General features: G+C 65.0%; 101 protein-coding genes and 5 pseudogenes (1 of these 106 running past the window's edge). 48 read left to right on the forward strand and 58 right to left on the reverse strand.

The genetic code is table 11. From position 1 onward, the window contains the following. The 4 genes from mobF to ssb form a co-directional block, all read right to left on the reverse strand. On the reverse strand, positions 1-1,542 hold a 1,542-nt coding region (gene mobF, locus NU1_RS19145; RefSeq protein ID WP_157552527.1), incomplete at its 3' end, for a MobF family relaxase. Between the two features lie 625 nt (positions 1,543-2,167). Next, complete coding sequence (locus NU1_RS19150) at positions 2,168-2,491, reverse strand: hypothetical protein (RefSeq protein ID WP_067523162.1); 324 nt, start codon at positions 2,489-2,491, stop codon at positions 2,168-2,170. A 15-nt stretch (positions 2,492-2,506) separates the two neighbouring features. Beyond that, positions 2,507-2,818, reverse strand: coding sequence for a hypothetical protein (locus NU1_RS19155; RefSeq protein WP_157552530.1), 312 nt, complete (start codon positions 2,816-2,818; stop codon positions 2,507-2,509). Between the two features lie 81 nt (positions 2,819-2,899). Then, a complete protein-coding gene (ssb, locus tag NU1_RS19160; protein ID WP_084521625.1) occupies positions 2,900-3,346 on the reverse strand; it encodes a single-stranded DNA-binding protein in 447 nt (148 codons plus the stop codon). 1,027 nt (positions 3,347-4,373) lie between these two features. On the opposite strand from ssb, the gene NU1_RS19165 reads away from it, so the two are divergent. Beyond that, positions 4,374-5,168 carry a hypothetical protein gene (locus tag NU1_RS19165; protein ID WP_157552533.1) on the forward strand — a complete coding sequence of 265 codons (795 nt, stop codon included), beginning with the start codon at positions 4,374-4,376 and terminating at the stop codon, positions 5,166-5,168. Positions 5,169-5,471: 303 nt separating this feature from the next. Here NU1_RS19165 and NU1_RS19170 read toward each other — a convergent pair whose 3' ends face one another. The 11 genes from NU1_RS19170 to NU1_RS19225 all read right to left on the reverse strand — a co-directional run bounded on the left by NU1_RS19170 (position 5,472) and on the right by NU1_RS19225 (position 20,214). Next, positions 5,472-7,757, reverse strand: a complete 2,286-nt coding sequence (locus NU1_RS19170) for an ATP-binding protein (RefSeq protein WP_067523166.1) — start codon at positions 7,755-7,757, stop codon at positions 5,472-5,474. Positions 7,758-8,218: 461 nt separating this feature from the next. Next, positions 8,219-10,564: a hypothetical protein gene (locus NU1_RS19175; protein WP_157552536.1), complete on the reverse strand. Its 2,346-nt coding sequence runs from the start codon at positions 10,562-10,564 to the stop codon at positions 8,219-8,221. 621 nt (positions 10,565-11,185) lie between these two features. Beyond that, positions 11,186-11,407 (reverse strand): hypothetical protein, encoded by a 222-nt coding sequence (locus NU1_RS19180; protein ID WP_157552539.1) that lies wholly within the window; start codon positions 11,405-11,407, stop codon positions 11,186-11,188. Positions 11,408-11,447: 40 nt separating this feature from the next. Continuing rightward, positions 11,448-12,029, reverse strand: a complete 582-nt coding sequence (locus NU1_RS19185; RefSeq protein WP_067523169.1) for a DUF7178 family protein — start codon at positions 12,027-12,029, stop codon at positions 11,448-11,450. A gap of 248 nt (positions 12,030-12,277) precedes the next feature. Beyond that, positions 12,278-13,123, reverse strand: a complete 846-nt coding sequence (locus NU1_RS19195; RefSeq protein WP_067523171.1) for a bifunctional DNA primase/polymerase — start codon at positions 13,121-13,123, stop codon at positions 12,278-12,280. A 79-nt stretch (positions 13,124-13,202) separates the two neighbouring features. Continuing rightward, on the reverse strand, positions 13,203-14,978 hold the full coding sequence (locus NU1_RS42800) for a ParB/RepB/Spo0J family partition protein (protein ID WP_212761478.1): 1,776 nt from the start codon (positions 14,976-14,978) through the stop codon (positions 13,203-13,205). A gap of 139 nt (positions 14,979-15,117) precedes the next feature. Beyond that, positions 15,118-15,324: a hypothetical protein gene (locus NU1_RS19205; protein WP_067523172.1), complete on the reverse strand. Its 207-nt coding sequence runs from the start codon at positions 15,322-15,324 to the stop codon at positions 15,118-15,120. A 135-nt stretch (positions 15,325-15,459) separates the two neighbouring features. Continuing rightward, entirely contained in the window at positions 15,460-16,692 is a 1,233-nt protein-coding gene (locus tag NU1_RS19210; RefSeq protein ID WP_067523324.1) for a hypothetical protein, read from the reverse strand. Positions 16,693-16,754: 62 nt separating this feature from the next. Beyond that, the gene (locus tag NU1_RS19215; protein WP_067523173.1) at positions 16,755-17,456 is read right to left on the reverse strand and encodes a hypothetical protein; all 702 of its coding nucleotides are present in this window, start codon (positions 17,454-17,456) and stop codon (positions 16,755-16,757) included. A gap of 704 nt (positions 17,457-18,160) precedes the next feature. Beyond that, complete coding sequence (gene dprA / locus NU1_RS19220; protein WP_084521586.1) at positions 18,161-19,114, reverse strand: DNA-processing protein DprA; 954 nt, start codon at positions 19,112-19,114, stop codon at positions 18,161-18,163. Beyond that, the gene (locus NU1_RS19225) at positions 19,111-20,214 is read right to left on the reverse strand and encodes a DUF4192 domain-containing protein (protein WP_067523175.1); all 1,104 of its coding nucleotides are present in this window, start codon (positions 20,212-20,214) and stop codon (positions 19,111-19,113) included. The genes dprA and NU1_RS19225 overlap by 4 nt, the downstream gene beginning before the upstream one ends. 1,477 nt (positions 20,215-21,691) lie before the next feature. Here NU1_RS19225 and NU1_RS42805 point away from each other — a divergent pair. From NU1_RS42805 to NU1_RS19255, 4 genes are all read left to right on the forward strand, one after another. After that, on the forward strand, positions 21,692-22,333 hold the full coding sequence (locus NU1_RS42805; protein WP_212761477.1) for a tyrosine-type recombinase/integrase: 642 nt from the start codon (positions 21,692-21,694) through the stop codon (positions 22,331-22,333). A 4-nt stretch (positions 22,334-22,337) separates the two neighbouring features. Beyond that, positions 22,338-22,934, forward strand: coding sequence for a hypothetical protein (locus NU1_RS40445; RefSeq protein ID WP_084521588.1), 597 nt, complete (start codon positions 22,338-22,340; stop codon positions 22,932-22,934). Beyond that, complete coding sequence (locus tag NU1_RS19240; RefSeq protein ID WP_067523176.1) at positions 22,931-24,055, forward strand: tyrosine-type recombinase/integrase; 1,125 nt, start codon at positions 22,931-22,933, stop codon at positions 24,053-24,055. Before NU1_RS40445 ends, NU1_RS19240 begins: the two co-directional genes overlap by 4 nt. 631 nt (positions 24,056-24,686) lie before the next feature. Continuing rightward, entirely contained in the window at positions 24,687-25,109 is a 423-nt protein-coding gene (locus NU1_RS19255; protein WP_067523179.1) for a hypothetical protein, read from the forward strand. Positions 25,110-25,657: 548 nt separating this feature from the next. Here the strand turns inward: NU1_RS19255 and NU1_RS19260 are convergent. From NU1_RS19260 to NU1_RS19320, 13 genes are all read right to left on the reverse strand, one after another. Continuing rightward, the gene (locus NU1_RS19260; protein ID WP_067523180.1) at positions 25,658-26,536 is read right to left on the reverse strand and encodes an SDR family NAD(P)-dependent oxidoreductase; all 879 of its coding nucleotides are present in this window, start codon (positions 26,534-26,536) and stop codon (positions 25,658-25,660) included. A 17-nt stretch (positions 26,537-26,553) separates the two neighbouring features. Beyond that, a complete protein-coding gene (locus NU1_RS19265) occupies positions 26,554-27,141 on the reverse strand; it encodes a hypothetical protein (RefSeq protein ID WP_067523181.1) in 588 nt (195 codons plus the stop codon). Between the two features lie 88 nt (positions 27,142-27,229). Beyond that, complete coding sequence (locus tag NU1_RS19270; RefSeq protein WP_067523182.1) at positions 27,230-27,844, reverse strand: hypothetical protein; 615 nt, start codon at positions 27,842-27,844, stop codon at positions 27,230-27,232. 13 nt (positions 27,845-27,857) lie between these two features. Further along, the gene (locus NU1_RS19275) at positions 27,858-28,490 is read right to left on the reverse strand and encodes a hypothetical protein (RefSeq protein WP_067523183.1); all 633 of its coding nucleotides are present in this window, start codon (positions 28,488-28,490) and stop codon (positions 27,858-27,860) included. An 11-nt stretch (positions 28,491-28,501) separates the two neighbouring features. Beyond that, positions 28,502-29,455, reverse strand: coding sequence for an MlaD family protein (locus NU1_RS19280; protein ID WP_067523184.1), 954 nt, complete (start codon positions 29,453-29,455; stop codon positions 28,502-28,504). Further along, on the reverse strand, positions 29,452-30,594 hold the full coding sequence (locus NU1_RS19285; protein WP_169815099.1) for an MlaD family protein: 1,143 nt from the start codon (positions 30,592-30,594) through the stop codon (positions 29,452-29,454). Before NU1_RS19285 ends, NU1_RS19280 begins: the two co-directional genes overlap by 4 nt. Further along, a complete protein-coding gene (locus NU1_RS19290) occupies positions 30,591-31,766 on the reverse strand; it encodes an MlaD family protein (protein ID WP_067523186.1) in 1,176 nt (391 codons plus the stop codon). Before NU1_RS19290 ends, NU1_RS19285 begins: the two co-directional genes overlap by 4 nt. After that, the gene (locus NU1_RS19295; RefSeq protein ID WP_067523187.1) at positions 31,767-32,780 is read right to left on the reverse strand and encodes an MlaD family protein; all 1,014 of its coding nucleotides are present in this window, start codon (positions 32,778-32,780) and stop codon (positions 31,767-31,769) included. A gap of 8 nt (positions 32,781-32,788) precedes the next feature. Further along, entirely contained in the window at positions 32,789-33,793 is a 1,005-nt protein-coding gene (locus NU1_RS19300; protein WP_067523188.1) for an MlaD family protein, read from the reverse strand. Further along, a complete protein-coding gene (locus NU1_RS19305; RefSeq protein ID WP_084521591.1) occupies positions 33,790-34,935 on the reverse strand; it encodes an MlaD family protein in 1,146 nt (381 codons plus the stop codon). The genes NU1_RS19300 and NU1_RS19305 overlap by 4 nt, the downstream gene beginning before the upstream one ends. Positions 34,936-34,938: 3 nt before the next feature. After that, complete coding sequence (locus NU1_RS19310; RefSeq protein WP_067523190.1) at positions 34,939-35,787, reverse strand: ABC transporter permease; 849 nt, start codon at positions 35,785-35,787, stop codon at positions 34,939-34,941. Then, positions 35,788-36,591 (reverse strand): MlaE family ABC transporter permease, encoded by an 804-nt coding sequence (locus NU1_RS19315; RefSeq protein WP_245720203.1) that lies wholly within the window; start codon positions 36,589-36,591, stop codon positions 35,788-35,790. 160 nt (positions 36,592-36,751) lie between these two features. Next, positions 36,752-37,330 (reverse strand): hypothetical protein, encoded by a 579-nt coding sequence (locus NU1_RS19320; protein WP_157552546.1) that lies wholly within the window; start codon positions 37,328-37,330, stop codon positions 36,752-36,754. 137 nt (positions 37,331-37,467) lie between these two features. On the opposite strand from NU1_RS19320, the gene NU1_RS19325 reads away from it, so the two are divergent. Genes NU1_RS19325 through NU1_RS19335 form a run of 3 tightly spaced genes read left to right on the forward strand, consistent with a single transcriptional unit; the run spans position 37,468 to position 40,602 of the window. Beyond that, a complete protein-coding gene (locus tag NU1_RS19325; protein WP_067523193.1) occupies positions 37,468-37,995 on the forward strand; it encodes an MTB12 C-terminal domain-containing protein in 528 nt (175 codons plus the stop codon). A 22-nt stretch (positions 37,996-38,017) separates the two neighbouring features. Continuing rightward, positions 38,018-40,213, forward strand: coding sequence for an MMPL family transporter (locus NU1_RS19330; protein ID WP_067523194.1), 2,196 nt, complete (start codon positions 38,018-38,020; stop codon positions 40,211-40,213). Beyond that, positions 40,210-40,602 carry a hypothetical protein gene (locus NU1_RS19335; RefSeq protein WP_067523195.1) on the forward strand — a complete coding sequence of 131 codons (393 nt, stop codon included), beginning with the start codon at positions 40,210-40,212 and terminating at the stop codon, positions 40,600-40,602. Before NU1_RS19330 ends, NU1_RS19335 begins: the two co-directional genes overlap by 4 nt. Before the next feature lie 45 nt (positions 40,603-40,647). On the opposite strand, the gene NU1_RS19340 is transcribed toward NU1_RS19335, so the two are convergent. Then, the gene (locus tag NU1_RS19340) at positions 40,648-41,556 is read right to left on the reverse strand and encodes an SDR family NAD(P)-dependent oxidoreductase (protein WP_169815100.1); all 909 of its coding nucleotides are present in this window, start codon (positions 41,554-41,556) and stop codon (positions 40,648-40,650) included. 127 nt (positions 41,557-41,683) lie between these two features. Between NU1_RS19340 and NU1_RS19345 the strand changes: the two genes are divergently transcribed. The 8 genes from NU1_RS19345 to NU1_RS19380 all read left to right on the forward strand — a co-directional run bounded on the left by NU1_RS19345 (position 41,684) and on the right by NU1_RS19380 (position 49,808). After that, positions 41,684-43,375, forward strand: coding sequence for a flavin-containing monooxygenase (locus NU1_RS19345; RefSeq protein WP_067523197.1), 1,692 nt, complete (start codon positions 41,684-41,686; stop codon positions 43,373-43,375). Between the two features lie 9 nt (positions 43,376-43,384). Further along, positions 43,385-43,930: an SRPBCC family protein gene (locus tag NU1_RS19350; RefSeq protein ID WP_067523198.1), complete on the forward strand. Its 546-nt coding sequence runs from the start codon at positions 43,385-43,387 to the stop codon at positions 43,928-43,930. A gap of 10 nt (positions 43,931-43,940) precedes the next feature. Then, entirely contained in the window at positions 43,941-44,879 is a 939-nt protein-coding gene (locus NU1_RS19355) for an SDR family NAD(P)-dependent oxidoreductase (RefSeq protein WP_067523199.1), read from the forward strand. A 19-nt stretch (positions 44,880-44,898) separates the two neighbouring features. Continuing rightward, positions 44,899-45,927 carry an SDR family NAD(P)-dependent oxidoreductase gene (locus NU1_RS19360; RefSeq protein WP_084521592.1) on the forward strand — a complete coding sequence of 343 codons (1,029 nt, stop codon included), beginning with the start codon at positions 44,899-44,901 and terminating at the stop codon, positions 45,925-45,927. Then, positions 45,924-47,000 (forward strand): hypothetical protein, encoded by a 1,077-nt coding sequence (locus NU1_RS19365; protein WP_084521593.1) that lies wholly within the window; start codon positions 45,924-45,926, stop codon positions 46,998-47,000. Before NU1_RS19360 ends, NU1_RS19365 begins: the two co-directional genes overlap by 4 nt. After that, entirely contained in the window at positions 46,997-48,607 is a 1,611-nt protein-coding gene (locus NU1_RS19370; RefSeq protein ID WP_067523201.1) for a flavin-containing monooxygenase, read from the forward strand. The genes NU1_RS19365 and NU1_RS19370 overlap by 4 nt, the downstream gene beginning before the upstream one ends. Then, on the forward strand, positions 48,604-49,290 hold the full coding sequence (locus tag NU1_RS19375) for a class I SAM-dependent methyltransferase (protein ID WP_067523202.1): 687 nt from the start codon (positions 48,604-48,606) through the stop codon (positions 49,288-49,290). The genes NU1_RS19370 and NU1_RS19375 overlap by 4 nt, the downstream gene beginning before the upstream one ends. A gap of 86 nt (positions 49,291-49,376) precedes the next feature. Then, entirely contained in the window at positions 49,377-49,808 is a 432-nt protein-coding gene (locus NU1_RS19380; RefSeq protein WP_157552552.1) for a hypothetical protein, read from the forward strand. Positions 49,809-49,905: 97 nt separating this feature from the next. Here NU1_RS19380 and NU1_RS19385 read toward each other — a convergent pair whose 3' ends face one another. Both NU1_RS19385 and NU1_RS19390 read right to left on the reverse strand, forming a co-directional pair. Next, entirely contained in the window at positions 49,906-50,838 is a 933-nt protein-coding gene (locus NU1_RS19385) for an oxidoreductase (RefSeq protein ID WP_169815108.1), read from the reverse strand. 41 nt (positions 50,839-50,879) lie between these two features. After that, a complete protein-coding gene (locus NU1_RS19390; RefSeq protein WP_067523328.1) occupies positions 50,880-52,454 on the reverse strand; it encodes a flavin-containing monooxygenase in 1,575 nt (524 codons plus the stop codon). A 111-nt stretch (positions 52,455-52,565) separates the two neighbouring features. On the opposite strand from NU1_RS19390, the gene NU1_RS19395 reads away from it, so the two are divergent. After that, the gene (locus NU1_RS19395; RefSeq protein WP_067523205.1) at positions 52,566-53,033 is read left to right on the forward strand and encodes a phage holin family protein; all 468 of its coding nucleotides are present in this window, start codon (positions 52,566-52,568) and stop codon (positions 53,031-53,033) included. Between the two features lie 8 nt (positions 53,034-53,041). On the opposite strand, the gene NU1_RS40450 is transcribed toward NU1_RS19395, so the two are convergent. Continuing rightward, positions 53,042-55,654 (reverse strand): SDR family NAD(P)-dependent oxidoreductase, encoded by a 2,613-nt coding sequence (locus tag NU1_RS40450; RefSeq protein ID WP_084521595.1) that lies wholly within the window; start codon positions 55,652-55,654, stop codon positions 53,042-53,044. A 108-nt stretch (positions 55,655-55,762) separates the two neighbouring features. On the opposite strand from NU1_RS40450, the gene NU1_RS19405 reads away from it, so the two are divergent. From NU1_RS19405 to NU1_RS19415, 3 genes are read left to right on the forward strand one after another with little or no spacing between them, the layout of a single operon-like run. Further along, positions 55,763-57,430, forward strand: a complete 1,668-nt coding sequence (locus NU1_RS19405) for a hypothetical protein (protein ID WP_067523206.1) — start codon at positions 55,763-55,765, stop codon at positions 57,428-57,430. Further along, the gene (locus tag NU1_RS19410; protein WP_067523207.1) at positions 57,427-58,467 is read left to right on the forward strand and encodes an alpha/beta hydrolase; all 1,041 of its coding nucleotides are present in this window, start codon (positions 57,427-57,429) and stop codon (positions 58,465-58,467) included. The genes NU1_RS19405 and NU1_RS19410 overlap by 4 nt, the downstream gene beginning before the upstream one ends. 20 nt (positions 58,468-58,487) lie before the next feature. Next, positions 58,488-59,090 (forward strand): SRPBCC family protein, encoded by a 603-nt coding sequence (locus NU1_RS19415; protein ID WP_245720204.1) that lies wholly within the window; start codon positions 58,488-58,490, stop codon positions 59,088-59,090. 9 nt (positions 59,091-59,099) lie between these two features. Here NU1_RS19415 and NU1_RS19420 read toward each other — a convergent pair whose 3' ends face one another. Continuing rightward, positions 59,100-60,008, reverse strand: a complete 909-nt coding sequence (locus tag NU1_RS19420) for an SDR family NAD(P)-dependent oxidoreductase (RefSeq protein WP_067523208.1) — start codon at positions 60,006-60,008, stop codon at positions 59,100-59,102. Positions 60,009-60,070: 62 nt separating this feature from the next. Here NU1_RS19420 and NU1_RS19425 point away from each other — a divergent pair, with 62 nt between their 5' ends. Beyond that, complete coding sequence (locus NU1_RS19425) at positions 60,071-61,030, forward strand: SDR family NAD(P)-dependent oxidoreductase (protein WP_067523209.1); 960 nt, start codon at positions 60,071-60,073, stop codon at positions 61,028-61,030. Further along, entirely contained in the window at positions 61,027-61,149 is a 123-nt protein-coding gene (locus NU1_RS43820) for a hypothetical protein (RefSeq protein WP_281221253.1), read from the forward strand. Before NU1_RS19425 ends, NU1_RS43820 begins: the two co-directional genes overlap by 4 nt. Before the next feature lie 7 nt (positions 61,150-61,156). Here NU1_RS43820 and NU1_RS19430 read toward each other — a convergent pair whose 3' ends face one another. Then, positions 61,157-61,921 carry a GntR family transcriptional regulator gene (locus NU1_RS19430; RefSeq protein ID WP_067523210.1) on the reverse strand — a complete coding sequence of 255 codons (765 nt, stop codon included), beginning with the start codon at positions 61,919-61,921 and terminating at the stop codon, positions 61,157-61,159. An 80-nt stretch (positions 61,922-62,001) separates the two neighbouring features. Between NU1_RS19430 and NU1_RS19435 the strand changes: the two genes are divergently transcribed. Beyond that, positions 62,002-63,435, forward strand: coding sequence for an ABC1 kinase family protein (locus tag NU1_RS19435; RefSeq protein ID WP_067523211.1), 1,434 nt, complete (start codon positions 62,002-62,004; stop codon positions 63,433-63,435). Positions 63,436-63,441: 6 nt separating this feature from the next. On the opposite strand, the gene NU1_RS19440 is transcribed toward NU1_RS19435, so the two are convergent. The 3 genes from NU1_RS19440 to NU1_RS19450 all read right to left on the reverse strand — a co-directional run bounded on the left by NU1_RS19440 (position 63,442) and on the right by NU1_RS19450 (position 66,271). Continuing rightward, on the reverse strand, positions 63,442-64,833 hold the full coding sequence (locus NU1_RS19440) for an ABC1 kinase family protein (protein WP_084521627.1): 1,392 nt from the start codon (positions 64,831-64,833) through the stop codon (positions 63,442-63,444). Between the two features lie 71 nt (positions 64,834-64,904). Next, a complete protein-coding gene (locus tag NU1_RS19445; RefSeq protein WP_067523212.1) occupies positions 64,905-65,804 on the reverse strand; it encodes an SAM-dependent methyltransferase in 900 nt (299 codons plus the stop codon). Positions 65,805-65,992: 188 nt separating this feature from the next. Next, entirely contained in the window at positions 65,993-66,271 is a 279-nt protein-coding gene (locus NU1_RS19450) for a hypothetical protein (protein WP_067523213.1), read from the reverse strand. On the opposite strand from NU1_RS19450, the gene NU1_RS19455 reads away from it, so the two are divergent. Beyond that, positions 66,258-66,962 carry a CE1 family esterase gene (locus tag NU1_RS19455; protein WP_067523214.1) on the forward strand — a complete coding sequence of 235 codons (705 nt, stop codon included), beginning with the start codon at positions 66,258-66,260 and terminating at the stop codon, positions 66,960-66,962. The genes NU1_RS19450 and NU1_RS19455 overlap by 14 nt on opposite strands. 257 nt (positions 66,963-67,219) lie before the next feature. Here NU1_RS19455 and NU1_RS19460 read toward each other — a convergent pair whose 3' ends face one another. Continuing rightward, positions 67,220-67,681 carry an SRPBCC family protein gene (locus tag NU1_RS19460; RefSeq protein ID WP_169815101.1) on the reverse strand — a complete coding sequence of 154 codons (462 nt, stop codon included), beginning with the start codon at positions 67,679-67,681 and terminating at the stop codon, positions 67,220-67,222. Between the two features lie 204 nt (positions 67,682-67,885). Between NU1_RS19460 and NU1_RS19465 the strand changes: the two genes are divergently transcribed. Beyond that, a complete protein-coding gene (locus tag NU1_RS19465) occupies positions 67,886-68,518 on the forward strand; it encodes a TetR/AcrR family transcriptional regulator (protein WP_157552561.1) in 633 nt (210 codons plus the stop codon). 15 nt (positions 68,519-68,533) lie between these two features. Here NU1_RS19465 and NU1_RS19470 read toward each other — a convergent pair whose 3' ends face one another. After that, positions 68,534-70,339: an AMP-dependent synthetase/ligase gene (locus NU1_RS19470; RefSeq protein ID WP_067523216.1), complete on the reverse strand. Its 1,806-nt coding sequence runs from the start codon at positions 70,337-70,339 to the stop codon at positions 68,534-68,536. Positions 70,340-70,520: 181 nt separating this feature from the next. On the opposite strand from NU1_RS19470, the gene NU1_RS19475 reads away from it, so the two are divergent. Genes NU1_RS19475 through NU1_RS19485 form a run of 3 tightly spaced genes read left to right on the forward strand, consistent with a single transcriptional unit; the run spans position 70,521 to position 75,114 of the window. Then, positions 70,521-71,744 carry an acetyl-CoA C-acetyltransferase gene (locus NU1_RS19475; RefSeq protein WP_067523217.1) on the forward strand — a complete coding sequence of 408 codons (1,224 nt, stop codon included), beginning with the start codon at positions 70,521-70,523 and terminating at the stop codon, positions 71,742-71,744. Positions 71,745-71,781: 37 nt separating this feature from the next. Then, entirely contained in the window at positions 71,782-73,944 is a 2,163-nt protein-coding gene (locus tag NU1_RS19480; RefSeq protein WP_067523218.1) for a 3-hydroxyacyl-CoA dehydrogenase NAD-binding domain-containing protein, read from the forward strand. Between the two features lie 30 nt (positions 73,945-73,974). Next, a complete protein-coding gene (locus NU1_RS19485; protein WP_067523219.1) occupies positions 73,975-75,114 on the forward strand; it encodes an acyl-CoA dehydrogenase family protein in 1,140 nt (379 codons plus the stop codon). A gap of 107 nt (positions 75,115-75,221) precedes the next feature. Here NU1_RS19485 and NU1_RS19490 read toward each other — a convergent pair whose 3' ends face one another. The 7 genes from NU1_RS19490 to NU1_RS19520 all read right to left on the reverse strand — a co-directional run bounded on the left by NU1_RS19490 (position 75,222) and on the right by NU1_RS19520 (position 83,575). Beyond that, complete coding sequence (locus tag NU1_RS19490; RefSeq protein ID WP_067523220.1) at positions 75,222-76,745, reverse strand: aldehyde dehydrogenase family protein; 1,524 nt, start codon at positions 76,743-76,745, stop codon at positions 75,222-75,224. Between the two features lie 11 nt (positions 76,746-76,756). After that, complete coding sequence (locus NU1_RS19495; protein ID WP_157552564.1) at positions 76,757-77,434, reverse strand: TetR/AcrR family transcriptional regulator; 678 nt, start codon at positions 77,432-77,434, stop codon at positions 76,757-76,759. Positions 77,435-77,512: 78 nt separating this feature from the next. After that, a complete protein-coding gene (locus NU1_RS19500; protein WP_067523222.1) occupies positions 77,513-79,108 on the reverse strand; it encodes a flavin-containing monooxygenase in 1,596 nt (531 codons plus the stop codon). Then, positions 79,105-80,751 carry a flavin-containing monooxygenase gene (locus tag NU1_RS19505; RefSeq protein ID WP_245720205.1) on the reverse strand — a complete coding sequence of 549 codons (1,647 nt, stop codon included), beginning with the start codon at positions 80,749-80,751 and terminating at the stop codon, positions 79,105-79,107. Before NU1_RS19505 ends, NU1_RS19500 begins: the two co-directional genes overlap by 4 nt. A gap of 21 nt (positions 80,752-80,772) precedes the next feature. Further along, positions 80,773-81,666, reverse strand: coding sequence for an SDR family NAD(P)-dependent oxidoreductase (locus NU1_RS19510; protein WP_067523223.1), 894 nt, complete (start codon positions 81,664-81,666; stop codon positions 80,773-80,775). Then, positions 81,663-82,538 carry an SDR family NAD(P)-dependent oxidoreductase gene (locus NU1_RS19515; protein ID WP_067523224.1) on the reverse strand — a complete coding sequence of 292 codons (876 nt, stop codon included), beginning with the start codon at positions 82,536-82,538 and terminating at the stop codon, positions 81,663-81,665. The genes NU1_RS19510 and NU1_RS19515 overlap by 4 nt, the downstream gene beginning before the upstream one ends. Then, positions 82,535-83,575: an alpha/beta hydrolase gene (locus tag NU1_RS19520; protein WP_067523225.1), complete on the reverse strand. Its 1,041-nt coding sequence runs from the start codon at positions 83,573-83,575 to the stop codon at positions 82,535-82,537. Before NU1_RS19520 ends, NU1_RS19515 begins: the two co-directional genes overlap by 4 nt. Before the next feature lie 172 nt (positions 83,576-83,747). Between NU1_RS19520 and NU1_RS19525 the strand changes: the two genes are divergently transcribed. Next, the gene (locus NU1_RS19525; RefSeq protein ID WP_067523226.1) at positions 83,748-84,413 is read left to right on the forward strand and encodes a TetR/AcrR family transcriptional regulator; all 666 of its coding nucleotides are present in this window, start codon (positions 83,748-83,750) and stop codon (positions 84,411-84,413) included. Between the two features lie 35 nt (positions 84,414-84,448). On the opposite strand, the gene NU1_RS19530 is transcribed toward NU1_RS19525, so the two are convergent. Next, the gene (locus NU1_RS19530; RefSeq protein ID WP_067523227.1) at positions 84,449-85,264 is read right to left on the reverse strand and encodes an SDR family NAD(P)-dependent oxidoreductase; all 816 of its coding nucleotides are present in this window, start codon (positions 85,262-85,264) and stop codon (positions 84,449-84,451) included. Between the two features lie 111 nt (positions 85,265-85,375). After that, entirely contained in the window at positions 85,376-86,773 is a 1,398-nt protein-coding gene (locus tag NU1_RS19535) for an ABC1 kinase family protein (protein WP_084521630.1), read from the reverse strand. Positions 86,774-86,941: 168 nt separating this feature from the next. Between NU1_RS19535 and NU1_RS19540 the strand changes: the two genes are divergently transcribed. The 12 genes and pseudogenes from NU1_RS19540 to NU1_RS43830 all read left to right on the forward strand — a co-directional run. After that, entirely contained in the window at positions 86,942-87,565 is a 624-nt protein-coding gene (locus NU1_RS19540) for a TetR/AcrR family transcriptional regulator (RefSeq protein ID WP_067523228.1), read from the forward strand. Between the two features lie 157 nt (positions 87,566-87,722). Continuing rightward, on the forward strand, positions 87,723-88,703 hold the full coding sequence (locus NU1_RS19545) for an MlaE family ABC transporter permease (protein WP_371859812.1): 981 nt from the start codon (positions 87,723-87,725) through the stop codon (positions 88,701-88,703). After that, positions 88,703-89,566, forward strand: a complete 864-nt coding sequence (locus NU1_RS19550; RefSeq protein WP_067523230.1) for an MlaE family ABC transporter permease — start codon at positions 88,703-88,705, stop codon at positions 89,564-89,566. Before NU1_RS19545 ends, NU1_RS19550 begins: the two co-directional genes overlap by 1 nt. A gap of 3 nt (positions 89,567-89,569) precedes the next feature. Beyond that, a complete protein-coding gene (locus tag NU1_RS19555) occupies positions 89,570-90,613 on the forward strand; it encodes an MlaD family protein (protein ID WP_067523231.1) in 1,044 nt (347 codons plus the stop codon). Continuing rightward, positions 90,610-91,620, forward strand: coding sequence for an MlaD family protein (locus NU1_RS19560; protein WP_084521598.1), 1,011 nt, complete (start codon positions 90,610-90,612; stop codon positions 91,618-91,620). Before NU1_RS19555 ends, NU1_RS19560 begins: the two co-directional genes overlap by 4 nt. Further along, entirely contained in the window at positions 91,617-92,606 is a 990-nt protein-coding gene (locus NU1_RS19565; RefSeq protein WP_067523233.1) for an MlaD family protein, read from the forward strand. The genes NU1_RS19560 and NU1_RS19565 overlap by 4 nt, the downstream gene beginning before the upstream one ends. Position 92,607: 1 nt before the next feature. Beyond that, complete coding sequence (locus NU1_RS19570; RefSeq protein ID WP_169815102.1) at positions 92,608-93,867, forward strand: MlaD family protein; 1,260 nt, start codon at positions 92,608-92,610, stop codon at positions 93,865-93,867. Then, positions 93,864-94,871 (forward strand): MlaD family protein, encoded by a 1,008-nt coding sequence (locus NU1_RS19575; protein ID WP_067523235.1) that lies wholly within the window; start codon positions 93,864-93,866, stop codon positions 94,869-94,871. Before NU1_RS19570 ends, NU1_RS19575 begins: the two co-directional genes overlap by 4 nt. Next, complete coding sequence (locus NU1_RS19580; protein ID WP_084521601.1) at positions 94,868-95,827, forward strand: MlaD family protein; 960 nt, start codon at positions 94,868-94,870, stop codon at positions 95,825-95,827. The genes NU1_RS19575 and NU1_RS19580 overlap by 4 nt, the downstream gene beginning before the upstream one ends. Before the next feature lie 18 nt (positions 95,828-95,845). Further along, positions 95,846-96,469 (forward strand): hypothetical protein, encoded by a 624-nt coding sequence (locus NU1_RS19585; RefSeq protein WP_157552567.1) that lies wholly within the window; start codon positions 95,846-95,848, stop codon positions 96,467-96,469. A 152-nt stretch (positions 96,470-96,621) separates the two neighbouring features. Continuing rightward, positions 96,622-96,945, forward strand: a pseudogene (locus NU1_RS44285) (SDR family oxidoreductase); the annotation flags it as partial. Positions 96,946-97,006: 61 nt separating this feature from the next. Then, positions 97,007-97,660 (forward strand): annotated as a pseudogene (locus tag NU1_RS43830) (SDR family NAD(P)-dependent oxidoreductase); the annotation flags it as partial. Positions 97,661-97,721: 61 nt separating this feature from the next. Here NU1_RS43830 and NU1_RS19600 read toward each other — a convergent pair. Continuing rightward, on the reverse strand, positions 97,722-98,483 hold the full coding sequence (locus NU1_RS19600) for a lysophospholipid acyltransferase family protein (RefSeq protein ID WP_067523240.1): 762 nt from the start codon (positions 98,481-98,483) through the stop codon (positions 97,722-97,724). A gap of 331 nt (positions 98,484-98,814) precedes the next feature. On the opposite strand from NU1_RS19600, the gene NU1_RS19605 reads away from it, so the two are divergent. The 5 genes from NU1_RS19605 (at position 98,815) to NU1_RS19625 (ending at position 104,107) form a co-directional block, all read left to right on the forward strand. Continuing rightward, positions 98,815-99,465 carry a DUF3159 domain-containing protein gene (locus NU1_RS19605; RefSeq protein WP_067523241.1) on the forward strand — a complete coding sequence of 217 codons (651 nt, stop codon included), beginning with the start codon at positions 98,815-98,817 and terminating at the stop codon, positions 99,463-99,465. 72 nt (positions 99,466-99,537) lie between these two features. Next, positions 99,538-101,436, forward strand: coding sequence for an alkyl/aryl-sulfatase (locus NU1_RS19610; protein ID WP_067523242.1), 1,899 nt, complete (start codon positions 99,538-99,540; stop codon positions 101,434-101,436). Positions 101,437-101,540: 104 nt separating this feature from the next. Then, positions 101,541-102,260 (forward strand): tyrosine-type recombinase/integrase, encoded by a 720-nt coding sequence (locus NU1_RS19615; RefSeq protein WP_084521604.1) that lies wholly within the window; start codon positions 101,541-101,543, stop codon positions 102,258-102,260. A 432-nt stretch (positions 102,261-102,692) separates the two neighbouring features. After that, entirely contained in the window at positions 102,693-103,019 is a 327-nt protein-coding gene (locus NU1_RS19620) for a hypothetical protein (protein ID WP_157552570.1), read from the forward strand. Between the two features lie 32 nt (positions 103,020-103,051). Beyond that, positions 103,052-104,107, forward strand: coding sequence for a tyrosine-type recombinase/integrase (locus tag NU1_RS19625; protein ID WP_067523336.1), 1,056 nt, complete (start codon positions 103,052-103,054; stop codon positions 104,105-104,107). Between the two features lie 503 nt (positions 104,108-104,610). Here the strand turns inward: NU1_RS19625 and NU1_RS44290 are convergent. Continuing rightward, positions 104,611-104,916, reverse strand: coding sequence for an IS3 family transposase (locus NU1_RS44290; RefSeq protein ID WP_371859813.1), 306 nt, complete (start codon positions 104,914-104,916; stop codon positions 104,611-104,613). On the opposite strand from NU1_RS44290, the pseudogene NU1_RS40465 reads away from it, so the two are divergent. Both NU1_RS40465 and NU1_RS19640 read left to right on the forward strand, forming a co-directional pair. Further along, positions 104,898-106,300, forward strand: a pseudogene (locus NU1_RS40465) (IS30 family transposase). The gene NU1_RS44290 and the pseudogene NU1_RS40465 overlap by 19 nt on opposite strands. A gap of 35 nt (positions 106,301-106,335) precedes the next feature. Next, positions 106,336-106,800: pseudogene (locus tag NU1_RS19640) on the forward strand (IS3 family transposase); the annotation flags it as partial. Positions 106,801-106,900: 100 nt separating this feature from the next. Here NU1_RS19640 and NU1_RS44295 read toward each other — a convergent pair. From NU1_RS44295 to NU1_RS19680, 8 genes and pseudogenes are all read right to left on the reverse strand, one after another. After that, positions 106,901-107,071, reverse strand: a pseudogene (locus tag NU1_RS44295) (reverse transcriptase domain-containing protein); the annotation flags it as partial. Between the two features lie 222 nt (positions 107,072-107,293). Continuing rightward, entirely contained in the window at positions 107,294-108,421 is a 1,128-nt protein-coding gene (locus NU1_RS19650) for a GDSL-type esterase/lipase family protein (RefSeq protein WP_245720206.1), read from the reverse strand. Positions 108,422-109,032: 611 nt separating this feature from the next. Next, a complete protein-coding gene (locus NU1_RS19655; RefSeq protein WP_067523248.1) occupies positions 109,033-109,854 on the reverse strand; it encodes a mycofactocin-coupled SDR family oxidoreductase in 822 nt (273 codons plus the stop codon). Positions 109,855-109,931: 77 nt separating this feature from the next. Next, positions 109,932-110,771 (reverse strand): alpha/beta hydrolase, encoded by an 840-nt coding sequence (locus NU1_RS19660; protein WP_371859815.1) that lies wholly within the window; start codon positions 110,769-110,771, stop codon positions 109,932-109,934. Between the two features lie 162 nt (positions 110,772-110,933). Then, positions 110,934-112,130 carry a phosphotransferase gene (locus NU1_RS19665; RefSeq protein ID WP_157552573.1) on the reverse strand — a complete coding sequence of 399 codons (1,197 nt, stop codon included), beginning with the start codon at positions 112,128-112,130 and terminating at the stop codon, positions 110,934-110,936. Between the two features lie 4 nt (positions 112,131-112,134). Beyond that, entirely contained in the window at positions 112,135-112,989 is an 855-nt protein-coding gene (locus NU1_RS19670; protein ID WP_067523251.1) for an SMP-30/gluconolactonase/LRE family protein, read from the reverse strand. A 39-nt stretch (positions 112,990-113,028) separates the two neighbouring features. Next, positions 113,029-114,579, reverse strand: a complete 1,551-nt coding sequence (locus NU1_RS19675; RefSeq protein ID WP_084521607.1) for a flavin-containing monooxygenase — start codon at positions 114,577-114,579, stop codon at positions 113,029-113,031. Positions 114,580-114,960: 381 nt separating this feature from the next. Continuing rightward, positions 114,961-115,343: the end of a mycofactocin-coupled SDR family oxidoreductase gene (locus tag NU1_RS19680; RefSeq protein ID WP_067523252.1), read on the reverse strand. It continues 430 nt past the right edge of the window; 383 of the gene's 813 nt are visible here — the last part of the coding sequence; its start codon lies off the right edge, out of view — the gene reads right to left on this strand; its stop codon occupies positions 114,961-114,963.

Genomic DNA, 115,343 nt, shown 5'->3' on the forward strand with positions numbered 1-115,343 from the left:
GGCCGGGTCATAGATCGCGCGCCGATGTGCGAGAACGGTGGCATCGATGCGGTCGAGCAGTGTCTCGTCGGGCCCGGATGCCAGCCGCATCGACAGTGTGCGGGCGGCGTCAGCGGCTGCCTCCGTCGTGCCGAATTGGTATCGATTGAGTTGGGCAGCGATGGCTTGCTGCTGGTGTAGCGGTGTGGCGGTGAGCAATTGGGCGCCGCCACCGAGCCCGACACCGATCTCGACAATGGCGTCGGCGGGATCGAACGGCCGGGGTGCGTTGGGATGGTTGTGTGCCCACACCATGTCGTCGACGAACTGTTGCCCGCCACGACCGCGGCCGAACAGGCAGCGGAACCGCCCATCCCACTCGTCGACCATCTGCCGCAACGGTTTCGGTAGCGGTTTGCCCGCACGGGTCTCCAAGGTGGCCTGCTGGGCGAGCCGGTACTGGGTGACCTTGTTCGGGGTACGGCCGTGCGCGGCATGATAGTCAGCGACCAGGTGCTCGAAGCGCGCAACAATGACGTCGCGGCGGGAGAATTCGGCGATCATTTCCTCGCTGATGCCGACCACTTCCAGGACGGGTTGTTTGCCTCGGCCGCGGGTACGTTCCTCGAACCGTAACCCCATGCGCCGCTTCAACTTCCCCACAATGGTGGCGTTGTAGCGGCACGACATCGACACCGCCGCCGCGTACAACGCGCGGGCATCGAGGGCCGACCACTTGCCGTCCGAGCCGAGTACCTTGTTGGAAATCACCGCGTGGGTGTGGGGATTCATGTCCCCGGCACGGTTATCGAAGTGGGTGAACGCGGCGATGATCAGCCCGGTCGCATCGATCTGCATGACACCGTTCGCGCCACGGCGGGTCACCGCGTACCGGGATTCGGCGAACTCCAGAACCTCCTGCACGGCCTCGAGGTGGCATTGCCAGATCTCACGACGCACCGCATCGGACCCGAGTCCCCACAAGATGCTGATGGACTTTTGTGGGGTGAACACGCAGTCGAACCCGGCCACCGCCTTGCGCGTGGCGGCCTTTTCGTCAGCGAGGGCCTGATCGATCTCGGCACGATTGGGGACACGGCCGAGCACACCGGTGAGGTGCTCACGGGCGGCATCGGTGCGCAGGATGGTGCGCTCATCCCAGTCCGGTCGCCGCCGCTGCGCGAAGGTGAATTCGTCGATCTTGCGGTCGTGAATGTCGCGAATAACTGAGGGTTCAGTGGCGAATTCGTAGAACATCCGGCCGATCTGAGCGGCCTCGACAGCCTGTTTCGCGGTCTTCCCGTCGGCGATTGCGGCCGCGATGATGGCGTCGGCGTCGGGGTGCAATCCCTCGCCGAACAATGCTTGCATTTGCGCTTCGGTCACCATGCCAGACAAACCGAGTGCGGCAGCCCCTTTGCCCATCCACACCCCCGGCGGAGTGCCGTGCTCGACGTAATAATCGGTGAGGTCACGGGTGCGATCACGCAGGCGATCACCGCTGGCCACTTGCCTGGTCAGATACTCATAGCCGTCGCCGGCATGCAGTCGATGAAGCGTCATCACCTCATCGAAAATAGCGCGAAATGGGAGCCCTTAAAAGACATTACCCGCGAGTAGCATTGGCAATGCAAGAGGTGTGTCAGTGAATAGAATAAAACCCATATGGGATGTTATGACAGAAGATTTGAAGGGGTTGAGAAATGTGTGATGGAGATGGGATTGTGGAAATTTAAATAGGCAATGAAGGAATCGATGATTGGTGCGAGAACGGCCGCCGGAGGGCCGCTCACGCGGGACGCACGAAGGGAGGTCCGCGATGGCCGATGAAGGGAATGCGCGGAAGTGGGCGCACGGGGTGATGGCGGAAATGCTGGCCGAACAGGCGCGACTGGTGCGCGCGAACGAAGCGGACCTGGTGGCGTTCGGCAAGCACTCCGGGCGACTGAGCAGGGCGGCAGCTCGCCGCGATGCCACCATCGCGGCCGCGACGGCGCGATATGAGCGAGTGGAGGCCGAAACCGAGGCGGCAGCGGGCACGGCGCTGGCGCGGCTGCACGAGAGAGGCATGAACGAATCGCAGTTGTGCGCGATCACCGGACTCGGGGCCGGACGAGTGCGACACCTGTTACGCGCGGCGCGGCCCGGCCCCGAGTCAAGAGAGGAACCGGGAACCAGGGCGCGGACGTCACCAGGTGTCGTCGTGGGCGAAGGTAAGGGTGGAACTGGGGATCATCCAGCGCAGGCCGGGCAGGCCGAAGATGCGCAGCGCGATGGGCGAGGCCCACGCTCCATGCTTGAACGCCCACGCCCAATGCCCGGCCAACCAGATAACGAGCCCGAGCCCAAGCCACGGCAGCCGCCCGGGAATCGAGCGGGCCGGAGCCAAGATGATCGCCAGCAGTGAGTCGATCACCAGCAGAAACCCCGCGATGCGGGCGAGGGTGGGAAATGCCCACCACAGCAGCAACACAGCGAGCACGGCAATAGCCGCGATCCAGATCAGGCCCATGGCCGGGACTCCTTCCTACACAGCGGCGGGCATAGGGCGGGTGTATTCATTGCACGCCCGTACCCGCTGGTAGGTGTGCGTGTTCGTGGAACCGGCGGCAACGACTCGCCGCGGCGAAGTCCCAGAGCGGTCGTAGTAGCGGGCGCAGCCGATCAGGCGCTCCTGGTGCTCACACAAGGCGTGGATCGCCATGGCGTCGAGCAGGTCGTCACGGGCGATCGTCAACTCGCGGACCTGACGCGACAGAGCCAGCAACAGGAACCAGAGCGCTGGGGGAAGCACCCCATCGGTGGCGAGCGGTTCACGGGGGAAAGGGTGGGCAGACATCGAAAGCCACCTCCGGTCAAGGCAGGAACGAGCGAGGGAGCCGCGAGCGCGACTCCCTCGACAAGCGGTACGGAGCAAAGGTCAGAAATCGGGCTGATCGCCCACACCGGCTCCGACGAGGGACCGATCACCGCGGCGCGCAGCTGGCTGCTCCTCCCCCGCGGCCTCGACGGTGTTTACCTGCGCGGCGGTGAACCGCAACGACATCGCGATATCGTCGACCATCAACTCGGTGATCCACTGGGTGACACCGTTGCGATCCTCGTAGCTGCGCTGACGAAGCCGACCGGTGACGATCACCCGCACGCCCTTGGCGAGACTGGCCGCGACGTGATCGGCCATGTCTCCCCAGACCGCGCACCGCATGAACACCGCCGCACCGTCACGCCACTCATTGGACGCGCGATCGTAGACACGCGAATTCTGTGCGACGGTGAGATTGGCGACGGTCTGGCCACTGGGCAACAGTTTGCGCTCGGGATCGGCGGTGAGGTTACCGACAACGGTGAGCGTGATTTCTCCAGCCATGACAATGCACTCCTCGAATGAGAAACGGAATGGATTGACCGCCAACCCCTCCGAACCCCGATACGAGAAACCGTGATCGGGTGGTGCCCGGAGGGCTGGCGATCTGTGGCTCCGCCATCAGGGGCGGACCGGGCCCGCAGGGCCGGCGGGGGTTCTGTGGGGCGGGGTGGGATCGCCGCGCTCTTTGCGGCGACCTGAGCGCAGCGAAGGCTTGTCCCGCCCCGTCCCACAGGTTCATCGGCGGGCACCCGGTCCGCCCCTGATCCCCTGGGGGCAGATCGCCGGGACTCCGGGATACACCCGATGACCCGCTCACCTATCCGTTTCCTCTGTGCGGCACTGGAGTCGCAGGGTAGAGAGCGAAACGTGTCCGTGTTGGGCGCATTGTCGAATGTTGGTACGACTGGCGGATTTCTTTTGTTGGCTATGTTGAGTCGGGCGGGGGGTGAGCGGCGGTGCTGCATACGGCCTGCGTACCCGCCCGACTGCCTGTGTCCGGTGTACCGGTCACTAGATGATCTACCAATGAGCGAGTTAGATCCTGTCCTCCACCGTGTGATCGCACTCGACGCTCCATGGGTTCCGCAAGTTCGGCAGGAATCGAACCTGCGACCTAGGGATTAGGACAAGGCATCGCTACTCGACGCAACGGTGTTCTGTCAATCGCAACCCAAAACTGTTGACCCGCTGCGCATTTGGTCGGTTGGTGGCAACCTTCGGCAACGGAACGCAATTTCGAAGAGTCTTGCCGGGCAGGCAATTTGTTGGGGTTTAGATGGGTGTTATAACGCTGTCGTTCGGGGGCGGGTTGACGTTGTCATGCCGCACTCGTACACAGGCGAGATGGACATCCTGACCTTCTCGATGCGAACGACGGCCTGGTCTGTTTTTGAGGGTTGCGTATCGCGTTGGATCTGTAGGTCGGCCTGGATCTTTGCCGGTTGGTCGCGTTGGGCACCGTTTGGGTTTCTAGGTTGTGCTGCGGACGGATTGCGGACGGGTGTGCGGGTATGGGTGCCAAGATGCTGTGGTGGTAGATGACCGGACAGAGTCGGACGACACGCCAGACGGCCAAGATGACGCGTGGCGCGAGCTCACTAGCTGGGAGCGTGCCAGTGCCTCGATAGCGGGTGTGCTGATGGCCGCAGCTGGGACGGCCTCGGTGTTCCTATCGGATAACCAAGCCGGTTCTGCGGTGCTGGTCGTCGTATCGGCTGTGCTCCTTCTGATCGGTATCCAGGGCACGCCGTTGTCACGATTTGGGGCCGGGGACAACAGCGCCAAGTTTGAGCGGGGGCGCGTGGTTGGCAAGCTCCTGGAGAAGGGAAGACATCAGGCCGACAGCGAGGCAGCGCGCGCATATGTGGACGCGGCGTCTCAGATTGCGCCAGGTATCGAGAACTCGGTCCAAGCCCGCAGTCTGCTTTATGAAACTGAAGTGAAACTGGCGCTCCAACATGTGATGGGACCAACCAAAGTCGTTTCTCGCGACGATCGATTGGGAGACGACGGACTCGACTTCACTATCAGGACAGGTCCGACCGGCCGGGTCGATGTGATCGTGAAGTACACCCACCGCCACGGAACGGCTGGTCGATGGATGTTCGACCTACTGGCCAAGGGCCGATCACGTATGGTCCCGTGGCTGCTCGTGGTGAATGAGACGTCCGATGCTGCTGTCGAAGAGGTGCGCAGCCGTATTGCTAACGATGAGGGTCTTCGGGGACGAGTTGAGATCGTGGTTTGGAGGGGGCCGCAAGACAATGGTCAGTTGAAGGCCGCGATAGATCGTCTCCGGTTCGATGAGCTTCCGAGGGACTAGAAATCACCGCTTTATGATCTCTAGATTCGTTACGAATGGAACACTGACCAACTGTCGACGTGCGACAGTCATCGAACGGTTTAAGGTTGCTGCTCCGACTGTCGATGAGACTTGCTGGTGCTGTCATCCTTCATTCCACTTCTCCGGCCTTTGATTTCGAAGGGTGGTGGCATTGGGTACGTTGGCCGATTCAGGGCTGCTGCATATGAACACGTACCGCTTGGTGATTCAACGCCCCTCAACCTGAAACCACTGAGTAATGGGTCTCGACCCTGCCACCCTGCGGATTATCCGGCCTTGTGGTCATCCATCCTGGCTAAGTGACTCCTCAAGCCGGGCAAATAATGCGGTGATAGCCGCGTGCTCCGCAGCCGGGGACATACTGGGTGAATTTCTATCAGGCTCGTTGTCATCAGGCTCGTCCGCTTCTTCGGCTCGCTCATGGATGCTGTCGGCCGCGCGAGCATAAAGGTCTTTGAGGCCTGGGTTCCATGCACCCATTGCTTCCGCTGACTGTCGGATGCTATAGAGCTCATCTTCATCCTCGATATCGGTTGGATCGATGAGCTGTCCATTGATACATTCTTCGCAAGATGCTACGAGTTTCTGGTTAATATGTGATGGAAATGCCTCAGGGGTCATAGTTCTTAGCTTTGCCAGTTCTGACCATGCATAGGTGTAGTTGGCTTTGGCGAGACCATCCCGCGCGGCCTCGATGACATGCAGCGACACTGGGTAGCCAGCTTGGCGAAGCGCATTGATCAATTTCACCGGCCGACTGGGGTCCCTCACGTGGTTTCGCCACCCTGAAGCCGTGGCATCAAGCTTCTCCTCGAACCAAGAACTGAGTGCAATTCCTCCTTCTGTCGACAGCAGACTATGAACGAAGACGAGTCGATCCTCGTAACGAGTCGGTTCTCGCCACTTGTGTTTGCGGGTGCTACCGCTCCAGCGAACGTCCCCCCACGCAGGGTTCTTACTCTCGAAGCACCGCTGCACGCCGTTCAGCAGTGCTGTGCGGACCAGTGCGCGTACCTTCTCGGCCGATTTCAGCCGGCCATACAACCACATCAACTGTTCGAAGAATACTGCGCTGTTGATGGCTGCCATTGCTACGTCTGGATTGCGGGCCAGCCAGTTTGCGACGAAATCTTCCACCGAGGGGTTAACAACAGCAATAAATGTTTCTTCTGACTGTTCACTGCTCCGCAGGAATGAATCATCTAATACGCGCAGCGCTGAGCGGAAGTCGTGCTGGGACGGTGCATCGCCCCTGAAAGCGAGCAAGGATTCGAATGCGCACCGCGCATCATCGACAACGATCGGTGTGCCGGTAATCGCCACGGCGATAAGTAACGCGCGGCCGTGCTCGTCCAATTGCTGCGTGAACGCCCGCTCCCAGATCCGATCGGGGTTGTCGAGAACCCCTAGCGCGAATGCGAGATAGTCAACCCGGGACTCAGCATCGAGACCTGGTCCGGTTAGGCCGGTGATGTACTCGATAAGCCGAGGGTTGTAGTTCGGGTGATCAATGATCGTCAGGTATGCGTCGTCGTCTAACAGCGCGCGGCGAACGGTGTCAGTTGCTTCTTTGGAGTGCCAGATGTGGTTATAGAAGATCCGAGCTCGATCGAATCGGGTGTAGGCCGACAGCTCGAGCAGGAACCGACGTATCGGGAGGCCAGCCAGTTCGAGTTCCTCATACCATGAGACTGCCTGCTGCAAGATATGCTCACGAGTAGTGAGCACCAGCAGATTGTTGGCACTGGACGAACAGCGCCGCATAAAGGAGGCAAGACGCTTATCTTCATTCTTTGCTAGTCGATCTTGCAAAAATGTGCTACCCAGGAAATCGTCGTAGTAGAACGCTCGAGCATCGTGGTCATTGACGATTTCGAACGCCTCATCGATATCGGTGGACACCTCGATAGGTTTATAGCCATCCACTGCGGCATCGGCGAGGAGCATTCGGGCTAATGTGGTCTTCCCGATCCCTGGGGGGCCAGAGATGACCAGGACTCGCTCGGCCCGCAGCCTCTTTCGAGCTTCCCAGAAGGATTGATTCTCGACGTAGCGGGGCAACCACGCATTGATCTCCGTGTGCAGCTGGCGGCTGCGAGCCCATGTCGCAGCATGGAGCCGCTCGTCCAGCTGAGCTGCGCTGGCCAGCCATAATTTGATGTGCGCGCGTTCTACTTCCGGATGACGATTAAGCAGTCCTTCAAGGTCGTCCGCACCGAGAACTTGGTCGTCCCTGCTGATCCATGGCGACAGGATCTTGGCGAGGTCCGACTTCCTCCGTGGGGTTAAGGACTGACTTGTTACGAACCGGTACTGCCAGGTGCTGAGGCTAAGCGCTGCCAGGCGTTTGGCCTCAGCCGCGGCGGCTGATTTGAGCTGTGGATACGTGGATTTCAGCATGTGCTTGCATTGGATGATGTCCAGGCCTGTAGAAGTCAGCCTGCGCAGGTCCACTCCTTGGTCAGCGCCTCGTGCGAATGCCTCGTACACGACGTCATCCTCAGCGCCTAGGAGATCTGCAATGAGCAGTTCGAAGTCGTGATCGGACAACGAGTCGTAGCTGCGCACTGGATGAGCTTAGTTTGCGCGACGGTGATCGATGCCAGTTTGCTGGCAACAGCAATCGAGGACTCGCGCAGCCACGTCCTGTGAGACAGATCGAGCCAGTACCACTTGCTGCTTTTGCCGTCGTGAACTCAATATTGGTTGCACGATGGCGTCATCCTTTGTCGGTCGTAGTGACACCAGTGACACCAGTGACGGCGCAGAATGCTCAAGGCGGCGATCGTCGTTTACCGCCGATCCGAACACGAAGCGACTGCGAGCGGGCGACAAGGACGACGAGGAGAACGGCGGCAAGTCCGGCCGCACACCGCAACGGCGCGCGTTGCGGTGCACACCGGCACGGCGTGTGCAGGCGACGCAGAAACCATCGACGCGGGAGCCATCCTGTGCGGCGTATGCCGCGAGTCGTTCAGTGCCCGCGCATCCAACTGATTGACGACTAGGCATCAATCAGTTGCACGACTTCAAGAACGATTTGGTTCCGGGCGGGGGAGTGTTTTCGATGTGACAGTGCCTTGGGGATCGAGTCCGGCTATCAAACGTATTGTCGGCGGCCCGATATCCGACCAGTCGAATGCCTGTGTGGCACGAAAGATGTCCGCCTCGGCGCCCGGTGTCCACTCGGGCGTGGAGGTGGCGAACACCAGCTCGTCTGCTTCGAGCCAGACTGCGGCCTGACACTTCTTGGAGACCTCGGCTTGACGTTGGTTGGCGTTCTTTCCCGAGAGCTGGGCGGCGCTCTTGGCTTCGGCGATGGTTCGGATGCCGCCTTGGTATGCGACCAGATCCAGCTCCACTCTGGCCTTGCGGTTGCCGACGAGTTCGACTTCGGTGAGGTCCTGGTATGGCCCGAGCGAGCGCTTTTCGTGAGATAGGTACGCTGCCAAGGCGATCGGGACGTCGCCGTGGTCACCGAGGAGTTGTCTGCCGACTGGATGCAGGTCGTAGTACCAGCGAGGTTCTTGCAGCGGCAGGTTCCAGGCTGGTTGGTTCAGTTCGTTGCCCGTGTCGCAGCGTTCACACGTCCAGCGCTGGCCCAGTCGGTCGACGGGCTGGAACTGTAGTTCGGTGCACAGAGCACATTGGAGAACGAGGCCGCGGCGAATCACCCCTGCCTGCAGTGCCGCGTCAAGGCGGTGCCTGACATCGGTCTCGGCGGCGTCTGCCGACAGGTTGTGAAAGCCCGAGAAGTTCAGGACCCCGTAGTGTGCTCGGATTCTGACGCCTTCGTCTTTCGGGTAACAGGCGGTTGAGCTTTCCTGTTTGGCGTCCATTTTCCGTAGGGCCGGCAGTAGCGGTCCAGCGAACAGGTCCACTACCGCGTCGCGGCTGCCGAACATGCGTGCCAGCTGCGCGGTGCGGTGCCCTGCGGGGCTCAGTCTGCTGGTGAGATTGTGTTGGGCTAGTTTCGCGTCGACCCAGTCCGGCAGGCTCAGGTCGCGGAGTTTGGGGCGGGGGAGCCGATTGAGGGTCGGGATGCCGCCCAGGACAAGGTCGTATCGTTTCGACGGATACGAGGGTCCGTGTCTGCCACTGCGGACCAACGTGACTGGCAGCTCACCCTCGGAAGCTAACAGCTCGCCAGTGGTCATGTCCCCACCCTCGATCGATCGATCGTCCAGCCAGGTGATATCGACGTGCCAGGTGATGTCGTCGTGGGAGGCCACCTGTTTGTTCTCGAGTAGGGGCGGGGGTAACGGTGTCAACATCGTGCGTGTTCCGGTGGCGTCGACCTCGATCGGAATGTTGAGCGGGTCGTCGAACTGCTCGATTACCGCGAGTTGTTTGGTGGAGCGTCGAGGCCAGGTCAAGTCCTGAGCCGTGAGAGCTTCGCTGATCTCGGCCGGATTCTGGTCTCCGTTCGGCCAGTCCCGCACCTTGGCCCTGAAGCGCTCCAGTTCCGAGTCCACTTGCGCCGCAGGCATCGATGCCGAGGTCACCGTGACCGTGGCAGGCCTGTAACGCGAGTGGTAGAAGATCTTGGTCAGGGCATCGACAAGCGCGCCCGGCATAGCGTCGGGGTCACCGCGCAGGGAGCTGGGAAGCCACACTCCGTGCCCGTAGATCAGCTGCCATAGCCGAGCTAATGCGAAGTCCTCCGCCGAGTCACCCACGACCAACAAGGTCCGATGCTGCGCCTCGTCCATCAACGATATCTCGCACAGGCCCGTGGCGGTGTAGCCCCATGCAGAGCCGATGTCCGAGAGGGCGGCACCGTCGAGGGGAAGGCGTGCCAGGAAGTCGGGCGGAAGTGTCCGGGTCCCAGTTAAGAATTCGATGAGCCGCTGCCGGGTGCGCTCGTCGAGGGCGGGCTCGGTGGCCGCCGGATTCGGTGCATCGACCAGACCGGCATGGGAGGCGACGGCCACTGCGAGCAGGCCGCCCCAATTCGGGGGGCATTGCACGCAATTGAGGACCGCCACGCCTGGCATGGAGTTTACGTCCGGAAACTCTGCCTTGGGGACGCCGAAACGGTGAGTGACTTCTCTGCGGCTGTCGACGCCGACGCGTTTGTACGGCGAGCACACCGCCGCCACCTGATCACGAGCCTGTGCATCAAGCCCGATATGCACGTCCAACATATTGTGGTCCGCCGTCAACGCCTCCCACCGGGCACGGCCTGTTAAGAGCTGCCCGTCCGGGCCGCCTATCTCCAGGGCTCCGGGCAGGAAATATTCGTAGTCGAGGACTTCCCGGGGGAACGTCACGACGTAGTCCGGGTCATAGGTTCGGCATGCACGCAGAAGGGCGGGCGCGACGTGGCCCTCGTGATGGGGTATAAGCGCGAATCCTGTTCCGCCCCATGTCATGTTGGCAAGGTGAAGTGCCCGGCGGGCCCAGTACGACCAGTGCTCTCCACCGTCGAAAACGATCGCGACGCGCGCAGGGCGAAGGCCTCGCCGGACAGTGGAGTAGGCAACCGTCGTTGGTGAACCCATCCGGCAACCCAACCACAGGCTGCTGTTGTCGGGTAGCGGATTTGGTCGGCCGCCGTCGCGGCCGACAGCGCTGCTCGCCTGTGAGAACCTACGGCCCGGCCATGCGAACCTTCCATGGGCCCTAGCCAATTGCCGGAGCCGGTCCTCGTCCACGCGAAGAGCGTGCCGGGAACACGTCCGGTCACTTCAAGCCCGCCCGCGCGTACTCGGATGGGCTCCGAACCGATGTCCCATGGTCGGTATCGCCAGCCTGAGGTTCATGGTCACTGGCCGTGGCGGATCAACAACTCGCCGCGCAGTCGGTTGGAACACATTAGGCCATCGACGAACATAGTTTCGAATACTGGATGCGGTCCTCGAAGTAAGCGAAGCAGGGTGATCTGGGATGAGAGAAGAGGTCCGCCGCGACCATTAGTCAACCCCACGACAAGACCCGCCTTAGGAGAGCGGGTTCGGTCACGAGCTTGGTTCAGGTTGAGTGGTGGCTCGTGCTCAGGAGATCGGTCTGACGCGATGCACGTGATGCGGATCGCGTAGATCGTTGTCGCCGTGTTCGCCGCAGTAGGCGGTCGAGAGCCAGCACCGAATTCCCCAACGTTCCATATCGATCCACCGGCTGGCGGGATTGCTACATCCGATGACCCAGCAGCCGATCGTGCCGTCAGCAAGCCGGGTGAAATGCTGCACGGTGCTTTTGCTCGATCCTTTGCACATGAGGGCTCCTTAGTTCCTGTTGCGAGGGTGATGGAGTGGATCAGTCAGGTTTGCCGCGTATCACGGTCCACGTGATGGCTTGCAAGGCCGAGGGGTGAAGCTGATGGCGGTGAGCGACGTGTCGGTAGACGCAAGCCACGGCGTCGTAGACCCCAGTGCGGCGCAAGATTCGGTCGGGATCGGGGATGTCGGCGACGCGGGCGCTCCAGATGTCGATGACGACGGCATCGGTGTCGCCGAGGATGGCGCGGGCAAACGCGCGGGTCTTCGGTGCGGTGGCACTGAAGGTGGCCCAGGGGTCGGGAGCGGTAAGCGCGGCTGTGGCACGGCGAGCGTTGGCGCCGATCGCTCCGGGCGCTACCCCCGTGGCGAGCAGAGATCGTGCGGCGTTAACGGTCCGTGACCAGGGGGTGCGTGGCGAGAGGTGTGCCAGGACGATTGCGGCGGTGTCGAGGGTGACGTTGCCTTGCTGGGCGAGTTCGGCGGCGATCTCGCGGGCTCGGGGGTACCAGCACAGACCAGCGTCGAGTTGCTGCGGTGTCGCACAGGCAAATACGCGGGTGACGTTGCGGGCGATCGTTCGTCGCGAAAGCCCTGCCGCAGTGAGCGGGTTGCTGGCCACAGTGTCACCACCGCGAGGGAGCGGAGTCGGCAAGCGCGATGTCACCAGAGGCCCCTTCGATGGGGTTGGCAACGGTGAAAATGGTTGTGGTGCAGACAGAGTCGAGCTGAACGGTGCGGGCGAGAGAGACCGCGGCGTGGACAGACGCAGCGGTGAGATCCAGGGCCCAGAGCATGTGGCGGTCAGGCATCACTATTCCTAGGTGCGAGATAGACGAGGGGTGGCCGACAAGTCGGCGCTGGTAGGTTTCAGCGGCTGCGGGCAAGGCGGCGTGGGCGGTTCGCGCCGAGAGTGAGGCCGTTGGCGATGGCCCGCTCGACCTCACGGACGGTGAAGTCATGGCCGACGTGGATTGCCGCAGCGGCGATGAGTACGTCGCGAATGCGGGTCTCGTCGAGCTCGCCACCAGCGACAAGTCGACCGAGAGTGAAGGCGGCCCGAAACAGGGTCGCGTTGCGGCTGCCCGGTAGCGCAGCAGCGACCTTGCGAGTTTCGGCGGCCACGATGGCGGCGACGTACGCACCCACGCTGTGCAGCGGCTCGCCACCGACGCTGGCCTCCGGCAGCGGTGGGGGCGTGAGCAGATCGGTCAGCCAATCCGGCAAAGTGGCGACCGGGCAGTCGGCCAGGATGCGGTAACGCCCGTGGCTGGCACGTGATCCGGCTGCGACGACATATCCGCCCTCACCGCGAGAATCGATCCCCGCGCCGAGACGGGCGACCGTGTTGGGCAGCCGCATCCCCTCTGGAGCCCGAAAGTAGAGATGGCGGCCGTTGGACGCGGTGGCGACAGTGAACGTGACCAGCGACGCCCGCATAGCTTGGGTGGTCGCGAGCTGGTACAGGGCGTCAGGGCCGTTGTGGCCGTGGTGGACATCGAGGTCGAGGACGTGCAGACCGCTGGGGCCGGTCGCGACGGCGATATTGCAGCGCGGATTGGCGGTCCACCAATACTGGATACGGTCGATGTCGGTGGTGGCTGCGGTCGGCCATCCGCGGATTGCGGGACGTTTGGAGTCCGGCCACAGCGGAAAGACGTGCCAGCCTCGCGCCGCCGCAGATATGGCGGCATCGAGAAATCGATTCGCACGCAACGAAACTCCTTCCAAAGGGAAGGGGCGGGCGTACCCCGGAGCTGACCGGGATACGCCCGCCCCACGGCGAGATCGGTGGTCAGGAGTCGATGTCGATGGTGTTGGGATCGATGTCGCCGGCGGCGGCTTGCTCGACGGGGGTGAGGTGGTGTCCGTTGTCGGCGAGGAAATGCAGGTACCGGCGCACGCCACGATCGGTGTAGCGCCAGGCATCCTTGCCGGTGCGTTTCTCGTAGGCACCCAGTACGAGCCCGAGGGTGATCACCTGGCAGCGGTTCGGTTTCGCGGTACTGATCGCCGCGAGCAGCCCACTGCGCCACCCGCTGACACCGAGCAGCTCGTGTGCGGTGCGGTCGGCGTTGTACTCGCTGAGCAACCCGGGTTCGTCAGCGAGAGTTTCGGCGACGAACACCGCGGCCAGCGGTGGCGATGTCTTGCGGGTGAGGTAGCCGGTCAGGAATTCCCGCCGCGTCTCGAGCGCAGCCTGACCCTGCTTGTTCAGCTCCCGCACCCGCCGGGCGGCCTGGCGCTCCTGATCCTGGCGTTCGGCCGCGACGCGCGCGGCTTCCTCCCGCTGCCGTGCGGCGGGCTGCGCGGCCTCTTCACCTCGCGTGCCATCGTCCGGGCTCTCCTGCGGGACCACCGCGACCGCAGTGCCCTCTGCCTCGACGTCGTGAGCAACGTCGATGTGCTCCTCAACTACGACTTCCTGCTCGAAGTCACTGGCCAGTCGGAACCCGGATTCGGTGAGGCGTTCGGCACGCAGATAGCAGGTCGGTTCCCACCGCGTCTGATGGTCAACGGTATTGGCGTGACGCAGCCCGTCTGCCGGTGTGGCATCAGGCCGATCCTGAGTGCTCCAGTCGACGGTGTCACGGTCAATGACCGCGCCGGTGTCACGCTCGACCAGGGTTTCCTCATCGGTGGGATAGAGGTACACCACCCAATCGGCGGCGGTCGCCTGCAGATCTGCTGTGGTGATGTCGTGACCGTCGGCGGTGCGCAACAGGTCGTAGTTGAGGAACCGGTCGGAGTCCGCGTCCGGTTCGTGGGTGAGGACTCCGAATCCGTGTGCGGCGTAGGACAGCGATTCGAGGAACCTCTGCCGTGCTTCGGCGCGATCACCGGCTATCCGGCGGGCTTCGTAGCCGAACATCGACCGCGGTGTGGCCAGCAACCGCGCGACGGCGTCGGTGTCGCCGACCTTCTCGTATTCGGCGAGCACGGCGGCCTGCTCGAAATCGAGCTGCCCGGAATCCACAGCGCGGCAGGCGGTATCGCTGGCACCGACGCTCACGGCGAGTTTGACCTGATCGCGTTTTCGGCCGATCTGCTGACTGATACGGGTCAGCGACGCGCCGAAGGCGAACATCTGCGTCATCCCCGCCGCACGATCACCCTCGGTCAATGGGATGCGGTAGTCGTTGGCATTGATCTGCTCGGCGATTCGATCGATCGCACGTTCCGTGGGATCGACAGCGGGGGCCGGAGTGACCCACACCGGGACCAGTGCCAGATTGCAGGCCAGGGCGGTGAGTACACGGATTTGCCCCTCGATCACGGTGATGGAACCGTCGAGCTCCCGATATGCCTTGACCGGTGTCTGCACGCCGCGTCGGCGGATCGAATCAGTGACATCGGGGTGATCACCGAGGTCGAACGACTTGCGCACATTCTCATCAATGACAAGGGATCCCGGCGGCAGCAGCAACGCCTCGGGCGCGGCCGCGGTTACCTCCGCAGCCACTTCGTCGGATCCTGGGGATTCGATGGCAGTTTCGGGCACGTTGGCCGCGGCGTTGTCGATGGCGGGAGCTGGATCGGGGGAAACTGCGGTATCGATGGCGGTGGTCATGTCGAGAGTCCTTTCGAGACAGAAAGGGCGGGTACCGGAGTGGAGGACACCGGTACCCGCCCTTGGACGATGAGTGCTCTGAAGTAATGCCAGATCGCGTTGTGCGCGAATCGAATTCGTCCTACTGGGAACGCTCGACTCAGGAGCGTTTGCGATTGTTGACGTTGAGCGGCCGCAGCGTCCAGACGCCGTCCTCGCCGGGCAGGAAGATCCAGTGTTTGCCCGACCAGCCGTCGATATCGCGCCGCCAAGCGGTGACGGTGTGTTCGTCGAGATGGGAGGCGGGCCCTGCGGAACCGAAATGGGCCGCCTGTTCGTAGTCCTCACGAGACAACGTGTCGATCATGGAAACAAACCTCCTGGGAAACGGCAGTGGGTGAGACGCCAAACCCTGTGGAGGCGCCTCATCCAGCGGAAAGATGTTGAAATAGAAGCGATTACAGAGCTTGATCAACGTGCCTGTGCGGTGCTGTGATTGAAGTCAGGCAAGGCTCATCGCTTGGAGGGCGAGGTCGTCGAGGGCGTTGGCGCGGTCGGCGTCGGCCACGGTTTGGGAGTAGCTGGTGACGGCGTTGGCGATTCCGGCGGCGGTGAGCTGTCCGCCGGCGATGAAGTGCGACAAGATCCCCGACCGTTCGCTGTCGCTGAACCCGAGCCGCTTGCCGAGGACTTCCATCGTCTTGTCCGGTCGGGTGACCTGGGCACCGGCGGCGTGCTCGAGCTCGTCGATGCGGGCGGTGAAGAACTGCGGCGACAGCCATTCCGCGACACGGTCACGGGTCTCGGCGGTGATGACGGCCAGTTTCTTGCGCAGCGTGTCTTGCGACCAGGACACGGTGCCGGTGTCGAGGCGTTCGCCGACATGGCGGTGGGTGTGCGCGAACAGCGGCAGTGTCAATCCGTTGCCGCAGATCTGGACGACCAGTTCCGGGGTCAAGCGGACCGCGTGGTGACCGGTTTCGTCATTGCTGAACCGCAGACCGGCGTACACCACCGGCTCGTGACCGAGGCCGTATCCCTGGCCGCTGGCGGCGGCCACGCGACGCCACCGATCGATATCCCCGGCCGCGGCGCGGCGGTCGGCTTCGAGGTCAGGATTGGCGAACGGGCTGCGGTAGTTTTCCAGGAATCGCGGTGCGAGGGCAGACATTTGCGGGCAATAGACCTTGCAGTGCATCGAGGATTCGGTCAGATCGCAGCCGCGGACGTCGGTGTCGACATCGGCGTCGCGGATTCCTTCCAGGACCGCGGTGAGAACGTCGAGGTTATCGATGATCCCGTACCGATCCGACACCATCGCGCGCAGCACACCAGGCCGGTCCGGCTGCGGTGGAGTGAACAAGCGCAGCAGGAAAGACCGGTCATCGGGTGCGGGCAACTCGGCATCGGTTCGGCCGTGCAGCCAGCCATTGATGTTGCTGTCGTAGAGATCGAGACGGTCACGCTCACGCAGCCGACGCAGATAGCGGGCAGGGATGCCGAGTTTGTCGGCGATCTGCCCGTCCGCAGCGGCTGTCGGTTCATACAGCCCATCGACAGCGGTGACACCCCGGCCGTCGACAACAGGGCTGACACCGAACAACTCGATCCTCCCGTCGCGGGAACGGATGGAGGACGCGGAAGCCACTACATCGACCTTGGCCGCCTGCTGGGATTCGAGCAGCGGCACCATCTCTTGCAGCGACAAATGACGTACAGAACTATCCAGTGACATGAACACTCCTCTTACAGAAGGGAATTGATGCGACGGTGACTCGGCAGCGTTGGCGAGACACCTCAGTGCCCGGTGGCGACCGGCACGGGAGCCCACGAGGCGACGGTTTGGCCTGAGGACAATTCGGCGATCTCGATCGAGTCGACCGTTTCGCCCAGCGCACTGTTGTGCGCGACGATGTCGGCCGGTGTCGGCGTGTGCTCGTCGCAGGTGTGGGCGGTGGTGACGAACGGCGCCATCGAGCCACGGACCGTGACCCGGGTGGTGGCGGCCACTCCCCTGCCGAAATGCTCGGCCAGCTCGCACCTGGGCGCCACCGCCAGGACGACCTTCGCGCCGATGGTCAGCTCGCGCAGCGGCACGTCCTGGTGGGTGACCCACCAGCCAGCGCCGCGACGGCGCACCGAATAGTGCTGTGGGAGCCGGTCGGCGAGGGCGCGCGCACCGTGTGCGGTGAGCGGGCCGGCTACGGCGACGGTCAATTCCTCGCCGCGATGAGTGACCGTGAAGGCGGAATCGATCATGTAGACCGCCGAACGCCGCTCCCGGCGCGAACCGCTCGACCCCGCGCCGACAGCGCCACCGGCGGAGACTCGACGTGCCCGACAGCCAAGTTCACGACGGGCCGCCGCCGCGAGTTGCGCCGACCAACTGGCCTCGGAGACCGGTGGGTCGTCGACATCGCGACAGATCGTGACACGCAGTAGCGAGCCTTCATGCTGAACGATGACGGTGCTGCCCTGCGGATTCTGGTAAGCCGACATCGGAAGAACCTTCCTGTTCGAAGTCACGCTCGCCGGAGCCTCGGCGAGACGCGGTGGATTGAAGTCCGTTGGCGCACGGACGAATAGCTGCTGAGCACGGGCCGGGAGCAGGGCCGTGGGTGCGGTGAAATCGGCTACAACCAGGCCGGTTGCCCGTGCCCGGTGCCGGTGGTCACCGGAGTCGACGCCGCACGATGGTGCTCCCGATTCGGGGCATGCGAACGAAGGACAAACGCGGTGATGGTGATCGGCTGGCGTGGGCCACGACGACATGCCCACGCCAGCCGACGATCAGGTCCCCCGGACCGGCCACAACCGCGGAAGGAAGTGAGTAGTTCCGCGGTGCGCGGATGTGGGCGGTGGGGCGCAACGCGTCGACACCGGCGGCGGGCGCGGGCAGTCAAGCCGCGCCGCATGCCACAGCGCCCCAAGGGGCGACGGTCATTGCCGCGCCGAATGGCTGGACGCGGCTTGACTGCCCGCGCCGCCGGTGTAGCGTGCGACCGCCCCGCCGACCACACGCGCAGCGAAACACTCAGCGACAGAACCCGATTCAGAACCTACCGCCCACTGGATCGACGCCGCACACTGCTGAAGTCGCGATACCAGGTTGAGTAGTCACCGGCGCCGTGTCGTCGAACCGTCGCCGCGCAGACATGTCGACCAGACCCGGTCCGGCACACGGTTCTGGGCTACTCGCGTTATCAGAGCGCGCTCTCGGGTCCTCCCAGAGCACGCTGGGTGCCATGATCCGCACCCGAGCGCAGAGGACGGGCCAGCTCTTGCCGAATGTCGTCGGCGCACGTCACCAGGCGCGCCTCACCATCGGCGATGAACCGGTGACATCCACTGGACGCAGCGGATGTCACCGGTCCAGGGACGGCGAACGTCACCCGTCCGAACCGCCGCGCCCACCGCACCGTGGAGGCCGTACCCGAGCGCAGTCCGGCTTCCACGGCGACGGTCGCCATCGATAACGCCGCGACCAACCTGTTGCGGTCGAGGAACCTCTGCCGACAGACCGTGGCGCCCGGCGGATACTCGGACACGACCAGACCGTTGTCGGCGATCGCGTCGAGCAGTTCACCGTGCGGGAACGGATACGGCCGGTCGAGCCCGCACGGCAGCACCGAGACGGTAAGTCCACCGACCGACAGCGCCGCGCGGTGCGCCGCGGCGTCGATCCCGAAGGCCGTGCCCGCGATCACTGCCCATCCCGAGCCCGCCAGATCACCGGCAATTTGCGTGGCAACCTGGTTTCCATAGCCGGTGCTGGCACGCGCACCGATCACCGCGACAGCACGCTCGGTGACCTCCCGCAACGAACGCTGCCCACGCACCCACAACGCCACCGGCCCCGCATCACCGACATTGTCCGAACCCGACGGCAGACACGCCAACGACTCCCGAGGCCACTCCGCATCCTCCGGAGTCACCAACCGGCCACCCAGCCGCTGCACCAGCTCCAGATCCCGCCCTGCGGCCTCGAAGCCACCGGCACCACGATCGAGGACCTCCCGACCTACGGGCAGATCACCAGAGGCCAGCATCAGCGCGGCCCGCGTGGCACCGAGGTCCTCGATCAGCGCCGACAACCCCTGGCACGGACCCGACGCCGCGCGAGACAACAATGCCCATGCCCGACGATCGACACTCATCGCACGACCCCCATACCGGAATCGGTTGCGGCAGCACCGATATCGATGCGCAGCTCTGCTGCGGTCTCGACCCCGCAACGGACAAGCTGGTTCAACCGATCAGGCGGCATCGCCGCCTGCAACGCGGCGTCGAGCAGGAGGGCCATCCGATGCATGGGATCAGAGACCAACGCCTGTTCCAACGCGATCGCGGCCAGCACACCCTCACCACGCAGATACGCGCTGAAGGCCAGCAGCGTAGCGGCCTCTGCCCGGTCAGGATCGGGCAGCGCGCGAGTCAGCACACCCCACAGGCGCTCCGCAGGCCGTGCGTGTGCACCGCCCGCGACACCGAACATGGCGTCGCGAACAGCGATATCACGCAGCGCGACAGCAACTTCGGCAATCGTATGAGGCGAGACGTCCGCGGAATCGGCAACCTGCTTAATCACCGACATCACCCGCCACAACGCCATCCTCGAATACGCGTCCGGGTTGTTGATCGCGACCGCACGAACCAGCCGCCGCTGCGCATCGGTGACCAGGTCCGGCAAATCCAGCGACACCTGATCGCGCAGCGAGTCATCGACCGCAACCGTCTCGGCCAACTCGGTTCGCGTACCGCGAAACACATGGCCCTCCACGACGCGCTGCACTGCGACCTGCGACACCGACGGATCAGGCAGAAGGCCGCAGCACCGCGGCGAGTCGATGTTCCACCAGTGCGCGCCCACATGGATACCGGCAACTCCCCACGCGCCAGCGACCGCAACTCCGTAACCGGCCAAGCCGTCTCGGAGAACTCCGAGCATCCGGCGATGGTCGACATAACTGAGATCGTCGCTGTCGGCGTTCGGACGCGAGACGCGGTCATCGACGATCACGGCCAGCACGGCAACAGCTTCGGATCTGCGGCAGATGCGCAGAATGCACTGTGGGAGTTGGGAATACTGCTCGACAGGCGGAAGATCGAGACGAACGACAGCGTGAACATCGTGTTTGCGGTCAGACGCATTCTTCAGAACGACGACGACCAGCGACCGTTCCGGGACGATCCCGAGCATCGCGGGGACCGCGGCGATGAAGTCACCCGGCTCTTCGAGCAATGCTTCGAACGACATAGACAGCTCCTCCAAAATAGGACGAAGCCCGAGAAGCGCAGCTCCCAACCGGAAACGGATGCGAGCGCCGCGCCTCGGGGCGGTGGGCGCAACGCGTCGACACCGGCGGCGCCAGTGGGCGGTCAAGCCGAGGAACCCACGAGACCACCCGCAATCGGAACTGTTGGCACACCATATGAGGCACACGCGGCTTGACCGCCCACGCCGCCGGTGTAGCGTGCGCCCGCCCACCGCCCGAGGTGCGCGCGAAACCCGATCCAAATTCGCGGATATGACAAGAACCCATATGGGGTATACAAACAAACGTTGCACACATAAATGAATCAAGCGCACGATGACAGTGAGACCATAAATCGAAGTATGGAATCCGGACTCGGGCGAACAATGAACCTGCCAGAAAATTGATGGCTTCTAGGGCCGGTGAGATCGACCCGCAGCCAGGTACACAAGATTTGACGAACAGTCGGACGCCCGAAGATTAGTTGCTGTAGCCCGGGTTCGGGTGACAGGCACGTTGAGAGCCGAGGTCCCACATGACTTCTGTTGACCATGATCTATCCGATCATTCTGATCGGGATGAGAACGGGCAGCACTCCCCCTCTGCGCCTAGCTTCGAGATGCTATTTCTTGCTGGACCGAAACACCACGCACCAAGTCAGCTGCCATTCGTGTTCCCGCGGCCATATGAACGATCGCCGATCGCCGACCTCCACTGCGCTGCGGCCACGGTCAGCAGACAAGGACGCGTTTCCGATCGATCCGCGATACGACATCTCGGCTGGATTCCTGGCCAATGTATTTCACTCTCCGTAGTTGATGGCGCTGTCGCTGTCACGAGATCTCATGACAGCCAGTGGACCATCCGCACTAACGGATACCTGGTGCTGCCGGCCACAATTCGACATGCATGTGGATTCAAGTCCGCGGAAAGGATTCTCGTTGCCGCTGTATCAGCTCGCTCAACTGTCGTCCTCTACTCAGCACGAACTGTTGCGGCCGCACTCTGGAAACACTGCCCTGCCCTGTGGGAGTGCGCACCGTGAAGGCCGATGATATAAACACTGCACTCCAACTATTGTCACGGTTGGGCTTGACTATCGACGACCTGTCTGGTGTCGGCAGCCAACCTCTATCAACCGCTCCAACATTCGCTGCCTATATCCAGCAATTGCGGCTCGCGCTACCTGACTCGATAGTTCGAAACTATGGCACATACTGGCGAGTCCTTGAGACCCTATGGGCAGACCGACAACTCGACTCCCCGACAGCATCTGAAATCGAACAGCTTGTAAAAGCTCAGCGCAGCCGCGCAGTCGTTCGGGCCAACTACCGGGGTGGGCGGGGCTCTGCGACAAACATGGTTTCCGCGATTCGATGCATCTACCGTCACGCCGAGGCTGACGGTTTGATCGAACCGCGCGATAACCCTGCTGCGCGAGTACCGAAACCACGACGACTCCCTGGCACCCGGCATGCATTGACGTTCGACCAGGTTCAGGACATAGGCCGCATCGCGTCGACAACCGGCAACGACCGAGAGCTCGATTCGCTGGTGGTCAGAATCCATATCGAGACCGCATGCCGACGAGGTGGTCTACTCGGGCTGACCATCGATGATCTGAATGTCGACGACTGCCTTGTGAGGCTGAGAGAGAAGGGCGACACCGAACGCTGGCAACCTGTTTCGCCAGAGCTGATGAGTCGACTCGTCGAGCATGTATCCGACCGCGGTGGCGTTCGAGCGACCAACAAAGTCTTGCGGTACCGCAACGGAAGCCCGATGGGCCGCCGCCGATACGACTACCTATCGGAAAGACTCCGCGATCACTTGCCTTGGGCTGCCGCGCTCCAGGTAAGTGCGCACTGGATACGGCACACCACACTGACTTTTGTCGAGCGCGAGTTCGGCTATGCCGTCGCCCGCGCCTACGCAGGCCACAGCACACCGGGCAGCGGCTCCGGTATCACCCTCACCTACGTACAAGCGAGCCTGCCCGAGGTCGCCGAAGCCCTGTCAGCAATTACTGGGCAACCACACCCGCTGGCCCGCAACCTACAACGCGCAGCAACTGCGACCACCATCCCGCCGCAGACGGAACCGGCACCCGGTATCGTGTGACGGCATGAACCCCTACATGGGGCAGATTCGATCGGATCGTGTGACTGAAGTAACGTTCGACAGCGATTCTGGATTCAATTCGCCGGTTTACTGGTATAAGAAAACCGCACAGGCACCCGGTTCCCGAGAGACAGCTGACCCCGACGAGGTCGAGGTTCCGCTCGCGGACATCGTGGCCTCCTCTCGAGTTCGCTCCGGGTTACCGATCCCTGCCGTTCCGCAACTCCCGGAATGGCAACACGCGGCGCACCGGCAGCGCACATCTTTTCACGGTGTCAGCGCGGTCGACGGCGGTGGCCGACTGAACGGCAGACGGCTGCTGGACGTGCTGGGCTGGAAGCCAGGCGATCCACTCCAAGCGCACTTGCGCGATGGTCTGATCGTTTTCGGGCCGGGAGAACCCGCACGGTTTCACCTCCGGCGCGACGGCAATCTGCGAATTCCTGCCGGGCTCTGCCACGTCACCGGAGTTCTTCCCGGCGATCGCGTACTCATGACGGCCGATACTCACCACCGCCGCCTAATCGTCTTCCCCCAACACGTGCTCGACGCCATGGTCATTCGACAGCTCACTGTTGAAGAGGACGGGGCGGCGAAATGAACAATCCTGCAGTAAATTCCGATATCGCCACCGCCATGCTGCTTATCGAACGGTTGGGCGTGAACGTCGCGGACTTGCACGACGCCACCGCAATTCAGCGTGTCGTCCCTACTTTTGGCGAATACGTACCGGTCGTCTTCAACGCGATGCCCGACACCGCCACACGCGACACCTACATGAGCTACTGGAAGAAGCTGTGGCCTGACAAACGACTCGATGAACCATCTGTTACCGATTTCAAGGCCCTCATCGAATCGACCCGACAGCAGCGCAGAATCACCCGCAGCGACCGCGGCGGCCGCTATACCGTCGAGCACTTCTACCATGCTCTGCGATGTCTGTACCGATTTGCCGTCGATGACCGGTACATCGCCAAATCCAATGATCCAACGGCTCGGCTCGACCGGCCCCGCGCCTTGCCGTCCAACCGCCGTGCTCTTCCCAACGAACTGCTCGCACAAATCAACGGCGTCGCGCCCCACGGCGGCACCGACCCCCATCTCGACGCCCTGCTACTGCGCTTACATGTCGAAACCGCCTGCCGAGTGGGAGGTGCGCTCGCACTTCGGATTCACGACCTCGATCCGGCCCAGTCTCTGATCCTGTTGCGAGAAAAGGGCCAGACCGAACGATGGCAGCCAGTCACCCCGACACTGATGGCCGCTCTGCAAGACCACCACACCGTTCGAATCCAGAACATCGATCCCGACCGCTGCAAGACCCGAAACGGCCGCCCATTCAAACCTGACTTCGCGCAGGGCCTGCTGCGCTATCGAAACGGAATGCCGATCAGCAAGCGCCGTTACGACGTGCTGTGGGAACGAATCGGCCGAGAAGTCCCTGCTGTCGCCACACACGGGATCACAACCCACTGGCTGCGCCACACCACCCTGCGGTGGGTCGAACGAAACTTCGGCCACTCCGTCGCCAAAGCCTATGCCGGACATGCACTTCAAAACACTCACGGCGCCACCACCATCTACACCCGGGCCGGCATCGAGGAAGTCGCCGCGGCCCTCGCCGCCATGACGGGCGAACCCCATCCCCTCGCCACCGGCCCAGGTCTGCTCTGGCACCAAGCAGACCAAATCCCCTTCGACCCGATGCGAACGTCCGCATGAACCCCAGACGCGGCATCGGACAACGCCTTCACCACACCCGGGAACACCTACAGCTGTCGGTAGGCAGAGAAAAGGGTTCAAGTCCCTGATGGCGCACAACAAGAATCCCCTGACCAGGTAATCCTGGTCAGGGGCTTTTTCGTTCTGCCCGCCGGATAGGGGAAAATCCAAAAAAACTACAAGAATTCAGCACCGCCCGGCCGTGCCATCAGCTAGCCGCGCCGAAACCCAACTCCAGCACGGCCGAAGAGTCCGGTGCCCGCTCGGGCGAGGCGATGTAGTGCCGTTCAGTGATTCCCTCCCGGGAGTGCCCAAACTGCTTCGCGGCCGTCTTCGAATCGGATGCCTCGGCGATCAGAGTCGCCACCGTCTTTCGGAATGTGCATTGCGTCACATCCTTGTACAGTGTGCCCCGCGCGTCGCGCCATGTCGGTTGAAGTTGTGCGGATCGCGAAGCACTGAACCCCGGCCGGGGAAGACGAGCCGAACCTTGTCCTCCACCTCGGCTACGCTGCCATCCACCTCGCGTAGGGCCTTCACTTCACACATACCGCCGTACTTCGGGTCGTCTTGCAACCGCTTCAGCATCTGGGTCGTGAACCCGGGCAGCGAGACAACTCGGTGACTGAATATGTTCGTCGAGTCGTCCCGTATCCGCTTCCCAGACACGAAGATTGCCGAGGGCAGGACGTTGCTTGACGGCCTCCTTCTTGGCGCGCTTGTCGGCGCTGGCGTCGATCTCCCCCTGGTATCGGTCATACGACTGCTGACCGATTCCGTCATCGCGCTTCACTTCGTCGAGCCACATATCCATCAGGAGCGTGAGGCGGGTATCGCGGGTGACTTTGCCGCGGGTGCGGCCCTTGTACTGCTTCTGACGAGCCGTGAGCTTCTTCCGCAACTCGCCTTCGCCGTCGCCCGCGCCTACGCCGGGCACGCCGGAGGGAAATCCGAAGGCTCGACCGTCATCTACACCCGGGCCAGCCTCGAGGAAGTCGCGTTGGCACTGGCCCCCTTGACCGGCCAGCCCCATCCACTCGCCGCAGCGACCTGAAGGAGCCGGAGGGAGACAGCAATATGACCATTGAAACGGTATGTCCTACAACACACTCCGGCAGTGAAGGCGCGCTGGCCCTATTTTCCGAAGGTTTCAACCCGTTGGAGGAGGTGCCCGACGATGTCATGCTCCAGACAGCTCTCGAAGGCTGCTCCACCAAGAAAAGATCGGTGGCGGTGGTGGTCGGTGCGGCAACGCTGGCATGTTTTCTCGCCGGGCAGGCGGGCCGCGCGCCCGCACCCAGGGAAGTGCGCCATGCACGCGTCGCACCGAACTCGCTGGTGTGTCAGATGCGGTCGCGACCCTGCGGGTTGACCGCAGTCGTGACATTCCAGGGCGGGCGGGTCCAGGTCGGTACCAGCGGCTCTGAGAGCAGTGATCAGCTTGGCCACCCGCGATGGGCGGGCGACTCGTCATCGCTTCCGGCCGCGACCTGACCAGCCTGTCCGACCGCCTCGACTTCTTCTTGGCGTTGCGCTGCCTGCAAGAGGATTTCGCCTGACTCCGGGCAGGGTCGCGCCGATCGCTGCGACCAGGGCCGACTTTCAGGCAGTCAGGCGGTCTGCCAGTTTCGCGATCAGGGGGCGGGCCGCGCGGACGCCGCGGGAGGCGACGCCGCCGATCCGCGCCGGGGCGGTGGGCGCCAGCCGGCTCAGCCACCACACCTGGCGGCCGTACCAGGGTTCGATGACGTAGGCGCGGTTGCGTTCGGCGGCACGAAGTACCTTGCGGCCATGCACTTCTGGGCTCATCAGGATAAAGTTCGGGATATAGCGGGCGTAATGGCCGAAGCGTTCGTAGAGCGAACCCACGAAGTCGCCTTCGGGCACTCCGCCCAGGCCGCCGTTGACGTGGGTGAGCAGGTTGGTGTTGATGGCGATGGGGCACACACAGGCCACGCGCACGCCGTGTGCGCCGGCTTCGCCGCGCAGCGCCATGGTCAGGCCGACGACGGCGTGCTTGGCCATGTTGTATGGTGCCATGAAGGCGAACGGGGTCAGTCCGGCCATGGACGCGGTGTTCACGATCGAGCCGAAACCCTGCTCCACCATGACCTTGTAGGCGGCGTCGACACCGTTGACGACGCCCATCACCATGACCTCGCAGGCGATCCGCCAGTGCTCGAGGGTGATCTCCTCGACCGGGCCGCCGACGAACACGCCCGCGTTGTTGAACATCATGTCGAGGCGGCCGTGTTCGGCCTTCACCCGGTGCACGGCGGCGGCGACGGCCTGGGCGTCGGTGACGTCCAGGTACAGCGCTTCCGCACGGCCGGAGCCGACCCGATTCAGCTCCTCGGCAACGGCTTTCGCGCCCGCCTCGTCGACGTCGGTGACCAGGACGTAGTAGCCCTCCTCCGCCAAAGCCACCGCATAGCCTCGGCCTATTCCGGACGCCGCGCCCGTCACGATCGCTGTTCTCACCGCAGTACCTCTTCCTGTCAACGACCGGGCGCAGGGCTCGGTTGTGGTTGTGTCGCGGGCAGTCCGGGCAGCCCCGAATCTGGCACGCCCGCAGCGGATTTGCCCGCGATGTCCTGGTAGCCGAAGACCTTCCAGGTGCCGTTGACCTGTATCAGGTCGATGTATTCGGTGACCGAGCCGGAAGTTGGTTCGGTTTGGCCAGGTGCGCGCCCGGTCAGGCGCAGCACGGCGAGCAGCCGGATCAGTTTGTCGTTCTGACTGACCACCGCGACCTCCTCCACGGCGCCGGTCATGCTGGCGTCGGCTTCGGTGAGCAGGCTCAAGACCGCCTTGGTCTGCTGCACCCGATCCCGCAGCGTGTCAGTGGTGGCGGCGGACATCGCGGCATGCCATTTCGACATGCCCTTGTCGCCGGCCGCGTCCACCGTGTAGGCGGCGATGAGGAAGTCCGACCCCGCCCGCAGCGCGGCCGCGCGGTCGGCGGCCTGGGCACTGTATTCCGCTGCCGCACGATCTGTATCGGCGCGGTCACCCGCGAATTTCCAGGCCAGACCAGCCAGTACTACCGAGACAACCGCGGTGCACGCCACCGCGCCATAGAGCATCGATCGATGGAGGTGAATCCTGTTCCCGCGCAAGCGTAGCCACCGCGACGGAGTCCGTTTCCCATGTGTGGTCATCTGTTTCGGCCTCTCAGTGGCTCGGCGCGCCGGCGGGCCCGTAGCTCTGGACCTTCCAGCGGCCGTCGATCTGACGCAGTTCGATCAGGGCGGCGCTGCTGCTGGTGCCGGGTTGAGCGTCGGGGTCGGTGCGGCCGGTGGATTCGATCACGGCGATCAGCGTCACCGCCGGACCGGTCTGCTGCCGCACTCCGATCGAGGTGACCTTGCTGCTCATCTCGACGTTCGCGCCGACCAGCTTTTCCAGCACCCCGCGCCATTGCACCAGCTGCGGGTGCATCGCGTCGGTGGTAGCGCCGACCACCATGGCGTCCCAGCGGTCCAGGCTGCCCTTGTCGACGGTGAACATCGTTGTCAGGAAGTCGCTACCGGCCTTGGTGGCGGCCTCCCGATCGGCCTGCGCGGCGCGCTCGGAGTCGGCCGCGGCGGCAGCGGAATGCTTCGTGATCGCGAAATAGGCGCACGCCGAGCCGGTTCCGGCGAGACAGAGCACCAGCGCGAGCGCCACCGCGAGCGCCTGCCGTTTGCCCAGCACCAACAGGCGCGGGCGGCGGCGCGCCACGGGTTTCGCCGAAGTCTGGGCGACATCCTCGCTCGCCGAGACCGATTCTTTTTCCAGTACTTGCATTCTCAACGCCTCCTCAGCGTGGCTGTGCCGGGGCCGTAGTGGTGTCCGGCCCGGGCGGCTGGACAGCCGCCACCCCGCCGCGCAGTGCTTGATCGCCGCGTCCGGAATCGACGGCTTTCCAGGTGCCGTCCGCCGCGGCCAGTTCGACCCACACCGCGGAGGTGGTCACCACCGGGTCGGGTGTCTGGAAGTTCTGTGTGCTCTCGTCGATGTGGGCAACCACCCGAATCCCCGCGTCGGCCTGCACGGCGCAGGCGGCATCGGCCACCGTGCTGGTCTTGCGCAGCTTGCCCGCTTTGATCAGCTCGGTATTGTCCTGCTGCACTTTCGGATTGGCGAAATAATCATGGATCGGGCCGGTGCTCTGCGCAGCCATCAACTGCGTCCACTCCTCCGGCTTGCGGTAGTCGAAGTTGTTGGCCGCCATCAGGAAACTCGTGCCCGCCTGGATGGCGGCGGTGCAGTCGGCTGCCTTGCGCCGATAGTCGGCCAGCGAACCGGCCAGGTCCGCATTGCGATCGGACAGGTCCCAGCCGCGGTAGCCGAGCGCGCCCAGCACCGTGACCGCGAGCAGCAACAGCGCTCCGACCCCGAGCAGTGGGATCCGGATCCCCTTGTCGTTCCAATCTTTCCAGCGTGATTTCATGCGTGTACCTCCTACCGCGGCAGATCTACGAGAAGCCGGAATCCGCCGCCGTCCGGGAACGCCGCGAGCAATGCGTCCATCCCCCGGCCGGGGTCGACGTCCAGGGCGTCGAGCGGGTCCAGCAGGTAGGGCCGCAGGATTTCGAGTGCCGGCCCGCCCTTTCCGACCAGCACCGTCAGATACTTCATGAGCCGCTGGGCCAGCGGAATGAACGGGATGATCTCGCGTCCGCCGCTGGTCTCGGTGATGCTGATGAGCTGGTCGAGCAACGCGGGCAGTTCGGGGGCCATCGTCCGGGCCAGGCGTTCACCGCTGGCCCGCAGCAATTCCAGCTGCTCGCCCGAGGATTCGGAAGCGGCGCTGGCCAGGAAGCTCACCATGCGCTGGATCAGTTCCCGGTTCTGGCGCAGCGTGGTGGAGAACATCGCGCCCGACCGCACCAGTTTCTCGATACTGGGGCCGACGCCTTCGATCGCCACGTCGGCGCCCTGCAGGATCATGTTGATCTTGTCCGGGTTGATCTGCGCGAGTACGCCCTGCACACCGCCGAGCGCTCGGGTGATGGTGAGCGGCGGCAGCACCTGATCGGAGGGGATCATCGAACCATCCGAGAAATACGGTCCCGCAGTGGTTCTCGGCGCGAAGTTGATGTACTGCTCGCCGACCGCGGACAGGTTCGCCACACTCACCGTCGAATCCACCGGGATCCGATAGCTCGCCTGCACCGCGAGTTTCGCGGTGACACCGTGCTCGGATTTCCGCAGCCACGACACGGTGCCGATCTGCAAACCGTTCAGGGTCACCGGCGAGGTATCCATGAGCCCACCGGAATGCGGTAGCAGCACCGACATTTCAATGGTCTTGGTGCCCGGCTTGTAGTCGAACACACTGTAGGTCAGATAGAGGCTGGCTCCCACGGCCATCAGCACCATCGCCATCCCGGAGATCATCACCTTGCGAATCATCGGACCAACCCCACCAGTGCGAGGACCGGGCGCACCCGATCGCGGAAGGCCCGCTCGTTGGCCGCGATGATGCGCGCGTCGGCTTCCGGATCACCGGTAAGCACCGCGGCGGGCGTCTGCGGCACGACGTCGGTGATCTCGATCCGCCCGCGGGCCGAGAGGAACGGGACGATCTTGTTCCCGAGCAGCGCGGCGGTCGAATCCAGCGTGCGCGGCAGCTGAGTGGGCGACGCGATCAGCGCCTGCGCCAACGGCGTCCACACGTCCAGGAACCGGTGCGCGGACTCGACCCGCGGCCCGGCCTGCGGGTTGGCCGGGTCGACCAGATGGTCGTAGGCCAGGCCCGCCGCTCGGCGAATCGCATCGATGAAGTAGACGAAATCCGGTAGCACGCGCTGGACTACACCCAGCAGCACGGGCACGTCGTCGAACAGGAACCGCCACACGTCCTCGGCCTGCCCGATGGTGTCGATCACGGCGGTCGCGTTGTCGAGGATGACGCTGAGTTGCGCGGTGGTTTCCCCGATGCGGTTCACCGCGAGCACGGTCTTGGACATGAAGTCCCGGAAGTCCTCGGAATCGGCGGGGAAGGCCTGGTTGACACTGGTCACGAAGCTGGTCGCGAACGGGATACTGCCGCCGGTGACCCAGCTGACGACCGCGGTCATGTACTCCTCGACATTGATGGCCTGCTTGGTCTGGGTGACCGGAATGACACCGCCCTGCGACAGCACTCGTCCCGAATTCCGCTGCGGAATAGTCAGTTTCACGAAGGCATCACCGAACAGCGTGGCCTGCGCCATCTCCACCGTGGTCTCGGCGGGCAGCCGCACGTCGCGGTCGATCGCGAGGACGGCGGTGGGCTGATAGTAGGGCTGGCGGTCGGCGGGCAGTTCCGGCACGTGCGCGTCCGGCACGGGCCGCACGCTCACCGATTCGACGACGCCGACCTGCGCGCCGTTGAGTTCCACCCGGGTCTTCAACGGCAGCGTCAGCACATTGCCGAACTCCACCCGCACCTGATAGGTGGGCTTGCCATACTGGGTGCCGGGCAGCGGCAGGTCCAAAGGCCGCACCGCACAACTGGATACGGTGGCAACGGTCAATAGGCCCAGCAGCGTAGCGCGCATCTTTCTCATCGCTGTCCCCCTGCCGCGGCCATCATCAGTTGCACCACACCCAAATCCACGGTCTCGCCGGGCGCGAACTCCCGATTGCACGGCGGATACCAGGGTTTGGCCATTCCGCAGATCTGCTGCGCCAGACCGGGATCGATGCGGAGGCTCGGCGGCACGTACTGCAACTTGCCCGCGCCGAGGTTCTGGTCGAACATCCGCAGCGCCCCCTGCAAGGCGGGTGGCACGTCCTTCATGAAATCGACGATTCCCTGTGTGTTGTCGAGGATTTGGAAGATCACCGGGGCCGCGCCGTCGGCCACGGCCAGCAGGACCCGGCCCCATTTGTAGACGATCAGGTTCGCTATCGGCGGCACCCACACCGCGATATCCCGGATGATGGCCACCAGGTCGGGCAGGATCCGGCTGGCGATGTTCGCGGCATCGGTGGCCGCTCCCAGCAAGAAGTCGGCGTCGCCGCCACTGGTGTCCAGGTTCTCGCTGATCTTGCGGAACTCCTTGAGAACCGCGCCCAGCAGATAGTTCGCACCCGCCGCCGAGTCGCCGAGAATATCAGAGACATTCTTGATCGCGCCGTTCAACGGCACCGCGCTGTCGGAGACCTGCTGCGCGATTCTGGCCAGCGAATCACCGAGCACCGCCGGCGGCGGATCCTGCAATGCCGCGTTCGGATCCTTGCCGGTGATGTCCTCGGACAGCTGCGCGATCGCGCGCATCGCTTCGGTGAACCCGACCGGAGTCTTGGTGCGTTCCACCGGAATACAGTGCCGGTAGTCGAAGGTGCCGCCCGCGGTATAGGCCGGGCCGAGTTCCACCCGGCGGTCGGTGACGATCGAGTTCGCGATGGTGACCGCGCCGAGCTCCTGGGGCAACCGCACCTTGCGGTCGACCGTCATCCGGACGGTGACACCGTCGACCTTCGGGGTGATCTCGACGATATTGCCCACCTGGATGCCGAGCACCGTCACCTTGTTGCCCTCGTAAAGACCTACGGCGTCCCGGAATTCGGCGCATATCGACAGCGGCGCGGCGGTGCTGTCGTAGTACTGCTTGCCGGTGTATCCGACAATCGAGGCCATCACGAGCGCGATCGCGAGGACCACCCCGGACAGCTTGCCCTTGCGGGTGGTGGGAATGTATCTCCCCGCGCCCCTCAGCATTTCACGCAACATCATTCAGCACCCAGGCCTTCCGCGCGGACACAGCGGCGTGTCGGTGACGGTCGCGCCGGAGTGGTCGACCCGGACATAGGGGTTGTCGGTATTGCGGCCGAACCACTCGAGCAGCGGCACCAGGTTCTGGTTCAGCCCCGCGATCACGTCCTTGTTGCGCAACAGTTCGGCGACCCCCTTGTCGATGCTGTCGTAGAGCGGTTCCAGCGCGGGCCCGAGCTGGTGGTCAGCGGCCCAGAACAACGGTGTGATGTAGTCGAAGACGCGCCGGATCTGGGCAGCCAGGTTGATCAGTCCCTCCCGGTTGGCCGCGATCACCCGATACAGGTCGAGCACGTGCTCGCCCGCGAGCTGGAGACGGTCGAGCTTGTTCATCGTCACCTCGAGGTATTCCTTGGCGACATCGAGGGTGCGCGCGAATTCGTCGCGGCGTTGCGCCACGATCGCCGACAAACTGTTGACGCTGTTGAGGATCTGGTTCAACGCCGTCGGTTGCGTCTCGAACGCGCCGGCCAGTTTCGCGATGGTCTCGCGCAGTTTGCTCGCGTCCAGGGCGGCCAGCGAAGGCGCGGCCTGCTCCATCGCCGCCGACAGGTCATACGGCGTCTTGGTGTGTTCACGCGGGATGATCTTCCCGGCGGCACTGCCCGCACCGGCCGGTTCCACCGCCAGATAGCGGCCGCCGATCGGAGTGAGCAGTTTGATCCGCACCCGGGTGTCGAGCCCGACCCCCACCGCGCTGTCGAGCCCGAAGGCGATCTCGGCGTGGTCACCGACCAGGGTCACCTCACGCACTTTGCCGAGCGAGATACCCGCCACCCGGACGTCGTCGCCGACGCGCAGATCGCCGGAGTTGGCGAAGTCGGCCCGATACACCGTCTCTCCGAACGGGATCACGAACGCTCCGACCGCGGCCACCAGCGCGGCGACGGTGACCAGGATGGCGGCGACACCGATCCGGAACTCGAACCGGCGCTGGTCATCCGAGGCCCGGACAGCCAAGCGCGGCAAGGTCATTCGCAGTCTCATCGGCAGGCCTCCATCCGCTCGCTGCCCAGCAGGATCGTGCTCGGAATCGGCAGCCCGCCCAGGCAACTCCACTTCTCCCCCGCTTTGGGTTCCAGGGTCAGCGAGTTGAGGGACTGCACGGCCAGTGGCGCGGCGGCCAGGGTTTGCCGGATGAACTGGACCATCTCCGGTCCGAGCACCATCTCGTAGAGCCGTTGCATGCCGCCGAAGTTGTCGTAGTAGAGGCCCACGGCCTTGTCCACCAAGGGCATTGCGGTGTTCAGCCCGGGAATCGCCCGGTCCACCAGGTCTTTGAGCATGTCGAATTGGCTGTAGACGTAGTCGACGATGCCGAGCACCTGGTCGATCATCTGGTCGATCTTCGGCGACTGCCCTTCGAACCGGTGCATCATCGCGGCCAGGTTGTCCGCGAGCAGCACTACCAGGGGTTCCTGGCTCGAGGCGACGCCGATGATCCGGTTCAGGTCATCCATCAGCGGGCCCAGGCCGCGCCCGTCACCGGAGACCACCAGCAGCAGGTTCTCCAGGAATTTGTCCACCGAACCCGAGGACAGGGTCTCGAAGATGGGCCGGACCGCGTCGAACAGTTCGGAGATGTCGAAGGATCCGTGGGTGCGTTCGATCGGCAGCCGCGCCCCTGGCGGCAATACCTGTCCCGGCGCGACGGTCTGCTGTATTGCCAGATAGCGGTCGCCGATCATGGATTGGAACAGCACGGCGAGTTCGGTGTTGTCGTAGATCTGCTGGCCTTCGGCGACGGTGAATTCCACATACGCCACCGCGCCGTCGAGCTGGATCGAGATGACCTTGCCGACCTGCACGCCCGCCATCCGGACATCCGAACCCTTCTGCAGGCCGGCGACATCGGAGATGTGCGCCGAGTAGGTGCGTACCGGCACGGTGATCGGGGTCTGCAACGCCGTCCACAGCACCGCGCCCATCAGCGTGATGATCAGGCCGACGATGGCGAGGCGAATCATCGCGGCGCGTACCGAGGTCATCGGGGACCTCCCGGCAGGTTTCCGAACAGCCCCGGCGGGATCGGTAGACCCGGGATCTCGGGCAGACCGGGACCGGGACCGGGGGCGGTCGCCGGCGGAGCCGCCGCGACAGCGGGGTCACCAGCGAGATACGGCATTTGAGCAAGAAGCAATTGCACCTGAAGCGAAACCGTCCCATCGGGGTTGGCGCGGAAGGACTGATCGATCCGGTCGAGCAGCATCGGAATACGGTGGTAGAAACTGGTGATCCCGCCCGCAGCCTTGCCGATCGGGCCCACCAGACTCAGGACCGCATCCACGACCGTGACGAACTCACGCTGCGGGAAGATATTGATCAGATCGCCGATCACCTTCCCGACGAAGGTTGCGATGGCCTCGACGTCCTCGGAATGCGTTGTCAGATAATTGATTCGGGCCGACTGTGCCCGGAAGGTCTGGAGCACGTCGTGGGAGAGCCGCACCAGGTCACCGCTGGCCGCGGCCCCCTCCCTGATCACCGGCCGCGGATCGATCCCGACCAGGATCTCATCGCCGTCGCCCACCTTCATCCGCCCGAGTTCGATGGCGGTGGCGATCATCCTGCCGATACCCTCGGAGCTGCCCTCGAACGACAGCACCGCGCCGATCCGCCCGGCCGGGCCGGTGTCGATCTTGCCGAGTTGCTCACCGACAGCCCGGATTACGGAGGTGACGGTGACCGTCTGACTGTCCTTGGGCAGCTGGATCGTGGCGCCATCGCGCAGCGGGGTGCCGCGCGGCTCGGTATAGAACAGTTCCAGGGCGGTCATGCCGAGGGTGTTGGAGGACGCGAACCGCGCACGCACGTTGTCGGCCAAGAATCGCGCGTCCTCCGGCTCGATCGCGATTCGCACGAATTGCTCGTCCACGCCCCGGCTTTCGACCAGCGCCACCTGGCCGATCCGCAGCCCGTCCATCTTGACGTCCGCGCCCTCGAAGATGCCCTCACCGACCTGTTCGGTCTCGATGTTCACCGTGAACTTCGGGGCGAATCCGCCCTTGACGAAGGCCGTGAACACCAGCGAAATCACCAGCAGCACCGCACCACCGGCGATCCCGGTGAGCAGCAACTGCAACGGGTTCGGGCCCCGCCCGTCCATAGCCTGATATCTGCCGATTCCCATGCGCTAACCCGTAATTCGCAGATCGGTGACGAGCACGCCCCACAGGGCGGTGGTCAGTGTCAGATCCAGCACGATGATCAGGACCAGGCTGGCGCGAATCGCGCGACCGGAGGCCACGCCGACCCCTTCGGGTCCGCCGGAGGCGTAGAACCCGAAGTAGGAGTGCACCAGGATCACCACGACGACGAACACGATCGCCTTGAACAGCGACAGCCCGATGTCCTTGGGTTGCAGGAAGGCCTGGAAGTAGTGGTCGTAGGTACCACCTGCCTGCCCGTGCACCACCTTGATGAAGAAGGCCGTCGCGAAGTAGCTGCACGCGAGCGAGGCCAGGTAGACCGGGATCACGATCAGCACGCCGGCGATCACTCGGGTGGTCACCACGAACGGAATCGGTTCCACCGCAGTGGCTTCCAGCGCGTCGATCTCCTCGGAGATCCGCATCGCGCCGATCTCCGCGGTGATCCGGCACCCAGCTTGCGCGGCGAAGGCGATCGCCGCGATCAACGGGGCCAGCTCCCGGGTGTTGGCGAAGGAGGAGATGAATCCGGTGAGCGGACCCATGCTCAGCATGTCCAGGATCCGGAACGCCTCGATTCCGATGATGGCTCCGGTCATCAAACCCATGAACACCACCACCCCGACCGTGCCGCCGCCGACGATGATCCGGCCGTTTCCCCAGCCGATATCCATGAAAACGACACCGATCTGGCGCCGGTACCGGGTCAGCGTGCGCGGCACCGCGCGCAACACGTGATACGCGAACGCGACCTGATGCCCGAGCGCCACCAGCGGTACCACGGTAGCCGCGGCCCGGTGACCCAAAGCCCGGTATCTGGACTGGACAACCATCTAAAACCCCATGCTTTCCGGAAACCAGATCGAGAGCAGTTGCGTGATCAGCACATTGGCGGCGAAGGTGCTCATCACTCCGATGACAACGGTGGCGTTCACACAGTCCGCCACGCCCTTGGGACCTCCCGCGGCCTCGAAGCCGCGCTGACTGGCCACCAGCACCACGAGCAGTCCGAAGATGACCGTCTTACCCATCGCGACGATCAGATCGTTGGTACTGGCAAAGGCCGCGAAGGAATTGAAGAACGCGCCGGGCACGCCGCCCTGGACCAGCGTCATCGTGTAGATGGTTGACATGCCGACGAACACGATCAGCACACACAGCAGCGGCCCGACCAGGAACATCGCCGCCAGCCGCGGCGCGACCAGGCGATGATTCGGGTTGATGCCCAGGGTCCGGATGGCGTCGATCTCTTCGCGGATCTTGCGGGCGCCGAGATCGGCGGCGATGGCCGCGCCGACCGCGCCGCCGAGCAGGATGCCGCCCACCATGGGTGCGCCCTGCCGGATGACGCCGAGCCCGCCCGCCGCGCCGGCTTGTGAGGTGGCGCCGACCTGTCCGGCGATCGAGCCGACCTGGATCTGCACGATGGCGCCGAAGGGGACGGCGATCAAGATGGCGGGCCAACCGGACACGCTCATCATGAACCAGGCCTGGGTCATGGCCTCGCGCCACGGATGGTTCAGCTTGACGATGTCGCGGATCAACCCGTACATCGAGTCGACCGTCAGCAGCATCAAGCGGCCGAAAGTGCCGACCGATTGCAGCAATGTGCGCCAAGCCCACACGACCAGCACCACGATCGGCCGTACGAGAATAGGGACCGGACGGTCTCGAATCACCGTCGCGTTCATCGCATCTCGCTCTCACCGAAAAAGAAGACACAGTCGGAATCAACTGTCTGGGACAGATTAGACTGGCAAATCGGTGCCGTCCAGGTTTTCCGCGAACCGTCCACGATCATGATCGCCACCACTCCAGCACCGACTGGGTCACGCGCGTACCGTCCGCCTGCGTGATGGCCAGCTCGGTGCGCGAAAGCTCGATCGACACTCCGCCGCCGGAGCCGGACCACCGCTCCCCACTGCCGGACACCGGGGTCCGGATCGGCGTCGCCACATCGAGCCGGTAGGCCTTGAAGTAGGAGCCGCACACCACGAACAGAGTCTCAACGGTGCTGCCCACGACCGTCGCATGCCGCCACTCATCGCAGCGCGCGGACACCGAATCTCCGCCGAACCAGCCATAATTCGTGGCCGAATGGTTCGGGAAGTCAGGCAGCTCACTGGGCACGGGGGCGGTGTAGGCCAACTCGTCGGGCACCTGCGACGGGATCGTCTCCCGCAGCCCGGGAGGCTTAGTGGTGGTCGTCGGCCCGGTCGTCACCGGGGGCGGCGTAGTGGCCACCGGCGGGGCCTGTGCGACGACGACGATCGGCGGCGGCGCTCCCGGATGGGTGCGGAACCAGATCGCCGCTCCCCCGCCGCCGCCGACCAGCGCCGCCGCCATCAGCAACGCGCCGCCGTATGCAGACGCCACTCCCCGGACGTTCCGCCACCCATCCATCACCCCTCCTGGCCAATATCCAGCCTGCCCGACTGAGACAGTTGGTAGCATACTGTGATCAAGACCTCGGAAGTACCCAAATTGCGATCGCAGTCATAGTGGAGTGAAGAATGAAGCCCCAGATAAATACCGGTTTTCTGCTGGCAACCACGGCGGCCGCACTGTCTATGACACTTACGGCATGCGGCTCCGACAATGTACGGAGCAGCGAAATCACCATCAGCGCGGCGCCGACCACGACGGCCGCCAGCACCGGTGCGGCGGGCGCGCTGCCCACGCCACTCACCACCGAGCAACTCGACACGATGCTGCAGGACCTGTTCGGACAGGGCAGGCAGGTCTCCGACGATCAGCGCCTCGCCGTCGTCCAGAACGGCGAGAAGTTCCGCAGCGACCTGACCGAGCTGCGAAAGGCCATGTCGGAGAACCCGAATGCGAAGTTCGGCGTGGTCGCGGGTTCGGTGGTGCTCAATGGCGAGATTCTCGAGGCCGAGTTCTGGCTGGACAAGGACGGCAACGGCAACCAGCGTTCGGCGCCGCTGAACCTGGTTCCGGCACAGGGCGAATGGAAGATCCCCGCCGAGGAGATCTGCGGCATCCTCGCCCAGACCGACTACAAGTCACCGGCCTGCAGGTAGATCCGAAGAGGGAGATCAACTCGTGTTTGTCTGGCTGGGCCGCTGGATCCACCACGCCCGCTTCACCGTCATCGCCGGATTCGTCCTGGCCATCGGACTTTCCGGGCTCTTCGGCCTGGGCTATCAGGATCGGCTCTCCGCGCAGGGCTACTTCGACGATACGAGCGAGTCGGTACTGGGCACGAAGCTGGCCGACGCCACCTTCGGCCGCGACTTCGACGGTGATGTGATCGCGCTCTTCAGCACCCCGCCCGGGCGGTCGATCACCGATCCGGAGATCGAAGCGGCGGGCAAAGCGCTGACCCAGCGGTTGCTCACCGAATTCCGCACCGAGATCAAGGATGTCACCGGGTACTGGAACGGCAGCCTGGTCAAGAACCGGTTCGTCGACGACAGCAAGACTCATGCCTTCATGAGCATCGGGCTGCAGGGTACCGGCGACACCGACAGCGTCGAGTTCTACCACCGGATCCGGGACCAACTGACCATTCCCGGCGTGGACGTGCAGGTGGCCGGCCGGGTGGCGGTGGCTGACGCGGTCGGCCTCACCCTGCAGCACGATATCGAGCGCATGCACCTGATCGCGCTGCCGCTGGTCGCGATTGTGCTGTTCTTCGTCTTCGGCGGGGTCGTCGCCGCGGCGCTGCCGCTGATCATCGGCGGGCTCACCATCGCGGGTTCCTGGGGCGTGATGCGGCTGCTCACCGAAATCATGCAGGTGAATCAGTTCGCGGATGCGGTGATTCAGCTCATCGGCCTGGGCCTGGCGATCGACTACGGCCTGTTCATGGTGAGCCGGTTCCGGGAGGAGATCGCCGAGGGCCGCACCGTCGAGGACGCGGTGCGTACGGCGGTGGCCACGGCGGGGCGGACCATCACGTTCTCCGCGACCATCATTGTGGTGTGCGTGGCGGGTGTGCTGATCTTCCCGATGAATTTCCTACGTTCGGTGGCGCTGGGCGCTTTGGCGGCGGTGATACTCGCCGCGGTGCTGTCGATCACCGTACTGCCCGCCCTGCTGTGCGTGCTGGGGCGCCGGGTGGACGCGTTCGGCCTGAAACGGTTCTCGCGCACCACATCCGCCGCGCAGATCGACGCGTCGTTCTGGTCGCGGCTGGCGACCTGGTCGATGCGGCGGCCCGCACTGGTCGCCTACCCGATCATCGCGGTCCTCTTGCTGTTGATCGTCCCGTTCTTCGGGGTCGAATTCACCGGCATCACCGAGAAGTATCTGCCGCCCGGCAACGAGACCCGTTCGGCACAACAGGATTTCGACACCATCTTTCCGACCGAGCGCACCAATCCGATCAAGCTCGTGATCACCGGAGCGGACCGGCAGATCACCGGTCAGATCGTGGCCGCGGCGGACCGGACGCCCGGGCTGACCGGGCAGTTCCAGAAGCCGATATCAGCCGGGATCGCGGCCGAGGGCGCCAATGTCCGGGTCTACCAGGCCGGTCTGGTCGATCCGTCGGTCACCGATGACGTGATCGCCCGGCTGCGTTCGATCACGCCGCCGGCGGGCACCACGATCTATGTCACCGGTATGCCCGCTCTGGAGCGTGACAGCATTCACGGCATCACCGATCGGCTGCCGGTGCTGCTGGCAATTCTGGTGATCGCGTCGTTCGTGATGATGTTCCTGGCGTTCGGCTCGTTCGTGCTGCCGATCAAGGCGACGGTGGTCAGCGGGCTCAGTCTGACCGCGGCACTGGGCTTTCTGGCCTATGTCTTCTACGACGGACACGGGGCGGGCCTGCTGGACTTCACGCCACAGCCACTGAGCTTCCCGGTGCTGGTGATCATGATCGCGATCATCTTCGGCTTGTCCACCGACTACGAGATCTTCCTGATGTCGCGCATGGCCGAGGCGCGGAATCGGGGCGCGCCCACCCCGGAGGCGATCCGCTACGGCACCGCGCACACCGGCGGCATCATCACCGCCGCGGCCCTGGTGCTGATCGTGGTGACCGGCGCGTTCGGGCTCTCGGATCTGGTGCTGATGAAGTACATCGCCTACGGCATGATCGTCGCGCTGGTGCTCGACGCCACCATCATCCGGATGCTGCTGGTGCCGGCGATCATGCGGATTCTGGGCGATGCCTGCTGGTGGGCGCCACGGTGGGCCATGCGGCTGCACCAGCGAATCGGGCTGGCCGAGTTCGAAACTCGGCCAGAACCGGCCGAACCCACTGTTACCGAGGAGGTTTCACTATGAAGGTTTTCGCGGCCACCCTCCTGGCCCTGGGTTTGGCCGCCGCACCTGCGGCGGCGCAACCGAACGTCCCGTTCATGATCGACTGTTCGGCCAGCCACACCGACGACTCCCGGCTCCTGCTGAGCTGCGCCAACCCGGGCTCGCTGCCGGGCACCGTCGATCTGATGTACGTGTGCAGTACACCCTTGGATTTCAACCGGCAGATCATCTTCAACGAACCCGGTCATTTCGTAGCGCCCAAGTCCACGCTGCGACTGACCCGCGATTGCGGACCCGAGCAGGTGATCATCACCTATCAGGCCTGGCCGCTCACCCAGGATCAGCAGGACGACGAACAGACCCGTCTGGACCGGATCCGCGCCGAACGCGACGAGCTCGCCGGACGCTGAAGGAGAAAGGGGCTGCGGCATTGTGCCGCAGCCCCTTTCTCGTGGTCACCAGGACTTGGGTTTGTCCGCGTGCCCAGCGCCGCCGATTCTGCCGAGGGCCTTCTCCAACCCGGCTCGTACCCGCTGCCCCGAGGTCTCGTATTCGCCTGGGAAGGCGTACTTTCCGGCGACCCGCACCACCGGCTGCAAAAGTCCAGGCGGCACATACCGAGGCGCCAGCGACACCAGCCAGGCATCCGGCCCCGCCGTCCCGAGCTTCTTGCCCCGCAGCATGCTGCGCACCGCCCGGCGGGCGGTGTTGGACGGCTCGTGGAAGCCCGGCAGACTCCACGCCCAGTCCGGCAGGAATTTGGTCTCCTCGATGCCGTAGGCCAGCGGCGTCTTGGTGATGCCGGGCAGGAAGGTGGTGCAGGACACCCCGCTGCCCTTCAGCTCGGCGTGCAGCGCGGTGGAGAAGTAGATGACGAAAGCCTTTGCCGCCGAATAGGAAGCGAGATACGGCAGCGGCGCCACACCGGCCGGTGAGGCCACATTCAGGATCGCGCCCTCCCCCCGCGCCTGCATCGCGGGCAGGAACGCGCCGGTGAGATGGTGCAGGGCGCTGACGCTGACGTCCACCAGAATGCGCTCGCGGCCCAGCGCCAGCTTGTCGAAGCGGCCGATCGAGATGAGACCCGCGACATTGGCCACGCCGACAATGGCGCGCGGGCCGCTTTGCACCGCCTCGATGAACTTGCCGCGTGCCTCGGGTTCGGTGAGATCGAGCTGATGCACCTCCACCTCGACCCGGTGCCCGCGCAGTTGGTCGGCGGTTTCTCCGACGGCGTCCTGGATATCGGCCAGAACCAAGTTGTAGCCCCGCAGGGACAATTCGCGAGCTACCTCACGGCCGATACCGGACGCTGCTCCGGTGACGACGACCGCGGTATCGGCGGATGGACGCGGCAGTGCCATAGCGACTCCTTCAATCATGCGCTCCATTGCGTGACGCAGGTTCGAGACTAGCACTGTCCCAGACAGTTGGCTTACACTGTCTGGGACAAGAGTCGCGGCGGTGCAGCCGCGGCCGAGGAGGAAGCGAATGTCCAGCACAGCAGTCGCCGAAACCGCACCGCTGACCCGGCCCGATCACGAAGTCGTGATCATCGGCGCGGGTTTCGGCGGCATTGCGACCGGAGTGGCACTCAAGCAGGCGGGCGTCGAGGATTTCGTCATCTTCGACAAACACTCCGGAATCGGCGGAACCTGGTGGGCCAACCGGTATCCCGGCATCGCCGTCGATATTCCGGCCGTCTATTACAGCCTTTCCTATATGCCGTTCCGTACCTCGACGCGGGTGTTCCCGCCGGGCCACGAGGTGCAGGAGTACACCGAGCAGATCGTCGACGAGTACGGCCTGCGCCCGCACATCACCTTGAATACCCGGGTGTCCGGGGCGATCTGGGACGAGCGCACCCACCTGTGGACGGTCCGCTTCGACGACCGCACCGTCACCTGCCGATTCCTGTGTCCCGCACTGGGTTACCTGGAGGTGCCGAAGCTGCCCGACATTCCGGGCATCGATAGGTTCGCGGGCAAGGCCGTGCACACCGCGGACTGGGATCACGACTTCGACTACGCGGGCAAGCGGATCGGCGTGATCGGCACGGGAGCGACCGCACTGCAGTTGATTCCGGAGCTGGCCGATATCGCCGAGCATCTGACGGTCTTCCAGCGCACGCCGATCTGGCTGGCGCCGAAGCCGGATTTCCGGGTGGACTGGGGTTTGGATCAGTTCCTGCAGCGCAATGACAGGACCCGCAAGGTGGTGCGCGGGGCCGTCGCCGCCGGCATCGATCTGGGGCTGGTCGGGCTGGCGTTGTCGATGCGGCGGCTACCGCGGGTAGCCCCCGCGCTGACCGCGGGCGCTCGTGGTGCGTACCGAATGTGGTTGCGGGACAAGGAGCTCTACGACAAGCTCGCGCCCACGTACGCGCCCGGGTGTAAACGGCCGTCGCTGTCGAGCCGATACATGAAGACCTTCAAGAACCGGGATCGGACCAGCCTGATCACCGAGGGGATCGAGCGGGTCACCGAAAAGGGCGTCGTCACCGCCGACGGCGTGGAACATCCGATCGATGTGCTGGTGTGCGCCACTGGATTCCGGGTGTGTGAGCGCGGCTTCTCCCCCGCCTTCGAGATGATCGGCGCCGAGGGCAAGGAACTCGGCGACTACTGGCACGAGACCAGGTATCACGCCTATCAGGGTGTGACGGTGCCCGGCTGGCCGAACATGTTCATGGTGGCCTGCGGACCCAATTCGGTGATTCTCGGGTCGATTCTGACCACCGTGGAGAACACGGCCGCCAAGGCGCGGCGGCTCATCGTCGAGGCGCGGCGGCGCGGGGCGACCCGGGTGGATGTCACGCCCGAGGCGTATCGCGAGTACGCGGACAAGTGCCTGGAGAAGATGGAGGGCTCGCTCTGGGTCACCGCGCCGTGCGCGGGGTCGAACACCTATTACGTGAACTATCAGGGCGATTTGGCGGTGCGGCCGTCGACGAACATCGGCCAGTGGCTCGGCACACGCCATTTCCCTTGGCGCGCTTACCAGTTCGGCAAGTTGGCGCCCGGGCCGCAGCCCGCCGCACCCGTCAAGAAGGCAGTCGCGAAGAAGACCGCCGCCAAGAAGCCAGCGGCCGTCAAAGCGCCCGCCAAAAAGACGGCCGCCAAGCCCCCTGCCGCCCAGCAGATCCCAGCGCAGCCGCTGGCCGCCGACAACCCCACCCAGTAGGAGCAGACCGTGCTATTTCATCCCGCAGTCGTCGAGGCGGACTCGGACTTCTATACCAAGGCCCCGATCGTGCTGGTCGGCCGCGCCGAATTCGACGTGCCCGCCGAAACGCTGTGGCAGCCGGTCGAGGATTTCGGCTGGATCCCGTTCATCAGCTCCACCTGGGAGACCCCCGCGCCGCACGGCCGCAACTCCCGGCGCCGCCTGGGTCTCGGGCCCCTGCTGCTGAGCAATGAGTTCGTCACCCACCTGGATCCGGGCCGGGAGATCGCCTTCTTCATCGGCGAGATCCCGCTGCCCGGTGTGCGGGCGATGGCCGAACGGCTGGTCGTCGAACCGCTGGGACCGCAGCGTAGTTCGCTGACCTACACGGTGGCCATCGCGCCGAAGTTCTTCCCGCGGGTGCGGATCACGCCGGTCTCCAGGGTCGCGAATCCGTTCTTCTCCCGGCTCATCGAGCTCGGCTGGGGATATGCGCTGCGTCGGCGCGGGTTCGAGAGCACGCCCCGGCTCGAAGCCGTGCCCGATGTCCGCCCGATCAGCCGAACCAACTGAAGGGCCCATCATGTTTCGTGGAGTACGACGTCCCAAACTAGTGCTGATCACCGGCGCGGGCAGCGGCATCGGACGAGCCACCGCCCTGCGCTTCGCCGCGCGCGGCGCGACCGTCCTCGCCACCGATATCCGGGAGGACACCGCGCGCGAGACCGTGGCGCGCATCGTCGAACGCGGCGGTGACGGTTTCGCCTACCCGCTCGATGTCACCGACCCGAGCCAGTGGACGGCCCTGGGCCTGCTGGTCTTCGAAAAGCACGGCGTCCCGGACGTTCTCGTGAACAACGCGGGAATCGGGGTGATCGCCGGATTCCTGCAGCACGACACCGCGCTGTGGGATCGCCAGCTCGCGGTGAACTGGGAGGGCGTCGTGCACGGCTGCCGCGCGTTCGCACCGCTGATGGTGAGCGAGGGCCGGGGACACATCGTGAATATCTCTTCCGCCGCGTCCTGGGTGCCCGCGCCGTTCTGGCCGTCCTATGCCACCTCCAAGGCCAACGTCCGGATGTTCAGCGAATGTCTGCGCGGTGAACTCGCAGCCCACGGTATAGGGGTGTCCTGTGTCTGCCCGGGTGGCGCCGCGACCGGGATCATCGGGGACGCGCACCTGGTGCTCGACACCCTGGACCAGACGCCCGACCGCAAGGAGAAGATCCAGCGCACCGCCGGAGAAATCGCCGAGAAGTTCGGTCCCTGGCTGGGTTTCGGCCCGGATGTCATGGCCAAGGGCGTGCAGCGGGCGGTCCGCTACAACATCGGGTTGCTGCCGGTGCGGCCGGAGGCCTGGGTGGCGCAGTACCTGCATCGCCTCGCTCCGGGCACAGTCCGTTTCGTGACCGGCCAGGTCCGGCCCGGTCGCCTCGATGCCGTCGGCCGCGCGCTCGATGTCGTGCTGCCCGACCGCGTGCTCGACACGGCGGCCCGCATCTCCGCTCCGAGCAAGCATTGAAACCGACTGGGAGACAATAATGTTCCGAGGAATACGACACCCCAGGCTGGTGCTGATCACCGGCGCGGGCAGCGGGATCGGACGAGCCACGGCCCTGCGGTTCGCCGGCCTGGACGCGGAGATCATCGTCACCGATATCGCGGCGGACTCGGCACTCGAAACCGTTCACCTGATCGAGCAGGCCGGTGGTCGTGCGGTGGCCTATCGGCTCGACGTCACCGATCGGGCGGCATGGACTGAACTCGCCGACCTCGTCGAAACCCGGCACGGCATACCCGATGTGGTCGTCAACAACGCCGGGATCGTGGTCATCGGCGGTTTTCTGGAGCAGCCCAAGGCCGCCTGGGATCGGCAGATGGCAGTCAATTTCGACGGCGTCATCAACGGCTGCCGGGTCTTCGCGCCGCTGCTGGCGCGGGCCGGGCGCGGCCAGATCGTGAATGTGTCCTCGGTGCAGGCATTTACGCCGATTCCGATGACGCCGTCGTACAACACCGCTAAGGCAGGCGTGCGGATGTTCTCCGAATGCCTGCGCGGGGAAATGGCCGGGCACGGCGTTGGCGTCTCTGTTGTCTTTCCGGGCGCCGCGGCCACCGGCATCGTGGCGGGCGAGGTCACCACGAACACCGGCGTCGATGCCGAACGGGTCGCCCAGCTGCAACGCACAGCTGCCGTACTGGTTCAGAAATACGGTCCCCGACTGGGTTTCGGCCCGGATACCATCGCCAAGGGCATCGTGCGCGCGGTGCGCTACAACCTCGGCGCACTGCCGATCCGGCCCGAGGCCTGGGCGATGTTCGCGGTGTCGCGGCTCTCGCCCGGTGGCTGGCGGATGATCCTGGGCCAAGCCAGGCCGATGTGGGTGGCCAGTGCCGTCCAATCGGCTACCGCACTGATCCCGGAGCGGGTGTTGCAGGCCTTCGACTCGGTCAACGACGCCGAGCCGCAAACCGCGATCGACACCATCGTCGAGTTCGCTTATGCACTCCGAGCACCCTCTGGACCCGTCGTGGTCGACGAGATTCCGATGACAGGTTCGCCCAAGTGACGAGCCCGGACCCGGTCGAGGTGATGGCCGAGCGGCTGATCGAAGCACATGTGGCCTACATCGTCGCGGAGCTGAGCGGGGAGCAGCTGGTCGAGCAGGCCGACGGCATCCTGCGCGACATCTTCGCCGTCGAGGAGACCTTGAAGGTCGCCGACGTCCTCGACAGCGACTCTGTCAAAGCGAGTGTGCTGGCCGTCATCGGCGTGCTCAACAGCAGTTCGGTGAACCGGCAGCTGTTCGAGGCGCTGGCCGACGCCATCTACGACCTGTCCGCCAATGAGAGCTTCCGGCTCGGCGAGGTGGTCGACCGCGACGGTATCGCCCGGCTGGTCACCACGGTGGTCGGCATGCACACCATGTTCGAGCGCACGCTCGAACGGTTCACCAAGAGCCCCACCGTCGCCCATGTCGCCTCGACGTTCGTCAACCGGATCGTCAGCGGCGCCGCCGAGGCCGTACGCAGCCGGGCCGAGAAGGTGCCCGGCGTGAGTTCGGTGCTGTCCCTCGGCGACAGGACCGTCGGCAAGGTTTTCAGCACGGGCGACAAGGCCTTCGGCGAGCGCCTCGGCGACGCCACCGCGGCCGCCGCGCAGTACGCGGTGCGCCGCACCAACAACGCGATCCTGACCGTCATCAAGGAGACGCCGCTGGCCGAGGCGACGATGGAGGTCTACGACCTCTTCGCCGGCGAACCGGTCAGCGATCTGCGCGAATTCCTCTCCCTGGAGGAACTGCGCGAGCTGGTTTCCGCCCTGTTCGATCTGCTCACCACCGTCAAGAACGAGCAGTATCTGGCCGACCTGATCGGCGACGCCGCCGACATCCTGCTCGAGTACTACGGCGATTACACCGTGGCCGGACTCGCCAAGGAATTCGGTGTCACCCCGGAACTGCTGCGCGACGAATTCTGCCGCTACGCACCGCCGATCATCGAGGCCGCCAAAGCCGATGGGGTCCTCGCCGGCCTCATCCGCAACCGTGTCGAACCGTTCTATCGATCCGAGGTAGTGCACGACATTCTCGCCCTCCCCATGGCAACACCGATATCCCCACCGAAAGTCGAGGAATCATGAAGAGACCATCCAGGCGCGCAGCGGAAAGCCCGGCCACGCCGGAATTCGAGGTCGCGGTGATCGGCGCGGGGCCCGGCGGCATCGCCGCGGGTGTGAAGCTGAAGCGGGCGAAGATCGAGGATTTCGTCATCATCGACCGCGACACCGATTTCGGTGGCAGCTGGCACGAGAACCACTACCCGGGGCTCGGCGTCGACATCCCCTGGCCCGCTTACCAGTTCTCGTTCGAGCGCAAGACCGATTGGTCCCGGTTCTTTCCCAAGGGGCCAGAGGTCAAGCAGTATCACGTCGAGGTGGCGCGCAAATACGGGCTGTACCCGCATGCCCGCTTCCAGACCCGCATCGTCAAGGAGGAATTCGATGACGAGCGACACTATTGGAAGCTGCACACCGCCGAGGGCACGGTGCTCACCGCGCGGTTCCTGATCAACGCGGTCGGCGCGTTCGTGCGGCCGCGGTCGGACAGTTTCACCGGGGTCGAGGGGTTCCAGGGCGAGATTCTGCGGCCGCACAATTGGAACGACGACTACGACCTGAAGGGCAAGCGGGTCGGCGTCGTCGGCACGGGAGCCAGTGCGGTGCAGATCATCCCGGCCATCCGCGACGAGGTGGCCGCCATGACGGTGTTCCAGCGGACCCCGGTGTGGTCGTTCCCCAAACCCGATTTCCAGACGCCGACGCTGATGAAGCGGCTGCTCGCCCTCCCCGGCGTGCTGCCGATCGTGCACGGCACCATCCTGGTCGGCGTCGACCTGGCCTTGCGTGGCCTCGTCTCCGCGCCAAACGGGGTGCTGCGCCCGGCCCTGAGCCTGGTGGACCGGGCCGCGATCGCTGCCTACCGGCGATTGGTCGGCCTCATCGTCAAGGATCCGGCCACCGCGGCGCAGCTGAGCCCCAATTTCGGTTTCATCGCCAAACGGCCCACGATGAATACCCAATACCTGCCCACCTTCAATCACCCGCATGTCCAGCTGGTGACCGAGCCGATCGAGCGGATCACCGCCAAGGGTATTCGCACCGCCGACGGCGTCGAGCGCGAATTCGATGCCATCGTGCTGGCCACCGGGTACGAGGTGTTCTCCGATCCGGAGACCTATCGTCCAGGAACCATTGTGGGGCGCAGTGGATTCGACCTCGGAAAGTTCTACACCGCGGAGGGATTGCAGGCCTACCAGAGTGTTTCGGTGCACGGGCTGCCGAACCGGTGGACCCTCGTCGGCCCCTACTCCTGGACCGGCTCGGGCTGGCACGACTTCGTCGAGATGACCGCCGACCACGCCGCCCGCGCCATCAAGGAAGCCAAGCGCCGCAAGGCAACCCTGATGGAGATCCGCCGGGACGTGGCCGAGGACTACCATCGCAAGATCTACCAGCAGAACGAGATCGTCCGGTACTACATGACCGAACTCAACGGGCACACACCGACGTATTACCGCAATTCCCAAGGTGAATCGACCTACATCCGCCCGACCGGCTTCTTCGAAGCCCGCCGCGGCCACCGCAAATTCCCGTTCGACCATTACAGCTACGAGGTGCTGCGCGCCGGTGCAGTGGCAGCCGAACCGGAAGGTACTGCGGTCGAGTCTGTTTCGGAGGTGAGCGCATGACCGCGGCGCCCGCGTACTCGACGCCGGACCGGCCGCACGCGGGTCCGGCCCCGCGACGCGGCTTCAACGGCCTGGTCGCCAGGTTCTTCGATATCGCCGCCAAAGGCTACGATCTGGCGCCGCTGCAATACGTGATGTACCGGCCACCTCAGGACGAGATGATCGCGCTGCTGCGCGCCCGCGGCGCCCGCACGATCGTCGACTTCGGTTGTGGCACCGGCATTCTCGCCGACCGTATCAGCTTCGAGCTGCCGGTCGCGCGGGTGCACGGCGTCGACATGTCGGCGGGCATGCTCGCCAAAGCCCGCCGCCGCAACGTCGCGGTGGAATGGCGCAACGAGCCGGCCGAACGCACCGGGTTGCCCAGCGCGTCGGTGGACGCGGTGATCACCACCACCGCGTTCCACTTCTTCGATCAGGAACGCGCCGTCGCGGAATTCGCCCGCATCCTGCAACCCGAAGGCATCCTGGCCATCTCCGCGATCAGCACGAGCTCACCCTGGGCCCGGCCGATCCAGCGGATCAGCGGCAACAGCCTCGCGCCCGCGCACGCACCGTCGCCTCGGGAAATCGGCCAGTTGGTCGAATCGCTCGGCTTCGACCTGCTCGAACAGCGCCCGATCCGCCGGCCCTGGTACAGCCGGATGGTCCCCGACGTGCTCACCATCGCCCAGCGGCGCTAATCGCGGTGGGCCCCGCCGTCAGTCGACCGGCTGGGCCCACCACCTCGAAATATCCAGCGGGACACATGCATCCGTTCACTGAGGCAATGCGCCGGCACGATCTGGACGCGCTGGTCAGCACGCTCACCGCCGACGTCCTGTACCGCTCTCCGGTGATGTACTGCGAATTGGCCGGCCCCGACGTCATGGAATTCATGGGAGTCTTCTTCGACGCCGTCAGCGAGATCACCGACATCCACGAGTACGGCAACGACCAGATCCTCATCCTGCTCGCCGCCGTCACGGCGCGCGACCGCTGCGGCAGCGCCACCTGGGTGCTCTATCTCGACGACCACCGGCAGGTCCGCCGGATCACCTGGCAGGTCCGGCCCTTCAGCCTGGCACTGCGCCTGTCGGACACCTTCGCCACCGCCCTGGCTCGCCGCCATCACCGCCCCGGGCCGGTGGCCATCCCCCTCACCCGCTGGCCGGCCACCACCCTCGACCTGCTCGCCCCGCTGCTGCCACGCAAGCGATAGCCCGCCCAGCACCCCGTGCGGTTACCGAGCACCCCGTATACCGGTGCTCGCTGCCCGCCTGGGGCTCGGCTGGTGTCAGACCCGGCGGTGTGGCGAGCTAGCGGGCCTGCCAGTCGTAGCGGATTTCGGTGAGCCGTTCGCTCATGCGCCACAGGCGGCGGGCGTACCAGTGGCTGTAGGCCAGAGGGCTGCGCAGGGTGCGGCGCGGGTAGCCCGCGATCTCGAAAGCCGGTCCCAGGTAGGCGTTTCCGGGTAGGCCGGGCATGGTCGCCGCGTACAGCTGGGGTAGGGCGCCCATGTGGTCGGGCTGGGCCAGGGCGAACAGGATTCGCTGCGGGACGGCGGCCAGTGCGGCGATCAGGCCGCGTTCACCATCGCCGTCGTAGAGGTGGGTGGCGGACAGGCCCGGATGAGCGGCCACCGCGGTCAGGGTGGTGCCCGCGGCTTGTGCGCGGCGCGCCAGCTCGGCGGTGAACAGCAGGTTCGCCAGTTTGGATTGGCTGTAGGCGGGCCAGCGCAGGTATAGCAGGCGCCAGTTCGGGTCGAGCAGGTTGACGACGCCGCCCCAGGCCGCCACCGAGGACACGGTGACCACCCGGGGCTGCGGAGCCCGCAGCAGGCTGGGTAGCAGCAAGCCGGTGAAAGCGAAGTGTCCCAGGTGATTTGTGCCGAATTGAGTGTCGAAGCCATCGGCCGTGCGCGAGCGCGGCACCGCCATGACACCCGCGTTGTTCACCAGCAGATCGACCATCCCCTCCGATTCGCCGATCTGCGTGGCGGCGCGCCGGATCGAGGCCAGGTCGGCCAGATCCAGCGCGAGCACCTCGGGCTTGGCGGCAGTGGCGGCGTCCGCGACTGTCGCCACCGCGGCGGTGGCTTTCGCCGCGTCCCGGCAGGCCAGGATTACGCGAGCACCCTTGGCCGCCAGCGCTTGTGCGGTACGCAGGCCCAGCCCGCTGTTCGCGCCGGTGACCACCGCGGTCTTTCCCGTTTGGTCCGGGATTTCGGCCGCGGTCCAGCGGCGCGGCAGAATCGGGGTGTTAGCCACGGTGGCCTCCAGGTATTTCGGCATCAGCTTGCTGTTACGTGGTATTCGGCCGTCGGCACCGCGTCGGCTCGCACCGCCAGTCGTTCGAACCGATAGTCGCGCAACGGGAAATGCTTTGCGCGCCAACGGGCGTAATGGACGCTTCCCGGGCGAATGTAGGGCATATCGCCCTGCGAGTTGCGGTAATAGGTCGAGACATCCTTGTTGCGGACATTGAAGTAGTACTCGACGCCGCGCATCAGCCGTTTGACCTTCGCGTGGTAGGCCTGGTGGGGCTGCTCCCCCACTTCGACCAGGGTCGCGCCGCGCTCGCGGGCGGCGGCGATGGCGCGCACGCCGTGGGTGGCGCCGGTCTCGACCAGGTCGTGCCAGCCGGTACCGCTCCAGGCATAGGGGCCGACCACGAAGAACCGGTTCGGGAACTTCGGCACCGAGACCGCGTCGTAGGCTTGTAAACCGTTCTCCCGGAAGAGCTTTGCGAGGTCAGCGCCGTCGCGCCCGACGATGGCGCCGATCGGGTAGCTTTCCGCCTCGCAGAACAGGTCGTGCCCGGTGGCGAGCACGATCATGTCGAATTCGTGTTCGACGCCGTCGGCGGTGCGGACACCGCGCTCGGTGATCGCCTCGACCGCCTGCGGTATCAGTCGCACATTGGGCCGGTCGAAAGTCTTCAGATAGTCGCTGTTGAAGGTCGGGCGTTTGGCGACCGGGCCATATTTCGGCGAAAGCAGTTCGCGCAGTCGCGGATCCTTGGGCCCGAACAGCCGCATGTACAGGTGGCGGTAGACCCAGGTACCGCCGGCGTCCAGGCCGCCGGTGAGCGGCACGATGGCGGACTGCGGCGCATAGGACAACCCCGACTGCACCGCGTCCATCGCCACCAGCCCGATCCGGTGCACCAGGGCCATCACCCCCGGAAGGCGCAGCAGCCAGCGAACTTTCGCGAGTGGAATATCCGGGCGGATCCACACCCAGGCCGGAGTGCGCTGGAAGACAACAAGTTCGCCCACGCCTTTGCTCGCCATGCCCGGCACCAACTGCACGGCGCTCGCGCCGGTGCCGACCACGCCGACCCGCTTGCCGGAGTAGTCGTAGCCATGATCCCAGCTGGCCGGGCGCATGAGTTTGCCCCGGAAGTCACCGATGCCGCCGATCGGCGGATCCTTGGGGTTGATGAACGCGCCGATCGCGGTCATCAGGAAGCGGGTGGTGATCTCGCGGCCGTCGGAAATCCGCAAGCGCCACTGGTGCTTCGACTCGTCCCACAGCTCCTGGATCACCTCGGTGCCGAACACCATCTTCTCGATCAGCCCGTACTTGCGGGCCACCGTCTCGTGGTAGGCCTGCACCTCGTCGTGGTGCGGAAACAGCCGGCTCCAGCGGGGGCTGCGGGCGAAGGAGAACTGGTAGAGCAGCGCGGGCAGATCGACGCTCGCACCGGGATAGGTGTTGTCGCGCCAGGTCCCGCCCATCCAGCTCGCCCGCTCCAGAATCGCGAAGTTCTCGATGCCCGCACGCTTCAACTTGACGCCCGCGGCGATTCCGCCTGGGCCCGAACCGATTACAACTACCTCGTAAGCGGGCTGCACCACTGCCATCGGATAACGCTCCTTCGCGCTCAACTGTCTGGGACAGCTTAACCGATGGTGTTACGATCCGACAGTCCAGCGGCCGGAGCCGCCACCACCAGACCGAGTACAGGAACCGCCATGGCGCACTTCCACACCTTCCGGGAACCGGATCCCTTCGCGACGATCGAGGTCCGGCCGAGCCCGGTCGAACGGCTGGCGCGCTACCTGCTCACCCAGCTCGCCGCCTGGCTCGGCCCCAAACTGCAGCGGATGGCCTCGTTCCTGTTCGAGGAGTTCCGCCGCGGCCTCCTAGCCGCCGCCCTGCTCGGATTCGCACTGGTAGCAGCGGTTTACGGCGCGTTCTACCTGATCGACCTGGCGATTGTGGCACTGGACATGTGGCTGCCGCACTGGGCTTCCCTCAGCATCATCGCGGGCGCTCTACTGCTACCCGCCCTGATCGCCGCCACCTTGGGTGTGTGGCAGCTGAGCCGGATGAAGCTGGTCCGTGGCACCGTCGCGGGCCTCGCTCAGGTCGGGGTGCTGCTGTGGTCGCTCACCCGGCCCATGCCCGCCGAGGCCGAGGCCGAGCGACGCGTTCCCTAGTTTCCGATTCAGCCCGCGGTGCGGATGCCCGCGGTTTCGGCGAGTACCAGCAGTTGCGCGCGGCGGAGCTTGCCGCTGGTGCTGCGGGGTAGTTCGCCGGTGAAGACGACCTCGCGGGGGACTTTGTAGTTGGCCAGCGACGATTTCACGTAGGCCTGCAGCTCGGCGTCGGTGACCTCGGCGCCGGGCCTGCGGACCACGAACGCCGCCAGCCGCTGGCCGAATTCCGGATCGGGGACGCCCACGGCTCCGGCGTCGGCGACGGCAGGGTGGGATTGCAGGAGTTCCTCGACCTCCTGCGGGAAGACGTTCTCGCCGCCGGAGAGGATCATGTCGTCGGAGCGGCCGTCGATGAACAGTCTTCCGGCGGAATCGAAATGGCCGACATCGCCGGAATCCATCCAGCCGCCGGGGAGTACTGGCTTGTGGCCGCCGCCGCTGTAGCCGAGGAAGGTCACCGGGTTGCGGTTGACGATGCGGCCGGTGTCACCAGGCCGTACATCCCGGCCATCGGCATCGACGATCCTGATATCCACCAAGCCCTTCGGTGGGTAGCCGACGGTGCCCGGCGCGGCCCGCAGATCTGCGGGTGTGGCGAGTGCGCCCGGGCCGACCTCGGTGGAGCCGTAGCCGTTGAACAGCACGTCACCGAATTCGTCCATGAACTCGGTACCGAGTCGCGGCGGCAGCGGGGCAGCGCCGCACGGGACCGCGTCCAATGTCATGCAGTTGTAGTCGCGCCGAATCTCGGGCGGTAGATCCATGATTCGTTTCAGCATGGCCGGTACCAGGCAGGCGATATTGACGCTGTAGCGCTCGATATCGGCGAGGGTTTGTTGCGCGTCGAAGGTGCGGCGCAGGATCATCGGCGCACCGAGCGCGCAGGCCAGCAGCATCGCGCCCAGACCATACGCGTGGTGCAGCGGTGGCGCGACGATGATGGGGTTGCCGATCCGGGGTATCGGGGTGAAACGCGGAATCTCGGTGAGCACCCCCAGCATTCGCGGTCGCAACCGCAACGCGTAGGGGATCAGCTCGCCGAGCGCCAGCCGTCGGGGTGCCCCCTTGGGGACACCGGTGGTGCCGCCGGTGAGGATCACCAGCGTGGCGCCGTATCCGACCATTCGCACCGGTGGTAGATCTTGGGCGATCAGGTCGTCGACGGACGGGGCCGCGGCGGGCGCGGACAGTGGTGTCGCAGACCCGGACCGGACGACCAGACGCGGGCCTCGAAAGCCGGAATTGGCCAGCGCGGCTTGGAATTCGGCGTCGTAACAGAGCAGATCGACGTGCTCGCGGTCGAGCACCGAACCCAATTGCGGTCCCGCGAACCCGTAGTTCAACGGCACCACATCGGCCGAAAGACGCGCACCCGCCATGATCGCCTCGACGAACCCGCGATGGTTGCGACACAGCACACCCACCCGGGAACCGCGGCCGATGTTCCAGCGTTGCCGCATGGCAGCCGCCAATTTCTCCACCCGCCGGTGCAATTCGGCGGCGCTGATCTCCCCGTCGTCGTCGATCACGGCCGGGGTGTCCGGGAAACGCGCCGCGAACAGCGCGAGCAGGGTGGCGATCGTGACACCGCCCCGCAACGCCGCCACGGTCTGCGGCACCCGGGTGGGCGGCGGCAGGACCCGGTGCGGCCGGGCCCGGGCGGCCTCGCCGGCCCACACCACCAGGTCATCCGCGAAATGCGCCAGGTCCTCGGCTCTTTCGAGGGCCGCCCCGGCCATCCCGGCCGGCCGGGCCGCGGGATTGGTCGCCCGCACGTACAGCGTCTTCACTCGTTCGCTGGTCTTGGTGTTCTCCACCGCGTACAGCAGCGGCACTCCGGCCCGCTCCCACCACGGCCGGATCGCCATGGGCCGGTCCACGATCGCCCGGCACACCATGCCCGCCGCCTCCTCCGGTGTCATGCCGATCAGCTGGGCGTAGCGGTAGATGCGGAATGGCCCGAGCATGGGCGACATCACCAACTGCAGGTGGATCGTGGAGGTGGTGATGCCGTCGGCGCGCAATTCCGGTCCGGCGCCGCGCAACCAGGTGCTGAAGGCGGCCTTGGTGGCGATGTAGGCGGTCCATTCCACCGGCGGCGCGTGCACGCCCGCCGTGCTCACATTGACGATGTGGCCGGCGCCGCGCACCCGCATGGACGGCAGCAGGCTCATGATCAACCGCACTGGCCCGAGATAGTTCACCAAGGCGGTGTCCTCGAAATTGTCGAAGCGGTCTACGGATTCGGTGAGCCAGCGGCGAATCGAGCGGCCCGCGTTATTGACGAACACATCCACCCGCCCGTGCTCGGCGAGGATCCGATCGATCAGCTGCGCGCAGGCGTCCAGATCGGAGATATCACACGGAAATGGGTGCACCACACCGTTTTCCGCCGCAGCCCGAGCTTGGAGCCGCTCCAGCTGGTCGGCGCGGCGGGCCACCGCGAGGACGATCGCGCCGGCCCGGGCCAGGCGCAGCGCCGTCGACCAGCCGACACCCGAGGACGCACCGGTCACCACGATGACCTTGCCGCGCACCGCCGGCTGTAGCCGGCGATCGCTGATGCCGGGACTCAGCGCTCCCGTGGCGATTCGAACCGATTTGGGCAGCTGAACGACCATGTCCGGCCTCCGTGACGCAAGATTTCCGCGGAATCACCCGGGTATCCGGGCCCATCCAGACTACACTGTCCCAGACAGTATCCCGGGCCTGCTTTCAGGATGGTGCCCATGTCCGAATCCCGCATCGCGCAGGTCGTCGCCGTGGACGAGGGGCTCGAGGTCAGCCGGATCGACCTGACTTCGCCACTACCACAGGACTTTCCGCCGCATCCACCGGAACTGGAACGCCTGAGCTATCTGCGATACCGGCGGCTGGACGGCCCCGCCGACTCCGCGAACGCCGATGCGATCCTCGTCGGGCACCCGGGCGGACTGTGCGGAGCCCATGCCCTCGATCAGGTCGCACGCAACACCATGCACGCGGCAGCGACGCGAGGCAGGTGCATCGAATGGTGGTCGATAGCGCGCCGCGGCGACGCGGCCGCCGACCACACCGGCATCGACATTGCCCGGACCGCAGGCGACCCCGATCTGGCCTTCGACTACTACTATCGCGGCCGCGCGCTCGACGGACGGCGCTTCGCCGGGTTCGCCACCCACCGCGAGCTGCGCTACACCGCGGAACTCGGGATCGCGCGCGCAGTGCTGGATCAGCGTGAATTGCTCGTGCGCGAGCTGCCCGATCCCCGGCTGCGGCAACGCAAACTCTTCCTCGGCGGACATTCCTTCGGCAACTTCGTCACCGGCGCCTATACCGCGTGGGACTTCGACGGCGTCCCCGGGTACACCGACTGCGCAGGCGTTTTCGGGCTGGACCTGCTGCCGGTGAGCGACCCGTATCGACTACGCACCACCCCCCTGGTGCGCACCCTCGCCCGGTCCGCTGCCGGGCCGCACCGCCTCGCCGTGGAGCTGCTGCGCCGCGGCCTCGCACCTCGGGTCTTCCCCAGCTTCGCCGAGGTGCTGACCTTCACCACAATCCTCGCTCTGGACGCGCTCTCACATCCTGAAGCAGAGTCGGACCGACTCCGTCAGCTACCCCGCACACCCGCCTGGGAATTCACGCTGCGACTGTGGTTCGCCCGCGGCTACCGCGAATTCCGGTCCGGCCGGCCGGATCCCCGCGAACTCCGATTCACCTGCCGCGGACTGCTCGCCGCCTGGATCGCGCGCGGCCACTCCCCGATCTCGCTGTTCCAGATCGGCGTCGGCGACTCCCCGAACCGCCTGCTGGCGCGGACGACCTTTCCCGCACCCGAGTGGGCCTATCGCGTCCCCGGCCTCGACCGCGCGACCACCTTCGCGTTCGGTCCAGGCCCCCGGGAAACGCCTGCCGATCGAAACCTGCTTCAAGACTGCCCTTCCGGCGGCTGGCCAGTACACTTGGACGAACTCGCCCGCGTCATCGCCGGAGGCCCGCCGGGCTATGCCGACACCTATTTCCCGCTGCGCCTACTGGCCGACGGACTGTTCTGGGCGGGTGCACGCGACGGAGATCTCGCATCGCTGCGCCATGAACGAGGCGCCCGCGCGTTGCCACGCATGACGGTGCTCGGCGACGACAGCAACCCCGTCCTGATCCTCCTGCACCTCGGACTGCTGGTGCCGCGCAACACTGTTCGCGCTCATGGCTACACCCATTTCGATGTCGTCGCCGCGCATCGCCCGCCGTCCGGCGAGGTGGTCTCGGACGCGCTCGCCGAATTCATTGCCGCATACACCGGCCGCCGCGATCCCCGCTTCATACACAGCACCGCCCAGGCTCGCTATGGCCAGAAATCCCGCCGAAGTTTAGACTGTCTGGGACAGTCGACGCTTTGGAGGGATCGAAGATGACCCACGCGACCACGCCCGCACCCGAGAACGGCACCTCGGTAACGATCGAGCTGCCGAACCGCTCCACCCTGCGCAACCGCCTCGCGAGGCCGTTGCTGTTCTGGACCATCCGCACCGGACTGGAGGCGCTCTCCTACGGCGGCAAGCACATTCTGCGGACCAAGTGGCTGTTCTGGGTCTCCAGCCGCACCGATGGGCCGGCCGCGATCCTCGTCCCGCCGCGCGGCACCCGCCGGCGCCAGGTCCGCCTGGCCAACTTCCGTGCGGAATGGTTGTGGGACAAGCGCACCGCGGATCCGTTCAAGCGCCGCGACGCCGCAATTCTGTATTTCCACGGCGGCGGCTTCGTCTCCTGTGGGCTGAACACCCACCGGCGCTTCGTCGCCAAGATCGGGAAGACGAGCGGGATGCCCGTCTTCAATGTCGACTATCGCCAGCTGCCGCAGGCCCACTTCGTGGACACCCTCGCCGATGCGCTGCACTCCTATGAGCACCTGCTCGCCGAGGGCTTCCCCGCCGAAAACATCATCCTCTCCGGCGATTCCGCGGGCGGCGGCCTCGCCATGCGCCTGGCCTTGGCGGCCCGCGACAACGGACTGCCCGTGCCGGGCGGGCTCTCGCTCATCGCGCCGTGGGCCGACCTGGACTGGACCCGGCGCAATGCGCACCCCAACGCGGGCCTGGACCAGATCCTGCCGCCGCTGGGCATCGAAACCATCGCGCGCCTGGGCTACACCATCGACGGCAAGCTGGACCCGCACTGGTCCTCGGTGAACCACGACTTCACCGGCATGCCACCGATACTCGTCCAAGTGGGCTCCAATGAATGCCTGATGTCGGATGCCGAACAGCTCGCGCAGCGCTGCGCGGAGGCGAATGTGCCTTGCCGCCTGCAGATCTGGGATCTGGCCGCGCATGTGCATCATGCGGCCTCCGATATCGAACCGGGCGCCCGCGCGGCCATCCGCGAATTGGGCGAGTTCAACCGGCAGATCCTCGCCGCGCGCCGCCCCACCACGCACACCCCGGCCGCCTAGCCCGGAGAGAGGTCGCCGTCGTGACACTGACCACGATCCTGGTCGTCCTGTTCGTACTCGCCGTGCTCGGCGCCATAGCGGGCGGTATAGCCCTTCTGATACTGCGCGGCTGGGCCAAGCAGGTGCTCGACGGCAACGGCTTCTCGGCCACCCCGGTGGACGCCACGAAGGTCGAGCGGTTCCTGGCCCAGGAAGCGACCTTCGTGGTCACCGTGGCGCGCGAGTTCACGCATCCGCCCGACAAGGTTTGGCAGACGCTGCAACTCAACGGGACCTTCTCCTGGATTCCGCTGTTCAACGGCATCCGCTACGCCGAGGACTACCGCACGGAGGGCGCACTGCGCACCTTCGACGGCCTGCTCGCGGCGGTGCAGGAGCAGGTGATCACCGCGATTCCCCGCCGGCAACTCACGCTCACCGCGACGAAGGTGTCGGTGCCCTTGGCGCTGAAATCGCTGGTAGAAGATTATCGGCTGACCGAAACACCCTCCGGCACGACAACATTGCGGTGGACGATCGCGGTGCGTCCACGCTTGGGCGCGTTCCTTCCGCTGCGCTGGGCGGCACCGCTGGCCCGGCCCTTCCTCGCCTACGGCATCAAGGGCCTGAGCACGCGTCTGTGAAACCCGCTGCTACTCGGGTCGATTCAGGCGTCTTTCCAGGAACCGGTCGACCCGGCCCAGCGTCTTCTCCGGCAGCAGCCGATTTCGCAGCCCGGTGACGTTGTCGGACTTGAGAATTCGCGCGGCCAGCCGCACGCCACCGGGCGACACCCGGGTCGCGAGATAGATGGCGCGGGCCTCGATCGGAGTCGGCACCACGGCCGGATTGCGAGCCGCCACCCGGACGATGGTGCGCGCCACCGATTCCGGGCTGTGCGCCACCAGCCGGGCGGCGAGCGCGGAGATGTTCCCGACCCGGGCGACACCGTCCTCCAAGCCGACCACCTCGGCCGATTCCTCGGAATCCGGATCCATCAGCGCCGGGCAGATCGCCGTCACCCCCACCCCGGTACCCGCGAACTCCAGCCGCAGCCCCTCGGTCAGCATCTGCGCGGCCGCCTTGGTGGTGCAGTAGGGAGTGCTCAGCGGCAGCGGGGCGAAGGCCGCGACGGAGGTGACGTTGATGATGCGCCCGCCGCGTCCGGAGTCGACCATCTGGCGACCGAAGAAGGCCGAACCGTGGATCAGGCCCCAGACGTTGACGCCCATGAGCCGTTCCCAATCGGCCAGGGTGTGCTCCAAAAATGGTCCCGCCGTGGTGAATCCGGCGGTATTGACCAGCACCATGGGCGGCCCGTATTCAGCGTGCAGATCCTCGGCGAAGTTCTCCATCGCCACCGCGTCGGCGACATCCACCGCATACGGGAGGGCCGAACCCCCCTCCGCGAAGATCGTTTCGGCGGTCTCCGCGGCCAGTTGCTTGTCGCCATCGACGGCGATGACAAACGCCCGCTTCTGGGCGAAACGGCGTGCGGTCGCCCGGCCGATGCCGCCGCCCGCACCGGTGACGATGACAACCTCGTTGTCGAAGCTGGCCATGAGACCCTCACCTTCCTCATTCTGTCTGAGACAGTGTACACTTCAGGCGGAGAGAGGACGGTATGAAACCCTTCTACCCGGGGCTCGCGGTGGTGACCGGCGCGGGCAGCGGCATCGGCCGCGGAACCGCCACGGCGCTGGCCGATCTCGGCGCCGAGGTCATCGTCGCCGACATCAATTTCGCCACCGCGACCGACACCGTGACACGCATCCGGGCCCGCGGCGGCCTGGCCCATCCCTACGCGCTGGACGTGGCCGATGTCGGCGCCCTGACCGCCTTCGCCGACTACGTGCGAACCAACCACGGCGTCCCCGATGTGGTGGTGAACAACGCCGGAATCGTGGTGGCCGGCCCCTTCTTACAGATCCGGCCCAAGGATCTGCGCCGCATCGTCGAGGTCAACCTGATGGCTGTCGTGCACGGCTGCCGCCTGTTCGGCGCGCAAATGGCCGAACGCGGCACGGGCGGCCACCTGGTGAACATCTCCTCTATGGCGGCGTTCGCGCCGGTGCGGCTCGCCACGCCCTATTGCTTCACCAAAGCCGGCGTCAAACACCTCAGCGAGACGCTCCGGGCGGAACTGGCCCGGGACAACATTCGGGTCACGGTGGTGTGCCCGGGGTTGATCGCCACCAATCTGCCCGCGACCGCCACCATGGCAACCCTTACCGCAGAACAGGTCTCGATCACCAGACAGATCGTGGTCAAGGCCATGACGGTGCTCGGCATGAACCCCGATCGGGCGGGCCGCAAGATCGTGCGCGCCATCGCCCGCGACCGTGCGGTACTGCCGCTGCGGCCCGAAGCCTGGCTGACCTACCGGCTGGCCCGGGCCTTTCCCCGCGCCACCCGCGCGATCATGCGGGTGGTGACCGGGCCCGAAGTCGAGCGGGTGCTGCGACTGGTCATCGACCATCCCGCGGTCATCGGCGTGGCCCGGGAAGCCGCAGCCGTGATGCCGCACCGGTCCGGGCTGCAAACCTATTGGGAGCCACCGGAATCCGCGAAGCCCGCACCGTGATCGGACACCGGAGCAGCCCCGTCCCCGAACCGCCGTCGCGCGGGAATCTGCTGGCCCTGGCGATACTCGCGGCGGTCGTCGTGGCGGCGCTGGTGCTCGCCGCGCTGGCCATCGGCTGACCTGCCCTCACGCCCCCAGCTCGAACGACGCCGAATCCGGCGCGGCGCCCACGATTTCGCCGAACCGGCGGACCACGCCCTCGTGGTATGCACCGAAAATGTCTTCGAACAAGGCCAATTGGGCCACCGAGGGCTCCCCACCCGTTTCCACCACCGCGGCCAGCGCCCGCCAGACCAGCACGTGCAGATCAGGCGCCGCCGCAGTGCAATACGCCGACACTGCCTCCGGGGTCGCCAGCACCATCTCCCCGATCGAATTCAGGATCGCGCGCTGCATACCGCGACCACGGGCCGTGAGCAGCGATCGCAGCAATAACAGTTCCGTCTCCAGGAAGCGGCGCTGATCCGGAACATCCTGCCGGGCAATGATTTCCAATTCATCGATGGCGACCCTGGTCGCGACCCCTACGGTCCCCTCGGCATACTCGAGCAGCACCGACAGCGCGATCTCGCGCTCGGCCTCGACAATCTCACCGAACATCGCCAGCGCCGTCCGCGGCTCCTGCATCGACAGCCGCAGCACCCGATGGAAGACCCCGAGCCCGCCTTCGGAGTGCACATCGCGGACCGCGAAACCCTTGCCACGCTGGGCATCGGCGAATCCATAGGATTCCACCCGGCCCAGGATCAGCTGGGCGGTGGCGCGGTTGACCCCGAATTCGTCGGCCACCTGACGCACCGAGGGCAGCAGCATACCCGGCCGATACCGGCCCGACGCGACCCGGCGCGCCAGCTCATCGGCGACGTCGACCACCACTGTCCGGCCTCCCATGACGTCCCTCTCGACAGCTTCCCAATACGTCTCAGACAGTCTAGGCTGCCATATGCCCGACCGCACAGCGAGGTGAGCAAATGTCCAATCGACGGTTCGGCGACGGCTACCCGCCCGCCCGCAAACTGATCCGCGACGCCAAACTGGTGAGCCTGCCGGTGGCCTACGCCGGACGCCAGGCCGCCGGAGTCGGCAAGCGCGCGCTCGGCCGCCCCGGCGCCGGGGTGAACCTCGACATCCAGGTCCGCACCGCTCAGCACATCTTTCAGGTGCTCGGTGAACTCAAAGGCTGCGCGACCAAACTCGGCCAGCTACTCTCCATCTACGAACTGGTACTTCCGCCGAAATTCGCCGAGCCCTACCGGATGGCCCTGACCCAGCTGCAGGACTCGACGCCGATCATGCTGCCCCAGACGGTAGAGACAGCGATGGCGGCGCACATGGGTTCGAACTGGCGCTGGTACTTCCGCGAATTCGACACCCGGCGCGCGGCGGGCGCCTCGATCGGGCAAGTGCATCGCGGCGTCTGGCACGACGGCACCGAGGTGGCGATCAAGGTGATGTACCCGGGCGCCCGCGCCGCCGTGCACGCCGACCTCGACCAGTTGCGCCGCATGTCGGTGCTGGGCACGGTGTTCGTGCCCGGCGCGGACGTGAAAGCGGTGACCGAGGCGATCTGCGACTGCATCAGCGAGGAACTCGACTACGAGGCCGAGGCCGAGAACCAGCGGGTGTTCGCCGACGCCTACGCCGATGACGCGGATTTCGTGGTGCCGCGCGTACTCGCGCGACACGGCGACGTCATCATCAGCGAATGGCTCACCGGCACCCCACTCTCCCGCATCATCGCCTCAGGCGCGCCCGAGGAACGCAATCGGCTCGGCCTGCTGCTGCTGCGTTTCGTGCTGTCCAGCTGGAATAGAGCCGGATTGCTCTACTGCGACGTCCATCCCGGCAACTTCCGGGTGCTGCCCGACGGCAGGCTCGGCGTCGTCGATTTCGGCGCCTGCGCACCGTGGCCCGCACCGGAGTTCCCGGGTGTGGTCAGCGGCTACTTCGAGGCGCTGTTCAACGGCGGCCGAACCGAGTTGGAGGCCGCCATCCGGGACCACGGGTTCGCCGAACCGGGGCGCACCATCGATGTCGACGCGGTGGCCGAGGCCTTCGTTCCACTGTGTGATCCATTCCTGCACAACACATTCCGACTATCCACCGACTGGTTCCGGCAACAGATCCGGCGGGCGATGGATCCGCGGCTGTCGAACGCGAATCGGGACCTGACCATGCCGCCCTACTTCACCCCGTTCGCCCGCGCCTTCCTGACCGTCATCGGCGTCGTCTGCCAGCTGGACACCGAAGGCCCGATCCGCGCCGAATTCGTCCGCTGGGTCCCGGAAATCGCGGCCGCGCTGGAGAGTTTCGACCGCCGCGGCGGCAAACCCGCCGACCTCGGCATCGCCCGAACACTGCGTGGCACCGGGCCGCGGCCTCTGTCCGCTGTGCATACCGGCTGAGCGCTCTCATCTGCGCCGGGCGGCCACCTCGGCCAGGGCGGGCGTCCAGGCCAGGAACTCCGGGCCGATCGGTCCCTCGGTCCGCAACTGGCACAGCACTCCGATGCCCGTGATCACCGCCCGGGCAACCGGAATGAACTCCGGTGGCAGCGTCATCTGGCGGAACACATTGGTCAACCGGATCTCGGTGACGGCTTCGACTCGATCGCGCAACCACTCGGGTGACAGCCGAAACTGCGAATCCCAGAGGATCGGCAGGATCGGTTTCGCGATCTCCATCAGCGCCGCCGCATCGAACTCGCGTCCTGGCCGCACCAGTCCGTGCCGGCGCAGCGCCGCCTCCAAGTCGCCCGACTCATACAGCGCCGCACCGATGTCGGCGATCGCGGGCTCGAGGGTGTCCGGCCAGGGCGAACAGGCGCCGAAATCCACCACCCCCAACCGGCCGTCGGGCAGCACCAGGAAATTGCCCGGATGCAGATCGGTGTACAGCAGCCCGCCGGTGCGCACGTGCGCGGACTTGGCGAAGCGGAGCACGAGCAGGCCTATCCGATTGCGCTCCTCCTGGGTGCCCGAGCTGATCAGCTCGCTCAGCGGCGCGCCCTCGAGCCACTCGCTGACCAGCACGTCCGTGGCCTGCGCGACAACATCCGGCACGGCGAAATCGGGGTCGCCCGCGAACCCGGCGGCGAAGCCGCGCTGTGCGTGCGCCTCCTGGCCATAGTCCAGTTCGTCGGTGACACAGGCGCAGATCATCTCGATGATCGGGCCCATCTCCGCGCCCGGAAGCAGCGCGCCCAGCACCACTCCGAGCAGGCGCAGCTGAGTAAAGTCGGCCCGGACCGCCTCGCGCGCACCGGGATACATCACCTTCACCGCGACCGGCCTGCCGTCGTGCCAGACGGCGCGATGCACCTGCCCGATGGTCGCCGCGGCGGCCGGGTGCGTCTCGAACTCGCGGAACAATTCGCGCCAGCCCGGCCCGAAATTCTCCGCCAGCACCTGCGCGACCAGCGCGGGCGACATCGCCGGAACCGCATTCTGCAATTTGCTCAGCGCCAGACCGTACGCCTCGGCCAGATCGATCGGCATCGCGTCCTGGTACACCGACAGGATCTGACCGAGCTTGGCGACGCTGCCTTTCAGTTCACCGAGCACCTCGAAAACGTGTTCGGCGGTGCGCATGTGGATCTCGGCCTCGACCTCGGTCGCGGGGCGGCCGAACAACCGCCAGCCCACCCCGGCGGCCTGCCGCCCGGCATAGGCGACCGGCAAAGCGGCCAGTTTGGCGTCACGGACCAGTTTGCGCGTCGGTGGTGCGCCCTCGGCCCGCTGCGCCTCGCGGCGCGCGAACGGCAGCACGCGGCCCCAACCCTCACCAGAACTGTGCTCCGCCATGCCACCACCGTGATACGTCATCAACAATCTGCGGAGCGTATCCGGTGAAACGTATGCCACGTGCGGTTTTGTCAGATCAGGGGACGCTCGCCGCCCTTCACCGCCACCGCGATGATGTAGTCCGCCCACGGACCCCACAGGCGCACACCGGTGCGGCTGAACGCCAGGCGCAATACCGGATTCACCCGCCGCATGTCCTGCTCCCGCAAACGCGAACGCAGATAGCGCGCCAGCGGGCCATAGACGTCGCGGCGAATGGAATAGACATGCGCGGTCTCGAAACCGGCCTCCAGTAGCGCCTTGCGGTAGCGCTGGGCATCGAACACATCCCGCCCGGACCATGACAGCCCCGCCGCTCCCGGCAGCACCCGCGGCACGATGTCAGCGGTCACCAGCCGCCCGCCCGGGGCCAGCACCCGGTGCGCCTCCCCGAAAAACTGTGTGTACGAAGGGAAATGGAACGCCGATTCGAGGGCCGTGACCTTGGTCGCGGAACCGTCGCCGACCGGAAGCGCACTGGCCGAACCGTGCACGTACTCGATCACCTCGGCCAAACCCAGCTCCGCGGCCCGCTCGCGGGCGATCGCGATCTGTTCTTCGGCGACATTCACGCCGACGATCCGGCGCGGCCCGAATTCCCGCGCCCACAGAAAATCCTGGTCTCCGTAGCCGAATCCGACATCGACGAGTACATCCTCCGCGCCGAGCCCGGCCTCCCGTCCGACGAGCCGGGCCAGGTCGGCACTGGCCTCATCCAAGGTGGCCGGATCGTCGCGCCAGTACCCGAGATTGATGAACAGCGATTCCTCGCCGAACAGATTCCGGGTACCCACAATGTCGTACAGTCGGCCCACCCGCTCGGGCGTCGACCCCGCCAGCGGCAGCGCGGCCATCCGCCTCCACTCCCCCGACCAGCGGCGGAGCCGCCCGCCGAACGATTCCCCGGCAGCCGCGGACATGGAAATCACCATGGAATCCTCCTATGCGCCGCCGTCACGGCAGCGGAACTTTCCCAAGTCTCCACCGAGCGCGGCACCCAGGTCAATCACTGTCCCAGACAATTTGCCCTAACGCGCTGATACCCCGGGTGCGTGCACACCGAAGGTGCACCACAGAATCATCTGGCAACGTAAACGGATCGCATGTGACGGGAGCGGTGTCATTTGAGCAGGTACTCAACGGCGCGGATCGGTGGTGCGCTGGCAGCGTTGGTAACGGTCGTGGCGGGCTGCTCCGGCTCGCCGGACCCGAGTGACGCGGCGACCAGCAGTTCGGCCGCCGGCAGCACGACTACGACGGTCAGTGCGCCACCGCCGCTGGCCGCGTCCACCGGCGCGGGCCAAGGGTCCACGCTGGAGACGCTGACCGTCGGCAGGCAGAGCTCCAAGTACGTGCTCCATGTTCCGGCCGGCGGAGCGGAGAAAATGCCCGCGGTCATCGTGCTGCACGGTGTCAACGGCAATGGCCAGCAGATCGAGCAGGTCAGCGGGATGTCCATGGTCGCGGACACCGGAAAATTCGTGGCGGCGTATCCGGACGAATATCCGGTCGACGGCGTCACCGCACTCATCGACGAGTTGGTGGCCAATCGCAACGTCGATCCCGCGCGGGTGTTCGTCACCGGCATCTCGCGGGGCGGGATCTTCACAGAAGGATTGGGCTGCAAACTTTCCGGCAAACTGGCCGCGATCGCACCACTGTCCGGAGGGTTGCAGGTTTCGCTGCAGGACAAGTGCACGCCGGTGAAACCGCTGCCGGTCATGCTGATCCACGGCACCGCCGACCCGATCGTGCCCTACGACGGCGGCATGCCTCGAGGTTTGCCGCACGGTCAGGCCGCCACTGTGATGTCGGCCCCGGATACTTTCGCCTTCTGGCGCGGCAAGGACGCTTGCACCGGCGACACCACCACGACCGATGTCGCGGGTACCGACGCCACCGTCACCCTCACCGCCGGACCGGCCTGCGACCGCGGAGCCGAGGTGCGGTTGTACTCGGTGATCGGCGGCGGCCACACCTGGCCCGGCGGTGCCACGAGCCAGCAGCAGTACGTCGCTACCTTGGGGCCGCTGAACACGCAATTCGATGCCAGCCAACAGATCTGGGATTTCTTCGCGACGGTGAAATAGTCGGGGCTTCTGGTGGGCGGGGCGTGAGACCAAAGTACGGGATCTGCAAGACCGCTGTCCTCGCCCTACTGGCCAAGCGAGGAGTCGCACGCAGATACCAGTCGATGGCCACAACAGACATCGACCAATGCGCACGGCTCTACCTCGCCGGACACTCACACCTGCGAGCGGACTGATGGAGATCGGTGAACAGGCAGTGCTCCGTCTGCTAATGGGGATTGAGATCCGGAGCTGCGCGGACGCCTTCGATCCGTGGGTCATTCCTGGTCGGATTGTGGCGCATCGGTCGCTCGCAAGCACGCTTGGCGCAGTCGTTCGGTCGAATACCGCAGGGCCATCAGGATCAGCGGTTCGAGGGTGCGCGCGACCGCCTGCGCCACCGCGCCGCCCTCGGCCTTGGCCTCGAGGTCCAGTCGGGTGTGATTCTCGCCTTCGGGGCTGAATCGCAGGGCCGAACTGAAGCCGAAACCGGCGAGGGACTTGAAGGCGATCAGCCGATCCGCTTCCCAGCCGATGACCTCAGCCGTCGACCGCAGGGTTTTCGGGCCGAGGTCGACAAGGCCCTCGTAGACGGCTCCGACCTGGTATTCGATGCCGTTGATCGGTTTGAAGTGCTTCAGGCCGAATGCCCATTCGGGCGCCCGGTCGTAATCGATGAAGTAAGCGAAGACCTGCCCTACCGGTCGTTCGATTACCGCGGTGCTACTGATCGACACCATCGGATTCCCTTTTCCTGGCAACCAGTTTCCCAGGTCCATCCACCGACGCGAACGTGCGAAGCAGGTGGGCCGTGCACGAACGGTCTAGCAGCACTATTTGAATAGCAATGCTATACGGGAGACTGGGGGTACTGGGGTCGGTACTGGGGTACTATTCGATCAATTGCTGTGTTTTGGCCGCGCGCGGCGGAACGGAGGCTGATCATGTCCACGATGCCGCGAACGTCGACTCGGCAGACCGCCGGACGGCGACGCACGAGCAGCGATCGCCGCGACGATATTCTGCGCCGTCTGGGTGAAGTGATTGTCGCCGAAGGGTTTTCCTCCCTGACCATCGAGGAGATGGCGGCACAGTTGCAGTGCTCCCGGTCCACGCTCTACGCGGCGGCCCCCAGCCGCGAGCAATTGATCGTCAAAACGGTCAAGCACGAATTGGGTACGCGCACCGCGCGAATCGATGAGCGCGCGGCCCAGGCGAACGGGGTCGAGGATCGGATCGTCACCTACATCACCACCGCGCGCGACGAGCTCGCCAGCGTCTCGCGAGCCTGCTACGACGATATCCGCGCCTTCGAACCCACCGACGAGATCTTCCGGCGGACCGCACGGTCACTCGCCGACGGGATTCGCGTGCGGATTCAGGAGGGCGTGGACGAGGGCGTTTTCGGGCCGGTGCACGCGGAATTCATCAGCGTGGCGGTGGGCGTGCTGATCGAGGCCATTCTCGACGGCGAGTTCCAGGACCGCATCGGCATGCCCGACAGCGACGCCTACACCGAACTGGTGGCGCTGGTGCGCGCCGCATTGGCCGGCGGAGCGCCAGTGCGCAAACGCTGAGCCGGCCATACGGTTTCAGCTGCGGGCCCCGCCGGCGTACAGCGCCTCGATTTCGGCGGCGTACTTCTCGGCGATGGGTTTGCGCTTGAGCTTCATCGTCGGAGTGAGTTCGTCGCTGCCCGGTTCCCAGAAGACCGGCAGGATACGGAATTCGCGGATCTGCTCGACACGGGCGAGCGTGCGGTTGGCCCGTTCGATCGCGGCCGCGACCACGGTGCGCGCGCCCGGGTCGGTGAGCACCTCGTCGGGTCCGGGTAGGCCATTGGTTTTGGCGTAGGCCGCGGCCGCGTCGGCGTCCAGAGCGATCAGCGCGGTGATGTACTTCCGGCGGTCGCCTATGGCCACGGCCGAACCGACCAGTGGGCACACCAGTTTGACGGCATTCTCGATATTGGCCGGTGAGATGTTCTTACCGGCCGAGTTGATGATGAGTTCCTTCTTGCGGTCGACGATGCGGATGTATCCGTCGGCGTCGATCGAGCCGACATCGCCGGTGTGCACCCAACCGTCGGCGTCGATGAGTTCGGCGGTCTTACCCGGATCGTTGCGGTAGCCCTTCATCACCGTCGGTGTGCGAACCAGTAGTTCGCCGTCCGCGGCGACGGTGATCTCCACACCCGGCAGCGGTTTCCCGACCGTACCCGGGCGGATGTCGTCGGGCGGGTTCGCGGTGACGATCAGGATCTCCGACATGCCCCAGCCTTCGACGGCCCGAATACCCAGTCCCAGAATGAATTCCAGGGTTTCGGCCGCGATGGGCGCGGCTCCGGTCAGCGCCACGGTGACTTGATCCAAGCCCACTCGCCGGGCGAGGCCGGACAGCACCAATCTGTGCGCGACCTCGTATTCCAGGTTGAGCAGCGCCGGTACCGGCTTGCGAGCGACCCGGCAGCGCGCCGTGCGGACGCCGACGTCGAGCGCCCAGCGCGCGATGACCTTTCGCAGCCCGTGCTCGGCGGCCACGCCCTCCTCGATGGCGGCCTGGATCTTGTACCAGAGCATCGGCACCGCGACGAAGATCGTCGGCCGCACCTGCGGCAGCACGACGATGAGTTGTTTGAGATCGGCCAGCGTGGTGACCGAGGCGCCGGTGACCGCGGGTCCGTAGTGACCGAGCCAGCGGTTGAGCGCGTGCGCGTCGGGCAGGTAGGAGACCGCGCGTCCGCTCGTGCCTGCCGCGAATTCGCCGATGTCCTGTACCGCGGCGATGAAGTGCAGCACGCTGGCGTGGGCGAGTTCGACACCCTTGGGCGGCCCGGTGGTGCCGGAGGTGTAGATGACGGTCAGGGTGTCGGTGGGTTCCACCGCGCGCCAGGCCTTTTCGAAGTCGAACGCCGGATCGCCCGCACGCTCCAGATCAGCGAGACTCATCAACTCCTCGACCTGCTCCACGCACAGGATATGCCGCACCGCGCTGCCCTCGCACGCCTTGCGCACCTGCGGCAGGAACTGCTTTTCACAGACGAAGACGGTGTTCCCGGCATTGCCGAGGATGTAGGCGATCTGCTCCGGCGAACTGGTGTTGTACACCGAGAACGGTGCCGCGCCCAGGTGATACGCGGCGGTGTCGATGAGATGGAACTCGGGGCGATTGGTCAGCATGAGGCCGACGGTGTCGCCCCGCTCGACGCCGAGCGCGGCGAGGCCGGCCGCGATCGCGCGCACCCGCTCGCCGTACTGCCGCCAGGTGATTCGCACCGAATCGTCGGGCGTTCGCAATGCCACGCGATGCGGGGCGGCCGCGACCGTGTTCTGAAAGAGCTCGCACAGGCTCGAGGCTTGCCGGATGCAGGCCGGTTTGGGCGGGACGGAAATGATCATTCCTCCTGGTCAGCGGCGCATGAACGGCACGCGGGTACCGCAATGAATACGATAGTACCCATACTCGGCAGTGAAGCAGAAGAGCTACCGGGTCTTGTTTGCATTCATAATCGGGTACTAACGTACCTCTCATAGTACCCACCACTGCTTTTCCTCAGCCCCGCGAACGAAAGACTCAGTCATGGCACCCACAGACGCATTGGTCTTCGATGCGATCCGCACTCCCCGGGGCATCGGCAAACGCACCGGCGCGCTCTACAGCATCGCGCCGGTCGATCTGGCCACCGGCCTAATCCGCGAAATGCTGCGCCGCAACCCAGAAGTGGACCCCACCGCCCTCGACGACGTGGTGCTCGGTTGCGTCTCCGCCACCGGCGAGCAGGGCTTCGACATCGCCGAGATGGCGGTACTGCGCGCGGGTTTGGCGGGCAATACCGCTGGCGTGCAACTGAATCGGTACTGTGCCTCCGGGCTCGAGGCGGTGAATATCGCCGCCCAGAAGATCGCCTCGGGCTGGGAAGATCTCGTCTTCGCCGGTGGCGTGGAATCGATGTCGCGGGTGCCGATGGGAGCCGACGGCGGCCTGGTGAGCGCGGCGGACCCGAATCTGAATCAGGTCACGCCGATCATTCTGCAGGGCCCCGCCTCGGATCTACTGGCCACCACCTACGGTTACGAACGCGCGGATCTGGACCGGTTCGCGGCCCGTTCCCAGTCACTGGCGGTCCGGGCGTGGCACGAGGGCCGGTTCAAGAATTCGGTGGTACCGGTCACCGATATCAATGGCACGGTCATGCTCGACCATGACGAACTGGTGCGGCCCGACACCACGATCGAATCACTGGGCACGCTCGCGCCCGCCTTCGAAACCATGGGCGCGCTGGCAGGTTTCGACGCGGTGGCCTTGCAGCGCTACCACTGGGTGGAAAAGATCGAGCACCGTCACACCGCGGGCAACTCCTCCGGAATCGTCGACGGCGCGGCCCTGCTCGCGATCGGCAATGAGCGCGTCGGCCGCGAATTCGGGTTGCGACCACGCGCCCGCATCGTCGCCACGGCGGTTACCGGCTCGGATCCCTCCATCGGTTTCACCGGCCCCGCGCCCGCCACCCGCAAGGCGTTGCGCAGGGCCGGGCTCACCGTCGACGAGATCGACCTGTTCGAGGTGAACGAGGCGTTTGCCGCGGTGGTACTGGTCTTCGCACAGGAGCTGGGCGTCGAACTGGAGAAGATCAATGTCAATGGCGGCGCGATCGCCATGGGACATCCGCTCGGCGCCACCGGCGCGATGCTGCTGGGCACGGTGATCGACGAACTCGAGCGCACCGGCGGGCGCTACGGCCTGGTCACCCTGTGCGCGGTCGGTGGCATCGGCATAGCCACCATCGTCGAACGCCTGTCCTGACCCGCGCGGACATTCACCCCGAGAGAATCGAACTTTCATGAGCACCAACACCATTCGCTGGGAAAAGGGCACGGACGGAATCGTCGTCCTGACCCTCGACGACCCCAACCAGGCCACCAATACCTGGAACGCCGACTTCCGCGAATCCCTCTACGCCGCCGTCGACCGGCTCACCGCCGAACGCGAATCCATCACCGGCGTCATCCTCACCTCCGGCAAAGAAACCTTCAGTGCCGGAGCGGATCTCAAGGAACTCGCCGAGATCGTCGAGACGGCCGAGACCGCGGAGATCGCCGCCTTCTTCGACGAGGCGAAGGCATGCCTGCGACGGCTCGAGACTCTCGGCAGGCCGGTCGTCGCGGCCATCAACGGCACCGCGCTGGGCGGCGGGCTGGAACTGGCCCTCGCAACGCATCACCGAATCGCGGTGGACGACAGCACGATTCAGATCGGACTGCCAGAGGTCACGCTCGGCGCGATTCCCGGGGCGGGCGGCGTGGTGCGCACGGTGCGCATGCTGGGGCTGGCCGATGCCCTGCTCAATATCCTGATCAAGGGCCAGAAGCATGAGCCGAAGAAGGCCCTGGCCGCAGGCATAGTGGACGAATTGGTCGCTACGCCAGCCGAATTGATCCCCGCCGCGAAGGCCTGGATCGCGGCCAACCCCGCACCCGAGCAGCCCTGGGACCGGCGCGGCCACCGCATTCCGGGCGGCACCGCCACCGACCCCGCGATGGCCATGAACCTGCCCGCGTTCACCTCCACTGTCCGAAAGGAATTGAAGGGCGCGGACTTCCCGGCCGCCCGCAATCTGCTGGCCGCGGCGGTGGAGAGCACCCTGGTCGATTTCACGGCGGCATCGACCATCGAGACCCGCTACTTGGTGAACCTGCTTCAGTCCCCGATCACCAAGAACATGGTGGGGGCGTTCTTCAACCTGCAGCGGATGAACAAGCCCACCGGGCGCGCAGTCGGCGTCGAACCGTTCACCCCGCGCAGGGTCGCCGTGCTGGGCGCCGGCATGATGGGCGCGGGCATCGCTTACGAATATGCCCGGGCCGGTGCGGAAGTCGTGCTGAAGGACATCTCAGTGGAGTCCGCCGAGCGCGGTAAGGGGTATTCGCGGGCGCTGGTCGAGAAGGCCGTATCCCGGGGACGTAAGTCCCAGCGGTGGGCCGATGAACTGCTCGCCCGCATCCACCCGACCGCCGACACCGCCGAACTGGCGGGTGCGGATGTCATGATCGAGGCGGTGTTCGAGGACGCCGATCTGAAGAAGCGCACCTACAGCGAGGTCGAACCGCTGCTGGACCCGGCCGCGTTGCTGGCCTCGAACACCTCACAGATCCCGATCACCGGTCTCGCCGAGGGTGTTTCGCGACCCGAGGACTTCATCGGTATGCACTTCTCCTCACCGGTGGAGAAGATGCCGTTCGTCGAGGTGATCAAGGGCAGGCTGACCTCGGCGGAGACCGTCGCCCGCACGGTGGACGCCGTGCGCATGATCGGCAAGACCCCCATCGTGGTCAATGACGGGCGCGGCTTCTACCTGACACGGCTGTTCCAGGCGCTCACGTTCGAGGCGCTCGAGATGCTGGCCGAGGGCGTTCCCGCGCCATCGATCGAGCAGGCGGCCGCGCAGGCCGGACTGCCGACCCAGCCGCTGCTGGTATTGGACCAGGTCAGCCTCACCCTGGCCCGCAGCATTATCGCCGATCGTCAGGCGGCCGCCGCGACGGCAGGTTCGGGCTACAACGAACGCAACTGCGACACAGTGGTTTTCGACATGGTCGACAAGTACGACCGCGCGGGACGCGCGGCCGGGGCCGGGTTCTACGGCTATGCCGATGGCAAGCGGCTCGGCCTCTGGCCGGGACTGCGCGCGGCGTTCGGCGGCGACAATCGCGAGATCTCCTTCGAAGATCTGCGCGAGCGGATGCTGTTCATCATCTCGCTCGAGGTCGTCAAATGCCTGGACGAAGGCATTGTCGAAACCACTCTGACCGCCGATGTCGGCTCACTCATGGGCGGCATGCCGCCGTGGACCGGTGGCGCGGTCACCTACGTGAACTCCTACCACGGCGGGGTGGCCGGTTTCGTCGCCCGCGCCCGCGAGCTGGCCGCCGCCTACGGCGACCGTTTCACCCCGCCGACCCTCCTGCTCGTCGCCACCGAACGCGGCGCGTCGATAGCGTCCTGACCCCTTGTCCCCCACCGTGATCGGACCACAATGAACCCCTTCATCCTCGATGAGGACCACCTCACCTTCCGGGACTCGGTCCGCAAGTTCGCGCGCGACAAGTTCATGGGTAGCTTTCCGGAGCGGGCCGCGAGCGAGGCCTACCCGCGCGCGGAGCTCAAGAAGTTCGCCGAGGCCGGGCTAACCGCCCTGTGCGTGCCCGAGGCGCAGGGCGGCCAGGGCGCGGACCTGCTCGCCCTGGGCCTGGCGGGCGAGGAGATCGGTTATGCCGACTCCGCGCTGGCCTGCATGTACTTCTTCTCCAATGTGCAGACCAATATCCTCGCCGCCATGGGCCCCGCGGCCGTGCAGCGAGAATGGTTGCCGCGCTTGATCTCCGGCGACGCCATTGCCTGCACCGCGTTGACCGAACCCGGCGCCGGCTCGGACGCCTCCGCGCTCACCTGCCGCGCCGAGAAGGTCGCGGGCGGCTGGAAGCTGTACGGCGAGAAATCCTCCATCACCCAGGCCCCGCACGCCGATATCGCCATCGTCATCGCGCAAAGCGATCCGGCCAAGCGCACCAAGGGAATCGGCGCGTTCGTGGTGCCGCTCGACGATCCCACCGTCGCCCGGCAGGCCTTCCGCGATCCCGGCTGCAAACCGATCGGCCGCGGCGCGCTCACCTTCGACGGCACCTTCGTGCCCGACTCGTATGTCATGGCCGAACCGGGCGGCGGATTCCAAATGATCATGAAGGAATTCGACCTGACCCGCACCCTCATCGGTCTCATGGTCATCGGCACCGCCCAGCGCGCCATCGACATGACCGTCGAATACACCAAGCAGCGCACCACCTTCGGAGTGCCGCTGGCGATGAACCAGGGCGTGTCGTTCCCCCTGGTCGAGCACACCACGCACCTCACCGCGGTACGCGCCCTGGCCTACCAGACCCTGGGCCTGCGCATGGCCGGGCAACCACACACCGCGCAGGCCGCGATGTTGAAGTGGTGGGCACCGCAGGTGGCCTTCGCCGCCATCAACGATTGCGTCGTGCTGCACGGCCATGTCGGCTGGTCGGAGGAGATGCCGCTGCAGGCCATGCTGCGCGATGTCTCGGGTTACCAGATCGGTGATGGCACCCCGCAGATCCAGAAGCTGATCATCGCCCGCGAACTGTTCATGCGCTGAGATACCAAGAAGTCGGGCCGGTGGGTGCATGCACCGACCGGCCCGAATTCTCTTGTGTGCCTGGTACTACGACTCCCGCGGGCAACTCCTCCCGGAGCGAGGGGCGGTTATCCGTGCAGGCGGCGGCGCAGGTCGCGTCCCACTACCAGGTGCAGCACCGCGGAGACCGCGCGACTGCGCAGTATCGAGTATGGGTACCAGGTGATTTCGCTGCGCAGCGCGGGGATGCGTGGTGCGGTGATGGCCTGCTGGCGGCAATATTTGCGGATGCCCTGCGCCCCGCCGAGCCGGGTGCCCAGGCCCGAGGTCTTCCAGCCGCCGTGCGGCAGACCGAAGGCGAACAGGTTGGTGTAGGCGTCGTTGATATTGACCGCACCGACCTCGAGTTGCCGGGCAACGCGCAATCCCCGCGCCCGATCGCCTGTCCACACCGTGGCCGAGAGCCCGTATTCGCTGTCATTGGCCAGCCGAACGGCCTCCCGCTCGTCGGCGACCCGCATGACCGGAATGGTGGGACCGAACGTCTCCTCGCGCATGCACACCATCGAATGATCGACCCCGGTGAGCACGGTCGGCTCGAAGAACGCGCCGTCCGGCGCGGCCGTGCCCCCGCACACCACGGTCGCCCCCGCCGCGACCGCCGCGTCTACATGTGCGCGCACGATCTCGGTCTGTGCCGCGGTGGCCATGGCGCCCACCTCGATCTCGGCGCCCGGCGTGCCCGCCCCCTGCCGCACCGCGCGCACCCGCTCGGTCAGCAACTCCAGGAACCGTTGGTAGACAGGGGCTTCCACGTATACGCGCTCCACACTGATGCAGATCTGTCCCGAGTTCGCCAGCGCACCCCAGACGATGCCGTTGGCGGCCCGCTCGAGATCGGCGTCGGCGAGCACGATGGCCGGATCCTTGCCGCCGAGTTCGACGCTGCACGGAATCAGCCGCTCCCCCGCCCGCGCGGCTATCTTGCGCCCGGTCGCCGTGGATCCCGTGAACTGCACCATATCCACCGCATCGACCACCGCGGCACCGGTGGCGCCGTCCCCGGTGACCACCGCGAACACCGCCGGCGCACCGATCTCTCGCCAGCCGCGCGCCAGTTCGAGCGCCGAGAACGGGGTCACCTCAGAGGGTTTCACGACCACGGCGGCACCGGCGAGCAAGGCCGGAATGGCGTCCACCGCCGGAATGAGCAGCGGGAAATTCCACGGGGAGATCACTCCGACCACCGGATGCGGCCGATACACGCGCAGTCGCGATTTGGGGATCGTCAGCAAGCCGTGCGGCCGAATGCGCTCGTCGGCGAGGAATTCGGCGGCGTGATCACTGAAGTAGTTGATCGCGTCGCACGCCAGCGTCACTTCCAGCAGCGCTTCCTGACGGGGTTTTCCGGTCTCGGACTGGATGCGGTCCAACAGGTCGGATTCATTGTCCAGCAGCCAATCTCGAAGTCTGCGCAGCCAGGTGGCTCGCCCGCGCGGGCCGAGCCGCTCCCATGAGGGCTGGCGTTGACGCAACGTGCGCACGGCCGCCGAGACGTGGTCCGAGGTCTGCACATCGACCTCGCCGACCACCTGCCCCGAGGCCGGATTCCGGACCTCGATCCGCTGCTCGGTCGATTCACCTGTGGTCACGGATACTCCTTCTACAGTTCTTCTGCACTACCGCGATTCGAGCGGTGTGCGGTGGCGGCCCCCGACGTCGCGGCGAGCACGCGCAACTTGGTGGTCCACAGCCGCAGCGTCTCGGTCAGCACGCTCGCCGAGTCCTCCGGGCCGACCAGTTCTATGACCCGGCCCACCGCGAGACCCACGCCGACGGAAAGCACTCCGACGGTCGCGTGCTCGACGGCCGTGTCGATCTCGGGACCGACGCCGAGCTGTGCGGCGATCACCGGGTGCAGCAACGCCTTCAACATCGCGGCGGTCTGGGTGACCTCGGCGAACTTGTCCGGGTCGCGGCGCACCGACAGCACGAATTCGACGGCCAGCACATTCATTTCGTCGTTCACGCCCACCGAGCGCCACCACGACCCGATCGCGCCGAGGCCGTCTTCGGGTAGCTCACCGGTGGCGAACATCGATTCGATCAGGCCCGCGAACGACTGTTGATAATGTCGTTCCAGGACCGCCAGGCACAGCGCTTCCTTACTGTCGAAATTGCCGTAGATGGCGCCCTGGGTGCGGCCGGCTCGCGCCGCGATCTGCGCCACGGTGGTGCCGCTGAAGCCTTGGCCCAGGAACAATTCCTGCGCCGCCGCCAGCACGGCGTCCCGCGTGTGGGTCTGGCTCTCCTCACGGGACAGTGGCCTGCCACGATCCAAGGCTCTCCGTGCTCCTCTCGCGCCGGCGCCACCTGGCACCGTCGGTCGATCCAGGGTGACCGCGTCCGGTGCTCGACCTCAGCCCTCGGTGACGAGTTCCGGGGACGGCTTACGCTTGGCCCGCCCATTGGTCGCGGCGCGCGCGGGTGACGCTGTCGCCGCGGTCTCGAAGGTGTAGTCGGTGAAGGGGAAGGTCCGGTGGGCGCGTCGTGCCGCGAAGAAGCCGGACGGTCGCAGGTAGGTCGAATCCCCCTGGGAATTGCGGTAATAGGTCGCCACGTGCTTGTTCAGATCGGTGAAGTAGTAGCGCAGCGCAGCGCTGCGGGTGATGACCTCACCGTGATAGGCATCGTGCACGTCCTGACGAACCTCCATCCGAACAGCCTTGCGGCGGTGCGCCTCCCGGATGGCGCGCACGGCATGGTCGGCGGTCATCTCGACGAAGGCGTGCCAGCCGCTGCCGGTCCAGCAGTACGGTCCCACCAGCATCCAGCGGTTCGGCAACTTCGGGATCGCCACGCCCTCATAGGCTTGCAGGCCGTTCTCGGTGTAGAACTTGCCCAGGTCGAACCCTTCGCGTCCGGTCACCATGCCTTCGCGGTAGGTTTCCGGGTCCGAGAAGACCTCGTAACCGGTGGCGAGCACGATCATGTCGAAGGTGTGCTCGACCCCGTCGCGAGTGCGGATGCCGTCGGCGGTGAAGGTCTCGATCGGCGCGGTGATCAGATCGACGTTCGCCCGGTTGTACGCACGCAGATAGGCATTGGAGAAGGTCGGCCGCTTGGCGATCGGGCCGAAGTCGGGGGTCAGTGCCGCGCGCGTGACGGGATCCTTCACCACCCACTTCAGGTAGCGGCGGATGAACTTCAGCGAGACCTGGTCCATCTGCCGCAACACCGGTTCGACGGTACTGGGCGGTGCCCCGGACAACACCCGGAGCACTACGTCCATGCCCATCAGGGCCACACCGTTGACGGCGGCTTGCAGGCCCGGCGTGCGCAGCACCCGGCGTGCGGGAGCCGGAATCCGGAAGTCCGGCTTGGGCAGAACCCAGACCGGCGTGCGCTGAAAGACGCTCAACGCGGCCACTTCCGGGGCGATGGTCGGTGTGATCTGCACCGAACTGGCGCCGGTGCCGATGATCGCGACCCGCTTGCCGGTGTGGTCGTAGCCGTGGTCCCAGCTCGGGGCGCGCTGGATCTTGCCGCGGAAGTCGGCCAGACCCGGAATACCCGGATCCAATTTGGGATTGACGAACGCACCGACCGCACTGATCACATAGCGCGCGGTGATCTCGTCCCCGGTCGCGGTCGCCAGCCGCCACAGACTCGCCGACTCGTCCCAATGTTCGGTGACGATATCGGTATCGAACCGCGCGTGCTCGTAGAGGCCGAATCGCTTGGCCACCTCGACGTGGTACTTCTTCACCTCCGCACCCTTGGGAAAGACACGGCTCCAATCGGGATTGCGCGCGAAGGAGTACTGATAGGTAATGGCCGGAACATCCACGCCCAGTCCGGGATAGGTGTTCTCATGCCAGGACCCGCCGAAATCGGCCGCGCGGTCGATGATGACGAAATCCGTCAGACCCGCCTCGGTGAGTTTGGCGGCGGCGGCGATCCCACCGGGACCACCACCGATGATGGCGATCTCGTGGTCGGGAACCGGGGTCATCGGGGATCTCCTGTCATGGCGGCGCGTGCCGGCCGGGCTTCGTAGCGATAGTCGTTGAGCGGGAAATGCTTGTTGCCCCACCACATGTCGAGATGGGTGGTAGGTCGTGCCACCGCTCCGTCGCCGTGGTAATTGATGTAGTAGGTATTGGAGTCGTCGCACGCGCCGCTGAGCCACAACGCCTTGTCGTGGGCATCGAGCACCTTGTGCCAGTACCGGTCGTGCGGCTCCTGCTTGATCTCCACCGCGGTCGCGCCGCGGCGTTTGGCCTCCGCGAGCGCCCTGACGATGTGCCGGGTGGTGCACTCGATCATCGCGATGTAGGAACCGGCCGCGAAGGCATAGGGTCCGGTGACGAAGAACAGGTTGGGGAAGCGGGGTATCGACACACCCTGGTACGCCTGGAAGCGGTTCTCGTGCCACCACTCACCGAGGTCGAGACCGTCGCGCCCGATGACCGGGAACGGCGGGGTCGCCCCCCGTTCCATGATCTTGAATCCGGTGGCGCACACGATGACATCGAGTTCGTACTCGGTGCCGTCGGCGGTGACGATGCCGGTCGGGGTGACCTTGGTGATCGAGTCCGTGGTCAGGGTGACATTGTCGCGGTTGAACGCCTGCAAGTACGCGTTGGACACCGAGGGCCGCTTGCAGCCGAAGGTGTACTGGGGTGTGAGCTTCGCGGCGACCTCGGGATCCTTGACCACCACGCCGGTCCAGCCGCGCAGCAGTCGTGTCACCCCATCGATGGGTTCGGGACGACGGCCGTACGCCAGCGCCACACCGCCCAGCGCCGCGTCGATACCGGCCGAGACCAGACCGCGCACCGCGGGCCGGACACCCGGCAGCCGGTCCAGGGCGGTCTTGACCCCCGCGGGAATCCGGAAGTTCGGTTTCGGCGCGACCCAGATCGGGGTGCGCTGGAACACCGTCAAGTGCGCGGCATTCTTGGCCAGCTCCGGAATCGCCTGCAGGGCAGTGGCTCCGGTGCCGATCACACCGATCTGCTTACCCGTGTAGTCGAAGTCGTGATCCCACCGCGAGGTGTGCACAATCTTGCCGGTGTAGTCGTCGAAACCATCAATGTCCGGCATCTTGGGCACTTCGATGCCGCCGACGGCGGGCACGAAATACCGTGAGGTAATGGTGATTCCATCGGCCGTAGTGGTGTGCCACAGCTGGCTCGGCTCATCCCAGACGGTCTCGGTGATAGTGGTGCCGAACACCATGTGCCGGTCCACCCCGAAGTGGGTGGCAACCTGCCGGGCATAGGCCTTCACCTCCGCACCCGGCGCGAACATCTGCGACCACACCTTGGGCTTGAGGTAGGAGAAGCTGTAGTAGATCGATGGAATATCCACCGCCACACCGGGATAGGTATTGATATGCCAGGTGCCGCCGAGGTCTTCGTGCTTCTCGATCACCACGTAGTCGTCGAAGCCCGCACGCCCCAGCTCCACACCGGCGCCGATGCCGCCGAACCCGGCGCCCACCAGTACCACCTCCACGTCCGGGATGGCCGGGTCGCCGAGCCCGGCGGTGCGCTCACGATGGCGCTCGGCGAGGCGCGTGAGCGCCGGGGCGGGCATCCCCGGCCCGCGCTCGGCCAGCAGGGTGGCGAGGTCGGTCAATGTCGCAGTCATGATCACACCTTGTGAGTTCGGTTAGGACGCGAGCGATTCGATGGCGGGCTTGTGCCGCGCACCGATACGGCCGAGCCGCTCCAGATTGGGTTTGCTACCCACGCGGGCCGCGACGGTCATCACGCCACGCAGCAGGCCCGGCGTGGCACGCGACAACGCGTACAGCGCATAGGCTTCGGGCCGCACCGGTACCACGACGCGGTTGCGCCGCACCGCCGAGACGATCATCTTCGCGGCGTAATCCGGATCGGACCCCAGCATGTTCATCAAGGCGGAAACCAGCGATTTGCCGGTATCCGCGGTCTCACCGGACAGCTCCAGGAGCTCGGCGGAGTCGCCGATATTGGTATTGATCAGACCGAAACACATTGCGCTCACCCCGATTCCGGACGTCGCGAGCTCGGCATGCAGCGATTCGCTGAGCATTCGGATCGCCGATTTCGAGGTGCAGTAGGAGGCGCAGTACGGGGCCGAGGAGAACGAGGCCACCGAGGAGACGTTCACCAGATGACCACCGCGCCCGCGCTCGGCCATCTGCGCGCCGAAGAGCCTGCTGCCGTGCACCACTCCCATCAGGTGCACGCCGAGCATGCGATGCCAATCCTGCATCGAATGCTCGAGGAAGGTGCCGCCGAGCATCATGCCGGCGTTGTTCACCGCGACGTCCGGGACGCCGTGCTCGACGCGAATCCGTTCCGCGAGTTCCTCGAACGCGACCGCGTCGGAGACATCGAGGCGATACGCGTGGGCGCTGCCGCCCTCCCGGTGGATCAGCTCCGCGGTCTCCCGCGCGGTGTCGATATTGATGTCGGTCGCAATGGCGACCGCGCCCATGCGGGCGAACCGGCGTGCGGTGGCGCGGCCGATGCCGCTGCCCGCGCCGCTCACGAATACCAATTCAGGGTTACGTTTCATTTCCCAGCCACCACCGTCCGCCGCTTCGTCCGGCCGGTCAGGGCCGCTATCTTGTCCACTACCGCGTGCCGTGCGCCCAGGCGCAGCAATCCCGGCGAGACCCGGGACATGAGGTAGCCGAACTTCGCCTCCGCCGTCACCAGCATGATCGGCGGATTGGTCCGTACGGCACGCACAATGGCCGCCGCGACCACATCCGGGCTGTGTCCGAAGCGTCCGGCGATATCTATCGTCGCCTGCTTCACCTCGTCGCCGTAGCCGTGCTCGGCGGTCTTCAGATGATCCGCGGCACGATAGAAGCCGGTGTCGATCATCCCCGGGCACACGGCCGTGACACCGATCTTGTCGCGAGCCAGCTCGATGCGCAGGCACTCCGACGCCATTCTCACCGCCGCCTTGGTCGTGCAGTACGGGGTGCTGAGCGGGATCGGGGTAAAGGCCGCGGCGGAGGCCACATTGATGATCTGACCGCCCTCGCCACGCAGCACCATCTGCTTGGCGAACAGCCGCGAGCCCTGGATCACGCCGTAGACGTTGACTCCCATCAGCCGGTCCCATTCGGCCGCGCTGTGGTCGAAAAATGCACCGGCCGTCGTGAATCCGGCATTGTTGACCACGACGTCGGCGACACCGTGATGATCGTGGACCTCGGTCGCGAACCGCTCCATCGCCTGTTCGTCGGAGACGTCGACGCGGTACGGATGCGCGGTGCCGCCCGCGTCGGCAACCAGCTTCGCGGTCTGTTCGGCGGCCTCGAGGTCGATATCCGCCGCGATCACCACCGCGCCGCCGCGGGCGAAGCGCAGTGTGGTCGCTCGTCCGATGCCGCTGCCGGCCCCGGTCACGACGACCAGCTCGGTTGCGCGTTTCATGATGCTTCCTTACCTTCGTTGCGACTTTCGTTGCGCGCCTGCGCGTATGCTTCGGTGACGAATTCCGCGATATCGGTGATGGCCTCTCGCGCCTCGGGCAGCACGTCGTGTGCGGCCTGGAAGACATGAACCTGTCGGCGCCAGATCTGCAGTCGCACCGGCACCCCGGCAATGCCGAGGCGCTCGGTCATGAGTTCGGCATCCGAGCGCAGCACCTCGGTGGAGCCGACCTGGATGAGGGCCGGCGGCATGCCCGCCAGCGGCCCGCTCACCGGGGACCAGGCCGGATCGACCGGCCCGAGCGACTCGAACCCCTTGCGCACCAATGCATCGAGCGAGTGCGCGCTCAGCAGCGCGTCGTCGGCATTGTTCACGTGCGCGGCCCGACGCCGGCTGTCCAGGTCCAGCCAGGGCGAGAGGCCGACAATCCCCGCCGGCACCGGCAATCCACGGCGCAGCGCGGCCACACCCACCGAGAAGGCCAGGAAGCCGCCCGCCGAATCACCCGCGACCACGATGTTCTCGGCCCGAATCCCCCTGCCCAACAGGTATTCATAGGCTTCCACCGCATCGTCGATGGACTCCCCGGGAGCGTGCCCGGGCAATTGCCGGTAGTCGACGTTCAGTACAGGAACCCCGGTCGCCGCCGACAGCGTCGCCACTAGCCGACGATGCGTGTTCAATCCACAGGTGAAGAACCCGCCGCCGTGCAGGTACAGGATCGCGCGCTCGCTGCGGCCGGGTTGCACGGCGGCGGCCGCGGTCACCCATTCCGCACGAAATCGCTCGAAGCGCACGACACAGGTGGTGGTGCCGCCGGGCGGGCGAATCACCTTGCCCGCCAATGGATCGATGAGACCGCCCAGCCAGAATGTGCGGGGGCCGATGACGGTGGCGACGAGATCGAGGGCCGGGCGGGCGACCGCCCGCATCACGGTCGCCCCCAGCCTGGTCTGCCAGGTCGGCCCACCTCGGTGCTCGACGCTGCCGACTTCTGATCGTTGTGCTCGGGCGGTCAGCCCGGTGGCCACATTCATGATGGTCCTTCGCCGTTGAAGAGCCGGCCTCTCCGGCCGTACCCACATTCGAATAGTATTACTATTTGAATAGCGTCGCAATATAACTGTCTGAGATGGCCCGCCCCCCGCGCGGACGGTGCCATACTGCTTGCATCCATTGACCGCGCGAATCGAAGGAGTGCGACCGCCGATGACGCGCCCGAAGCCACTGACCCGCGGCGAGAGCCAGGCCCAAACCCGCGAGGCGGTTCTGCAAGCCGCCGAGGAACTGTTCCTCACCAAGGGTTTTCACGACACCACCGTGGCTCAGATCGCCGCTGCCGCCGGTCGCACCCAGGGCTCCATCTACGGCAACTTCTCCGGCAAGGAACGCCTGTGCCAGGCTGTGCTCGAGCGCCGCTACAGCAGATCCTTCGCCGAGCTCGCCGCCGAGGTCGGCGCCGCCGATGACAACCTGGACGGCAAACTCGACGCCTTCGCCCGGTGGTGGCGTGAACTCAGCGCCGATGAGCCACTCACTGTGCTCATGACCGAGTTCACCCTGGCCGTCCGCAAGGATCCCGCACAGTTCACCGAATTGACGGCCTTCTGGGAAGTACTCAAGACCGTCCTGCGATCCACCATCGCCGGCACCGCCCACGCCACCGCGAACCCGGACGACGATCCGCAACTCGACGCCGCCGTGACCGGAATCGTCACCGGCGCAATCGGGCTCGCCATAAGTCAGGTCTCCGGGCTGGTCGACAACCACGCCTCCGGTGCGGCACTCAAGGATCTGATCCGGATCTGGATCGAACGCCTCGACGCACGCGAGGGAAACTCCCGCAAGCGATCCCGCTGGCGGCGCGCGAAGTAGCCCCGAAACCTCGAATGACGGCACCCGATGTGCGCTTACCGGGACGCGAACAGGAATTTGCCGAGAAACCGGATAATGGGCTGCGCCAGGCTGGGCGGGAGATAGCGCGGGACCACCGTCACAAACCAGGCATCCGGACCGGCGGACGCGAGCTTACTGCCTTTGAGCATTCCTTCCACCGCACGCCGGGCGGTGCCCTGCGGCTCGTGGAAGAACGGCAGATTCCACACCCAGCCCGGCAGGTATTTGGTTTCCTCGATGCCGTAAGCCAGCGGCGTCTTGGTAATGCCGGGCACGAAGGTGGTACAGGAGACGCCGCTGCCCGCGAGCTCGGAATGCAGCGCCGTGGAGAAGTAGATGACGAAAGACTTCGCCGCGGAATACGACGCCATGTAAGGCAGTGGCGACACACCCGCGGGTGAGGCGACATTCATGATCGCGCCGGCGCCCCGCGCACGCATGCCGGGCAGGAATGCGCCCGTAAGGTGGTGCAGCGCACTCACACTCACGTCCACCAGCACACGCTCGCGGGCCAGCGGCAGGGCATCGAAACGGCCGACGGAGATCAGACCGGCCACGTTCGCGACGCCGATGACAGCGTGCGGGCCGTGCAACACCGCGTCGATGAATTTGGCGCGCGCTTCGGCATCGGTCAGATCGAGCTGATGCACGTCGATCTCGATGCCGTTCCCGCGCAACTCGTCCGCGGCGTCTTGCACCGCGTCCTGCAGGTCGGCCAGCACCAGGTTGTAGCCGCGCGCGGCCAGTTCGCGCGCGACTTCCTTACCGATGCCGGATGCCGCTCCGGTTACCACCACTGTGGTGTCAGCGGACGGTCGGGGCAGTGCCATGGGGACTCCTTGTGTTGCAACGCTTCGTCTTTGAAGTGAACACGGCGCGGAGCCGTATGTTCGAATAGTAAGACTATTTGAATAGTGACGCAATATTGAATCTCGGCGCGATCATTCGGGCATGACGAAACCCAGTTCCGCGGCGCGCGCGGCGACGGCCTCGGGAAAGACGTTGCGCAGCAAAAACAGGTCCTTGCCCAGCACCCAGCCGGGGGCCAGTTCCTTGCCGTACCGCTCGAGGTAGGCCAATTGCTTTCCGGCCAAGGCCAATTCGCTGGGAGCAGCCCCGGCGCCCAGGCGATGCAACTGCAGCACGGAATTGAGCACTTGCCCCAGGTCGACTCCCGCCAGGCCGGATTCCAGGACCGCACCGAAGAGCATTCGCAACATGCCGCCGAGTTGCTCGTCGGTCGCCGAGTTGCCCGGCAGCACGTCCAGGGCGCGTAATCCACGCGCCACCCGGGTGTAGTCGCCGTCGATGGCGGCGGTGCGGAACATATCGCGGATCAGGGTCCGCCAAGGTCCCTGCAATTCGCCCATGATGCCGAAATCGAGATAGGCGATCCGGCCGTCGTCGAGCAGCCAGATATTTCCGGCATGCAGGTCACCATGAAAAAGCCCGTGTACCGCAATGGATTCCATCCACACCTTCACCAGCCGACGCAGTACCAGCTCACCGTCGACGCCGCGCTGGCGTAGCGCGTCGAACTCGTCGATCGGGGTGCCGTAGAGGCGCTCCATGCAGATCACCCTCGGGCCGCACAGCTCCGGATACACCGTCGGCGTGGTGACCCCCGCATTGTCGCCGAAGGCTCCGACGGTGGCGCCGAATCGGGCCTGACGAACGGCTTCCAACCTGAAATCCAGCTCGGCCCAGGTGATTTCGTACAGTTCAGCGAGCGCACCCGTCGCATTCACGCGGGCCAACACCGGGGCGCAGCGTTCCACGATCGCGGCCAGCCGGTACGCGATGCGAAGATCCCGCATCATGCGCGACCGGATATTCGGCCGCTGCACCTTGACCACCGCCGCACGACCGTCGGGTAGCCGACATGCGTGTACCTGGGCAATGGCGGCCGCGGCCAATGGCGCCTCGTCGAACTCCGGAAAGAGTTCGGCCACCGGACATCCCAGGTCCTCTGCCACAATGCGCCGAACGTCGGACACCGGGAACGGCGGCACCGCGTCGAGGCAGGTCAAGCAGGCGTCGGCGAGTCGGCGCGGGAAGATACCGGGTGCCGAGGCGATCAGTTGCCCGATCTTGACGAAGGTCGGGCCGAGAATCTCGAAGGCGCGCACCGCACCCCGCGCCGCCGCTGTGCCCCGATCCGGGTAGCGGCGGGTCACGAGGTGCACCAGCAGCTCGAGGGCGATCCGATAGAGCAGCACCGCGGCGATGATGACCGCGCGCCACAACTCGGATGGCCGGATTCTGGTCAGCGCAGGCGGCCCACTGGACTGCCTGGATGCAGAGACAGGATCGGCTGTCTGAGCCAATGTAACGTTCATCAGTCGCTCCATTTTCCGGCTTTCTACCAGCTATCTTCAGCCGACTGATCACACAGTACCCATAGATTCCGCCAACGAGTGCCGATCTCGGCGACAAAATTGTTACTCTGTCTCAGATGCGGTGAGCAGTGCCATCGCGGGCTCTGCGTGCGAAAGGGAACTTCCTCCATGGGATCGAACACGGTGCCGTACATACTCGCTGGCGCACAAGGGCTGCCACCTCTGCCGCCCGCCACCTTGGATCCACTACTGGACGCGGCCGCACGCTGTTTCGCACGGTTCGGAATCGACCACACCTCGGTGCCGGACGTAGCCCGGGAGCTTCGCGTCAACCGCGCCACCGTGTATCGACTGGGGGGCAATATCGAGCAGCTGAAACGGCTGCTGGTCACCCGCGAGGGCTACCGGATGATGGCAGAGCTGGCTACCCGAGTCGATGCCCCACTCGGCCCGGAACAGCTGGTAGAGACCATGACCTGGGCGATAACTCACATTCGCGAGCACCCCGTCGTGGCCAGGATTCTCGCTGGCGACGCCAACTCGGTACCCCATGAACTGTTCTGGGATGTCGATGAGCGGATACCACAGATCGCCTCCCTGGTCCTGCCGCTCATCGACAGTGCCATCTCCGGCGGCCACCTGGCCCGACGCGATCCACGCGTCGTGGCGGAGTGGGTGATCCGCATCAGCGCCAGCCTGATCGCCGTACAGCCGGAGGTCGGCACCGAACAATTCCTGGCCGAAATCCTGATCCCCGCTCTCACTCCGGCACGCAGCCGAAAGCGCGAGTGACCAAGGACAAAATCAGATTGACTCAGACAGATTCCCGCAAACCCTTGACCCCGCGACAAAGCGGAAATACTGTCACAGTGTCACGCATCACTCCCCCGCTTGACCCGCCCGGATCCACACGGACGTGATCGACGAAACAACGCTGTAGGGGGCGGAAATGGCCAAAGGTCCCGCAACAATTACCGATCGACAGCCTGCGCGCACACCGGATTTGCACCATCCGACGCAACCTGTCTCAGACACACACGATCGATCGTCGGTCCCGATGCCCACCGGATCGGCCGTCGGCGACGCGATCGTGGCCCGGGGTTCCCGCTGGATCGTCGCGATACTCGAATCACTGCAACGGTATTCCCGCCGCACGGCACTCGCGGGGCTGCGAACATTCGGCCGGACCATCGAATTGGCCGTCGAGGCGTTCCGTTTCATGGTGGTCGACATAGTCCGGCTGCGTTTCCCATGGCGCGAAGCGCTCGGTCAGGCCTCGTTCATGGCCTCGGTCTCCGCCCCGCCGGCCCTGCTGATCTCCATCCCGTTCGGCGTTATCGTTCTGCAGCAGGTCGGCTCGCTGACCGCGCAGATCGGTGCCACCTCCATGTCCGGCGCGGCCGGCGGCGTCGGAATCATCAGCCAGGCAGCGCCGATGGTGTCCGCACTGTTGCTGGGCGGCGCCGCCGGGGCCGCGGTGGCCGCCGATCTGGGTGCGCGCACGGTGCGCGAGGAGATCGACGCATTGAAGACCATGGGCATCAATCCCGCTCAACGCCTGGTGGCCCCGCGCATCGCGGCCATGCTGGTGGTCGCGCCGCTGCTGTGCCTGCTGATCATCTTCGTCGGCATCGGCACCATCTACGTACTCAATGTCACGCAACTGCACGGATCCCCGGGATCGTTCTTGTCCGCGTTCGCCGCGTTCGCCCGGCCCGTGGATCTGTGGATCGCCATGATCAAATCCACGATCATGGGCGTGCTCGTCATCATCGTCGCCTGTCAGCGCGGAATCGAGGCACGCGGCGGGCCGCGTGGCGTGGCGGATGCTGTCAATGCCGCCGTCGTAGTGAGTGTATTGCTGGCGATCATCGCCAATCTGGTGATCACCCAGGTCACCGCCATGTTCTTCCCGCCCAGGATCGGCTGATGGCGAGCCGATACGCGCCGCCGCTACTGCGGCCGCTCCTCGCCACGGGCCAGGTACTGGCCAGGCCGGTAAAAATCTTCGTGGCATTGGGGCATCAGGCGCTGTTCGTGCTCAAGGTGCTGGCCGCGATTCCCTTTACGCTTACGAACTATTGGCGGCAGGTGCTGCTCATGGTTTCCGACATCGCCTGGGGCAATGGCGCACTCGTGGTCGGCGGCGGTACGGCGACGGTGCTGATCGGCATGGGCTTCGGCTTCGGCGCGGCCACCGGAATCGTCGGCTTCATGCTGCTCGATTCGGTGGGTATGGGTCCGCTGACCGGATTCCTGTCCTCCTACGCCAATACTCGCGAACTCGCGCCGCTGATCGCCGCCATCGGCTTCGCCGCGCAGGCGGGCTGCCGCATGACCGCCGAGATCGGTTCCATGCGCATCTCCGAGGAGATCGACGCCCTGGAATCCATTGCGGTGCGGCCGCTTCCATTCGTCGTGGGCACCCGAGTGGTCGCTGGATTCATCACCATCGTGCCGCTGTACCTGTTGACGCTGCTGATCTCGTATCTGTCGTCAGCGCTGATCATCACGGTGCTGCACGGCGCGGCCAGTGGCACCTACGACCATTACTTCACAACCTACGTCGCACCTATGGACGTGTTGTATTCGCTCGTCAAGGCCATCATTTTCGTAGTGGCGATCATTCTCTTCCACAGCTATCAGGGCTATTACGCCGAGGGTGGGCCGGAGGGCGTCGGCAAGGCGTCCGGCCGCGCGATCCGAGCGAGCCTGGTCGGGGTGATCGTGCTCGACATGATCCTCACGCCGCTGCTGTGGGGTTCCGACGCCGGCATCAAGATCACCGGGTGAATCATGAGTAGTTATAAGGACCTTTCGGGTCGTTCGGCCGGACCTGCCCTGCTCGCCCTGACCGGCATCGCGACCGTGATCCTCGCGCTCGTGCTCGGACTGACGTTGCGCGCATACCAGCGCGGCGACTTCCGGCAGGACTTCCGGTTCACCATCGAGGCCGAGCAACTCGGCGAGGGGCTCGCCGACGGCGCCGATGTGAAGATGCGCGGCTTCGCCATCGGCAGAATCACGGCAATCAGCTTCCTGGGCAGCGGCCGGCAGCGGCTCGAAGCCGAGGTTCGGCCGCCATTCGCCGCGGAGATCCGCGACAACCTCACCGCCCGGTTCGTATCCTCGAATATCTTCGGCGCGACCGGAATCGAGTTGCGGCCCGGCAATGGACCTGGGCAACCCCTGTCCCCCGGCGGGGTGCTGCGCATCGCGGCGGACAGCCAATCCGTTGCCGTGACGGCCCTGATGCGCACGATCGGCGAGTTCGCGCAGCTATTCGAACGCACCAAACTCGACACCGTGCTGACCAGCCTGGCCGATTCGACACCGGCATTGGCCGAATCGTTCCGGCTGCTGCTGCAACTGAGCCAGGCCATACGGGAGACCGATCCGGACGCGCGCGTCGCGGTCGGATCCATGATCGGTGACCTCGCCGCCGTCACTGCCGCCTCCTCGGTCCTGATGGCCACCGCGCCCGGCCCGTTGCGAGAAATGTTGAACGGCACCGGTTTCCTGGTGGACAAACGAACCGAGGCGATCGCGACCATGACCGGGCTGACCCAGATCGGCGATGTGCTCGCGCCCTTCGTCGGGCAGCAGGGTGGCGACATCTCCCGCATCATCGACGGGTTGCTGGCCATCATCATGCCGGTGGCGGGAACCCTGCGCACGGTGCCCGCGGCGTTCATGAATCTGGGCACGCTGGCGGAGCGGATCAACAACGCCTTTCCCACGGTGAACGGCACGGTGGTCCTGCACCTGGACCTCACGCTGAGCAAATTGGCGTTCCTGCCCTACAGCGCGGGCCTGCTGACCGGCGGAGGCGAGCGATGAGAGGACGCGAACTACGCAACGCGGCAGTGGTTTTCACCGTGTTCGCGGTACTGGCGCTGTGGTCGGGCAATATGGTCCTGCGCACGCTGCGACCGGGCATATCGGGTGAATTGATCTCCTACGCGGCCGATTTCACCGATGTCTCCGGCCTGTTCGAAGGCGACGACATCCGGATGTCCGGAGTCCGGGTCGGCAAGGTCTACGCGGTCACCCTCGACAATGGTCACGCGCATGTCCGCTTCGGCGTGCAGCGTGACCAGCCGGTCTACCGCAACACCATTGCCGCGGTCCGCTACCAGAACCTCGCCGGTCAGCGCTTCGTCTCGCTCGAACAGCCCGACGCCCGAGGCGAACTGCTGCCCGAGGACACGACAATCCCACTCGCGCAGACGATTCCGGTACTCAATATCACCAAGGTGCTGGACGGACTGCGACCCATCTTCGAGAATGTCTCCCCGGAGATGGTCAATCAATTCAGCCAGAACCTGCTCACCGTGCTCCAGGGTGACGGCAGCGGGGCGACGCCGCTGCTGCGCGATCTGGACGCCATCAGCTCGACCATCGCCGCACGCGAGGACATTCTGACGCTGATCGTGCGCAGTATGGGCGGTATCTCCCGCGAGCTCTCCGGCCGCTCCGGCGAATTCCTCACCCTCATCCGTTCCTTCGGTGAGATCACCACCACGTTCGATCGCTACCTGACCGAGCTGAAGGCCGGATTCGCCAGTGCGAACGCGGGTTTGGGCGTGCTCATGCCGTGGGTCGTGCAGGTGCAGTCCATCTACGACGACAACTTCCCGACGATCGGAGATTTCCTGCGTCGCATCAGCGATCAGGACGTCCAGACATTGGAGACCGTGTTGAAAGCAGTGCCTCTCGGTCTGGCCGCGGCCGACCAGTTGCTCGCGCGCAACGGCACCGCGCAGACCGCGCAATGCGGCCAGACTACCGTGCCGCTGCCGAAGTACGTCACCATCGGCGGCACGACCCTGGATCTGTGCCCATGACACACAAACGCACCAGGTACAACGCTGAGGCCGAGGCGAGCGGGCAGACCCGGATCGGACTCTACGGCGTGGCTTTCCTCGTGATCGTCATGCTGATCGTCACCTATCTGTTCGTGACCCCGATCGGTGAGAAGAGCTACGTCGCGAACTTCACCACCTCCGGCGGCGCCCGGGTGCTGGACGAAGTGCGCATCGCCGGCATCCGGGTGGGCCGGGTGCGCGGGGTGAAGCTGGTCCGCGACCACGTCGAGATCACGTTTTCCGTGCGCCGCGATGTAGTGCTGGGCGACCGAACCCGTGCCGACCTCGAACTGCTCACCCCGGTCGGCGGGCACTTCCTGGCGCTGACCATTGACGGCAAGGCCGATCCCGGCCTGCGCTCGATTCCACTGGAACGCACCACGGTCCCGTACGATCCGGCCCGCCTGCTCGAGGAGGCGGCACAGCAGGTCGAGGGCGTCGACGGCAGTGTCATGCGCGCCTCGCTCGAGGAACTCGCCAAGGGTTTGCAGAACGCGCCCAACGCGCTGGCTTCCATCGCGGCGAACGCTGCCACGGTGGTGAACCTGGTGACCACGCAGGGTCAGCAGTTGCAGGACGCGGTATCGCTGGCCGACGAGTACCTGACCATGAGCGCCCAGAACAGGCAGGAACTGATCACGTTCTTGCAGCAAGCCGCCGCCATTGTCGACACCATCATGCAATCTCGGGGCGATATCGTCGGCACGCTGCAGTACCTGTACACCGTCGTCGAGACGCTGTACCCGCCCCTCACGGCGTACGAGACCGCGTTGGAACCCGTCCTGCGTGACGGCGAGGCCCTGATCGCGACGCTGAACGCCAACCGCGACAGCATCGATCAGATCCTGACCGTCCTCGCGCCTTTGTTGAACAAGCTCAAAGAGGCGACCGGGCAGGGACCGTTCTTCAATGCCGATCTATCTCAGGTGCTGGTGCACAGCGCCCGATGCCAAGGGGGGTGCTGACATGCGGGCACTGTGGCGGATACCGTACGCATTGCTGCGAGCAACGTCGGACCAGCTTCGAACAACGTTCCCCGCCAAGGGATTACGGACGCTGCGCATAGTCGGCGTTGGTGTGGTCCTACTGGCCGTGCTGATCGGCGTGAGCATGGGGCCGCAGGTGTGGGCGGCGGGTGAACAACGGTACGACGCGGCCTTCAACCGCATCGGGATGTGCGCCGAATTCTCCGACGCCGTGGGCATCTACAAAGGCAATGGCGTCTCCATGCTCGGAGTGAACGTCGGCAACATCACCGATATCCAGCCGCAGGGCGACCGCGTCCTGGTCCGCTTCGACATCGACCGAGATCTCGAACTCCCCGCCAATGTCATGGCGGCCACGGTCTCCGGATCGATCGTCACCGACCGCACCATCCAGCTCACTCCGCCGTACCGGCAGGGTGCGAAATTCGATACCGCCCAGTGCATTCCGCTGTCCCGCACGCGTACCGCGAAGGGCATCAGCGCGGGATTCGCCGCCACCGACACCCTCGTGAAGGCACTGCTCGGCAAGACCGCCGACGGCACCCCCACCGACCCGCAACAGTCGCCCGAGCTGCTGCGCACCCTGCTGAACACCACGGCCGACCAGGCGATCACGGCCGCGCCGGCGATCGACGGGATACTGCGCGACCTACCCACGCTGCTCGGCGACGTGGGTGGCCGGGAAGCCCAGTTACGCAGCCTGATCAGCAATACGGATGCACTGTCGACCGATCTGGTGGCGAACGCCGGATCGATCAGAGCCATAGTGTCGCAAGCGAATACGGTGCTCGCGACATTCACCGAGCTGATGCCGCAGCTGGTGACCGGTCTCGGCCACCTCAACGCCGGAGTGTTGATCCTCATACGCAATCTCGAGAAATACGGCACCCGCCTGGTGACCGCGGTCGACACCGCCGTACCGACCATCGGCCTGCTCGCCGATCACACCGGTGACATCAAAGATGTACTGGCGCAACTGCCCCAGCTGGGCAACAACTTGCTCGCGCTCTATGACCCGGCCGGTCGCACCGGCGGCATCGGACTGCGACCCCCGCAGATCCGGGTGTCCACCGACTTCGCTCGCGATATGTGTGTGGCCGCAGGCATTCTCAGCAAAACGCCGGCCATCCCGCCACTGCCGAATCCCGAATGCAACCTCGATCTGACACCCGGCGGCACAGTCGATTTCGGGCTGATCCAGATCCTCTTGCGCGCGGCGGGCGCGGGGGTGACCGAATGAGGCTGCGACTGTGCGCCGCCATCGGATCGGCGCTGCTGGTCACCGGCTGCGGCGTCGAAGCCATCGACCTGCCGATCCCCGGCGTCGCGGTATCCGGGCCGACCTACACCATCTCGGTGCAATTCGCGAATGTGCTCAACCTGACCGGCAAGGCCGAGGTGCAGCTCAATGGCATTCGGGTCGGAGTGCTGAAATCGACCAGTGTCGCGAACTTCGTGGCCACCGCGGTCCTCGAACTCTCCAACGATGTGCAGGTACCGAACGACACCAAGGTCGAACTGCGCCAGGCCACACTGCTGGGCGACATCTACATCGCACTGACACCGCCGCCCGGATCCACCGCGCCGCCCTTGCCACCCGGTGCGGTCGTACCGGTGTCGCAGACCATGCCCGCACAGAATCTCGAGGAACTCATCCGCGGCTTCGCCAGCGTGCTCAACGGCGGCACCTCCGCATCCCTGACCTCCGGCATCGCCCGGATCAATGCCGCGATGCCGCCCCAGGACGAACTGCGCGACCTCCTGCTCTACGGCAGGGACGGAATCAGCCAACTCGCCGGCAGCACAGGCGAACTCGATCAGATACTGACTTCGGCGGCCGCGCTCACCCAGATGGTCGCCGACAATCAGGAACTGCTCGACGCGCTGATGCGCGACGTGCCGGCACGCGCGAGCACGCTCGCTGGGGCCTTCGACCAATTCGGACGGTTCGCGGGTGATGTGCCGACCATCGGTGACGCCATCGTCAAATATCTGGGTGGGCAAACAGGAGCCGACATCACCTCGATCCTCGCCATCGTGACCCCCTTGGTCGGGGTGATCGCCACCGCCGACCTGACATTGCCGCAATTGCTCGGACCGCTCGACGCGCTGCGGCAGAAGCTGACCGCAGCGCTGAGCACCGGCAATTTCGGCATCGCGGTGGACCGGCTCACCGTGGAGGGCGGCGGCGCGCCGTCACCCGAACTGTGGGAACTGCTGCGCAAGACGGGAATGGTGTCATGAAGGGTCGTCCGCTCCTTTCACTCTTCGCGGTGCTCGTGATGACCGTGGTCTGCGCGGTGAGCCTGGTCTTCGGGGTCTTGAAGTTCGAACCGCTCGCGGACAAGATCACCGCGACGGTGCTGCTGCCGGACTCCGGCGGGCTCATGGAGACCTCCGATGTGACCCTGCGTGGCATCAAAGTCGGTAAGGTGCACCAGATTTCACCCGCGACGGGTGGGCTGCTCTCGGTCTCGATCCGACTGGACGCCGATGCGCGAATTCCGCTCGCGGCGACCGTCTCGGTGCAGAATCTCTCGCCGGTCGGCGAACAGTTCCTGGACTTCACCCCCGACTCCACCGACGGGCCCTACCTCACCGAAGGCACTGTCATACAGGGCGTTCGAGTGCGGGTGCCACCGAGCGCGGCCTCGGTGCTGAGTTCGGTGAACGAACTCTCCAGCCAGATCGATGTGCAGAAGCTCAGCGCCCTGGCCGATCTGCTCGGTGGTTCGACGCTGGCCACCCGACAGAACACCGAACTCATCAAGGATGTCTCGACCCGCCTGGCCCGGCTGCTGGCCGACGACAAGGACGCGCTCATCAGGATCTACCGCAACGGCAAGGTCCTACTCGACCTGGGCGGCCGATTCGCCGGGGATCTGGGCGATCTCGCGCCGCAGGTGGATCGGCTCACACCCGCGATCGCTCCCCTGGCGGCCTACATCTCTCAGCTGGCAGACCTGGGCTACCGCGGCTGGCCGATCATATTCCCGCTCATCGACAAGCTGAAGGCGGAACTCGATCCGGTGATCCCGAAGATCGCCGACGCGGTCGACCGGGAGGTCCCGCCGGATCGGCGCGAACTGCGCGACGGCTACTGGGGAAACGTCGACGCCGGCTCCGTCATGGACATGATGCTCAACCTGTTCCCGCCCGACGGCGCGCTACGCGTCCGTATCGGGTCACCGGGGAACTGATTTCAAGGAGTGCTGGAAATGGTAGTCAAGGGAATGCTCGAGGAGCCCACCACCACGGTGGAAGATGCTGAGCCGCACACCGATTCATCGGAATCCACCACCACGACGAAGGCCGAAACACCGACGGCCGAAACGCCGAAATTGTCGGCGACGAAACTACTCTCCGCCGTCACACTTCTCGCCATAGTCGTCGCGGGAATCCTGGGCTTCACGCACTACCGGGACGCGGCCGAAATCGACCGCCTGTCCGCCGCCCGAACCCAACTCGACGACCAGACCGCCGCAATGAACGCTGCTCGTGACTTCGTCACGACGGTGACCACCTACAACCACAGCGACCTCGACCCCTACGTCACCGCCGTCGCGGCAGCCACCACCGGCAAGTTTCACGACCAGTACGCGACGGCAGGTGACGCGATCAAGAATCTGATCTCCGGCGCCAAGGTCGTCTCCACCGGCAAGGTGGTCGAGACCGGCGTCTCCCGGGTCGACCCGAGCGGCGATATCACCGTCATCCTCTTCGTGGACCTCACCTTCCAGAACGCCGACACCCCCGCGCCCCGCAACGAGGGCATGCGCATGTTCACCACCCTGCACAAGGTCGGTGACCGGTGGCTCGTCTCCGATATGGGTCCACGGTGAATTCCCTCGGTCGATCGGGACAGCGCACATATTGTTCAGTAATACTGTCTGAGACACTCTTGGTTACGCTGTGTAACACAGGAATACGGCACGGGCATATAACGACGTCCGCGCTGCGCACCTGAATTCCAGTCGATTCGAGGACACATTCAATGAAGAAGAAACCCTTCTATCCAGGCCTGGCGGTAGTTGCCGGCGCGGGCAGCGGCATAGCGAAAGCGCTGGCCGCCGCCGGCGCGGAAATCGTCATCGCGGATATCGATTTCGACGGTGCGCAGTCGTCCGCGGACGAGATTCGTGATCTTGGCGGGATTGCCACGGCGTACCGGCTCGACGTCACCGACACCCCCGCACTCGAAGAGTTCGCCGAGCGAGTGCGTGAGCGGCACGGCGTGCCCGATGTGGTGGTCAATAATGCGGGGATCATTGTGGGCGGACCGTTCCTGGATGTTCCGCAGGCCGATCTACAACGCATTATCGACGTCAATCTGATGGCAATGGTGCACGGCTGCCGGGTGTTCGGCGCGCAGCTGGTCGAGCGGCGCGGGCGGTCATCTGGTCAATTTCTCGTCCATGGCCGCCTTCGCCGCGGCCCCGTACACCGGTCCGTACAGCATCAGCAAGTACGCGGTGAAACATTTCAGCGACTGCCTGCGCGCCGAAATGGCCCCGCACGACATCGGCGTCACCGTCGTCTGCCCGGGGCTGATCTCGTCCAATCTGTCTGCCAGCGCCGGTCTTTCGTCACTGTTGAATGAGGAGCAGTCCGCCACCGCCCGGGCCGTAATGCTCAAGGTGCAGGCACTGCTGGGCATGCATCCGGACAAGGCGGGACGACAGATCGTCGATGCGATCACGCGCAACACCGCAGTCGCGCCCATCCGCCCCGAGGCGCGCATCGCCTGCCCGCTCGCCCGCTGGTTCCCCGGAGTGGTGCGCACGGTGATGACGGTGGCAGCCCGCCCCGATATCGGGCAGGTGCGCTCGGCAGTCGACCGTCCGGGCGTACTGCACCGGGTCCAGCGCGTGGCGGACCGGATTCCATTCCGCGACAACAAGGGCGTCGCCGATCCGAAGCTGCGGATTCCAGCGCTCCCCCACACACATTCACCCACCCCCGCCGTCTCCGTACCAGCCGCATCACCCTCACCTACGTCCAAGCGAGCCTGCCTGAAGTCGCCGAAGCACTGACAGCAATCACATTGTCGGAGACGGCCAGAGCCGGACGTACTTTGTAATCGAGGCACCTGGATCAGTATGCGGCGACGGCTCCGCTCAATGCTGACTGGAGTTCGTCGCGGGCAATTCGAGTGATTTCCGCAGGCTTGGTGGGGAGGTTCGGGATCGGCATGCCGAAGTAGAAGCTAGCCGACTTCGCCTCTTCCTCGGTGGGTTCGACCGACGCGTCCCCGCGTGGGCCGTAGCTCAGGCCCATGCTCACCAACACCGGGTCCGCGCCGAGCTTCTTGGCGCGAAAAGCTATGTGCCCGATGCCAGATCCGACGGACTGCACCTCCGCGGGGTCAACGAGATTGCACGTGCCCTCAGGGAACAGGGCCACGCTGTCACCGGCTGCCATGCGCTCGGCACAGAGATCGATCATCTGTTGCCCCGCGGCGTTCACCGCACGCAGGCCATGGTCCTTGCCACGGAACACCGGAACCCCACCCATCATGTCGATGCGCCGACGCAACTTGTCCTCCAGGAACAGCTCATCTTTGGCCAGTACGCGGGTCCGCCCGATGATTGGCCGCAGCGCACTGCGCCATGCGGCCGCCCCCACCGTGTATGGGTCCAGCTGCGAGAGATGATTTATGGAAATCAGCACTGGACGGCCCCGGGATACGAACTCGCGCAACCGCTCTCGTGCACCCGGCGCATAGGTAATACGCGGCTGGAACCGACGACTCAGCAGCCAGTACGCTCCCTTCGCCTGCAATCTCGGCTGCTGATGCTTGCGATAGAACTCGTACACAGCGTCATTGTTCTCGAGAACAACCTTCGGACGTTCCATGCCATTCGAACCTCGCGGTGTCACGGCGTCCGGATGCTGAGATATTGCCAAGCCTCCCTACTTTTATTGCAGTGAGACTGCGATAAGGCAAGAGCTACGAAAGGGCACACCGTGAACACCCCGATCATCGATCTTGGGTCCGTCACTATGAATCTCGCCGACGTGGTGACATCACTGGCCTCGAACGTGACATACCTGCTGCAATCATGGGGATCGGTGTAGGTGACGGGCGGCTTCAATGTTCGCGATTCGAGCGCTTTTCGTGACAGCATGTCGATAGCTGATAGTTCGCTGATCGTTTCCTCTCGTACTGAACAACAGGTGGTGGACGATGGAGTCTGTCGAACAACCGCGCTCGGCCGCGACCGAGATGTGGGGCAAGTTCACCGCCCTCGGCGGCCCGCAGCACATTCTGGACGGGGCCGCGCCCGCGATCGGGTTCTTGACCGGGTACGGGGTGTGGAACGCCAAGATCGGTGTGCTGATCGCGTTGGCGGTCGCGCTCGGGATCGGCGGCTACCGGCTGGCGCGCGGGGACTCGGTGAAGGTCGTGGCCATATCGGTGGCCTTGGTGGTGGTGTTCTCGCTGTTCGTCGGCTTCACCGGAGAAGGCCGCGCTTTCTATCTCCCCGACCTGCTGATCTGCGCGGTGTGCACGGTCGCGTTCGGGCTCACGCTGCTGCTGCCGCGACGCCCGCTCTCGCACTGGATCAGCCGCCGCATCGGCTTGGAACCAGCCGACGCCACCGATCCCGCCGCACGACTGCGGTTGCATCGGCGCGTCACGCTGGCGTGGTTCGTGTTCTGGGCGGTGCACCTGGCGGTGATGGTGCCGCTGTACGCGGCGAACAAGGTGGTACTGCTCGGCTCGGTGGCACTGGTGCTGGGCAAACCCGCCCTGGTGGTGATGCTCGCCGTGACCTGGCTGTGGATCCGTCGATCCCTGCGCCACAGCACCCCGGCCGCCGCGTCCGCGCCCTGACCGACCTCCTCTCGATCCGACCAACCGACGCAGGGCCCGGGACTGGCCCGGCCCGGAGCAGGAAGGCCCACGATGACCTCGACCGACCCCAGCGATTTCATCAACCAGCAGCATCAGCGCGCGCTGGCGGAGATGCCCTTCGCCGACACCACCGACCAGGCCGACTGCGATCGCGGATTCATCGCCGCCCTCGAGCCAGGAGTGGTGAAGACCGCCGACGGGAAAGTGGTGTGGGACGCGGACTCGTGGGGATTCCTCGATGGCTCCTGCCCCGCTTCGGTGCATCCCAGTTTGTGGCGGCAGTCGGGGTTGAATGTGCGCCAAGGTCTCTACGAAGTCACTGCGGGGATCTACCAGATCCGTGGTCTCGACCTGTCACAGATGACCCTCGTCGAGGGAAAGACCGGCGTGATCGTCATCGATCCGCTGGTCTCGGCCGAGACGGCGGCCGCGGGCCTGAAGCTGTACCGCGAACACCGCGGCGACAAACAGGTGACCGGCCTGATCTACACGCACTCGCATATCGATCACTTCGGCGGTGCGCTCGGCGTCACCACTAACGAGGACGTCGACGCGGGCAAGCTACCGGTCATCGCCCCGGCCGGGTTTCTCGAGCACGCGGTCGCCGAGAACGTCTACGCCGGCACCGCCATGACGCGCCGCGCCGCCTACATGTACGGCGCGGTGCTGCCGCGCGGACCCAAGGGAACCGTGGGATCCGGTCTGGGGCAGACCAATTCGCTCGGCACCTTCACGCTGATCGCGCCGACCCTCGACATCACCCACACCGGGCAGGAGGAGACCGTCGACGGGGTCCGGATCGTCTTCCAGATCACCCCGGGCACCGAAGCGCCTTCGGAGATGAACTTCTTCTTCCCCGACCACCGCGCCCTGTGCATGGCCGAGAACGCGACCCACACCCTGCACAACCTGCTCACCCTGCGCGGCGCGCTGGTGCGCGACCCGCACGTGTGGTCGCAGTACCTCACCGAATCGATCAACCTGTTCGCCCGCGACTCCGACGTCGTCTTCGCCTCGCATCACTGGCCGACCTGGGGCACCGACCGGCTAGTGGAATTCATGTCCCTGCAGCGGGATCTGTACGCCTATCTGCATGATCAGACGCTGCGGCGGCTCAATCAGGGCTATGTCGGCAGCGAGATAGCGGAAATGATCGAGCTGCCGCCGGCCATCGCGGCGGCCTGGCACACGCATGGGTATTACGGCAGCGTCAGTCACAATGTGAAGGCCATCTACCAGCGCTACATGGGCTGGTTCGACGGCAACCCGGCTCACCTGTGGGAGCATCCGCCGGTCGAAAGCGCCACGCGGCATGTGGAATTCATGGGTGGCGCGGACGAGGTGCTGCGCAAGGCGCGCGTCGCCTACGACGCCGGTGACTACCGTTGGGTGGCGCAGGTGGTGAACTACGTGATCTTCGCCGACCCCACCAACGAGGCCGCGAAAACCCTGCAGGCCAGCACCTTCGAGCAGCTGGGCTACGGCGCCGAGAACGCACCCTGGCGCAACTTCTACCTCATGGGCGCCTACGAACTACGCAACGGCAATGTCGGCACGCCGACCGCGGCCACCTCGCCGACCATGCTGGCGGCGCTGACGGTGGAGCAGGTCTTCGACGCTATCTCTCTGCGCCTGGACGGACCCAAGGCGTGGCACGAAACCGCCGTCAGCGATTGGCATTTCACCGACGAGAAACGCGTCCGCCGCCTCGAACTACGCAACGGCGTGCTGGTGCATTACGACCGACCCGACAGCGCGAACCTCCCGGCGGCCGAGGTCACCTTCACCCTCACCCGCGCCACCCTCATCGGCGTCCTGCTCGGCGGCCAGGACCTGCCCACCGCGCTGAAATCAAGGGCCATCACCATCGACGGCGACGCCCAGAGCTTCGTCCGTCTCACCACACTCTTCGACGAACCCGACCCGAACTTCGCCATCGTCACCCCATAGCCCGAAACCACCCCCGCGCCAATGTCGTTCCCGCCTGCCGATGGTTCCGGTGCGTTGCGGTTGTTCGATCAAATTCCCGTAGTGGGCGTGGTGCCGCAGCCAATATGGTGTCCGCGCTCCGGTGCATTTACCGGCACGCTGAAGCCGACCAGTTGATCCGTCCGTCGAACAATCCGGCCACGAAGGTAGCCAAGCCCCGGCGTCTTCCCAGCACCCGGCATGCACTCACCTTCGAACAGATAAAGGAGATCGGCCGCGTCGCTTCTACAACGGGAAACGATCGAGAACTGGATGCGCTGATTATTCGGCTCCATATCGAAACCGCTTGCCGCACAGGTGGTGCGCTCGCACTCAATATCGACGACCTCAACGTCGAGGACTGCCTGGTCAGGCTCCGCGAAAAGGGCGAGACCGAGCGCTGGCAGCCGGTGTCCCCCCTATTGATGAGCAGGCTGGTCGACCACGTCAACACACGTGGTGGGGCGCAAGCGACCAAACAGGTTCTCCGGTACCGCAATGGCAGGCCGGTCGGCCGCCGTCGCTACGACTATCTGGTCAAGCGGATCCGCGAGCAGCTCCCGTGGGCCGCCAGGCTGCAGATCAGCGCGCACTGGCTCAGGCACACCACACTCACGTTCGTCGAGCGGGAGTTCGGTTACGCCGTCGCCCGCGCGTACGCGGGACACAGCGAGCCCACCAACATCGACGGTGCCACCTACACCTACGTTCGCGCCTCGCTGCCCGAGGTAGCCGAGGCGCTGACCGCGGTATCGGGTCAACCCCATCCGCTGGCTCGGGAACCTCGCCACCTGCCGAGCCCGTAGCGCATCCGCTCCCCTGATGTGACTGCACCAAATCCGCATGTGACTGCACCTGGAGCGCTCTTCCATGTGACTGCAGTAACGCGCTAATGTGACGGCATGAACCCCCAACAGGGGCGAATTCACCCAGATCGTGTGACTGAAGTAACGGACGGTCACGAATCCGATTCGCATTTGCCAAACCAGCGGATTACAACCCCTGCATTGACACCTGAGGAAGGGCCTGTCCAACGCACTTATCGTGCAACTCCGCTAGCTCCCGGGCCAGCTACGAATATATCTCAACTCCGACCGATTGCACCGGTTCTGCCCAGCTCGGCTGACATCGAGCAACCAGGATCGATGGCTGCCTTCAGTTCCCGGCGACGAAGGCCACTGCCAGTCGCGGAGATCCGTGTTTCTCTGCGGCATCCGGAGCGCACGATGATCCACGGCGTGAGCCCGGTCGACAGAACCGGGCGCATCGCCGCCAAACCGATCCTCAGCGCCCTCGAATGGAAGCCGGGCACTCTGCTCGCGTTTCAGGTGCGAGACGGAATCATCACCGTCGATCGATGTGACGCCGACGGCAGACGAATCTATCTGGACGGCCATCTCCGAATCCCGGCCGAAATCCTCCGGGCCGCCGACTGCCGAGCAGGCAACCGCCTGCTGCTGACCGCACACATACTCGAGAAGTCGCTGACAATATGTCCTCAGCACTTGCTCGACATCATGGTCGCTCACCAGCTCAGCAACCGTGGCACAGGCGGTGCCCCGTGACCGTTCAATCGACCGGCAATATCGAAGCGGCGATGCTCCTGATCGACCGTCTCGGGGTCAGCATCGACGATCTCCGCAGTGCCGCAATCGAAAAACCCCACGTCCCGACCTTCGGCGAATACATTCCGGTCGTCTACAACGCGATGCCGGCGACCGCTACCCGCGACACATACATGTCCTACTGGACCAAGTTGTGGCCGGACAAACGGCTCGACGAGCCCACGGTGACCGAGCTGAAAACCCTCATCGAAGAAGCACGTCAGAACCGACGAATCTGCCGCAGCGACCGCGGCGGCCAGTACGCCGTCGAGCACTTCGTCAACGCGCTGCGCTGCCTCTACCGATTCGCCATAGACGACCGATACATCACCAAAGAGGAGGATCCTTCGGCACGGCTCGAACCACCCAAACCCTTGCCCTCCAACCGACGGGCATTGCCGGGTGAATTGCTCGCGGCAGTGAATCACGCAGCAGCCGAGGGCGGTAACGATCCCGCACTCGACACATTGCTACTGCGTCTGCACACCGAAACCGCATGCCGCCTCGGAGGCGCATTGGCTCTTCGACCCGAGGACCTCGATCCGACCCAGTCATTGATCCTGCTCCGGGAGAAGGGCCAGAAGGAACGATGGCAACCGGTGACACCCACGTTGATGACCGCGTTGCAAAACCAATACGCGGAGCGGATTGCCTATTTCGACCCGGGCCGAACGACGGCGATCAATGGCCGTCCACTCACCATTGACGCCAGGCAGCGGTTGTTGCGCTACCGCAACGGCCTGCCGATGAGCAAACGCCGATACCAAATCCTTTGGGAAAGAATCGGCGGCGCCGTACCAGCAGTCGCGACCCATGGGATCAGCACCCATTGGCTGCGCCACACCACCCTGCGATGGGTCGAGCGCAATTTCGGGCATTCTGTCGCCAAAGCTTATGCAGGGCACGCAAATCAACACAGCCGCGGAGCGACAACCATTTACACCCGTGCCGGAATCGAGGAGGTGGCAGAAGCGCTCGCCGCTATGACCGGTGAACCACATCCCTTGGCATCCGATCCCGGATTGTCCTGGCACCAAGCCGACCGGTAGCCCGACACCGCGAGGACGGCTGCAGTCCCATTCTCGTCTCGTGCTCTCAGGCGGTACGCAATGAGAAATCCCCTCCGCTAGGTCGGAGGGGATTTTCAGACGGCGGACTGACGGGATTTGAACCTGCGACCACCTGGCACGCGTTCCAGTTGAACAGACCCCACTCATCAGTGTCCAATAGTGCTCAGTACCAGGCTTTTTCGAGAAACGACTATTCTCAACGATTCGCATGAATTCGCATTGATTCCGGTCAAAAGTGTGGGGTTTCTGTGGGGGCGCTTCCCACCGTTACCGCAGGCGACTTCCCGAGGAGACCGACGCCGGAACCCCGCCACAGAATCTCACCGTCGAGTTCTGCCATTCGGTTTCCATGGCGATTGGTTTCGGCGAGCTCGTCCGGATCGGCGATCTCACGCCGCGGTCCGATCGCCGCCCCGGCTCGGGCGCGGTCCTCATGGAGGATAAACAGTGGCCGCATCGCTGCCACGATCTGTGCCCGCTCATCACCGGGACGCCGACCCCGCACCCCGCATCAACCGCTCGACTCGCTTGCGGCCGACGGAGAACCCGCGCCGGGCCAGCATCGCGTGAACCCGCGGTACTTGGATTCCAGCAGTCGTCGCAACACCTCTCGGAAGGTGCGGCCATGGCTGGCAGGAAGTACACGCAGCAGCAAAAGGATGAGTTCTTCCGGGTACTCGACCGGGGAGGAACGGTCCGCGCCGCAGCGAAAGCGGTGGGCATTCCTGAAAACGCCGGCTACAACTGGCTGCGCCACACCGGGCTGACCATGCAGCGGGCAACGCCACGCGTCTACTCCGCGGAGCTGAAGGCGGAATTTCTTCGCCTGGTGCGGGAACGGCAGATCATTTCCACTGTTGCTCGTGAGTTGGGAATTGCTCGGCCGACTGCGTATGCGTGGGCTCGCAAGGCGGGAATCTCTACCAGCGAGGCACGCAAGGTCAACCCGCGCCGGGAGGAATTCTTGCGACTGCGTGCTGCCGGGCTCACACGCGCACAGGCTCGGAAGCAGGTCGGTGCCGATGCCCGATCGGCCACCGACTGGGACAAGGGCATCACGATCATCAACCGGGGGCGGGTCTATCCGGACGGTCGTGTGGTGCGCTACCCCGAGCGCAACAATGGCGGCGTGCCGGAACGAAGATCACGCGCGATCGGTGGAAGTGTCGATCTCAAGGTTGTTGAGAAGATCATCCATCGGCGATACCTCAGCCTGGTAGAGCGTGAGCAACTTCAGGACCTGCGGCGGTCAGGTTGTCGATCCGCAAGATCGCCTCCGAGCTGGGCCGTTCGCCATCGACGATCAGTCGGGAGTTGAACCGCAACACCGTCTCCTCGCGCGGATACATGCCTCATACCGCGCACCGGCTGTCGTGAAACGCCGAGCCCGACCGCGGCCACCGAAACTGGTCGCGAACACCGCACTCCGCCACTACGTGCAGGCGAAACTGAACAAGAAGTGGTCACCACAGCAGATCAGCCACCGACTGATCAAGGACTTCCCGACCAGTTCGGAGATGCGAGTGAGCACCGAAACGATCTACGTCCACGCTCGCGGAGAGCTCAAACGTGCACTCGGAAAAACAACTTCGGCGCGGTCGCCTCGCTCGCAAACCCCGCAAGCAGCCCGACGTCCGTCGCCCGAGGTTCGTCGATCCGATGAACTCTATCGGCCAACGGCCTGCCGTCGTCGAGTCCAGGACAGTGCCTGGCCACTGGGAAGGCGACCTCATCATCGGCGCCCTGGGCGGATCAGTGATCGCGACTCTGGTCGAGCGGTCCACACGCTTTGTCCTGCTCGGTCGCCTCGGCCGCGAACGCAATGCCGAAACCGTCCGGGACTCGCTGATCGCCGCCGTCGCCAACCTGCCGGCGTCGCTGAGAGGAACACTGACCTGGGACCAGGGCGCGGAGATGGCCGAGCACCGCGCGTTCAGCACCGCGACGAACTTCGAGGTCTACTTCGCAGACCCAGGATCGCCCTGCCAGCGCGGCACCAACGAAAACACGAACGGACTTCTCCGGCAATACTTTCCACGCGGCACCGACCTGGCAGGACACGGCATCGACGACCTCCGAGCGGTCGCCCAGGAACTCAACGAGCGACCCCGCAAGTCGCTGGACTGGGACACACCCGCCGAGCGTCTTACTGCTTTACTGGAAGCCTCGTAACCACGCGTGTTGCAACGACTGCTGGAATCCAAGCGCGAGAAGGGTGGGTCTACTGCGCTGCCGTTCTCGACGCGTTCAGCCGTCGGATCGTGGGTTGGTCGATCGATTCCAAGCAGGACGCGACCTTGGTCGTGAACGCCTTGGACATGGCCATCCGCAACCGGCGTCCCGACACGGGCGGAATCGTGCATGCCGACCACGGGACCCAGTTCACCTCATGGGTTTTCGGGGAGAAAATCCGTTCCGCGGGGCTGCTGCCTTCGTTCGGCACCGTCGGAGATGGGCTCGATAACGCGATGATGGAAAGCTTCTGGGGCTCCATGCAGATCGAGCTGCTCAACCGCAAGAAGTGGAAGACCCGGATCGGGCTCGCGAACGCGATCTTCGACTACATCGAGATCTTCCACAACCGCCAACGCCGCCACTCCGCGCTCGGGTATTCCACGCCGATCGAGTACGAACTATCGTTCGACAACGACACCATCCGCGCAGTCAGTTAGCCACCGCGACTGGAACCTAACCGGTGGGGCAGGTCAGTTGTCACCAGATCGTGCAGCACTCCCCTCTGAAGTCCGTGACGGCGAAGGGCTCGAACCCCTGAGCGCGTCTTCGCGGCCGGAACCCACACGAACTGGGCTGAAAATCGGCCTCGAAGATCGGCTCCAATACCAACTTCAACGCGGCCTGAACAACGCGGTCCGCTGCCGTTGGTATCCCCAGCCGACGCTTCCTCAACGGATTACCCGGTTTCGGGATCAACTTCTCCCGCACCCGATCTCAGATACAGCAATCGTGCTGCGACACAATCACTTCGGAGTCATTGCACCTCCAACATCGATAACAGCGCCTCGTGGCGCACAACCGGGAACGGTCCACTGTACCGCGCGGTGAACGGGCACCTGCGGTACTAGCATCCAGGGCCGTCAGGGCCTGCGAACGCCAATGCTCGCGCAGCCTCAGAGGCGCATGTGCCAGTGCGCGCCCGCGGGCACGTCAGCAAGCGGGGGAACGACTGCCCTCTAGCATGGATAGTTGGATCGTTTCCGCCATTGCCCGATAGCCGGCTGGGTTGGGGTGTAGGCGGTCCGGACTGGCATAGACCTCTTGCAGGACTGCGGGATTGGCAGGGTCACGCAGGGCTGCGTCGAAGTCGACGATGCCGTCGGCGAGGGTTTGGTTACGTATCCAGGTGTTGATCTGCTGACGGTCGGTCTCGCTGCGCGGAGCCAACGTGACGCCGTTGACAACGGCGTCGGACGCTGGGAGCAGTGTGCCGATCCAGATCTTCTTGCCGTGCCGGCGTGCTGTGGTGATGAGTTCCTGATATCCCGCGATCATTGAGGCCGCGTCAGCTTGTGGCGGCAGGCCGAGGTCGTTGATTCCTTCTTGGACAAGGACTCCGCTGACTCCGGCTTGTTCGAGTGCATCTCGCGCGAACCGAGAAAGGCCACTGGGGCCGAGAAGTAGTGGTTCGCCGCTGGTCAAGAGTCGATTGCTGCCGATCCCGGCGTTGACAACCGAAAGGGGGATGCGCGCGGCGTCGAGTCGTCGTTGCAGCAAGTCCGGATAGCGCCCGTTGGTGTCGGCCACCGCGCGGTCGGCGGGGACAGCGACGGCGGTGGTACCGACGAAGCCGTCGGTGATGGAGTCGCCGAACGCGACTATGGCTCGGGTCTGCGCGGGTGCGAGCACATCCAGGGCATTGACATAGAACCAGGAGTTGGTCGTGGAGGTGAACCGCGCGGGGTCGGATTGTCCTGTCAGGTCGCCACTACCGGCGGGGGAATAGTAGGAGGTGGCGTTGGAATTCCAGTGTTTGGTCGGCGGACCGACCGGGTCGGCTACGTGGATACTGACCGCCAGCGGACCGAACGAGGCGACCGTGAACGGCACTGGGTCGCTGAGCACATCGGCTCCGGCAGCGAGCGTGGCCGAAGACTTGCCGTCGAACAGAACCGGTGCGATATTCGCAGCAGCCGCTCCTGACACCTGATCACCAACGCTGACCGTGTCGAAGGTGACAGGTGTGAGCCCGAATCGGTTCGTCAGACGGACACGTAGCTGGGTGCCGCCCAGATGTGGGGTGATGACCATACGAAAGGTTTGATTGTTCACAGTCATCGGGACAGCCCCACCGGAGGCATCCAACGGCGTGATCGAATCGGTGGGGCTGGCCGCCCAGGACGCTACGAAATGCTCTCCACCGCAACCGAATTCTGGGGCTTGCGTGAGGGCAGGTTGTACTGCTCCGAGTACCATGGTGCCTGCTGTAGCGACGACGAAGGGCACGCGCCAAGCCGAAGAGATCGATTGCCCAGTGGTGTGGGTTGTCACGTCGGAGAATTTCATCATCGAACTCCTGCTTCGCGTCGTGTGATTCGCCGGGCTGCTACGCACGACATAGCATCGGTCGTGTCTACATTGACCATTGCGGCGGGCCGCTCCCCCATCGGGGGCGTGCCTGTCGATCTCATCGGAAAGTCTGAGGTGGCCATCCGCGGACGGGTCTTAGATGGTATGCCGAATCGTGCGAGCGAATTTCTCACGATTGCTTGTCTCCCTGTATTCACGGGTCAGATGAGGGTGCCGACATTCCACTGCCAGACCGAGGACTTCACCGGCCCTGCGGCTGACGAGTGTATCTGCCGGTACCGCGACAGAAACGCGACGATCACACCTCTTCGAGCCAACCGCCTACGCTCCTCAAACCCTCCAATGACTCGGTCAGGCACCTATCGTGCGCTGAACCCTGCGTCGACCGGCAGCGCGACACCGGTTAGGAATCGGGCCTCGTCGCTGACAAGCCACGCCACGGCGTTGACAATGTCTGCCGATTCCAGAGCCGGAACCGGCAGAAGATTCTGCATTCCCTTTGCGACGTCCGGATTTTTGGCCAAGAACGTCTGCATGTGCTCGTTGACGATCATCGGTGTCAGAACGCCCGTCGGATGCACACTGTTGACCCGGATGGAATGGGGTGCGAGCCAGTGCGTGAAGGAGCGCATCAAACCGACCACACCGTGTTTCGACGATGCGTAGCCGCTGCTCGCGCCGCTTCCGGTGCCACCGACGCCGCTGAGGCCCTGCGTGGAGCTGATCAGGACAATCGATCCACCTCTGCCCTGTTCGATCATGGCGGGTGCCGCCGCCTGCACGGTGTTCCAGGTGCCGAACAGGTTCACCTCCACCACATCGCGGAAGGTCTGGGCGATGTCGGGCTCCGGTGAGCCCTGCGGTGCGATACCGGCGTTCGCTATCACGATGTCGATCGAACCGAACGCCGATAATCCCTCCTGGGTAACGGATTGCAGTGCCTGGAAGTCGCGGACATCGGCCTGTCGGTGGACGATACGTCGGCCTCGGGACTGGACCTCGTCGACTGTCTGTTCGAGATCCTCCGGTGTCGACATCGGATAAGCCACGGTGTCGATCTGTTCGCAGAGATCGACCGCGATGATGTCGGCGCCGCTCTCGGCCAGGCGGATGGCGTGGTCGCGACCCATTCCTCTGGCTGCGCCGGTGATGAACGCAACTTTCCCGTCAAATTTTCCCATTGTTCACTTTCTCGATTCGGTGCATGGACGACGGGTAGGAATTTCTGTCGATCGGACCGCTCGAAATATCGATTGGCTCACAACGACTTCAGCACCCGGATCCGGTCCGTCATGACTCGGGTACCGATCGCGGTCTGCACTCCGAGCCAGTCGTAGCCGTGCGGAGCACCGGGGTACAGATGAAACTCACATGACACGCCGGCTGTCGCCAACTGTTGGGCATACCTGAGTGATTCATCCCGGAAGATGTCGAGCTCTCCGACCTCGATATAAGCCGGCGCCAGGTTCGAGAAGTCGACCAGTCTCGCAGCTGCGGCCAGGGGAGACACCGTCGCCCCGCCGATCGTATCGCCGAGCAAAGCATGCCAGGCCGTGTAGTTGTTGTCGTATGACCACAATGCGGTCGGTGCCAGAATCGGATCTGGTTCTGTGTTGCGATCGTCGAGCATCGGGTACACGAGTATCTGCTTGGCCACCTCGATACCGTTGTCCCGGGCAAGAATTGCGGTCGACGCCGCGATACCGCCGCCCCCACTGTCCCCCATCAATGCGATCCGCGACCTGTCGACACCGAGGTTGTCGGCCTCCTTGTACAACAACTGCAGGGCCGCAAAAGAATCTGTGGCCGGAGTGGAGTCATGGACCTCGGGCGCCAGCCGGTAGTCGACCGACAGCATCGGGACGCCGGTGAGCTGGACGTAGTGCTGAACGAGCGGTTCATACAGTTCGACGGAGCCGCAGATCATTCCGCCACCATGGACGTATACCACCGCCGAGCCGGGAGCGGAATCAGCGCGGGCATACCACCTCGACGGTATCGTGGTGCCGTCGTCGGCCGTTGCGGTAAAGGTGGTCGTCGAGACATCCGGGGTGGGCGGCAGGGCGCCGAGAACACCGACGAGTGTTTGATTGGTCAGCTCACGGAGACCGAGTGGGTCATCACGCTCGGGCAGCGTCACGCCCTGGGCCGCCTCGGCGGCGGCTACAAGTGCCGCACCGATTTCCGGGTCTACATATGTCGACAAGATGGTCCTCCTCGGGAAGGCTGTTGTCTGATCTACTGGCCAGGTGTGCTGGGGCTAAGGAAGTCGGCGCAATAGCGACGAGAGACGGTCATGGATCTCGTTGTCTGCCACGCTGCCGGAGACGGTGGCGAACGCACGTAGTTGGGCGTCACGGGCATGGCCGTAGGTCCCGTGGACGAACGACATCATCCCGGCGTCCCATCGATCGAGTACGAAGAGCAGGAAGTCATTCCACGCGTTCTCGCGGTTGACTGTCGTGCCTTCCTCCGCGAGCGTGTCGACGTACAGGTCGAAGCATTCGCGCTCGTACTTCTTGCGTTGCTCATCTGTGAATGCCGAATAGAGGAAATAGGTGAGATCGCGAACTCCGGGAGCGGCAAAGATAACCTGCCAGTCGAAGAGTCCGGAGGCGCCATCCGGAGTTGAATAGGTGTTGCCGAGATGACTGTCTCCGTGGATGACGGTGAGATCCTGACTATCCCAGTACTCGTAGACCCGAAGACTGTTCTCCTGCCAAGCTTGCAAGACCTTCCGGGCATGCGGGGGAAGTTCCGATTCGGTGGCGGTCGACAGGAATTTCTCACGCATCGCGTTGTTCACCCGGTACAGCCATGGCCAACCGAACCTCTGTAGCCGCGGTCGGACCCAGCTGAGATCTTTGTCGAGTCGATCGCTGCGCCAGTACGTCGCATGAAACTTGGCCAGTGCCACCGTGATTGCCCGTGCGTGCCTGATGTCGATGGCGTCGGCCTGGGTATAGGGCTTGCAGCCGCGCGCTCGGAGGTCTTCGAGAAGGATCACCGAACGTCCGCCGCCGTAACTGCGGCTGTAATACGAGTCCGGAGCGAGTCCGGGATTCTCCGGATGCAGCTGCGCGTAGTACTTTGCTTCTGTCTCGTCCATATGGAGCACCGACAACATCACGCGATGATCGGCCGTATGTGGGGTCGCTTTGGCGAAAACGTGGGTCGGTAGGCCGGCTGCGGCACCCGGCTCGTTCCACGCGAGCGACCAACTCCTCCGGTCGGTCATACCGTCATGCGCATCGGTATCCGCGACATCCACGAGTTGTGCACCGACCACACCGTTTGCGAGTGCCTCGGAGAGCCACGGCCCGTCGATCTGATCGAGACGGTGGACATCGTCGATGGCCAACTCGGGCGCGGAGCCGAGCGCGCGATCCGAATCACCTAGCACTTCTAGCGTTCGATAATGCGCGCTGCCCTCGATACGATCAATGAAATCAGGCAACGGTTCATCCTTTATTCGAGAAGGACCCGCGATAACCCACCGCGGCCTGGGCGATGTATCCCGACGAGTGCTTGAGCTCGAACTGTTCGAGATCGGTGACGTTGCACGTCATATACAGAGTCGCGAGATCCGGGCCGCCGAACGTGCACGCTACAGCCCACGCACCCGCGATCGCGACCTTGTCCGTGATCTCGCCGCCTTCGACAACGCGGTAGAAGCCGCTCTCCTCGCCGAGCGCGATGGCGTTGCCGAACCACACGCCGCCGTCGGAGTCGAGTTCGATGCCGTCGGGATGCAGGGACTCGTCGAGCTGAGCCCATACCCGCGTATTCGCGAGAGACCCATCGTCCGCGATGTCGAATGCAGTGATCCGGTGGCCGAGCGTCTCGGCGACCAGCAACGTCCCATCGGGTGTCTGGATGATACCGTTCGGGAAGGACAGATCACCGTCGAGCCGGTTGACCGAACCGTCCGGTGCCACGTGCACCAAATTGGTTGTGCCGCCTTGCGGTCCGTAGTTTCCGACGTAGGAGTGACCGTTCGGCGCAACGAACATATCGTTGCCCGGACCTTCGGCGAACTCGCTGAACTCGGCGTACTTCTCGATCGCTCCGTCCGATGTGACCTTGAGTACGCTCGCGTCATGCTTGGAGACGACCAACAGCGAACCGTCGGCGAGAAATCCGAGACCCGAGGGCTCGTCATCGACCTCGATGAACGTGGACGGAGTTCCACTGGAGTCGAGGGTTACCACTCGGTGCCCGAAAAAGTCGCTGACCCAGAGCTTGCCGTCGTGCCATCGCGGCGACTCCAGAAACTGAAAGCCGGCGGAAAAGATCTTTGATGTGTGAAGTTTCATGTCTACCTTGGTAATTCGACTCAATGATGACATTCGCGGTCAGGTTGGCCGGGCGGTAAGCCATCTGGTGCGGGCGTTGTTCTCGCACACTCGCGTGGTGAGCGTGTAGTCCGCGAGTATCGGCTTCTGCATGGTTCGCTCGAACTCGAAGAAGCTCCACGGCCAGCCGGCGGGAATACCGTGCTTGTCGAGATACCAACTGGTGCAACCGCTGGCAAAGATCGTATTCTTGGCCGCTGCCTGCCGTTCGGTCTCGTACTCGTCGAGCGCCTCCTGTGTTGCGGTGACGTGGGTGTACTCGCCGGAGTCGATCTTGTCGAGTAGGTGCTCGAAGTACTTCCACTGCAATTCCGCGATCTCGATCAGCGAGAAATTGCCTACGGGCGCGTTGGGTCCGTTGAGATAGAACATGTTCGGAAATCCGGGCACCGAGATCGATCGGTAGGCGACGGCGCGTTCTTCCCAGACATCGTTGAGGTCAACGCCGTTCACACCGACGACCTTGGTCGGGCGGATGAAGCTGTCGACCTTGAATCCCGTGGCAAGGACAAGCGTGTCGATCTCCCGGCGTGTACCGTCGGCCAGAACGACACCGGTCTCGTCGAGGTGGTTGATCTCATTGGTTTCCAGGACCGCGTTCGGACGTTGGATCGCGTCATAGTACGACCAGGACATCACGAGCCGCTTGCACATCGGCAGGAAGTCCGGACGCAACTTTTCGCGAAGTGCGGGATCTTTCACGCTGTCTTCGAGATTCTGCCGAATCGCGGCGTCGAGAGCCTGATACTCCGGCGAGTCCGAGTTGACCACTGCTGTGTAGTAGGTCTTCAGGAAGGCCTGGTACTCTTCGCCATAGCGGATCTCGTCGATCAGCGCCGGATTCGCACGGAACCGCTCTCGGTCGTCATCGGTGTAGTCGAACTGCGGTAGCTGCAGAATCCACTGGGGGGTCCGCGAGAAATGCACGAGCTCGGCCGCTTCTTCGGTGAGTTCGGCTACGATCTGGGTGCCGGTCGACCCACTCCCGACCACGCCCACCCTCTTGCCCCGTGTTTGGATGTCATCGCGCCACTGGGCGCTATGACACCATTGGCCTTTGAAGTCCTCGAGGCCGTCGATGTCCGGGATCTTTGGGTGGTGTAGCACCCCGCTCGCGGCCAAGATCACGTCGGCGACATCGGTGCGGCCATCGGAGAGCGTGAGGTGCCACCGTCCGTCCTCGTCGGAGAATATGCATTCGGTGACTTCGGAATTCAACTCGATCCAGGGCCGGACACCGAACTTGTCCACGACATATTCGAAATAGCCCCGGATCTCCGGGCCGCGCGCGAAGTAGGACTTCCACTCCGCGTACGGCGCGAACGAGAACGTGTAGGCGTGCGATGGAACGTCGCAGTGCAGGCCCGGATACCGGTTGTCCTGCCAAGTGCCGCCAATCCGATGCCGCTTCTCGTAGACGACGAAGTTGCCCTGACCACGCTCACGGAGGCGGACGGCGGACAGGATCCCAGCAGCGCCACCTCCGATCACGACGTAACGCAGTCCGGTGCGCAAAGCGCCGTTCGCTGTCACATCTGCGCCATTGCTCATGTGAATCTCCTTGATGAATTTCTGAAGCGTGCCAAGTTGGCTCGGCTCCGAGACGCCACGACGGTGCCAGGGCAGGTCTGGCACGACCGCGGTCGTAAGCGTCCAGGCTGGGGAATGCCCGACCGGTGCAACCTCGCAGTGCGCTTGTATAACTAACAGTACTTAGTGCACTAGGTCACAGTGTACTACGTCACAGCGCGGTAGCGCAGGGTTCTCGTCCAGGACACTGACCCATGTCGAACGTTTCCATCGTCGGCCTGCCTTCGCCGACCTAGCCCTCGCATCGCCGGGCGCCATCGAAGGCCCACAGGCCTCCACTGCGCGTTGCGCACCGCGACGGCGGGGCCGGCGCCGATCCGCTTGGCGACCGCATCCGGTCCGTCAGAAGTGCTGTGATCCGCCATCGATCGAAATATGTTCGGCAGTAATAAATTTCGCTGCATCCGACACGAGGAAGGCCACCAGATCCGCGACCTCGTCCGGCTCCGCCGAGAACTGATTGAGGAATCCCATGCCCATACCGGCCAGGCGCGGGTTGCTTTCATTCGTCTGCACGATCCGCGGGATCATCGCACCCGAGCCCATGGGAGAATTGACTGCGCCGGGATGCACGCTGTTGACCCGGATGTTGTGCTGGCCCAGCTCCGCGGCGAACGCACGCGTCATCCCGACGAGAGCGTGCTTGCTGGTCGTGTAGTGGACCATAAATGGCTGCAACTTCTTGCCTGCCAACGAACTGACCAGCACTACCGCGCCGCCACCGC

Origin of the sequence: Nocardia uniformis NBRC 13702 (genome assembly GCF_001613345.1) — a bacterium.
Classification (GTDB): Bacteria; Actinomycetota; Actinomycetes; order Mycobacteriales; family Mycobacteriaceae; genus Nocardia; species Nocardia uniformis.

Coding starts and splice junctions, on each gene's coding strand:
- NU1_RS19650 (WP_245720206.1), bottom strand. CDS start 108,421: ATGACTGTGAACAATCAAACCTTTCGTATGGTCATCACCCCACATCTG.
- NU1_RS19270 (WP_067523182.1), bottom strand. CDS start 27,844: ATGCAAGTACTGGAAAAAGAATCGGTCTCGGCGAGCGAGGATGTCGCC.
- NU1_RS19565 (WP_067523233.1), top strand. CDS start 91,617: ATGACACACAAACGCACCAGGTACAACGCTGAGGCCGAGGCGAGCGGG.
- NU1_RS19550 (WP_067523230.1), top strand. CDS start 88,703: ATGGCGAGCCGATACGCGCCGCCGCTACTGCGGCCGCTCCTCGCCACG.
- NU1_RS19515 (WP_067523224.1), bottom strand. CDS start 82,538: ATGAAACGCGCAACCGAGCTGGTCGTCGTGACCGGGGCCGGCAGCGGC.
- NU1_RS19445 (WP_067523212.1), bottom strand. CDS start 65,804: ATGGTGATTTCCATGTCCGCGGCTGCCGGGGAATCGTTCGGCGGGCGG.
- NU1_RS19570 (WP_169815102.1), top strand. CDS start 92,608: ATGCGGGCACTGTGGCGGATACCGTACGCATTGCTGCGAGCAACGTCG.
- NU1_RS19425 (WP_067523209.1), top strand. CDS start 60,071: ATGAAACCCTTCTACCCGGGGCTCGCGGTGGTGACCGGCGCGGGCAGC.
- NU1_RS19405 (WP_067523206.1), top strand. CDS start 55,763: ATGTCCGAATCCCGCATCGCGCAGGTCGTCGCCGTGGACGAGGGGCTC.
- NU1_RS19275 (WP_067523183.1), bottom strand. CDS start 28,490: ATGAAATCACGCTGGAAAGATTGGAACGACAAGGGGATCCGGATCCCA.
- NU1_RS19675 (WP_084521607.1), bottom strand. CDS start 114,579: ATGAGCAATGGCGCAGATGTGACAGCGAACGGCGCTTTGCGCACCGGA.
- dprA (WP_084521586.1), bottom strand. CDS start 19,114: ATGAGTGTCGATCGTCGGGCATGGGCATTGTTGTCTCGCGCGGCGTCG.
- ssb (WP_084521625.1), bottom strand. CDS start 3,346: ATGGCTGGAGAAATCACGCTCACCGTTGTCGGTAACCTCACCGCCGAT.
- NU1_RS19265 (WP_067523181.1), bottom strand. CDS start 27,141: ATGCTCTATGGCGCGGTGGCGTGCACCGCGGTTGTCTCGGTAGTACTG.
- NU1_RS19390 (WP_067523328.1), bottom strand. CDS start 52,454: ATGGCAGTGGTGCAGCCCGCTTACGAGGTAGTTGTAATCGGTTCGGGC.
- NU1_RS19300 (WP_067523188.1), bottom strand. CDS start 33,793: ATGACCTCGGTACGCGCCGCGATGATTCGCCTCGCCATCGTCGGCCTG.
- NU1_RS19285 (WP_169815099.1), bottom strand. CDS start 30,594: ATGAGAAAGATGCGCGCTACGCTGCTGGGCCTATTGACCGTTGCCACC.
- NU1_RS19560 (WP_084521598.1), top strand. CDS start 90,610: ATGAGAGGACGCGAACTACGCAACGCGGCAGTGGTTTTCACCGTGTTC.
- NU1_RS19545 (WP_371859812.1), top strand. CDS start 87,723: ATGGCCAAAGGTCCCGCAACAATTACCGATCGACAGCCTGCGCGCACA.
- NU1_RS19420 (WP_067523208.1), bottom strand. CDS start 60,008: ATGGCCAGCTTCGACAACGAGGTTGTCATCGTCACCGGTGCGGGCGGC.
- NU1_RS40445 (WP_084521588.1), top strand. CDS start 22,338: ATGAACCCCTACATGGGGCAGATTCGATCGGATCGTGTGACTGAAGTA.
- NU1_RS19455 (WP_067523214.1), top strand. CDS start 66,258: ATGCCCGCGGTCATCGTGCTGCACGGTGTCAACGGCAATGGCCAGCAG.
- NU1_RS19340 (WP_169815100.1), bottom strand. CDS start 41,556: ATGGCACTGCCGCGTCCATCCGCCGATACCGCGGTCGTCGTCACCGGA.
- NU1_RS19440 (WP_084521627.1), bottom strand. CDS start 64,833: ATGGCGGAGCACAGTTCTGGTGAGGGTTGGGGCCGCGTGCTGCCGTTC.
- NU1_RS19485 (WP_067523219.1), top strand. CDS start 73,975: ATGAACCCCTTCATCCTCGATGAGGACCACCTCACCTTCCGGGACTCG.
- NU1_RS19355 (WP_067523199.1), top strand. CDS start 43,941: ATGTTTCGTGGAGTACGACGTCCCAAACTAGTGCTGATCACCGGCGCG.
- NU1_RS19510 (WP_067523223.1), bottom strand. CDS start 81,666: ATGAAACGTAACCCTGAATTGGTATTCGTGAGCGGCGCGGGCAGCGGC.
- NU1_RS19410 (WP_067523207.1), top strand. CDS start 57,427: ATGACCCACGCGACCACGCCCGCACCCGAGAACGGCACCTCGGTAACG.
- NU1_RS19585 (WP_157552567.1), top strand. CDS start 95,846: ATGGTAGTCAAGGGAATGCTCGAGGAGCCCACCACCACGGTGGAAGAT.
- NU1_RS19225 (WP_067523175.1), bottom strand. CDS start 20,214: ATGTCGTTCGAAGCATTGCTCGAAGAGCCGGGTGACTTCATCGCCGCG.
- NU1_RS19240 (WP_067523176.1), top strand. CDS start 22,931: ATGAACAATCCTGCAGTAAATTCCGATATCGCCACCGCCATGCTGCTT.
- NU1_RS19435 (WP_067523211.1), top strand. CDS start 62,002: ATGTCCAATCGACGGTTCGGCGACGGCTACCCGCCCGCCCGCAAACTG.
- NU1_RS19670 (WP_067523251.1), bottom strand. CDS start 112,989: ATGAAACTTCACACATCAAAGATCTTTTCCGCCGGCTTTCAGTTTCTG.
- NU1_RS19580 (WP_084521601.1), top strand. CDS start 94,868: ATGAAGGGTCGTCCGCTCCTTTCACTCTTCGCGGTGCTCGTGATGACC.
- NU1_RS19530 (WP_067523227.1), bottom strand. CDS start 85,264: ATGGCACTGCCCCGACCGTCCGCTGACACCACAGTGGTGGTAACCGGA.
- NU1_RS19150 (WP_067523162.1), bottom strand. CDS start 2,491: ATGGGCCTGATCTGGATCGCGGCTATTGCCGTGCTCGCTGTGTTGCTG.
- NU1_RS19535 (WP_084521630.1), bottom strand. CDS start 86,773: ATGAACGTTACATTGGCTCAGACAGCCGATCCTGTCTCTGCATCCAGG.
- NU1_RS19305 (WP_084521591.1), bottom strand. CDS start 34,935: ATGGGAATCGGCAGATATCAGGCTATGGACGGGCGGGGCCCGAACCCG.
- NU1_RS19280 (WP_067523184.1), bottom strand. CDS start 29,455: ATGATTCGCAAGGTGATGATCTCCGGGATGGCGATGGTGCTGATGGCC.
- NU1_RS19575 (WP_067523235.1), top strand. CDS start 93,864: ATGAGGCTGCGACTGTGCGCCGCCATCGGATCGGCGCTGCTGGTCACC.
- NU1_RS19375 (WP_067523202.1), top strand. CDS start 48,604: ATGACCGCGGCGCCCGCGTACTCGACGCCGGACCGGCCGCACGCGGGT.
- NU1_RS19335 (WP_067523195.1), top strand. CDS start 40,210: ATGAAGGTTTTCGCGGCCACCCTCCTGGCCCTGGGTTTGGCCGCCGCA.
- NU1_RS19450 (WP_067523213.1), bottom strand. CDS start 66,271: ATGACCGCGGGCATTTTCTCCGCTCCGCCGGCCGGAACATGGAGCACG.
- NU1_RS19325 (WP_067523193.1), top strand. CDS start 37,468: ATGAAGCCCCAGATAAATACCGGTTTTCTGCTGGCAACCACGGCGGCC.
- NU1_RS19205 (WP_067523172.1), bottom strand. CDS start 15,324: ATGATCGACACGTTGTCTCGTGAGGACTACGAACAGGCGGCCCATTTC.
- NU1_RS19255 (WP_067523179.1), top strand. CDS start 24,687: ATGTTCGTCGAGTCGTCCCGTATCCGCTTCCCAGACACGAAGATTGCC.
- NU1_RS19460 (WP_169815101.1), bottom strand. CDS start 67,681: ATGGTGTCGATCAGTAGCACCGCGGTAATCGAACGACCGGTAGGGCAG.
- NU1_RS19475 (WP_067523217.1), top strand. CDS start 70,521: ATGGCACCCACAGACGCATTGGTCTTCGATGCGATCCGCACTCCCCGG.
- NU1_RS19480 (WP_067523218.1), top strand. CDS start 71,782: ATGAGCACCAACACCATTCGCTGGGAAAAGGGCACGGACGGAATCGTC.
- NU1_RS19655 (WP_067523248.1), bottom strand. CDS start 109,854: ATGGGAAAATTTGACGGGAAAGTTGCGTTCATCACCGGCGCAGCCAGA.
- NU1_RS19380 (WP_157552552.1), top strand. CDS start 49,377: ATGCGCCGGCACGATCTGGACGCGCTGGTCAGCACGCTCACCGCCGAC.
- NU1_RS19525 (WP_067523226.1), top strand. CDS start 83,748: ATGACGCGCCCGAAGCCACTGACCCGCGGCGAGAGCCAGGCCCAAACC.
- NU1_RS19370 (WP_067523201.1), top strand. CDS start 46,997: ATGAAGAGACCATCCAGGCGCGCAGCGGAAAGCCCGGCCACGCCGGAA.
- NU1_RS19290 (WP_067523186.1), bottom strand. CDS start 31,766: ATGATGTTGCGTGAAATGCTGAGGGGCGCGGGGAGATACATTCCCACC.
- NU1_RS19155 (WP_157552530.1), bottom strand. CDS start 2,818: ATGTCTGCCCACCCTTTCCCCCGTGAACCGCTCGCCACCGATGGGGTG.
- NU1_RS19505 (WP_245720205.1), bottom strand. CDS start 80,751: ATGACTGCGACATTGACCGACCTCGCCACCCTGCTGGCCGAGCGCGGG.
- NU1_RS40450 (WP_084521595.1), bottom strand. CDS start 55,654: ATGGTCGTTCAGCTGCCCAAATCGGTTCGAATCGCCACGGGAGCGCTG.
- NU1_RS19210 (WP_067523324.1), bottom strand. CDS start 16,692: ATGTCACTGGATAGTTCTGTACGTCATTTGTCGCTGCAAGAGATGGTG.
- NU1_RS19470 (WP_067523216.1), bottom strand. CDS start 70,339: ATGATCATTTCCGTCCCGCCCAAACCGGCCTGCATCCGGCAAGCCTCG.
- NU1_RS19215 (WP_067523173.1), bottom strand. CDS start 17,456: ATGTCGGCTTACCAGAATCCGCAGGGCAGCACCGTCATCGTTCAGCAT.
- NU1_RS19180 (WP_157552539.1), bottom strand. CDS start 11,407: ATGTGCAAAGGATCGAGCAAAAGCACCGTGCAGCATTTCACCCGGCTT.
- NU1_RS19555 (WP_067523231.1), top strand. CDS start 89,570: ATGAGTAGTTATAAGGACCTTTCGGGTCGTTCGGCCGGACCTGCCCTG.
- NU1_RS19395 (WP_067523205.1), top strand. CDS start 52,566: ATGGCGCACTTCCACACCTTCCGGGAACCGGATCCCTTCGCGACGATC.
- NU1_RS19465 (WP_157552561.1), top strand. CDS start 67,886: ATGTCCACGATGCCGCGAACGTCGACTCGGCAGACCGCCGGACGGCGA.
- NU1_RS19345 (WP_067523197.1), top strand. CDS start 41,684: ATGTCCAGCACAGCAGTCGCCGAAACCGCACCGCTGACCCGGCCCGAT.
- NU1_RS19615 (WP_084521604.1), top strand. CDS start 101,541: ATGGTGTCCGCGCTCCGGTGCATTTACCGGCACGCTGAAGCCGACCAG.
- NU1_RS19310 (WP_067523190.1), bottom strand. CDS start 35,787: ATGGTTGTCCAGTCCAGATACCGGGCTTTGGGTCACCGGGCCGCGGCT.
- NU1_RS19540 (WP_067523228.1), top strand. CDS start 86,942: ATGGGATCGAACACGGTGCCGTACATACTCGCTGGCGCACAAGGGCTG.
- NU1_RS19295 (WP_067523187.1), bottom strand. CDS start 32,780: ATGACCTTGCCGCGCTTGGCTGTCCGGGCCTCGGATGACCAGCGCCGG.
- NU1_RS19500 (WP_067523222.1), bottom strand. CDS start 79,108: ATGACCCCGGTTCCCGACCACGAGATCGCCATCATCGGTGGTGGTCCC.
- NU1_RS19605 (WP_067523241.1), top strand. CDS start 98,815: ATGGAGTCTGTCGAACAACCGCGCTCGGCCGCGACCGAGATGTGGGGC.
- NU1_RS19625 (WP_067523336.1), top strand. CDS start 103,052: ATGCTCCTGATCGACCGTCTCGGGGTCAGCATCGACGATCTCCGCAGT.
- NU1_RS42800 (WP_212761478.1), bottom strand. CDS start 14,978: ATGACCACCGCCATCGATACCGCAGTTTCCCCCGATCCAGCTCCCGCC.
- NU1_RS19520 (WP_067523225.1), bottom strand. CDS start 83,575: ATGAATGTGGCCACCGGGCTGACCGCCCGAGCACAACGATCAGAAGTC.
- NU1_RS19600 (WP_067523240.1), bottom strand. CDS start 98,483: ATGGAACGTCCGAAGGTTGTTCTCGAGAACAATGACGCTGTGTACGAG.
- NU1_RS19360 (WP_084521592.1), top strand. CDS start 44,899: ATGTTCCGAGGAATACGACACCCCAGGCTGGTGCTGATCACCGGCGCG.
- NU1_RS19610 (WP_067523242.1), top strand. CDS start 99,538: ATGACCTCGACCGACCCCAGCGATTTCATCAACCAGCAGCATCAGCGC.
- NU1_RS19175 (WP_157552536.1), bottom strand. CDS start 10,564: ATGACATGGGGCGGAACAGGATTCGCGCTTATACCCCATCACGAGGGC.
- NU1_RS19430 (WP_067523210.1), bottom strand. CDS start 61,921: ATGGGAGGCCGGACAGTGGTGGTCGACGTCGCCGATGAGCTGGCGCGC.